Origin of the sequence: Sorangium sp. So ce204 (genome assembly GCF_051526795.1) — a bacterium.
Taxonomy (GTDB): domain Bacteria; phylum Myxococcota_A; class Polyangia; order Polyangiales; family Polyangiaceae; genus Sorangium; species Sorangium cellulosum_B.
Genome location: NZ_CP150317.1, coordinates 13,219,803 through 13,333,611, shown reverse-complemented (window position 1 = coordinate 13,333,611; position 113,809 = coordinate 13,219,803). Strand labels below are relative to the sequence as shown.

The following is a 113,809-nucleotide window of genomic DNA, read 5'->3' as shown; positions in this document are numbered from 1 at the left end:
AACTGCCATCGTTGTCGGTCTGAGCAACGGTCGGCTCGTGATCCAGGGCATCGCGAGACGCGTCGAGCATACGCACCTCCCTGCGGAAGGAGAAAAAGCATCCTTCGTACTGCGTTCGTGCAGACCGGGCCACGTGGCGCTATGGCATCATGGGGTAGAGCAGTTTCGATATGAGAGCGGCAGATCTGTCGACCTGTCCAGCAAACCCAGTCTATTCAAAATCCTGTCGGAGCAGGAGAGCATCATCGCGTCGGCGCTTCGACGCCTTTGTGCCGGCATCGTGAATGGGTCACCTCGTCCATATCTATTCCACCGAGAACACCAATACGCAATCGTCCATCGTGTCGTCGCCGGTCTCGTCGATAGAATGTCCGCAGGTAACCATGGCGGCCTGATCACCTTTCTCCCCGAATCCCCAGAGATGGATCGACAGGCAGCACTCGGGAAATATCGGCTACCACCGGCGCATCGTCGGGCGCTGGCCGCAAAGACCACAGAGCTCGCGCTGCGCCGTGCGCACCTCCAGGACCTCTGCGGGCGGCTTGACGGGGCCACAGCTCCGATAACGGACGACGATCGATTCGAGCGCATGGTCGCAGAGGATGACGAGCGGAGAACCGAGGACGCTCTCGACGCGCTCATCGACAACATCGGCCAGCTATCTACCGTTGACAACGCTCTCCTCCTAGGCCCGGATCTCGAGATCCTCTGCGCCGGGTATCCGATCAAGGTGAGTAAAGCGGCCCCCGCCGTTTACGAAGCAGTGACGCTAGAAGGTAAACGAGGCAGACGCTTCCCGCTGCCAAGACAAGGTTCACGACACCGTGCCGCGGCCACCTTCGCCAAGCTCTTTCCTGGCGGGATAGCCTTCCTTTGTTCCCAGGATGGCGATCTGCGATGCCTGCATCGTCCCCCAGGCGAGGAACACGTACTCCTATGGAATCTATCGCCGTCCGAATGGTAGCTGACATGTCCATATGAAAGCTCACCCTCGCCCCTCTGATGGAGAGCAAAACAGCACGAGTCTTCGAGAGATCGCCGACATCACTCCACGAGCTCGGGCTGCTCGCTCCAGCGGAGGAGTCGTGCGCGCCGCCCCTACGCCGCCCGCACCCAGCCCCGCGCCGTCTCCTCGAAATGCTCCGCCCTCGCGATCTCGAAGACGCTGCTGTCCGGCAGCCAGAGGTTCCGCTCGATATCGATCCTCCGCCCATCGACGCGGATCACGTTGAACGCGTTCCGCTCCCCGCGCCCCCGCGTCGAGGTGGCCGTGCCGGCCTGGATGATGAGCGAGGAGTGGCCGCCGACCTCGAAGCGCTCCGCGGAGTGCCCCGTGTGGCTCATGTGCAGGTGCCCCGACAGGATGACGTCGACGCCGCAGCCCGCGATCGCCGCCATCGCCTGCCTCGCGCGCCCGACGATCGCATGCGGCGAGTTCTCCGGCAGATCGAACGGGTGGTGCGTCACCACGATCTTCGTGATCTCGGGCCCTAGATCGCACATCCTCGCCTTGATCCCCTCGACCTGCCGCGCGTTGATGCGCCCGTCCTTGATGGTCAGCGAGCGCGCTGTGTTGATGCCCAGGACGGCGATCTCCGCGTCGAGGTGGAACGGCGAGAGGTCGTCCGTGATGTGGCTCCGGTACCTGTCGAGCGGGCGGAAGAACCGGTCGAACAGGTTGTAGAGCGGGACATCGTGGTTGCCAGGCACCACGATCCGCGGCGAGGGCAGCGCGTCGAGGAAGGCGCGCGCCTCGGCGAACTCGGCGTCGCGCGCCCGCTGGGTCAGATCGCCGGAGATCACGACCACGTGCGGCTCGAGCCCCCCTATCCTGTCGATCAGCGGGCGGAGGATGGCCCTGTCGACGCGGCCGAAGTGCAGATCCGACAGGTGCACGAGCGTGCGCACGGCGCCTCATCCCTCCAGCGCGGCGACGCGGCCCGATCGATCCTCCTGCGGTCGCGAGCCCGCGCGGAGCTCGGGCGACAGCGGCACGATGACGCGCAGCGCTGCAGGCCGCACGCGATAGCAGAGCGGCGGCGCCATCCTGAGGACCTCGCCGTCCGCGGCCACATGGAGGCGGCGGTGGGGCGCCTCCACCCGGAGCTCCGTCGTTCGCAGGATACTGAAATCGTTCGATTGATGAATGCGCCCGACGACGGCGCTGGCGATGAGCTTGAGCGTGGAGAGGCGGCTCTCCGCGTGCGCCACGCAGACGCCGAGCTCACCCGAGCACGGCGGGCGCTGGCGGCCGATGTCCACGTCGCCAAGCTTGAAATCGTTGTTCGCGACGAACACGAACGGCGTCTCCAGCTCGACCTCCTGCCCATCCAGGACGAGCCGGAGACGGACGCGCTCGTGCCGCCGGATCCCGGAGACGGTCGACAGCGCCAGGGCCATCCACTTGTTGAGCCCACGCCGCTTCCGGAGCGCCTCCCGGGCGCGCACGATGCCCGGATAGATCCCTAACGTCGAGTTGTTCACGAAGACCCGGCCGTTGACCTCGCCGACATCGACCCGGACGCGCCGCCCCTCGACGAGCGTGCGCACGGCGCCCTCGAGGGACAGCGGAACCCCGAGGTGCTTGGCGAAATGGTTCACCGTGCCGAGCGGAAGAACACCCATCGTCTTGTCCGTGCCGGCGATCGCGGCAGCGACGGTGTTCACCGTCCCGTCGCCGCCGCCGGCCACGACGAGCTCGCAAGGCCCCCGCGCCACACGGCGGGCGAGCTCCCCCAGCTGCTGCCCCTTCTCGGCGCACAGCACCTCCGCGGCGAGGCCGCTCTCTTTCAGGAGCTCCCCGAGCCGCGCGCGCTGCGCCGCGGCGCGGTTCGACCGGGAGGAGCCGTTCAGGAGGACCGCCATGGATCGATGCTTCACCGTCGCGCTCCCGGCATGGGGCAAGGGCCCATGCCCACCCGACAGCGAGAAAGCAGATCGCGCGCCACCGCCCCGCGGCGAGCGGCCGCGGCGCTCCGGCTCCGTAAGGCGGCGCGGAGCGTGGCGGATTGCCACGCTCGCCCCGCGCCGCGCGCCCATGCCAGAGCCCGCGCTCCTCAGCGCATGCCGAGCCCGCCGTCGGTCTCCATCCGAGGCCAGGTGAAGAAGAACGTGGCGCCGGCGCCCTGCTCGGACTCGACCCACACACGCCCCCCCTTGCTGAGCACGATCTTCTGGACGATCGCGAGCCCGATGCCCGTCCCCTCGATGTTGTCGCGCGCGTTCAGGGTCTGGAAGATCTCCCATACCTTCCCGTGGTATCGCGGATCGATCCCGGGTCCGTTGTCCTTCACCGAGAACTCCCAGAGATCGCCCAGCGCCCGCCCCCGCACATCGACGCGCGCGTCGGGGCGCTCGGCATACTTCAGCGCATTGCCGATCAGGTTCAGGAACACCTGCTCCAGCGGGATCCGCTCGGCGAGGAGCGTCGGCATGCCCATCGCGACCTCGATCGACGCGCCCGCATGGACCGTGAGCTGGGCGACGACGTCCTCGAGGAGCTTCTGGACGTCCACGATCTCGGGCTTGTCGCGGAGGCGTCCGGCGCGCGAGTAGCGCAGGATCCCGTCGATGAGCGCCTCCAGCCGGACCACGCGCGAGCGGAGGAGCTCCATGTACCGGCGCGTCTCCGGCGTCGCCTTGTCCACGAGATCGTCCTCGATCCACTGCGAGAGGTTCGCGATGGCGCGGAGCGGCGCCTTCAGGTCGTGGCTCGCCACGTAGGCGAAGCGGTCGAGCTCGTTGTTGCTCCGCTCGAGCGCCTGGATGAGCTGCTGCGCCTTCCGGAACAGGTGCGCGTTATCCATGGCAATGGCGGCCTGAGCCGCGAGGCCGACCACCAGCTTCTCCGCCCGCTCGGTGAAGACACCCCGCTCGGAGTGCCCGAAGAACAGCCCGCCGATGACATGCCCCGAACGGGAGACCACCGGCACGGCAAGGTAGCTGACGACAGGCAAGTGGCCCTTCGGCATCCCGTGGTAAGAAGCGTTGTTCCCGTAGCGCGGGTCCATCGTGACATCATCGAGCCGCACCACGCCCTCTCCGTTGAAGGTCGGCGCGAACACGTCCGTGTTGCGCGGCATCGCGAACCCGGAGAAGCGTTCTCGGGGCACGCCAGAGATGGTGTAGAGCATGTAGCTCTTCCCCTCGGCGTTCGTGACATTGTAGAAGAACGCGCCGAACTGGGCCCCGCTCAGGCGGGTGGCCGCGTCGGTCACCGCCTGCACGAGCTTCTCCAGATCCAGCTCGGCGGCGAGCTGCTTGCCGGCGCGGTTGAGCAGCTCGAGCGTCTCCCCTTCTTCCTGGAGCCTGTCCTCCGTCTGCTTGCGCTCGGTGATGTCGAGGACGATCGTCCCCACACCCATGACGGGCCCGCCGTTCGCCCGTACAGGCGCGTAACTGACCAGCCAGGAGCGCGGTCGCTCCGACGCCCGCGTCGTCCCCGTCACCTCGGCGGTGAACGCCTCGCCCGTCTCCAGGACGCGCCGGAGATTGGCGACGATCGCGTCGCTCATCTCCGGGAGAAGCTCGTGGATCGTCCTGCCGAGGTGCGCCTCGAGGGGGATCCCGTTGATGTCCGCCAGCGCCTGGTTGAGCCGCACCACGCGGAGATCGCGGTCGATCACCGCCAGCCCCGCGGTCGTGGCCTGAAAGAAGGCGTCGACCAGCGCGCGGTCCGCGGGGGACTCGTGCGGCGCAAGGCGCTCCTGCTCGAGCCGCGCAGCCCCCGCATCGCCACGCTGCAGGGGCGCCGCAGCGGGCTCTGCCGCCGCAGGCGAGGCCGCTTCGGAGAGCTCCGCAGTTTCTTGACGCGAATCCGTGTTCTCCATGGACCTCGTGGACACAGGCTGTCCCACGACCTTAGCGCTCGAGCGCAAACACGACATCCGCCGGCTGTCGCCATCGGTCGCCGTCGGTCACCGTCTGTCACCGTCTGTCACCGTCTGTCACCGTCTGATACCAGGCCGTTCCCCGGCGCCAGCGCTGCGATGCGGGCTCAGCAGCCAAACACGGCCGGTCGCCGCGCACGACCGCATCCCCCTGCGCGCCGGCGACCGCCGGCTACCCGCCAGCGACGACTGGCCGGGCGAGACGGAAGCCCACGGCGCTGAAGCGATCCTCCGGGCGCGCGGCAAAGCGACCTGCCGCGCGGCACACCGCGGGGGGCCCGGAGCTCCACGCACCCCCGCGGATCGAGCGGAGCCCCGGAGCCGCCGCGTCCGCTGGCTTGAGGCGCGCGATGCGGTCGACCACCGTGGGGCCGTCGGGCATCCACAGCTCGGCGCACCAGTCGCGGATGTTGCCCGCGAGGCCCCGGGCGCCGTGGGGGCCCTCGTCCGTCGGATGGTCGTCCACCGGCGCCGGGCTCGCGGGGCCGGGGCGGCCGCCCACCATGCAAGCCCACGTCGGCTCGGGCTCGTCTCCCCAGGGGAAGAAGCGCCCGTCGACGCCGCGCGCGGCCTTCTCGCGCTCGAGCTCGCCGACGAGGCGCCACGGCGCGCCGGTGCGCGCCTCCAGCCAGGACGCGTAGGCGACGGCGCTGCGCCAGTCCACCGAGGCGACCGGGTGCCGCGCCTGCTCCGCGCGCGCCTGCGGGCCGAGCGCGAAGCGCCCGTCCCCGTCGCGCGCGAACAGCGGGATGTCCACGTTGCCGGCGATCGCGCGGGCCGCGCGCGGGCACGCCGCCGCGGCCTCCGCCTCGCGCCCGCGCGCGAGCAGGTCGTTCAGGAAGGCGAGGTACTCGGCCTGCGTCACCGGGTGCCGCCGCACAACGAAGCCGTCGACCCAGATCCGGCACGCCGGCAAGCCGTCGCCGGCCTGCGGGTCTCCGCCGGCCGAGAAGAAGCCCGCCGGCACGTAGACGTCGTCTTCGCCGAGCGCCTCCGAGGGCAGGAGGGGCACGACGAACGGCTCCGCGCCGCCCGGACGCACGCCGTCCCAGTGCTCGCCGCGGCCGATCTTCACGGGGTACAACGCCTCGCGGTACCCGGGCGCGCGGATCGAGAGCAGGTAGCTGCCGCGCGCGAGCGGGACCTCGCAGAGCGGCGTGTGACCGAGGAGGCCCTGGGGCTCGGCGCGAAGCCGGCGCCCCTGCTCGACGTAGCGGAGCAGCCAGACCTGCGCCCCCTCCGGGTCGGTCCGCAGCGAGAGGGCCCCGGTGCCGCGGAGCAAGACCGCGTGCCGCTCGCGCGCGTGCGCCCTGAGGAACGCCTCGGCGCGCGCCGCGGCCTCGGCGTCGCGGGCCTCCTCGGCGGCCCGCAGATCGGCCAGGTGGGCGTCGGCGAGCGCCGCGTGCGCTTCGTCGAAGTCCGGGGCCTCGTTGAGCGCGGCGCGGAGCTTCTGGTGCCAGGTCGCCTCGTCCAGGGCCGCGGCGCGGTCGAGCGCGCGCGCCTCGTCCTGGAGCGCCCAGCCCTGCGCCTTCTCGGCGGCGGGCGCGAACGAGTCGAGGCGCCCGAGCACCGCCTTCGCCTCGGCCCGGAGGGCCCGGGCGCGCGCGCGCAGGCCCTCGATCTGCGGCGCCAGCGCGCGCGACTCCTCGACGAGAGCGCGCGCCCGCTCGCGGCGGCGGGCGCCGTCGAGGAAGCCGCGGATCTCCGCGGCGAGCACCTCGGCGCTCGCGTAACGCGAAGACGGCTCGCGCGCCATCGCCCGCTCGCAGATCGCGATGAGATCCCGAGGGATCTGGTCGGGGCACCGGACGGCGAGCCGCTCGGGCGGCCGCTGGACCACCTGCGCCAGCACGGCCAGCGCCGTCCCCCGGAACGGGGGCTCGCCGCAGAGGAGCTCGTACAGGACGGCCCCGAGGGCGTACACGTCGCTGGGGGGCCCGAGCTGCTCGGCCTCGCCGCGCGCCTGCTCCGGGGGCATGTAGACCGGCGTCCCCAGGACCAGGCCCACGTGCGTGTGGTGGCCGCTGTCCGGCAGCGCGTCCGCAAGCGCGCCGCGCGCGGTCGCGCGGGCGATGCCCCAGTCCATCACGAGGACCTCGCCGAACTCGCCGATCATGACGTTGTCCGGCTTGAGATCGCGGTGGAGGACGCCCTGGCCGTGCGCGTACGCGACGGCCTCGCAGACGCGGACGAAGACGTCGAGCACGCGGCGCAGCGCCTCGGGCGAGGGGCCCGCCTCGCCCGAGGCATGGAGCGCGCGGATCAGCGCGCTCAGCGTGCGGCCGCGGACCTCCTTCATCGTGAACCAGAGCTGGCCGTTCGGGAGCATCCCGCAGTCGTGGACAGGGACGATCCCTGGGTGCTGAAGGCACGCCGTGAGGCGCGCCTCGTCGAGGAAGCGCGCCCGGCCGTCCGCGTCGTCCTGCCCCTCGACGCGCAGCAGCTTCATGGCGAGCACGCGGCCCATCACGCGATCGCGCACGCGCCGCACCTCGCCCATGCCCCCGCGGCCGATCAGCCCGAGATCGTCGTAACGGTCCCAGGGCCACGCCGCGACAGGCGCGTGGACGGCCGGAGGCGCGGCGCTCGGGCGGCGCTCGGCCGCCGCCGCTGCGTCCCCGGTCAGCCCGGGCGCGTCCCCGGCCGCCGCCGGCGCCGGCGCCTCCCCGCCGGGGCCCGGCGCGCCTCTCGGCGCCGCCGGCGCGTCCCGGACCACGGTCGCCGGCAGCTCTTCCGTGAGGCTGCGCGCGGCGTGCTCGGCGAGCGCCCGCTGGATCTCCGCGCATGCCGAGGGAGACAGGTGCAGCTCACCCGCCAGCTTCCTGAGGAGTGCCGCGGGATCGCTCATGGGGGGCTCGCCTTCGACGCCGTTGATGTGGTCGGCGGCAGCATCTTACGCTGCATCCATGGCGGTCTTGAAGCATGAAGCCCACGGCGTTCGCGTGACGCTCCCGGCGCGCGCGCGGGTCGGCCGGGCGCGCGACTGCGCCGTGCGCCTCCGGGACCGCTGCGCCTCCGGCGAGCACGCCGTCCTGTTCTGGGACGGGGCGCGCTGGTGGATCCGCGACCTCGGCAGCACGAACGGCACGCACGTCGGCGGCCGGCGGCTCACGTCCGCCGAGCGGGTCGCGCTCGACGCGGGGACGGAGCTCGTGTTCGGCGGCGACGCCGAGCGCTGGACCGTGGAGGAGGCCGGCGCGCCCGTCACGAGCGCGCGGGCCGAGCTCACCGGCGAGGTGCGCCCCGCGGAGGAGGGCCTGCTCGCGCTGCCGGACGCCGCCGACCCCCGGGTGACGCTCTTCGAGGATCAGCACGGCGTCTGGCAGATCGAGATCGACGGGAGCACGCGCCCGGCCGTGGATCAGGAGCGCATCGAGGCCGGCGGCGCCTGGGTCCTGCGCGTCCCGCCGCAGGCGCTCGACGCCGCCGTGCCGACGACCGCGTCGAGCGCGGCGAGCCCCAAGCTCCTCGGCCTCACCGTCCTGCGCTTCGAGGTGAGCCACGACGAGGAGCACATCGCCGTCGCCCTGGTGCAGGGGGAAAAGGTCATCCAGCTCGCCGCGCGCGCCCACCACGAGCTGCTCCTCATGCTGGCGCGCTCCCGGCTGCGCGACAGGGAGACCGGGCTGCCCCCGGCCGAGCGCGGGTGGCGCTACGTCGATGACCTGCTCGGCAAGCTGCGGCTCGACCTCCATCACCTCAACGTCAACGTCTTCCGCGCCCGCCAGCAGCTCGCCCGCGCGGGCGTGCTCGACGCCGGCTCGCTCGTCGAGCGCCGGACGACGTCGCGGCAGATCCGGCTCGGCACCGAGGCGGTCGAGGTGGTCCGGTACTGAACATCGGGCCGCGGACGGAGCGCGCCCGCCCTCGCGCGTGACCGCCTGTCATCGACGCCGCGGCCGGGAGGATCCAGGTTTCCTCTCGTCGACGCCGGGTGAGGCCGCGCGGGTCGCGCGTCGTGAACACACGCGCGACCGCGCCGCCGCCGGAGCGCGGGCTGGACAGGGCCTGCGCGCTGCGATCGACGCTGTCGTGATCGTCATCCCAGGAGAGAGCGCAACCATGAGCAACGATGCAGACTCAACGTTCGGTGCGCCCGCCGCCGGCGCTTCCATCTCGACGCGCAGCCCGGCGAAGGCCAAACCGAGCTCCGGTGTGACCGACCAGATCCCGCCGGACGTGAGGCTCAGGATCTTCTCGAACGCGGATCTCGTCCGGATCGTGACCCTCGGGGCCAACGGTGTTTCCAATGGCCAGCTCACCTTCCAGGCGCAGACGGAGTACTGGCGGTGGGCGAGCACGCTCACCTTCTCGAACACATTGACCTTCACGTCCGAGGTGATCCCGAGCTTCACGGCGCCGGCGCTCGACGCGTTCCTGGACGTCGTGAGCCCGAGCAACCAGTTCACGGCCCCCCGGAACACGACGCAGGGCAACTGGACGCAGGGGATGCGCACCGTCCCGGGGACCCGCACCGGGTACCTTTACCGGCTGCCGAGCCCCGACGACAGCCAGGTGAAGATGGGCGTCCTGTTCGAGCAGGACATCCAGACATCGGCCCTGATAGCGGCCGCCTGGTACGTGAAGACGCAGGCGCCGAGCAACGGCCTCGCGTTCAACAAGAAGATCTTCACGAGGACGCTGACCCGGGTGGCCGGGGCGAACCCGAACGCCATCGAGGTGGGCACCTGGTATTATCTCCTGATGGGCACGCCCTGACCTAGAGCGACAAACGGGTTGAAACCGCCAGAAGAGAGCAGAATTCGAACCGCCAAGGCGCCAACGACGCCAAGAGAATCACAATAATCTTGGCGTCTTATGGCGCCTTGGCGGTTCACTTCTCGCTCGATCAACGTGATCGGTCTTCTAGAGCGGCTTTCAGCCGAGTCTGCTACAGCCCGAGCTCGACCGCACCGGATCGTGGCACAGGACCTGCCCAAGGTCTGCCCCATGAGCCCGTACAGTCTCGATCTGCGCCGGCGAATCGTCGATGCCTACGTCAACGGCGAGGGGAGCATTCGGGAAATAGCGGAGCGTTTCTCGGTCGCGCCGAACACTGTGCAGAATTACCTCACCCAGGTGCGCGCGACAGGCAGCCTTGCGCCCTTGCCGCACGGTGGTGGAGTGGGGCCGAAGATCGACCGGGCGGGGCTGGATGAGGTGCGCAAGCTGGTCGAGGAAAAGAACGACCGGACGCTGGCCGAGTTGGCTGAGCAGTTCGAGCAGCGGCAGGAGGTGCGTGTCAGCATCCCGACGATGCATCGGGCGCTGCAGCGGCTGGGCATCACGAGAAAAAAAAACGCTTCGAGCGAGCGAGCAGTATCGGCCCGCCGTCCGCAAGCGCCGCGCTCAGTTCCGGCGGCGAGCACGAAGAGTAGGCGCACGCCACATCACCTTCTTCGACGAGTTCGGTCTGCATCGCGGGATGGCGCGGCGGTACGGTCGTGCGCGTCGCGGGCGTCGGGCGCACGGCAGGGTGCCGTGTAACACCGACCCGAAGATCACGCTCATCGTCGGGCTGAATCTCGGCGGCGCTGTAGAACCGATGGCCTTCGAGGGGTCCATGAACGGCGCCATCTTCGAGGCGTACATCCGCGACCGGATCGCTCCTCGAGTGCAGCCCGGCGATGTGATCGTTGTCGACGGGCTGGGTGCACACCGTGCTCCCGGTGCTCGCGCTGCCGTCGAGGAGCGCGGGGCAAAGTTCTGGATTTTGCCGCCTTATTCGCCTGACCTGTCGCCGGTGGAAGGCTGCGGCAGCAAAGTCAAGGAGCTCACCCGCGCCGCCGCCCCGCGCTCGGTTCCGCAGGTATACCGAGCCATGGGCCGAGCCATCGGTCTGGTAACTGATCGCGACGCCAAAGGTTGGTTTCAGCACGCCGGCTACATCCGTCCACCGCGTCGCCCACCTCCCTCGCGTGCCGGCGCAACCCGGAGGATGGCGCCGCCCGGCGAGCGCTCTCGCGCTCCGCCAGCGGGGATGCCCTGCAGCATAGGGAATCAGTGAGCCCGAGCAGCAGCTTTTGTACCAGACCCAGCTGAAAACCGCTCTAGGGGGCGAGAGCGGCGCGGCGGGGTCGCCTCCGGGCCCTCTCGAACGCGCGCGCCGCCTCAGAGGAGCGGGGCAGAGCGCCGCTCCGGCTCGCGAAGGGGGATATGCAGCTCGCGCTGGGGGATCGGGACGACGATCCCCTCCGCGTCGAGCCGCTCCTTGAAGTGACGCGTGAGCTCGAGCCGCGCCGGGAAGAAGTCGGCGGGGAGCGTCCAGGCGCGGACGAGCAGGTTGACCTTCCCGTCCGCGAGCTCGACGACATCGACCGACGGCGCCGGCTCCGGCAGCACGCGCGGCTCGCTCGAGAGGACGTCCCGCAGCGTGGCGAGGGCGTGAGCGATGTCGGCGGTGGCGCTGACGCCGATCGTGAGGTCCATGCGCCGGCGCTGCGCCCGGGTGAAGTTCTGGATCTTGGCGGACCGGACCTTGGAGTTCGGCAGCGTGATCGGGACGCCATCGAAGCTCGTCAGCTTGGTCTGGAACACGTCGATGGCGTCGACGACGCCGGAGGTCCCGTCGGCCTCGATCGCGTCGCCGACATCGAACGGACGGAGCACGAGCAAGACCAGCCCGGCGGCCACGTCCGACAGCGTGTCCTTGAGGGCGAGGCCGACGGTCAGACCCGCGGCGCCGAGCACGGCGAACAGGCTCTTCGTGTCCACGCCGAAGCGCTCGAGCACGGCCATGGCGGTGACCGTCAAGAGGGTGAGCCGACTTGCGCTGGCCAGCAGGGGGATGAGGGTCGCGTCGACCTGCGTCCATTTCTTGCCGAGCGACCGCACGCTCCGCGCGGCCCAGGCGGCGGCCATCCACCCGACGACCGCGATGAACAGCGCGCCCGAGACGCGGGGCCCGTGGCTCTCCAGGAGCTCGATCGGCGTGCCCCACGTCGGAATCCCCTGCTCCACCTGCGCATCCTCCTCGGCTTCGACGCAGCGCGCGACGCCGCGCGCGGCCCAGCGCCGGGGTGTCTCCGCGCGCGGCCGGCGGGAGTCAACCCGCGAACGTGACGAGGCGGCGGAGCCGCTGCGCCGCGAGCTCCACGCCGTTCACGAGGCCCCGGAGGAGGTGGGCGGTGAGGTCGTCCTTCGCCGCCCGCGTGGCGCGCATCGGGCGCGCCGCGAACCACGCGAGCTCGCCGGCGACCGCCTCGACCAGAGGCCTGCGCATCGACAGCCAGCGCGCGCACCACGCGGCGAGCGGCGTGTCGCCCTCCACGGTCGCGACGTACTGGAGCAGCTCGACGAGGTCGACGCCGTGCCGCAACCCGAGGAGCGTGCCGCGGTAGGACCTCTCGGTGCTGAGCAGGTGATCGGCGAGGTGATCGCGCAAGGCCGAGAAGGCCTCGCCCACCATGCTGCCGCCCGCGCTGATGGGCAGCCCGCGCTCGCGGAGGAGCGGGCGGACCTCCGACAGCGCGGCCTCCGCGTGGGTCGAGACCGCCCGCATGGCGCGCGCCGGCGGCACATCGCCGAGGCGCTCCGCCTCGATCCGCGGGTGGATCATCGCCGAGCGCTCCGTCTGAAACAGCTCCCGGACAAGGGTCGTGAGGAACGCGCGCCCCCTCCGGCTCTCTACCTGCGGCCCGGACTCGTCGCCCAGCAGGCCGTCCTCGCCATTCGTCGCTCCGTTGCTCCGAAGTTCGTGCATGGTCGCCCCCTCTCCTCTTCTCGCCGGGGCGTCAGGACCCGCTCGCGGCGCGCCGCGCTCCGGTCCTCGCCCCCGAGGTCGTCTTGCGCGAGGCCCCGCTCGCGGCGCGCCGCGCTCCGGTCCTCGCCCCCGAGGTCGTCTTGCGCGAGGCCCCCGCACCGCCGCGGCGGGCCGTGCCCTGCGCGGCGCGGGAGCGGCCGCTGGTCGACGTGGCCGAGGAGCTGCGCGAGCGAGCGCTGGACGCGGCGCTCTTCTTCGCCCTCGCCGGCGCCTTCTTCGCGGCCGTGGTCCGTCCGGCGCTCGCCGCGGCGTTCCGCTTGCGGGTCGCCGCCGCCTTCTTCGCCGCCGCGCTCCTCGCGGCGGCCGGCCGCGCCTTGGACGCGGCGCCTCCCTTGCGGCCCCCCTTTTTCGCCGGCTCCTTGTTCACTGGCTTGCCCACCCCCGATCCCGACTTCTTCCCCCCGCCGGTCATCTTGTTGACGGTCGCCCAGGCCCGCCGCTCGGCCTCTTCCTCGGGGACCCCGCGCTTCTCGTACCCCTCTTCGATGTGCTCGGCCTGCCGCTTCTGCTTGGTCGTGTAGCTGGATTTGTCGCCTCTAGGCATGGTGCCCTCCTTGCGCCTGCTCCACCTCGCGGGTCGGCAGCTTCGTCGAAGACGCCGGCTCGCCCCGTCGTGAGAGCGTGAGAATCGCGAGATCGTGCGAACGTGTGAACGTGCCGGAACGTGCGAAAACACGCGGAAACGTGCGGAAACGTGCGGGAAAGACAGACCGTGCGTGTGGCCCGGGTCCATCGCGCCGCGACGTCGGTTGCGTCGGTTGCGTCGGTTGCGTCGGTTGCGCCTGTCTCGATGGACGAGCAACGGCTGTGCCGCCGGAGAGCGCGGCGGCAGCCGCTGGCGGCGCTCCGGGCCGGGCGCCCCGTCACACGCGGTGTCTCCGCTCCGCTAGCTCTACTGCGGGAAGTTGCCCCGGATCAGCAGAAAAACCGCCAAGCCGCCAAGGACGCCAAGGGGAGAGGGGAAAGCTGGCCGTCCGGGCATTCCCCCCTGTTCCCCGGTTTTCTTGGCGTCTTATGGCGTCTTGGCGGTTCGCTTCCCCGGCCGACTTCCCGCAGTAGAGCTAGCTGCCGGGGGATGGGGGCTCGCAGCGTGGCAATCGGCCCCGGATGTCGAGGAACGCCTCGGTCGTACCGCGCGAGGAGCGCGGCGCGCCGGAGGCTCAGAGCGACTCGAGATAGGAGACCAGATCGTCCAGCTGCGCCGAGGTCAGGCCGGAGGTGTCGCCGTGACGGTCACCTCCGCACAGCGGATCGAAGCGATCGTGGAGCGTCGCCGCGCAGCCGTCGTGCATGAACGGGGCGCGCCCGGCGATGCCGAGGAGCGAGGGCACCTGCAGCCGCTCGCCCTTGCCCACCTCCTCGTTCCGGTTGTTGGTGAGCATCGGGCCACCGTGGCATTCCGCGCAGCCCACCTGCTTGTCATGGAAGAGCACCTCGCCCCGCGCCACGGCGGCGCCGTCCTCGGGCGCCGACGTCGGGAAGGCGGGCAGGCTGTCGATGTAACGGGCCATCAGGTCGAGACGCCGGGCGCCGGGCTGCTGGCCGCCCATGCGGGAGACGAACACCTCCCCCATCAGGCCCGCGAGATCCTGCAGATCGCCGCTCCAGTGGAGGGGCGCCGTCTTCAGGATGCCGCCGCCCAGCGCCTGCGTCCGCCGCAGGCCCACGGGATCGAAGTTCCACGTCCGCCCGTCCTCGTGCCCTTCGGGGTGGCACGACGCGCACGCCACGGCGCTCACGCCGTTCGGCGGGCGGTGGAACATGTCGTGGCCGGTGTCTTTCACGCTCGCGCCCGGAAGCGCGATGGTGCGCCGGCCGACCAGCTCCAGGGCTGCCGGCTCCCGCAGCTGCACGACGATCCCGCCCTGGCCGTCGAAGGCCACGGCGACAGGCTGCCCGCTCAGCGCGTTCGCGGTGACCTCCGGCCTGCAGCCGTTCATCTCGGCGTCGCGCTCCAGATCGTCGACGGTCGCGCTCACGACGGTGCGCCTGCCGGCCGCCACGATGGCCATCCGCGCGCCGTCGGGCGCGACAGCGATGTCGACAGGCAGCGAGACATTCGGGATCGCTGCCGCGGGCAGCGAGGGGAGCGATGTGTCAGGAACGTCCGCCGGGTCGATCCTGCTGACCGCGGCGTGCACGATGTTCCCGTCGCAGTCGGCAGACTGGTAATAGCCGCCCGGGCTGAGGGTGACCTTCGACGACATCGCGCGCTGGTGCACCATCAGCGCACCTCCGCCGGCGAGCGGCGCCATGCGCCAGGCCACGGACGGCGCATACTCCGAGTTGGCGAACCCGCTCGAGTAGAAGACGGGGAGCGTGCGGCGCGAGAGCACCGCGCCGTCGGGGCCCACGACCAGGGTCTCCGCGGACCTGAAGCGGCTGACGAGGAGCCGGTCGCCCTCGACCACGACGTCGCGCAGGTCGGGGGCGAGGCGGAGCTTCCGGACGGCGGGGCCGCCGGAGGCCGGGAGCGTCACGAGCTCGCCGCCGGCGCAGGCGACGTGGATGGCGTCGAGCGAGGCGTCGTAGGCGACCCCGCGCGGCGCGCGGCAGACCTCTCTGCGCGCGATGACCGACCGCGCCTCGACATCGAGGGTCACCACCGCCCCGGCGCGCCGGAGCGCCACGTGGACCCGGCCGCTCGCGTCCTCGACGAGGCGCCCGGGCTCGTCACCCCGCTCCAGCAGGACGGCCGCCGGCTCGCCGCCCTCCAGATCGACGATCCAGACGCGATCGCGGTCGGCGTCCGCCGCAACCGCCGTGCGACCGTCGCCGGCGACGATCAGCGTTCCGCCGCTGATGGCCGGCGGTGGCACCTCCGTCACCGTGATCTCCTGATCAGGGTCGCCTACAGGGGCCCCGGCCACCGGGGATGGATCCCCCGGGCCGCACGCCGTGAGAGCTGACGAGAAAACGCCCGTGGACAAGAGCCCTGCCACGACAAGAGAACGAGAAAGGCGCAGACGCATGGGTTCCTCCGTTCGCCGCGCGCGCGAGCTTAGCAAGGAGGATTCCAGGCAGATGTCGAGATTTGGACGGCGGCGATCGCAGGGCAGCTGCGCGCGCGGCGCGGCGCCGGCGGACGGCGCGAGAAGGGGTGTTCGCTGGCGAGGTGCGAAGGATGTCGCGCGGCGATGGTCCATCGAGGCGCCGGCGAGGGCGTGACGAAAGGAAGAGGGCCCAGGTTGCAGCCTGAGCCCTCGGTGGATGTTCGGTTCCGATCAGGGCGTTTCTGGCTCAGGCCGGCGCGTCGTCGCCTTCGAGCGGATCCTCCTCGTCCGGCGGCGCTCCGCCGGTGCTGCCATTTCCAGCGCTGCCGCTGCCAGCCGCGCCGCCTCCTCCGCCGGACGCCTCGGCCGCCTTCTTTCTGGTGCTCCGGCTGAAGAGCCGCCGCGTCGCGATGGGTACCAGTCGCGGGATGGTCGGATCCTGCTCGTTCGCGCGCTCGAACACCCGCACGATCTGCTCGAGGAGGATCAGGTTGATGCCGTCGGCCCGGTCGAGATCGCCGCTCGTGACCTTCTGGCCTGCGGGGCGCGCAGCCGCCGTCTTCGCCGCCTGGGTGAGCTCCTGGGCGGTCTCTTCGAGGCGCGCGACGTAGTCCTGGTCGAGCCGCATCAGCTTGGCGCGCACGGCGAGGGGGCCCTTCTTCTGGACGAGGTAGCGCTTGCCGAGCGCGGCGAGCTGGGTGAGCCCGCGCGCGAGCGCGCCTGGATCTTCCGCGGTGCCGACCGCCTGCGCGAGCTCTGCGCGCGCCTCCTTGCCCGAGCCGGCGACGCCGCGCAGGACCTCGTAGGCCTGGTCGCGCAGGAGCAGCGAGCGCGAGAGCCGCTCCCGCAGCGCCGCGTCCGTCGTGGCGCGCGCCGCGTCCTTCTTCTGCCCGGCGCTCTCGTGCGCCTCGAGCAGCCGCTCCAGCGCGAGCGCCTGATCGACCGCGAGCGCGAGCAGCTCCGGCGAGAAGCCGCGCAGCTTCTCCCGCTTGTCCTTCGACGCGCCCGACCAGCATGCGTGTGCCGTCGCGTAGAGGCGGCGCAGATCGGTCAAGACGCGCGAGGAGGCGATCTGCCGCCCTCGCTCGACGAGCTGGGATTCGGTCGTGCCGTCGAGCAATGCCTCGATGATGCCTGGCTCCGGCTTGCCGAGCCGCTCCGCCAGGGATTCGAGCGTGGGGTCGTTGTCGTCGGTCTCTTCGGGAGGAGAGATAGGTTTGGCCATCAGCGCAGGCTACGTGCACAGGGAACTGAATGTCGAGGGGATCGTCTCGGCCCATAACGCCTGCGAGCGCCGGACGAGGCGCGCCCATGAATGGCGACAGCGCGAGGCGGAAGGCGCGAGGGCGACGCGCAGGCGCGCGGCGCGGAACCGTCGGCATCGCGGCCGAGGGCGTCGTCATTCCGGGAGGGGGCCATCCTCATCTGAGGTGGAGGTCGTCGTCATCCACCCGGGATGCATCGGCATCCGACCGGGACACATCGGCATCGGGGATGGGGCCCGCCGGCATACGCCCGGAGCCCATCGGCATCCGGCCGCTGCCCTTCGGCATCGGGCGTCGAACCATCGTCATCCGGCCCGGGGACGTCGTCATCGAGGCTGGAGCCCATCGTCATCCAGCGGCGAGCTCGTCGTCATCCGAGGTGGAGCCTGTCGTCATCCGGCGGAGATCCGTCGGCATCCGCTCGCCCGCCGGCGTCGCGCTCGCCATGAGCCAGACTTGGCCTGCAGCGCCGGGACCCCGAAGCGCCTCGCCAGGCGCCGGAAGAGCTCGAAGCTGCTGGAGGTCCCCGCCGGGTTGCCCATGCCGGTAGCACGTCTGAGCGGCCCTCCCGGGGTCAGAAAAGTGAACGGCCCGGTCCATTTTGGTGGGATGATACGCCACCTGCCCACGCGCACAGCGCTCGGCGTCCAGGCGAGATGACAACATTGCTCGTTCACGCCCCAAATTCTCATGACAAACGCAACGGCACGGCGATTTCACCCGCCATTGACGCCGAGCAGTTCACGCAACTACCGTCGTGACATGCGTTGCGCTCCACAGTTCCTCTCGATTCTCCTTGCGGTCGGGGCATCGACATTCCTTACGAGCGCAGCGCGCGCCCAGGGTGGCTCATCGACGACGAGGTCGGGAGAGCACGCGACGGTGAACCGGGGAGCTCGGCCTCTGCGAGGTCGCGCTGGGCAAATACCGCGATTGAGGGGGAGGCGAGGTCATGCGTTCTAGATCGATGGGTGGCCGTCGAGAGGTCCTCCGTTCGCTGGCGTCTGTCGCGCTGGGTCTGGCAGGCGCGGCCGGGAACACCGGCTGCTACTCCGACAGCTGTGCGGACAGCTACTGGTGCGAGGTTCCGCCGGCGGGGCCGTCTCCTTGCAAGGGGGAAACAATTTCTACACGCAAAAACAATGCTGAGTGGTTTCGAACGGTTATGGCTAATCGATCCGCTGCGCGCAGCCGAGCTCAGCGAAGAGATTACAGAGGAGGTCGCAAGCGTCATCGACCCCAAGCTGCCGCCGGGGATCTTTTTCAAACAGTTTGCCGGCGCGGCGGACGCTGCGTTCAAGTTCAAGTATAAGGGGCTCGGTGCCTCGGTGACGAATCCATGAAGACGACTCGCTCCGAGCTGCTCGACATTATCTACCGATTCTACCCGCGGGGTGTGCAACAAATCATGCGCATCTATGTGCCTCCCAACGAGCCCGTCTACGAGGACACGGAGGAGCACCGCCGCCTGGTGGAAGCCGCAAACCGCGGGCGAGCGGAGTACCCAACGTGGAAAGCGATGATCCACCGCTTGGGGGATCGATACAGCCTTCAGAACGAGTCGCTCAGCCTGTTTGCGGGGGGGATCGAGCCGGCGTACTCGGGCCGCATCTGGCTCATCGACGAAACGGCGCTCAGCTTCCACGTGTCCCTGCTCGGCCCATACTACGGGATCCACCTCCCCGGCATCCCCGAGGAGGAGCCGGTGGCGCGCGAGGTCGCCCGGGAGATCGAGGCCACGTACCCCGGCTACCAGCCGATCCCGCCGGAGCTCGGGAACGAGGTGGTGCCGGATGTGGAGTTGGACGGCGTGATGATGGGCGAGGCGACAATCTACGTGTGCCTCTTCTCGATCGTGTGGACTTGGGTGGATCCGTAGCCCTTCCGTGCCGTCCGCCGTCCCGTGGCGGATTCGGCGCCACGGCTTGCGGAGCGCCTGCGCGCGTCGAGGTCGACGCCCGCGGGCGCGCGATGACGTTGGCGTCGCCCATGGCACCGGAGCAGATAGCGGGGCCGCGGCGTCAAGGAATATCGCGGCGTGGTCCGCACCTTCCGGCGGACCGGCGGCGGTGGTTGATGAAAAGGACGGGTGCATGATGAAAAGAGCGTGTTCTCCCGGGTGCGGCGTGGTGGCTGTCTCCTTCAGCTCGGATCCCCGGGATTGGGTGTGGGTCGCCGTGGCCCTGCTCGTGCTCGCCGGCATGGGCGCCGCGCTCGTCCTCGGCTTCAGGCGCCGTCGCTGACGCGGTAGGCCGCCCGCACCCCGGAGTGGGCCCGCTCCCTTGTCCTTACCGGTCGGCAGTGGCCGTCGCCGCAATCGGCTGGAGCGCGGCGATGGTTCCCGCGATCACGCCATGGCGGATCGCCCGTGGCGTATGCGCTTCACACCGTTTGCAGGGGTCGCCTGAAGTGTCGTGATCCTAGTCAGGGAAGCGCTGCGTCTCGACCTGGATGCCGTTCTCCCCGTGGATCTCTTCGCCGGACCAATCCCAGCTCACGCCGCCCTTGCCCGGCGGTCCGAGATCGTACGTGACTCGCTCGAGCGTGAGCTGGTCCTCGTCGAGGGTTGCAATGCCGATCGAGTCGCCGCCGCGTCCGGGGCCGCCGTAGCCGCCGTCGCCTCCTCGGCCTTCGTCGCCGCCGCCACACGACCAGGTGCCGTCCCCCACGGCTCCGCCTGGTGCGCCTCGGCCGCCGTCGCCGCCTCGCGCCGGCTCCCCGCCGTCCCCTCCCACCCCGGCCTCGAGCGTCTTGAGCAGGGGGTCGCACACCACAGCGACATGGACCGGTGGCCGACGCCGGCAGGTGGACGAGCACGCGATCCGCGCAGGCAGATGGGAGCGTTGCGCGGTCTGGATGGAGCGATCCGCGTCCATTGGGGTCCTCTCCTCCAGATTCCGTTTGACGCCGAACCCTGTCGGCGGAAGGGTGGCTCACCTCGTCATGCTGTCCGTCCGTCGCGGAGACAGGAGAAGGGGGACGATGGGCACACGAAGCCAGCGGACCCCATGGGTGGTCCTGGTCATCCCCGCGCTCGTCGTCATACCGGCGCAAGGAGAGGCCTCCGAGTTGAGCGCCGGTGTGAGCCTCGGGTGGCTCCAGGCCGGCACCGTTCCGCGCCTCGCGGTGGGGCCGCACGCGGGCATATCTTGGCCCATCCAGCGAGACATCCTGTTCACGGTGCACGATCTGTGCACGATCCTGCCCCCGATCCAGGCTGACGGGCTCGGGATCTACAACCAGACCTCGGTGGACATCGGGTACGCGTGGAAGGACGGCAACGTCAGCGCGGGGCCGTCTGTCGCGTTCTACCTCATGCCGGCGTGCGGCGTCACCTTGTGCGGCCGCGTCGGTGGCTTGGCCGTGGGCGGCCACGCGCAGTCCAACGCGTACGTCGCCGGACCGCTGGGGGTGTCGGTGAGCGTCAACGTGGATTGGGTCGGTCGAGGCAGCCTGGTGCTCCCGGGCTATGTGTCCGCCGTCATTGTTGCTGGTCCTGTGCTTCGATGGAGTCAGAAATGAACGCGAGAAAAGTTCTATTCTTGTTCTTGGCTGTCGCGGTTTGGGCGCTGGCGGCGTGCAACATGACGTTCGGCGACTGCTATCCTGTCGGGGAAGGAACTTCGGGTGCAGGGGCCGGTCCGGGCTCCGAGCCACGCCCCGTCTTCACCTCGTCCGCATCCGGTGACTTCGGGGCCGACCCCCAAGGCGGCGGCGAGGGCAAGATCGCGTGCAACGAGTGGGACCTTGAAGACGAAGAGGAGAGACCGAGCGACAGCTCAGAGACCCCAACGACATACCGCCCGGAGAGCCCGCGAGACCAGTGCCCCGGAGCCGGCGATGTGGCGGGAGCCGGAGCGACCTTCTTGAGCTGTAGCGGTGCGTGCAGCTCGAGGTGTCCGAAGCCTGGGATGGCCCACTTCGTCTGGGTAGATTTCGATTCGTCGCTCTTTACGTTTGTTACCATTGTCAAGGATGACGGCCGGGGGGATGCGGGCGGGTACCAACAGGCCAAGACAAACCTGCATTTCAAGCATGTAAGTTCAGCCGGCACCAGGGAGTGGTCCTGCGCTGTCACCATAAAAATGCCGATCCGGACTGAGAAGATGGGGCTAATCGATGCAGCCAGCCTCAGCGAAGAGATCACGGAGGAGGTCGCAAGCGTCATGGACCCCGAGCTGCCGCCGGGGATCTTTTGCAAACAGTTTGCCGGCGCGGCGGACGCTGCGTTCAAGTTCAAGTATATGGGGCTCGGCGCCTCGGTGACGAATCCATGAAGACAACTCGCTCCGAGCTGCTGGACATTATCTACCAATTCTACCCGCGGGGTGTGCAACAAATCCAGCGCAACTATGTGGCTCCGGGCGACCCCGTCTGGGAGGATACGGAGGAGCACGGCTGCCTGGTGGAAGCCGCAAACCGCGGGCGAGCGGCGTACCCGACGTGGGAAGCGATGATCCACCGTATGTACGAACGATACCGCCTTCAGAACGAGTCGCTCAACCTGTTTTCGGGAGGGATCGACCCGGCATACTCGGCCCGCATCTGGCTCACCGAAGAAACGGCGCTCAGCTTCCACGTGTCCCTGCTCGGCCCATACTACGGGATCCACCTCCCCGGCATCCCCGAGGAGGAGCCGGTAGCGCGCGAGGTCGCCCGGGAGATCGAGGCCACGTACCCCGGTTACCAGCCGATCCCGCCGGAGATCGGGAACGAGCTGGTGCCAGATGTCGACATGTATTGGTCATTGATGGGCAAGGCGACGATCTACGTGTGCCTCTTCTCAGGTGTCTGGACTTCGGTGAATCCGTAGCCATTCCGTGGCGTCCGCCGTCCCATGGCCGGATTCGGCGCCACGGTTTGCGGAGCGCCCGCGGGCGTGCGATGACGCCGGCGTCGCCCATGGCGCCGGAGCAGATAGCGGGGCCGCGGCGTCATGGAGTATCGCGGCGTGGTCCGCACCTTCCGGCGGACCGGCGGCGGTGGTTGATGAAAAGGACGGGTGCATGATGAAAAGAGCGTGTTCTCCCGGGTGCGGCGCGGGGGCTGTCTACTTCAGCGTGGAGCCCCGGGATTGGGTGTGGGTCGCCGTGGCCCTGCTCGTGCTCGCCGGCATGGGCGCGGCGCTCGTCCTCGGCTTCACGCGCCGTCGCTGAAGGGGTAGGCCGCCCGCACCCCGGAGGGGGCTCGCTCCCTTGTCCTTCCGGTCGGCAGTGGCCGTCGCCGCAATCGGCTGGAGCGCGGCGATGGTTCCCGCGATCACGCCATGGCGGATCGCCCGAGGCGTATGCGCTTCACACCGTTTGCAGGGGTCGCCTGAAGTGTCGTGATCCTATTCAGGGAAACGCAGCGTCTCGACCTGGATGCCGTCCTCCCCGTGGATCTCGTCGCCGGACCAATCCCAGCTCACGCCGCCCTTGCCCGGCGGTCCAAGCTCGTACGTCACGCCCTCCAGCGTGAGCTGGTCCTCGTCGAGGGTTGCGATGCCGATCGAGTCGCCGCCGCGGCCGGGGCCGCCGTAGCCGCCGTCGCCCCCTCGGCCGCCGTTGCCACCCTCACAGGACCATGTGCCGTCCCCCACCGCGCCGCCTAAAGCGCCTCGCCCCGCTTTGCCGCCGTCTTCGGGCTCCCCGCCGTCGCCGCCTGGGCCTGCGGCGATGGTGATGATAGCGCTATCGCGCAGCGTCAGCTTGGCGTGGAGCGCGACGATGCCGATGGTCGGGTGCCCGTTCTCGCCCCCGCGGCCGCCCCTGCCGCCACAGCCGCCGGCGCCTCCCGAGCCGCCGCCGGCGCCTCCCATGGTCGCCACGCCACACACAGCGAGTTCGCCTCGCCGGCCGCCCCCGCCTCCGCCGCCTTGACCCGGCATGCCCCTGCCACCGTCGCCTGCCCAGTCAGCCACCCAGCCTTTCTCGGTGATACGCCCAATGCCCTGACCCGCGGCGCCAACGGCGCCGTAGATGCCGGAGATCCCGTTGTTTCCACCGTTGCAATGGATGCCTGGCACGTCCCCGTCTCCTCCCCGGCCAGCGTGCGCGGCGTCTGGAGTTGGCGTCGGCTCCCCGTCGTCCCCGTCCTCCGCGCCGTCGGGGAGCCCGTCGCCTCCCTTGCCGCCAACGCTCGGGATTCCGCCGTCGCACGGATTCACCACCGCCGGACCGCCGGGGACGGTGTCCGCCGAGCACGCATCGCCGCCGTACAGACCATCCGGTCCGTCCGCTGCGCGATTGAGCCCGCCCCATTCCTCCCCATCGTGACCTGCCCAGCCGTACGACGTGCGAACCTCGCTCCGGATGACCTCCACGACCGTGCCGGATTGCACGAGCATTCCGATCGGGCCGCCCGACTGAAACCGCATGTCGATGATCGTCGATACTCCGTCCGCGGTTCCCGTGTCTCCCGCGCTCGCCGGTACGACGGTCAGAGCGATGTCGTCGGTAGTTCTAACCTGAAGGATCGAGGGCGCGAAGCGGGGCATCCGCTTCCAGTCGATGCAGCTGAAGCCGCCGATGAGATCCACGCCGGAAGGCAGCGCGAGGGGCCCGAAGAAGCCGTCGGCGCACGCGAACACGCGCCCTCGTGCGGCACGCGCGAGCTCGACGGCACGCTGCAAGGTGCGCACGGGCCGCTCCTTCGTACCCGGGTTCGTGTCGTCGCCGTCGCCCCAGACGCCGGCCACGAACACCCCGCAGCCATCCTCCCACACGTCCGCGGCGAGGCGCTCGAGACAGAACGACTCTGTCGGCGCGTCACCCTGACACGACGAGGTGCCGTCGCATCCCGTTCCGCCCGGCTCGTTGGGTCCCGGTGCGGTGCCGCAGCCGGCCGCGACGAGCAGCAGCGCGGGGGACAGATGGATCGCTCTTGTGGTTCGCATCGTTCTCCCTCGATGTCGCGTCGTGAAGGGGGACATTTACTGGGGCGGTGGGGGATCGGGGACTTCGAATTGACGGTAAGGCATGGATTCGCCTTGCAGGCCCTTACCGACGGGGTCATCAGGTGCTGCATTGCCGGCGAGACCACCAACCCCTCCTTTCCCGGAATTTGCGGGCGCGTCCGGGCCGAAGTTCACAGAGGCAGCGATAGACGCCACGCCGTACGAAGGGCCACCGAGGCCACCTCCGGCGTCGCCTCCGCGGCCGCCTTCGCCTCCACGGCCGCCACGACATGCGCCCCACATGATGCCGTCAGTAAAGCCCTTCCCCCCATCGCCACCCCATCGACCGTAGCCGCCCGGTTGACCCGTCCCGCCGACCCCACCGTTGCCGCCGTTGCCTGCAAATACCTCGGTCCGATCGAGCGTCAGCGCGCTCCCCTGCAACGCAATGATGCCGATGCTCGCCCCGCCATAGCCGCCGCCCTTGCCTCCCTGGCCGCCGCATCCCCCGCTGCCCCCCGAGCCGCCGGCTGCGCCGGCCTGAGGTCGGCCCGCCGGGCACGCCGTCATCTCACCTCGCGATTTGCTGCCGCCACCGCCGCCGCCCCCCTGGCCGACGCCGCCCTTCTTCCCGTCCTCACCCCGGACGCCGATCCAGCCATCGATGCTGAGCTGGCCTATGCCCACAGCGCCGGCCGCGCGACCGCCGTCAAGGCCGTCTATCCCGTTTTCGCCATCGCGGCAACCGACGCTCCCCGCGCCAGTGCCTCCAAGGCCCTTGCCTGCTGGATTCGCCGCGTGCACCGGCTGCCCCGAGGCGCCATCCCCCCCCGATTTGATGTCGCCGTAGCCCCCAGGTCCGCCCGTCGACTCGATGCCGTCGTCGCACACTGTCACGACGGGGAGAGCACCTTTGGCGAAGTCCGCGGTGCAAGCGTCCGCGCCGTCGTTCCCCTGCACGCCGCCGTTGGCGGGTTCGCTGCGGGCGTCCTCTCCGGGCTCCCCGTCCTTGCCGTTGCCCGCGATGATCTCGCTGTCCCGCACGATCGCCCGGGCCCCCCAGCTCAAGATCATCGCGATCGACGACTTTCCATCACTCGCCGAGGCGTCGGCCGCCACGGCGCGAACGCCGACGATCACCGACGTCGCGTCGTCCTCCGCGATGCCCGCATCGTCGCCCCCGAGGACCCGCACCGGGATCCGCGCAGGCGGCGCGATGACGGTCGACGCACTCGGCCCGATGCCCGACCATTCATACGACCAATCGCCGCCGTCATGACAGAGACGGCTGCCCCAGAGGTCGACCCCGGAAGGCAGCGAGATCTCCTCCTCGAACAAGCCGCCGCACGCAAGCACGCGCCGGGTCGGCGCCTCGCCGTGGCCTCGTCCGCTCGCGGCGAGCCCGATCGCATGCTGCAGGGACTTCACCGGCGCGCCCTTCGTGCCGGGGCTATTGTCGTCACCCGACGACGCGCTGACGAACACCCCGCATTCGTCGAGCGCCGGCGCCGTATTGGGGTTGCCGTCACAGAGAGACGTCGGCGGTGTGAGGCAGAGGCGTCGGTCGTAGCAGCTATCGTCGTAGGCGCACCCGGAGAGGCCGCCCGCGAAGGCCGTGGAGACGGCGCCTACAGCCAACAGCAGCCGCATTCGTCGCGGTTCGAGAAGAGACATATCCTGACCCCCTGATCACCACGCGCCGTACGCCACGAGGCCGGCCTGGGTCGGCGCGACCGCCGGCACCAGCGCGACCCGAGCTTTGGTCGGTTCCGCCTGCAGTAGCGTGAAGTCCGTGAAGAACGAAGCCAGAGTCGCAGCGCCCACCACACCGCTCGTCACCACCATCGCCGTGCCGAGCCCGGCGAAGAGATCCCGCTCTCGTTGGAGACTCGTCAGCTCGCCGCACGCGGAGGGTTTCGGCGTTCCCCGACATGCCCCTTGAGAGACGCCCACGGCGTCGAGCTTCGCGTTCCGCTCGTCCAGGTCTCCGTCGGCGGCCCTCGCACGAACCATGAAGACCGCACCGAGCGAGCCTGTCGCCAAGGTCAACCCGATACCGCTGATGCGCAGGGCGCCTGGCCAGGATGTCCAAGGGCTGGGCGGCCGGCCCCGCACGGCAGGCGACGAGCTCCTGGTCTTCGGCGTTTCCCTCGGTGAACCCGGCGCGCTCTCCGGAGCTTGGCTCACCGCCAGACGCGCCAGCGGCATTCTGACGTTGTACGCCGTTGCGGCCACAGCCCCGAACTCATGGAACCCATCCAGGCGGCCCGGGGCGCTGGCCCGCACGATGCGCTGGCCGGGCTCCAAGAACAGCTTGTACGTCCGCGCGACCCGGCCTACCCACTTGCCGTCGACGAGCACCTCGGCGTCCGGCGGATCGACCGAGAGCACGAGTGTCGCGACGTGCGATGTCGCCTCGCGTTCTCCTTTCTCGAATCGCAGCTGAAGCGCGAGCGGCAGCGCCGTGCGCTGCTCGAGGCTGAAGGCCAGGTGCTCGGCGGCATCGCGGTACTTGCGCAGCGCGAGCTCGCAGAGGCCAAGCTCGCCGGCGAGCTCCGCGCGCTCTCGCTCCGTGCTGGACGCCGGGTCAGCTGCCTCGAAGGCGGCCTTGTAGGAGGCGTATGCCTCGGTCCACTGCCCGGCGTTGCGCGCCCTGCGACCGCGGCGAACATGGTCCTTCACCGTTGCGCCGTCACGTGGTCCTGACTCCGGATAGGCGTCCTCCGCGCTGGCCGAGCTCGCAGCGCCGGTTGCGGCGAGGAGCGCAGAGAAGAGCAGAGCGCGAGCGGAACATCGCATGGTTGGACGGTACTCGCGCCAGCCGCGCGGCGTCAACGAGAGCGAATCGATGCAAAGTGACCCTGGCAGTGGCAAATTGCGTTCGGGTGCGGCAATGCGATCATCTCCTCGCGGCAGCGAGGGCTCGATCGCCTGAACGCATGGTTCGGTGCGACCTGGTGCTACCAAAGTGGCCGCTCCTTGCGCTTTCCTGCACCGTTTCGAGCGGCTCAGGGATGCTACCTACCGTGGGCAAGCCAGCGACCCATCTCCTCAGCTTCAACCGCTTCCGGCGCCTGGCCAGGCTCCACGGCGTGCCGGCGCGCGACGCCGAGGACGTCGCGCAGAACGCGCTGCTGCGGGGGTTGGAAGCGGCGAGGCGGGTCGAGCTGAGCGGCGATCCGGCGCGGTACTTCGTCACGATTGCCCTCAACGAGGCACGGAAGCACAGGCGGAACGAGCGCCGCCGCGGAGAGGTGCTGACGTCGTTCGAGGAGCGCGATCCCCGAGACGAACGCCCCACGCCGGAGGAACTGCTGCGCTTGCGACAGCAGGAAGAGCTGGCCCGGGACTTGCTCGACCGGGTCGGCCCCAAGGACCGGGATCTCCTGGTCAAGCACGAGCTGGAGGGGACACCGCTCTCCACGATCGCCGCCGAGCTGAACGTCCCGTTGGATACGGTGAGGGCGCAGCACCGCCGGGCTTGGGATCGACTCGTTGCGGCTTTCAAGCGGTGGACGGCCCAGCAACCCGCGCACGGTAGGGACGAGAGCGCCTGCGTCCCGCTGGTGCTCGGGCTGGACCGCCGTGCGTCGTGGACGGCCTGGCTGCGCCGTCTGGGCGTGAGGATCGTCGTGCAGGGTGCGTTCGTCGTGTTGAGCGGCGCGCTCCTCTCGGCGGTGCCGCCGCTTCCCAGCGCGGAATCGTGGCTGCACCCGGCGGCATTCCGCGCACCGGGGGGCGCGCCTGCGCCAGACGACGTCACGGCGCAAGGCTCACGTGACAGCGCGCGTTCCCCTGCCGCGCCCGCCGCGCACGAGAGCTCGTCGCCGACGGCGACAGGCAGCGTGCGCGCTGAGGCTGTGGCGAGCAGCACGCCCGGGCCCTCTGTGGCGACAGCACCTCGGATCTCGTCCCCGGGGCGCCCCGTGTGGCCAGCGGTCACCGCGCGCGAGATGCGCCTGATCAGCCAGGCCCGAAGGGCGATTGAGGACAACGACGGAGAGGGCGATCACGAGGCGCGCCTGCTGCTCGAAGCCCATGCGCGGGAGTTTCCGCGCGGTCGGCTCGCGGCGGAGCGCGAAGCGCTGTTCAGGCAAATTCGCTGAATCGTCGGCCGTCGATCGACGGCGAGCTGACGGTGACGCTGATGGTGTCTTCAGCCCAGACAGCACAGGGCCGAGATCTGTCTTGCGTAGGAATGCTTACGTCCAGGAGGAGAATTACCATGGAGGACATGCTGGGGGCGATGTGGCTCGTGTCGCCGCTCGGGCTCGCGATGATCGCGTGCGTCGCGATCGGCTTCGCGGTCACCGCGCGCGAAGCGCTGGGACGAGAGCGCGGGCTTCGCGAGGCGCGCGAGCACGCGCATGATGACGAGGAGGCAGCCCTCACCGATGCGAAGGAGCAGGCCGTGGGGGACCGGGATCGATACCGGCGCCTTCTGGACTGTCACGTCGACGCGGCGCTCGCGGAGCTGAGAGACCCCCGAGGGCGCCCCGTCCCCTGGCCGGGAAGGGTCCTCGAGTCGTTCTGCGCGACGACGCCTTCGTGGAGGAGAAAGCTGGCCGAGAGCACGGGGCTATCACCGAGGGAGGTGGAGCGGCTGCTGAGGAGCGACCTGCCCATGACGCCCGGCCTCGCGCAGCAGCTGGAGACCTTCACCGGCACGCCGGCGCGGTACTGGGAGCGCCTGTGGCAGCTGCACGACGACTACCGGACGGACGCAGAGGAGACCGTGGTGATCCAGGTCGGCGAGCCCGTCACCAAGCGCGAGAGCTCGGCGCGTCCCGCGTCGTCGCCGGCGCCGCCGAGTCCGCCGCCGATACCTCCCCGCGCGCTCGACGTTCCTCCGCCTGTGGTGCCGTCGCCCGAGCTTGCGGCCATGAGCCCGCGCGCGAAGCTCCCGCCGCCGCCGCAGCCGCGCCTTGGGTCGCCGCTCCCTGTCCGCGCCGGCACGGGGACTGAGCTCGCCCGGCGCGCTGCCACGCTGACGAATTTCCCGCTACAGCGTGACGAAGGCGGGCCGGCTTCCGCGAACGTTGCCGATTGGGAGGACGTAGAGCGCTCTCCGCTGAACACGACCCTTCCGGGAGTGGGGAGCCATGGGTGAGCGCAGCCGTGCCTCGCATTCATTTTAGGGTGCGATTTCGCAAGGGGGGGATTCATGGATTGTCCGAATGAAGGCAAGCGCGCTGCCGCGTACGCGCGCTTGTTTTGCCCGATGCTGGTTCGTGCCGTGTTGCTCTGGTTGGAGAGGATGGGGGTGCCTCAGTGCCATCGTGGCGACGTCGCGGGCCAGGTCTGGCTCAACGCCTGCGAGAGCTGGCCCAGGTTCGATCCGAAACGCGGCAGGCCGGAGCGCTGGTTGAACGCGATCACCGTACACGTTGCCTCCCACTACCACGAGCGTGCGCGAAAGCGCAGAGAGAATTGGTCAGTTCGATCGAGGTGCTTGATCCAGCGCCGGATGCTGCTGCTGCGATGGAGTCCGACAACGTCAGAGCCAGCACCATGGATGCAGTGAATGAGCTCGATCCGGTGCTGCGACTCGTTCTCGTGGCACACGATTTGGGCGGAGTTTCGATGGCCCAGATCGCCCAAGATGCAGGTCTGCCCCTCTCGACGCTTTACAGGCGACGCGCACGTGCCATCGGTGAGTTGCGTAATATCCTTATGCTTCGGAAAGCCGGTGAGATCTCTTCGCGGGGAGCGGGACTGCAATGAGCGTCAAGGGCCTGGTTGTTCACTTCCTGCGCGACCTGGATGACGACGAGGCGGAGCGAATGATCGACGCTATGATGATGCTGAAGGGCGTCGCCAAGGTGTCATCTGTCAAAGCCGGTTACGAAGACGAGCTGAACCGGCAGCGGGTCAAGCGAGAACTGCTAAGCAAGATTGATGGGCTTCTGAGAGATGACGAGGTACCCATCTAGCTGCCGACGAACCCGCGTCGTCGTGGTGTCGACGCAAAAGGCGCGCGGTGCCGCCATCGGGCCGCGCTCGCGGGCGACGCTGGCGCCCGGACGACGTCGTGCCGCTCCAGGCGTGCGCCTCTGATCACGATGCGGGAGCCGAGCGCGGCGAATCGGCACCGTGTGGGTTCGACACGCACGTGCCAGGGGTCGCGCTGGATTCCATTCCCACAAAAGATGGTGTTCACCGTGCGCAGTTGAAGCCGAGCGGGCGCGAGGGAGCTCGGCAAGCCTGCGACGTCGGCCGGCAGCCCCATGGTCTCGTACGCGTCAAACAGAATCCAGACGAGCACACTGTACGGACCGGCGGTCGTACCGTCCAGAGCGCACGCCAGCGCAGCTATCTGCGCGGCTCCAGCGCGTATCGACCAGCTGGCGCCAGTGGCCCGTCCGCGCTGCCATGAGAGCGCCCGGACGGCGGTGCGCTCAGGGAGGCACGACGTCGCCCGCGTGCCACGGCCACGGCCCACCGCGACAGCGTGGGCAGGCCGCCATCGCGGTTGACGGTGCGATGGGGGCCGCCGCGGCTCGAGTTCGGCGTCCATCGGTCAAGCCGAGCCCTTCCACTTGGTCTAGACTGAGTGGGCGAGGCGCGGTGGAGACGATCCTGCCGGACGGGCCGCGGCTCCTGGACCGTGCGAGGTTCGAGCGCGACGAGCGCGGCTCCGTCACGCGCTCGCGGAACGAGATCGCGATGAGCCGCCGTCCGCAGCAGGGCGCGGTCAGCGGTAGCCGCCGTATCCGAGCTCGTGCTCTATCTTGACCAGCTTGTTGTACAGGCCGATCACGAGCAGAGAGGGCGCCCACTGGCCGATGAAGTTCGCGATCTGCTTCTTGCCGGCCAGCATGCAGCCGGCCGAGACCACCATCGAGCCGATCGCCAGCCCGAGATAGGTGCCGGACGGAATCCTGCCGGTCCTCTCCTCGATCTTCGTCGTGATCTTGCCCTCTTCCTTCTGGACCATCTGCTTCTGCATCATTGGCTCGGTGGTGGTCATCGTGGCTCTCCTTCCGCAGCGCCTGGCCGGCGCTGCCCTGGCCAGCACTGCCCTGGCCGCCGCGAGCCGGTGCGACGACCGGGCCAGAAATGAGGGCGTCCGGACGAGAACAATCCGCGCAGCGAACGCTGCTGCCGCCGGCACCGCGGCGCGCTGTGCCTCTGGGCAATCGCCGTCCACGCAAGGCGCAGGGCGGACTCGACAGCGACGATGCCAGGGCTCGATCGCGCGCAATGCCACGTCGATGCACACGCCGGCTGGTCGACCGCTCGACCGCCGGCCTCCGGCGCCGGTCCTGCCCGGGCGCCCGCGCCGCTCAGATCCGCGCCGTCACCGCGCGCAGGATCTGCCGCTGGGCCGCCGCGAACACGAGGAGCACAGGCAGGCTCAGGATCACGTTGCCGGCCATCACGAGGTGCCAGCGGACCCCTGTCCCCTGCTCCCGGAGGAGGGCGATCGCGAGCGGCAGCGTGCGCACCTGGTCGTCGGTCGTCATGACGAGCGGCCAGAAGTAATCGTTGTAGTGAAAGACGAAGCTGAACAGGAACAGCGCCGAGAGCGTCGGCCGCAGCATCGGGCCGAGGATCAGGTAAACAATCCTGAGCTCGCCAGCCCCATCCATCCTCGCCGCCTCGATGATCTCGTCGGGGACCGAGAGCAGCGCCTGGCGCACGAGGAACGTGCCGAGCGCGCTCACCCCGAACGGCAGGATCAGCGCCCCGAACGTGTTCACGAGGCCGACCGAGCCGAGCATCGTGAAGACCGGCACGAACGTCACCTGCGCCGGGATGAGGAGGCAGGAGAGCACGATGACGAACGCGGCGCTCCGCCCCACGAACCTGAGCTTCGCGAGCGCATAACCGGCCGGGAGCGCGAGGGCGATCTGCAAGAGCGCGATGGCCGTCGCCATGAACACGGTGTTGGCGAAATACCGCATCACCGGCACCGCCTGGAGCACCTCGCTGTACGCGCCGAGCTGGAGGGCCTGCGGCAAGGGGTAGGCCGGAGCGCGGGTGATCTCGGGCAGCGTCTTCAGCGAGGTGATCGTCATCCACGCATACGGCCCGAGCCACACGATGGCCACCACGACGAGCACGGCGTCCGAGACAAGGCGGCGCGAGCGCGCGTACGAGCGCGCGTTGAAGCGCCCCGCGCCGGCGCCGCCGCTCTGCCCCGCCGTCACGACGGCCGCCTCCCCTCGCGCGGCGCGCCCGCGCGGAGCGCCCAGAGCTGCAGGACCGTCAACAGGAGCAAAAAGACGAAGAAGATCACGATCATGGCGCTGGCCCGGCCGACCCGCAGGTTCACGAAGACGTGCTCGTAGATCGCGTAGACGAAGAGGGTCGTCGATTTGACCGGCCCTCCCTGCGTCATCACGCGGATCACGTCGAACGCCTGAAAGGAGAGGATGAGGCTCGTCGTCGCCACGAAGGCGGCGCTCGGGCGGAGCAGCGGCCATGTCACGTGGCGGAACCGCCGCCACGGGCCGGCGCCGTCGAGCGCGGCCGCCTCGTGGAGCGCGCGGGGGATGTCCTGGAGGCCGGCCAGGAAGATGACCATGGCATAGCCGGTGATCTTCCAGACGCTCACCGCGGCCAGCGCGAGCAGCGCCGAGCGGGGATCGCCGAGCCAGCTCATCGTCGGCAGGCCGAGCCAGCGGAGCGCGACGGTGAAGAGCCCCTCGGCGTCGAGGATCCACATCCAGAGGAGCGCCACCGCGACCCACGACACGACATAGGCGCTGAACACAGCGCCCCGCACGAAGGCATAGACCGGCCCAGGGCGATCGAGCGCCACCGCCAGCGCGAGCCCCAGGGCGCCGGAGAGCGCCACCACGACGGCGCTGTAGCCGAGCGTGCGCAGCAGCGTGCCGGCGAGCTCGCCGCTCTCGACGAGGACCTCGTAGTTCCGGAGGCCGACGTACCGCGGGGGCGTGAGCAGGTCCCACGCAAAGAAGCTGTTCTTGGCCGCGAGCAGGAGCGGGATCAGGAAGAACACGGCCAGGAAGGCCGCTGTGGGCAGGAGGAGCAGGTAGGGCGAGAGGGGGTGTTTGGGCTTCATCGCTCGCGCGCCGCGCGGACGGCCTCGGAGAGGGTCTCGGCGGCGTCGCGCGGGGCGAGCACCGCCTCTTCGAGCCGGGGCTGCACCGCCTCGCGCTGGACGCGGAACAGGTCCGGAGACCAGGGCCAGGGCGCGGCGTGCGCGAGCTGGTCCACCGCGACGCGGTCGTTCGGGTGCGCGGCGTAGTAGCCGCCCTGCCGGAGCATCTCGAGGCCGCGGCGCGAGACGGGGATGTAGCCCGTCCGCGTCGCGAACGAGTTCGCCTGCTCCGGCTGCATCATCCAGCGCAGGAACGCGAACGCCGCCTCCTGCGCTCCCGGCGCGGCGCCCCGCGGCATCACGAACATCGTCCCGCCCGTGGGCACCGAGGCGCGCACGTCGCGCGGCAGCGGGGCGGCGCCGACCTCGAACTTCCCGGCGCCCGCCTGGCTCGCGTTGTCCTCCAGGTACCGGAGGAACGCTGTCGACGTCCAGATCATCGCGACCCGGCCTGCCAGGAAGTCGGTGTTCGTCACCTGCCACGCGTTGTAATCGCGCCCAGGCGGCGGCTTCATCGTGCGGTCCTCGTGCACGAGGGTCTGCCAGAACCGGAGGGCGCGCACGCCCGCCTCCCCGCCGAGCGTTGGCGTGCCGTCCGGGGCCACGACGTCGCCGCCCGCTTGCCCGACGAGCGCGGCCCAGAACCACCAGTCGACAGGGCACTCGAAGCCCCACCGCCGCGTGCTCTCGCCGTCGCGCACGACGAGCCGCGCGGCCGTCGCGCGGAGCTCCTCCCAGGTCGTCGGCGGCGACAGCCCGAGCTCGCGAAACACGTTCCGGTTGTAGTAGGCGATCGGCGTCGATCGGTTGAACGGCAGGCACACGAGCGGGCGCTCGCCGCCGCCCACGAACGTCCCCGACTGGCCGAGGGCCTCGACAACGTCGAGGTCGCCGCCCGGCGCGCCGGCGAGGAACCGATCGAGCGGCTCGAGCACGCCCGCCTCGGCCAGGTAGGGCACCACCTCGCCGACCACGTGCGTCAGGGCGGGCGCCGCGCCCGCCGCGAGCGCGGTCCGCAGCTTGGCGAGCGCCTCGAAGTAGTCGCCCTGGTACACGGCGTCGATGCGGTAGCGGCCCTGCTCGCGGTGGAACTGATCGACGAGCGACAGGAGCACCTCGCGGTTCTTGCCGCCGTAGGCGAACCACAGCGAGCCCTCGACGCGCCCGTCGGCGCCGCGCCCGCGCCGCGCGCAGCCGATCGATCCCGCCGCGGCCGCGGCGAGCGACGCGGCGAGCGCCCGGAGCGCGTCGCGCCGCGAGCGCACGGCGCGGCCTCCCCCGCTCATGACGCCGCCCGCGGCGCGGCGATCCGCGCGCCGGAGCCCGCGTCGAACCAGAGCACGTCGCGCGGATCGAGCCGCGCGCGCACCGCCTCGCCCGGCGCGGGCGTCGCGAAGCCGTGCGCCCGCGCGCGCAGCCGCGTCCCGCCCGCGTCGAGGTACAGGAACGTCTCGGCGCCGAGCGGCTCGGCCACGACGAGGCGCGCCTCGACCTCCACCTCGCCTTGCGCCCCCGCGCCGCCGGGCGATCCGCGCCCCGGCGCGACGCGCAGGTGCTCGGGCCGCACGCCGGCGATGGCCCGGTCGGGGAGCGCCACCCCCGGCGGGGCGGGCAGCGAGAGCGCCGCGCCCTCGTACCGCTCGCCGGAGCGCTCGAGCGGGAGGAGGTTGATCGCCGGCGTGCCCAGGAACCCGGCCACGAAGGTGTTCGCCGGCGCCTCGTAGATGGCGCGCGGCGGGCCGACCTGCTGGAGCTCTCCGGCGCGGAGCACGGCGATGCGGTCGCCCATGGTCATGGCCTCGACCTGGTCGTGGGTCACGTAGACCGACGTCGTGCCGAGGCGGCGCACGAGCGCCGCGAGCTCGACCCGGAGCTCGGCGCGCAGCGCGGCGTCGAGGTTCGAGAGCGGCTCGTCGAACAGGAACGCCGCGGGGGCGCGCACGATCGCGCGCCCCATGGCGACGCGCTGGCGCTCGCCTCCGGAGAGCTCGCCGGGGCGCCGGTCCAACAAGTGCCCGATGGCGAGCAGCGCCGCCGCCTCCTCGACGCGGCGCGCCCGCTCCTCCCGCGCGACCCCGCGCATCCTGAGCGGGAAGCCCATGATGTCGCGCGCGGTCATGTGCGGGTAGAGCGCGTAGCCCTGGAAGACCATGGCCACGTCGCGGTCCTCCGGCGCGACGCGGCTCACGTCGCGCCCGCCGATCGAGACCGTGCCGCCGTCGGGGCTGTCGAGCCCCGCGATCAGCCGGAGCGCCGTCGATTTGCCGCAGCCCGACGGGCCGACGAGGACGAGCAGCTCGCCGTCGTCGACGTCGAGATCCAGGCCGGCGAGCGCGGGGCGCTCGGCGCTCGGGAACCTTCGGGTCAGGCCTCGGAGCGAGAGGGTGGCCATGGCAAGAGCTCAGGTGGCGAGCAGGACGAGCCCGGGGATCGTCTCGGCGACCGCGAGCAGCTTGGGGCTCGGGGAGACCGCGACGGGCACCCGGGCGGTCCGGAGCAGGGCGGCGTCGTAGGCGCTGTCGCCGAAGGCCGCGAGCACCGCGAGCTCGGGGAAGATGCGCTCGAGGGCGCGGGTCTTCCCCTCGCCGTAGGTCGCGGGCGCGCCGAGCTCGGGGGCGAGCCGGCCCTCCCGGACGGCCGGGGTCATCGCGGCGATGCGCTCGGGCGCGACGCCGAGGCGCGCGACGGCGCGCTCGATCACGGCGCGCGGCGACGCCGAGACGACGAACACCGGGACGCCGCGCGTGCGCGCCCAGCCGAGGATCGGCAGCAGCGCGGGCCGGATCCGCCCGGCGTGGCCCTTCTCCTCGAGCACGCGGTCGACGAGCGCCGCGAGCTCGTCCTCGCGCCACCCCGCGAAGGCCCAGGCCATCATCGCGAAGGCCCTGTCCTCCGGGTAGCGCTCGGCGTTGAACGCCGCGTAGAGCGCGCTCGCGATCTCGTGCGCGCCGCCCTCCGCGGCGACGCCGAACGCCTCGGCCTCGCGGCGCAGGGCCGCCTCCGCCTCGGGCCGCGCGCAGCGCCCCGCGAGGAACGCCTCGAAGAGGTCGACGCCCACGTCCCCTTCCCAGAGGGTGCCGTCCGCGTCGAACGCGAGCGCGGGGCGCGTGGCGTAGGTGCCGTACGCGGCCTCGATCCGCCGCAGGATGTCCGTCGTGCTCTCGCGCGGGATCGTCGCGCCGCCGTCGAGGTGTGCCGCCGTCATGGTCTCCCCGGGGCCGGACGCCTGGTCCGACCGAGGCCTACGCCTACTGCGGCGCCCGCGTCGCGTCACGCCTGTCAACGTCGCGTCACCCGGCAGGAACGCCGATCACGTGGAGGATCCGGGAGAAAACGACAGGGAGACGGGGAGGCGAGGAGGAAGAGAAAGGAAATAAAAAATCTCCCCGTCTCCCCGTCTCCCTGTGAAATCTCTCCTGTTTCTCGAGGTTCAATCGGTTCGGCGCGCCACGAGGCGTCACCGCGCCTTCTCGAAGAGGGAGTGGTGCAGGACGCCGACCGCAGAGGCGACGTGCGCGTCCTCGATGACCATCGACAGGTTGACGCTGCCCGTGGCGTAGCTGAGCATCTCGACGTTGACGCCGGCCTGGGCCATCGCGTCGAGCACCTGCGCGGCGACGCCCTTCTGCCTGGGCATGCCCTGGCCGACGATCACCAGGGTCGTCCGGTTGGGCAGGATCTCGCAGGCGCCGAACTGCTCGAGCTCGGGCAGCGCGCGGCTGAGCTTCCCGAGGTCGTCGGTGGTCATCGAGACCGAGACCTCGGACGTCGTGATCACGTCGATCACGACCTCGTGCCGGGCCAGCGCCGCGAGCACCTGCGCGAGGAAGCCGACCTCGCCGAACATCCGGGTCGAGCTGATCTTGAGCACGACCTGCCGCTCGCGGTAGGCGATGCTCGTGACGGGCGGGGACGCGGCGTCGGTGTTGAAGTCGATGACCGTGCCCGGGTGATCCGGCCGGTTCGTGTTGAGCACCCGCACAGGGATGCCCTTCTCCATGGCGGGCAGGAGCGTGGAGGGGTGCAGGACGCGGGAGCCGAAGAACGCGAGCTCCGCGGCCTCTTCGAAGCGCATCGTGGGGATGTTCCGGGCCGTCTTCACGACGCTCGGGTCGGCGGTCATCACGCCGTCGGTGTCGCTCCAGATCTGCGCCTCCTCGGCGCCGAGCCCCGCCGCGACCAGCGTGGCCGTGAGGTCGCTCCCGTTGCGGCCGACGGTCGTGATCTCGCCGGCCTCGTTGCGGCCGACGAAGCCGGTGACGATCGGCACGATCTCCTCGGGGACGCGCTCGGCGAACATGGCCTTGATCCGGGCGTCGAAGCCGGGCAGCGGGCGCGCGCGGCCGAAGTTCGCGTCGGTGATGAAGCCGAGGTCCCAGACGTCGTAGGCGCGGGCCGGCACGCCGCTCCGCGCGAAGAAGTCCGCGATGCAGCGCACGGCCATCCGCTCTCCGAAGCTCGCGATGTAGTCGAGGCTCCTCGGGCTGAGCTCCTTGACGAGGCTGATGCCGCGCAGCAGATCGGCGATCTCCTCGTAGAAGGGCGCGAGGAGGTCGGGCGCGCAGCCGAGCGACTCCGCGACCGCGCGCTGCTTGTTCACCGGGAGGGAGGGATCGAACCGCCCCGTGGCGGCGGCCTTGGCGGCGTTGATCAGCGCGTCGGTCATGCCTTTGTGCGCGGAGCTCACCACGACGGGGCGGCGGGCCAGGCGAGCTCTGACGATGTGGAGAACCTTCTCGATCTGCGCGCGGCTCTCGACCGAGCTGCCGCCGAACTTCATGACGATCATGCGCGTGCCTCCATGGGCCAGCTGGGCCCGGTGGGCGCGAGAATAGTCGCGGCTGGCGGTGAAGCGAGCCCGGCCTGACGTTGACGCGAGGTGCTAAGAGCCTGCCTCGGTAGCCGACCCAACCAGGCGGGCGAGGGGCCTATGCCTCGGTGGCGAGGAGGGCCCGGAAGCTCTCGCGCTTCGTGAGCAGGAGCCAGCGCAGGTTCTTCATGAGCGTGCCTTGCTCCGAGAGGGCCGCGTGGCTCAGGAGGACGAGCTCGGCGACGCTGATCCCTTCCCGCACGTCCTCCGGGGAGACCTTGACCCTGCCGTCCGCCGCGGCGCGGCAGCGGGCGAAGCGGGAGATCACGACGGTGGCCAGCGAGAGGTCGAGCACGGCCGCCAGGAGGTGCCTCGGCGCCGAGAAGATGTGCCGGCGCTGGAGCACGAGGCGCAGGTAGTCCTTCACGGCGGCCCCCTCGTCGCCGGCGAGGAAGCGATCGACCGTCCTCACCCGCTGGAGCTTGAACGGCCTCGGGACGAACATCATATCGACGGTGCCTCTCCCGAGCATCCAGGCGGCCTTGTTCCCGAAGCTGCGCAGCGCCTGGAGCTCCGTCCACGAGGCCTTCTCGACCCGGTGGGGCTCGCGGACCCGCGACGGATAGCAGAGGTTGCCGAGGAGATAGGCGAACAGCACCCGCGCATGGAAAGAGGGCTTCTTGCGGGGCGCGAGCGGCTCGGGCTCGTCCTTGCCGGCCTGCCCGAGGGCGGCGTCGACCGAGGCGTCCGTCGCGCGCCCCTGGCCCTGGGGGAGAGCGCGCTCGAAGGCCGCCGTCCAGTCGTAGAGCCGCGCCAGCGTCGACGCCGGCGACGCGCCGGTCGCGAGCTGCTCTTCCCAGTGCCTCGCGGCGCGCAGATAAAGCGGCTGGGGGAGGATCACGCCGCTCAGCGTCGCCAGCGCCGTCGACATCCGCTCCGTGTCGCCTCGCTGCTGGAGCTTCGCCTTGAGCTGGCGGTCGACGGGCTTGCCGTAGTTGTCGCGGATCGACGGGCACAGCTGGGAGAGCTGCGCGACGACGACATCCTTCTCGTCGCGGACGAACCCGAACGGAAACGCCTGGCACGACTTCGGGATGTACTCGTGGCCGAACCGCTTCTGCATGCTGCAGAGCATGTCGTCGTCGAGGAAGACGCACTGGAGCTGGCGATCCCGCTCCCGCACGGGCAGCACGCCGCGCCCGATGACGAGGGCCCCCTCTTCCCCGACGCGCTCCCGCACCCAGGGCTCGGCGAGGTACCGCCTGGCTTCGTCGCCGCTGAAGCGGATGTTCCACGGCATCCGGCAGCACCGAGCTGGGCAGTCGCGGCACTCGAACTTCTGATTCGGGGGGTGACTCGAGGGAGCGATGAGCTTCGTCGCCATGGGGCGCGGGACCATACAACGCCACGGAGATCGGCGCTCGATCCGGCGCGCGATCCCCGCGTGCCGCGCGTCCATCGCGTCCATCGCGCCCGGCGTGGCGCAGCGAGCCAGTGGGCTCAGGCGTGGCGACGGCGATCGGCGGGACGGCGACCGACAAAAAGACAGCGCCGCCGGGGCCTCAGGGGGGCGAAGGCCACGCCGGCGGCGCTGCCTCCCATGAAGCACTGATCGTGCCATCCGGACGACCCCTAGGCAGCACCCCGAATTGCGGCGATGCGTCAGGGACATCCCCTACGGGTTTCGTTTTTGAAACGCCACGGTCTCAGCATTGAACGATTGTAAGGGTTCTTTTCTTACCACCACATTTCGTTACGGACGTAACAATTCCAGTCAATCCAGGCTCTTTTTGCTGTTGTCGCAAGTTTTGCTGCGTTCCGTGGTCGAGCGCTGTACCTCTCTTTGAGGAGAACAACATGCGACTTGCTCTTCCCCTGTCGGCGGTCACAGCGATGTCTCTCGCGCTCGCCGCCTGCGGCGACGACGACGAGATCTCACCGTTGGGAGCGGCGTCCAGCGCAGGCGGCCAGGGCGGCCAGGGCGGCCAGGGCGGTGACGACGGCGAGGGCATCGCGCCGGACGGGAAGGCGGACGGCGAGGCCTGCGCGGTCAACGAGGACTGCCTCGGCGGGCTCTGCTTGACCGAGGAGGAGTTCGGCTGGGCGGGCGGCTACTGCACGAGGCTCTGCGACACGTCGCTCTTGCCCTGCGGTGAGGGCTCCGAGTGCCTGCCGCAGGGCAGCTTCTCGCTCTGTCTCAAGTCCTGTGAAGAGACGTCCGACTGCGGGAGGGCGGGGCATACGTGCGTCGACGTGACCGACGACGGGTGGACGATGTGCTTTGGCGGCTGCGACGACGACGCGCAGTGCGAGGGCGCCTGCGACGAGGACTCCGCGTTCTGCGTCTCGTCGGGTGAGATCTGCGACAGCGCCGAGGACGAGGACAAGGACGGCCTGCAGGACTGCGAGGAGCGCGACTGCTCGACGAAGGCAGCGTGCGTCGAGAGCGTCGCCGCGGCGTGCGCGGAGGCCACCGACGTCTCGGCGGGCGGGAGGTTCACCGGCACGACGGAGGCCGGCACCAACCTGTTCGCGGCGCTCTGCCCTGGTATCCCCACGGCCGTCACGGGCACGGGCATGCGAGAGCGGGTGTTCGGGTTCGTCGCGCCGGCGAAGGGCGCGGTCCATATCGCCGCGACGGCGACGGCGCCCGAGGCCGACTTCGACTGGTACATCCGGGAGAGCTGCGACGACGAGGCGACGCTGCTCGGCTGCGTCCCTGCGTTCGGACCGGAAGAGGCCCCGCTGGAGCTGCTCACCGAGCCCGGTCAGACCTATTTCATCTTCATCGAGGGCAAGAACGGGATGGACGCGTCGTACACGCTCGACGTGTCCTTCGCGGAGGAGATCTGCGGGGACGGAGCGCGCGTCGGCGCGGAGGAGTGCGACGACGGAGACGCCGTGGATGGCAACGTGTGCAGCGGCGCGTGCAAGGTGAACCTGGAGCCCCTGTGCGCGGCCGCGGCGACGCTCACGGAGGCAACGGCGGTGGGCGACACCTCCGAGGGCACGCAGGGCGTCACGGGGTGGTGCGGCGGCGAAGGCGGGGAGCTCGTGTACCGGTATACCCCGGAGGAGAGCGGCGACCTGACGATCACCGCGACGCCGGAGGGCCACGCCGATGTCGTCCTCTACGCGCGCAGCGACTGCGCGGACCAGAGCAGCGAGATCGCCTGCGTGGATGATCCCTTCGACTCCGGGTTGCCCGAGTCGATCACGGTGACGGCGACGGCGGGCCAGCCGATCGACATCTTCGTCGACAGCTACAACGCCGCCTCCTCGGGGCCGTTCACGCTGACCATCGCCCCGGCGGAGTGACCTGAAAACGCGGACCGGCCGTCCAGGAGGCTCCGCCTCCGGACAGCCGGGCGATCGCGCTTTCGCGGAGCTCGCTACCGCAGCGGGAGCGCGGCCTCCTTGCCCTTCATGCTGGGCAGGTCGATCACCTGGAGATCCGCCGTCGCGACCTCGCCCGCCTTCACCTGCACGCCCGTCCCGATGCTCGTCGACTCGACGTTGACGATGTAGCCGCCGGCCGGGAGCCCGGACACGCGGAACGAGCCGTCCTCCACGGTGACGGGGTAGAACATGCCGATCGCGCCGTCGTCCCCGATCTGGGTGGCCACCATGAGGCGAGCCCCCGGGAGCGGCTTGCCGGCCACGGTGACGCGGCCGCGGATCTCCGCGGTGCCCCGGGGCGCAAAGGCGATGTCGTGCTGCGTGTTCTTCCCCTCCTCGATGCCGACCGCCGCGAGCATCACCTCCTCGCCTCGCCGCATCATGACGCGGAGCTCGCCGGGCGGGACCTGGTCGAAATTGAAGCTGCCGTCCTCGTCGCTCACCGTGTTCACGAAGCCGATCGGGCGGTGCATGAGCGTGAGCCGGGCGCCGGCGACGGGCTTGCCCTCGGCGTCTCGCGCCACGCCGGAGAGGCTGCCGCCGGGCGACATCACGAGCTTCACCGGCTTCAGGCCGTCGCAGCCCGCGACCTCGATCTCGGTCGAGCTCACGGCGTTGCTGCCGTCATAGCCGCGGACGACGATCGTGCCCTTCGGCACGTGCGGCAGGCTGAAGGAGCCGTCGTCCTCGGTCTGCGCCTGCGCGGCGGCCTCCATGGACAGGCTGCTCAGCTCGCCGACGGCGAAGAGCGACTCGGCGTCCACGTACACCCCGGGCAGCCCAGCGCCGGACGAGTCCACCGCTTGCCCGATCAAGGTACATCCCTTCGAGAGGGTCAGATCCATCTTCTCGACGTCTCCGGCGCGCACGTTGACGTTCGTGGAGAACGCGGGCGCGAACTCCGCCGCCGTCGCCCTGACGACGACATCCCACGAGGGCAGCTGATCGACGCGGAACGAGCCGTCCGGGCTCTCGAACGTGCGAGAGAACAGGGGCGGCGTCGCCGGCGTCTCCGCCGTCACGGCCGAGAGGATGTCGATCGAGAAGCGGCGCACGGGCTCGCCCCGCTCGTCCAGCACGCGCCCCTCGATGACGCCGCTCTTCGGCAGCACGAGGCTCAACGCCTCGCCGGGGCGCGCCGTGGTCGACGTGGTCCCGTATCCATCGACGCTCGCGCTCAGCTGATAGGTGCCGTCCGGGAGCGTCAGCTCGAACCGCCCTCCATCGTCGCTCTTCACGGAGCCCGCGGTCGAGAGCACGTTGCCGGCGACCTCGAAGGTCATGGCGACGACGGTCGCTCCGGCGAGGGTGTTCCCGTCCGTGCCATAGACGACGCCGCTGATCGTGGGCTTCGCCTCCTCCTTCGCCGCCGGCGCCGGGCCGCGCACGAGCGCCCTGTTGCGGTAGCGGACGTGCTTCTCGGCCCCGGCGGCCGGGCCGCTCGCCCCGGCGGTCTGCTCGTCCCCGGAGCGGAAGGCGAGGAAGAGGGCGACGCCGGCGAGGGCGGCCAGGAGCAATCCGGCGGCGATCCACGAGGGCCGGCGCGAGGGGTTCCGTTGCGACGAACTCGGTTGCATCATTGTTCCTCCAGACAAGTTGACCTGGCTAGAGCCCTGCGGTCCGGAGCTCGGCGGAGGCGGAGAAGAGAAAGGGGCCGCCGGCGTTCCGCCGGCGCCCCCTCCTCAATCCGCACGACACGATCGACGAGCGCCTCCCCGACCTGCCCGGGGCCGTTACTATGGGCTTTCTGCAGGGAGGCTCTCGCCGATCGGTCGGACGCCGGGCGCCGTCTCAGAGCCCGGTGAAGACCGGTCTCAAAGGCACGCCGTCAGTAGCAGTGCGGGGTGTACGTGACCGGCACGGGCATCGACAGCGCGGAGTAGAACTGAATCGTGGCCTTGATCGTGCCGGTGAAGTCGTCCTCCATCCCCACGAAGTTGCAGATGGGCGCCTTCTGGAGCCGTGAGGTGATGCCGGAGCTGGGCGGGAACGCCACCGTGCTGGGCGGGATCGGCACAGAGGGCAGGAGCGAGATGCTCCCGTCCGTGAAATAGAAGGAGTTCCAGTCGCAGTCGTTGCTCCCGATCGTCGTCGCCTGGCGAAGGAACATGTTGGCGGCGACGGCGGCGCCCGGGGCCGCCACGACTCCCCACTTGCACACGTAGCCGCACTCATCGTTGAACGGGGTGCCCGCCTGCTCGGCCAGCTGGCAGACGGTCGTACCGACGGGCACCTTCCTCAGCCCGGTCTTCATCGACACGTTGTAGATACAGTCGTTCCGGATGGCCAAGGCGCTGCCCGAGATCGACGTGACGGTTGCGAAAGCGAGCACCCAACGAGCGAAATTCTTCATGAGAAATACCTCCGAGGAATCGAATCTGTGGTGAAGTTTGATGCAGATACCTATCCAGATCGTCACCCAAGGGATGCAATCCCCCGGGGCCTGCGCCAGGAGAGCGGTGCCCCGACGGGCGCGACGCACGTCGTCGTCGTCCCGTCACGGTCACGCTCCCGGAGGAACCCGCCCCGAGGTCATGACGCGAACAACAGGAGACTATTCTCCCCGCGGTCTCACGCAAGTACTTTTGACTGGCATCTTTCCGGTCAAAAACAGGACGGAGTTAGAACCATGGAGAATACCGGCACTCCTCGATTATGAACTCGTGCCCTCTGCCGTGAACGCACCCCGCGGGCGCCTACATCCGGCCGAAGTATCGGGCACCCGCGCCGAGAGGCGGTGTGCGGCGGCGCCGCGAGGCGCGGCCGAGGGCGGGAATCGCCGGGGAACGCCAGGGCGGGCGCGCGGCGGCGGACGCGCGCGCGAGGCACAAGGCAGCTCCGTGCCGCCCCCGGCGCTCGATCTACCCACCTACCTACCTACCTACCGAAGACGCCCCGCGAAGGCGCTTGTGGGTATGGCCCCCCCATGCGGCGCCGATGGGCACCGCGGAGCCACACCGCGCGGCGGCGCGACGGAGCGCGGCAGTCTCGCGATGATGGGATATCGAGACATCGAATCAAATCATCGCGCGGCGGCGGGTGCGTCCCGGTCCTCTGACAACGCGCGACGCGCGGCGCGCGGCGGCGGACGCGCGCCGTCCCGGCCGGATGGGGCCAAGGGTGATCCCGGACGTCCGGCGGCGTCCGCGCTCGTCAGCGGAGCGTGACGGCCAGCCGGTACGCGAAGAGGGCCGCGGTGCCCGAGGCGCCGGACGCGGCGCGGACGCGGAGGAAGTACCGCCCCGCCGGTAGCGCGTGAGCCCCGGGGTGCCGCGGGGCGTCCCCGGTGCCGTCGAGGATCGAGCAGTTGCCCCGGCCGCCGTCGTCATCGTCCGCGATGAGCGCGCCCGCGGCGTCGAGCAGCGACAGCCGGCTGTCGATCTCGAGCGACTCGCACGCTTTCTCGCCGCCCTCGATGATCTCCGCGCGGATCGACCGGCCCTCCGGGACATCCACTGCGTAGAAGTCGAAATCGTCGGTCGCCCGCGCGCCGGCGATGAACCCGTCGGATCCGACGGATTGGCTCGCGGTGGCGATGCTGCCATTCGGCTCCTCCTCGGCGCCCGCGGGCGCGAGGATCTTGGCCTGGAGGAGGTAGAGCGGAAATTCCGCGCCGCCCTCGCGCGCCGCGACCTCGACGTGGTGGTCGCCGGAAGGCAACGCCACGACGAGCGCCGAGCATCCGCCGATGCCCCCCGCGTACGCGGCGTCGGAGAGCCCCTCGTCCGTCGCGACCGTCCCGCCCGCCGCGTCGAGCACGCGGAGCGTCGTGACGAGGCCTCCCTCGCAGCCCGCCGCGGTGCCGTCGAAGACCTCGAGGCGTACGACCGAGGTGACAGGCAAGCTCAGGCGGAACACGTCCCTGTCGCCGCCCGCGGAGAGGCTCGCCGCGAGGAGCGCGTCGCCCGAGATCACGAGATCGCTCGCCCCGGCCTGCGCGGGGGTGTCGTTCGGCTCGATCTCGGCCGTCACCGCCTCGAGCTGGCAGGCGGCGCTGCACCCGTCGCCGCCCGCGGCATTGCCGTCGTCGCACCCCTCCGGCGCGTCGAGCAGGCCGTCGCCGCAGACAGGGAGCCTCTCGCAGCGGGCGCTGCACCCCGCGCCGCCGTCGCACTCCTCCGCGCCCTCCCTCACGCCGTCGCCGCACGAGGCGTCGAGCGAGACCCGCAGCGTGTAGCGGGCCCCCGGCTGCTCCGGGAAGCCGCTGACCCGGACATGGTATGTCCCGGGTTCCAGGCGGCGCGCCGCGGCCCCGCCGGGGCTCCTCGAGTCGATGAGCGAGCAGGCGCCGATCCCGCCGTCGTCGTCGGACGCGAGCACGGTCGCCCCGTCCGGCGAGAGGAGGGAGAGGACCGTATCGACGCCCTCGGCGCACCGCGCGGGGCCGCTCGAGTCGAAGGTCTCGAGCCGGAGATCGGAGACGGTCGTGACCTGCAGGGCGAACAGGTCGACATCGCTGTCCGGCTCGATCGCGCCGGACACCAGCGCTCCCGGCGCGACAGCGCCGTTCGCCTCGGCCTCGGCAGGGGTCGAGTTGGGCTCGACCTCGGCGATCGCGCCCTCGATCCGACATGCGGCGTCGCAGCCATCCCCGGCTCCTGTGTTGCCGTCATCGCAGACCTCGGGCTCGTCGATGAAGCCGTCTCCGCACACAGGGACGCGCTGGCACGTCGCCCCGCACGCGGCGCCGCCGTCGCACTCCTCCAGGCCCTCGACAACGCCGTCGCCGCAGACGGCCGTCGTCCGCGCGCGCACGGTGTATTGAGCGATGGAGTCTCCCCCATAGTCCTGGACGCGCACGTAATAGCGGACGTGATCGACGCCCGGCGCGGTGACCGCGGCGCGGATCCGGGAGCACCTGCCTTCGCCGCCGTCGTTGTCCTCGGCGATCACGGCGCCGTCGGGCCCGAGGAGCTGCACCACGGTATCGACGCCGCGGCACGAGGTCGGGCCGGTCGCGTCGAAGGTCTCCACCTCCAGCTCGGCCAGGCCGGGGACGTCGATGGCGAAGAAGTCGGCCTCTCCCGGCGGAGAGATCGACGCCGTGAACAGCGCCCCCGCCGCGGTCGCCCGACCCGCGGTGGCCTGGCCTCGCGCGTCGTTCGGCTCGATCTCCGGGAGGGTCCCCTCGAGCTGGCACGCGGCGCTGCAGCCGTCTCCGCCCTCGGTCCCGCCGTCGTCGCACGCCTCGCCGCCGTCGATGGCTCCGTCGCCGCACACCGCGATCCGCGCGCACTCCGGGGAACAACGCTCCCCGCCGTCGCACGCCTCGCCCTCCTCGATCACCCCGTTGCCGCAGAGCGAGGTGAAGGCGATGAGGAGGTCGTACCCCGGGATGACGGCGTCGTTGTTGAACTCCTCGACGGTCACATAATACGTGCCCGGCTGGAGCCGTGTCGCCCTGTCGTCGACGCTCGAGTCGATGAGCGAGCACGCCTCGAGGCCGCTGTCGTCGTCGCTCGCCAGCACCGTCGCGCCGTCCACGTCGAGCAGCTGGAGGAAGGTGTCGACGCCCTCGGCGCACTCGTCCAGCCGCCCGGGGCTGAACGTCGCGAGCTGGACGTCCGCGAGGCTCGGCACCTCGAAGGCGAAGACGTCGAGCTCGCCGAGCGGCTCGATCGCCGCCGAGACGAGCACGTTCGGCCGGAGCGCGGCGCGCCCCTCCGCCTCCGCCGCGGTGCCGTTCGGCTCGACCTCGGGGGAGCGGAGTTCCAGCTCGCACGCGGCGCTGCAACCGTCACCGCCGGTCGTGTCGCCGTCGTCGCAGAGCTCCGGATCCTCCAGCACGCCGTCGCCGCACACCGAGGTATCCAGCGTGAGGGAGAGCGTGTAGTCGAACGTCGCGGGCTCCGCTTCAGGGGAGATCTGCACGCGGACGAAATACTCGCCAGGGCTCAGCTTGCGCAGCGCCAGGTAAGAGCAGAAATCGTCGTTGGCGACATCGTCGTTGTCCTCGATGCTCGCCAGGCTCGCGTCGAAGATCGTCACATGGGTATCGACGCCGAGCGAGCTGCACGTCGTGCCCAGCGGGCCATCGAGCGTCTCTGCCTTGATGCGCCCTATCGACCCCTCGGGGACGGTCACCGAGAACACGTCCACGTCGGATCCGGGGTCGATGAACGCGCGGATAAGGCCGCCGGGCGCGATGGCGAAGGCGTCGTTGGCGGAGGCGAATCCGTCGTTCGGCTCGACCTCGCAGCCGGACTCGACCCGGCACGCGCGCGAGCAGCAATCGCCGTCCTTGTCGCCGCCATCGTCGCAGGTCTCCGCGCCGCCCAGCGCGCCGTCGCCGCACCCGCTCGTACAAACGCTCGGCGCCCCGGCGCACGCGAACCCAGGCTCGATCGCGCATCCCGGATCGCACCCGTCGCCGGCCGTCCGATTCCCATCGTCGCACATCTCGGCAGGAGCGCTGACCGCCCCATCGCCGCACACAGCGCCGGCCGCGCCGCCCTGCCCACCGCCGCCGCCTTCTCCGCCGTTGCCGCTCTCTACACTGCTGCCGCCTTCTCCGTCGCTGCCGCCTTCTCCACTGCTACCGCCCTCTCCGCCCTTGCCTCCGACCGCGGGTGCATCGATCTTGCTGCGGTCCGCCGAGGCGAGCAGCTCACATCCGCTCAGGGCAATCAGCGCCAGACCGAGGAACCATGGGAGAGCGGTCCTGGGGGAGAAAATCATGATTTTTGAGGCCTCTGCTCGGCAGCGTCGCGAGGATCACGGCGATCGCGGCATTCGTGGCGATCACCGCAGGCGCGCCGCAGGCTGGCCACGACGGCGGGGGCGGCAGAAGACCGATGCTCCGCGGCTGCGTCAAGAGATGACGACCGCGCCGCGCCCTCAGTACGTCACGACGATCGCCTTGTGGAGGTACTCTTCGCTCTCCAGCTGGGAGAGCATGAAATACGCCAGATCCTCGCGCGAGATCGTGGGGCCGCCAAAGAGGTAGCCCTCCGGCGGAGAGGGGTCGACTTCGGCGCGGCACTCCCTGGTGAGCCGCCCATCGGTGAGCTTGGGGACGCGCACGACGGTCCAGGCCACATCGCTCTGGCGGAGGGCCTCTTCCATCCGCAGCATGTCGGAATACCGGTTGCGGAGCATCGGCTTGACGAGGAGCCGGAACCAGAGCGCAGGCTGCTGCTCCTCGCCGATGCCCGCGGCGGTGACGGCGATCAGGCGGCGGACGCCGTGCTCCTTCATCGCGCGCAGGACGTGGACGATGCCGTCGGAGTAGACGCGCGTCGGGCCCAGGCCGCGCGACCCCAGGGCCGAGAGGACGGCGTCGTGGCCGGACACGGCGCGCGAGACCTGCTCGGCATCCATGATGTCGCCGCGGAGCGCGCGCAGCCGCTCATGGTGGGGGACAGGCAGGGTGGCGGGCGTGCGCGCGAAGGCCGAGACCTCGTGTCCAGCCTCCAGCGCCTGACGGATCAACGCGGCGCCCGTGCCCCCGGTCGCCCCCAAGATCAGCAGCCTGCTCATGTGCCGAAAGCCTACCCGGTCCGCCGCAGCGGGTACAATTTGCACGCGAACGCCGCATCCATCGAGATCTGCTGGAGATCCGGGCGAGCGGGGCCCCGCCCTTCAGGCGCCGAGCCGCAGCCACGCGGCCACGCCGTGGTGATCCGAGCCGGAGAAAGGCGCCCGCTCGCAGCGCGTGACCGCCCACCCCTCGCCCGGTTGAACGAAGACATAATCGATGCGTCGCAGCGGCAGGCCCGCGGGCCAGGTGCCGCCCGCCTTGCCGGGGTGCGCCTGCGTCCAGGCGTCGAGCCAGGAGCCATTTCCGGCGCTCGCCTGGAGATAACAGACCGCCTCCTCGCTGGGGAGCGCGTTGAAGTCGCCCATCAGCACGGCGCCGTGGCTCCCCGACTTCTGGCGCTCGCGCGCGGCGAAGCTCACGAGCTCGCGCACGGTGCGCGCCCGCGCGCGCTTCGACAGCGAGAGGTGGGTGACGAGCACGTCGACCACCGCGCCGGCGTGCCGGATCGCGGCGCGCAGGACGACGCGCTGGCTGTCGCGCTCGAACGGGTCGTCGCGATCGAGCGTGAGCGCCTCCACGGAGTGGTCGAGCACCTCGATGTCCTCCCGGCAGAGCAGCGCGACCCCCTCGCACTCGCCGCTCGCGGCGACCCTGCCCGGCGCGAACCAGGCCCGGTATCCGCCAGCGAGCCGCGAGAGCTCCCCGGCCTGGCCGAGGTCGCCGCTCGCCGCCGGCGCGTGCACCTCCTGGAGCCCGAGGAGGCATGGGCGCAGATCGCCGATGAGCCTGGCAAGCATCGCCCGGCGCCGCTCCCAGAGGGCGACTCCCCCCCAGATGTTCTGCGTCAGGACGACGAGATCGCGATCGTGGCTCAAATGCCTCCTCCTCGGGCGTCAGGCCGGGGATGTCTCTTAGCCAGCTTGTCGAGGAGGCTCAAGGTCCCGCGAGCGAGCCAGTCGGCGGCTTGCCGGGGAGCGGGGAGAGGGATCCGGTCGTGTCGGCGCCGCGCGCGGTGGCGCCTCTGGGCGTGCCGGCGCCGCGCGCGGCGGCGCCTTCGGGCGGGAAGCGCTCAGTTGAGCGAGAGCGGGCCCTCGCCGGGCTGGGCGCCGCCCTTCATCTCGTGCGAGTTGGGATCGTACTTCGAGGTGCACTTGGCCATCACGAGGCTCGCCTCGAAGTCGCCGCCCTGCGAGAGCGTGCCCTCGACGGTCACCTGGACGCCGCCGCTCGGGACGTCGCGGAAGGTGTCGGGGATGACGCACTGGGCGTAGCGCACGGGCAGCGGCGCCTGCGTGCCGTGGATCTGGAAGCGGTACTCGCAGGGCGAATCGCGCTTGACCAGCGTGCCGGGCACGAGCTCGCCCTCGACCCGGACCTTGCGGCCGGTGAGCTTGTCCTTCGACGCGAGCAGCTGGTCGACCGGCGTCGCGTAGACGGCCGCTTCCTTGAAGCCGACGAGGAACAGGGCGACGAGCGCGCCCACCATCACGAGCAGCGTCGCCAGCAGGCCGAGGCTGCGCGACGGGCGCGCCTTCGGGGCCGGGCTCGCCGCTGCCGGCTTCACCACCGCGGGCGTATCCTGCTGCTCTGCGAGAGACAGCGCCTGGGCCAACTCGTCGTCCAGCTTCTTGCTCATCGTGGATAGGTACAGGCTAGCCCGCGCCCCGCGGACGGTCGAGCACCACCTGCACGGCCTCGGGTCCGGCCGGCGGCGTCCTCCCGTTTGGGCGCTGCGGCGGACAGCCGTACCGGAGTTCTCCCTCGCGAGCGGACCCGACGACCCCGCGCGCCCGCTCGCGGAGGGTCGGAGCTCACCGGCCCCTCTCGGCTGCTCAGCGGCGCGATCTCCACGCGCCGACGAGGCTGACCAGCGCACCGACGCCCCCGAGCGGGAGCGCGAGGAGCCCCGCCGCCCCGCAGTTCATCAACCGTGACACGGTTTCCGCCAGGAGCCGGGCCTTGGTCGCAGGATCCACGCTGCTCGACGCGATGCCCGACGCGACCACGAAGGGCAACACGCCGCACCCGATTCCTCCCGCTACGGCGATGAGGCAGAGCGTCCTGCCACGACCCCACCGGCGCTGCAGCAGGGCACGAAGGCCAAGCAGGGCCACGCCGAGGGTGGACAGCCCGAGAAGGAGCATCAGCACGTCCAGCGCCTGCATCATGGCATCGTCCTACGGCGCTGGATGACGCTCATTGCGGTGTCAGAGCTCCTCCTGGCGCTGGCGCGGCACCCTGCCTGGGCCCCTCATGGGCTCTGCTTATAGCCGCCTCGATGGCGGGGAGAAACAGCGTGTGAGGGAACGCCGCGCGGAACCGCTCGGCGCGCGCGCGGGCGTCGGCGCGCCGCCCGGCCTGGACGAGGGCCGGAATGGCCAGCGCCTCGCGAAGCTGGACTCTCGGGCTGCGCGGGTAATTCCGCTCGTGCAAAGCCAGCACGTCGAGCGCCTCTGTCGCCTTCCCTTCGCTGAGCGCACGGCCGGCGCTGCTGAGCAACGTGCTCTCGTCGGTCGCGTCGTGCTCGCTGAGCGGAGCCGCCTTGCGGGAGGGGGGCGTGACGGCGCCGCGGCCGCGATCTCGACAGCCGCCGGGGATCCAGCGCTCCCGACGGTCGCGGCCACGGCGCGCCCGTCCGCGGCGGCCCCGCTGTGCCCGGCCACGGCGCGCTCGGCGCGCTCGGGCGCGGCGCGCTCGGACGCGGCGCCAGACGCCGAGGAGCACCGTCTGGAGGGGATCCTCCAAGTCGCGAACGGGAACGTGGAGGGCGCGGAGCAGGAGGGCGACGAACGGCCGCTCGGCATAGCTGGTACTATTACAAAAACGGAGACATCTGTGTGTTCATCGCCGGAGTTCCCGTTAAGTGCGGCTACGAGGGTGGAACTCCTGATTGAGAGCGCGCGCGTGGAACGCGGCTTCCCGCGACACGCGCTTCCAGTCCGGTCCGAACAGAGATTCCATGCACCGAAGAGCGAGCGGGTAGAGCTCGGGCGATCGCTCACCGCTCGAGAGCGCAGCGGAGCCTAGTCCGCGGAGTCGCCGCATCCGCTCGACGTCTTCCACGGTGATGGTTGTAGGCCCGTGCAGGCGACCGCGGACGTGCTCCAACATCGCCCCCTCGGCGGCGATCAGGGTGTTTTCCCACGCCGAGGGATCCACCTGGAGATCGGCGTCGCCGCGCTCGAACGCGTCGGCGAGGATGCGGATGTAGCCGACGGCGTAGAGCGTGGCCCAGGACGCCCAGTCGAGCAGATCCTCGTCCTCTTCGCTGAGCAGGTCATCGTCCTCGTCGTCGTTGGTGAGGGGCTGATCCGGGTCAGGCATGCCCGGAGTCTAGTTCAGTCTCACGATGCGGAGAGGCGCTGCGGCGTCGCCTCGTCCGAGGACGGTCTGGCGTGCGATAAGAGAAGGTTACCGAGCACCAGACTGCGCCTGGCTCCCCTCGTCTGCTGGCGGGGGCGCACGGCCAGGCGGACTCCTGCCGCCGTAGCTCGCTCGGTCCGCTCGACCCTCGTGCGGGGCAGGCGGGGCAAACCTGAGAGAAATGTCACCTGGAATTGGGCGTGAAGCGGCGTTGCGAGGTAACCGGCGAACGGCGCCGTCCTCGCGCAATGGGTGGGATGGCCGGTCGCCTGCGGGCGGGCACGCGAGGAGCAGCGCTATCCGATCGGGTCGGGCTCGACGTCGGCCTTCTTCCTGGCGCTGGCGGCGCGAGCCCGCTGGTCGGCGCGCCGCTCTTCCTCCGCCGCGTCCTCGTACGGCGAGAGCAGCCGGTCGCGCAGGAGCGCGTGTGTCTCGTCCTTGTCGTCGTCGTACTCGGCATGGGCCTGGACCAGGAGCGTGCCATAGGCCTCGTGCCACGCCTCGACCGCCTTGACGGCCGGATCCGCGGCCTTCGCTTCCGTGACGCCGAGCTTCTTGCCGTACAGCTCCGTCCAGCGCTGGAGGCGGCCTACCTCGGCCGAGAGGCCGAGACGCTCGACAGCCGCCTTCACGTCCTTGCCCTCGAGCGCCTTGATCATCGCGCTCATGCGCACCCACTGCTGGGAGTAGACGAGGCGGATGAAGTCGGTGCCCGACGACAGCACCTCCGAGCGCACCAGCAGCGCATCGCGGCGGCGCGCCGCCTCGTCATCCGTCAGCGGCAGGATGTCGTCGTGATCGAACGCGCGCTCGATGCTGGCGAGCTGGCCGCTGAACGCTCCGATGCACCGGTCGGTGCCGCGATCGATCTCCACCATCGTGGCGTCGATGCTCCCGAGCGCCTCGAGGGCCTCAGTGGACGCGATGACGGACTGGACCGCTGCGTCGACCTTGGCAGCGAGCTTGATCTTCTTCGATTTCAGGGCCTCCCGGTGAGCGGCGAGCTTCGTACCTGCAACAATGCACCCGCTCGGCGTGAGCCGGCGGGCGAGAAATGCGGCTTTTCCCATCAGACCTGGCTATCGGGCCGGCGATGGCCAGGCAAGGCGACAGCATGGTATCGACGCGCCGCAGCATGCCGGCCGGCGTCCCCCCCACGCCCCGCAGCATGCCGGCCGGCGTCCCCCCCACGCCCCGCAGCATGCCGGCCGGCGTCCCCCTACGCCCCGGCGCACGACGGCCGGCGTCCCTCCACGCCCCACAGCACGACGGCTGGCGTCCCCTCACGCCCCGCGATCCGGTCGTCGCTCGAGGTCCGCCCCGCTGGCGTTACGGCCTCTCCTGCGCGGCGTGAGCCAACGTCCTGTGGACGCACACGGCGCGCGCGGCACGCGACGCGCGCCGTGATTCCCATCAAAAGCGATAGACGCCCTCGACGGCTATGCTGATGGAGATCCCGGACCAGGCGATGCCTGGGATATACGCCGTATGTACGGTGCCTCTGCCGCCAAGCCGGCTTTCCGGTGCCGGCAACAGCATCGCGCCCAGATGCACGGCCGGCGCCAGGCCGTGCTCACGCTGGCACCACGTGTCGGCGCAGAGCGGCACGGCGAACACGTCGAGGCTCGGACCGAGCTCCAGCGTGAGCTCGCGGTGGTGGATCCCGACCACGGCGGCGTTCACGTCGATGACGCCGATCCAGCGCAAATCCTTCAAATTGAAGAAGGAGATCGCATTGCGGTAACGAAGGCTGCCCCATTCGGCGAACCGCCAGCCCAGCGCGATGCTGGGCTGCAGGGTCATCCCTCCCGTGGCGCGACGCTCGCCCAGCGACGTGATGCCCACGCCGAGGCCCGCCTCCAGATCGAGCTCGCCCGCGCGGGCGATTCCGGGGAGCAAGGTGACGGCGACGGCGGCAACGACCCGGCACAGTGAGAGGCCGTCGCTCAGAAGTCGCCTCCGCCCGGCGGTGGGAGCAGCGGAGGGAGGTCGCTCGCCATCGGAGGAGCGTCGTCGCAACCATCGATGTCGTTCGGACAGCTGCGCACCGGCGTCGGTGGCGGCGACCTGAGCGGGGTGCCGTTGCAGCGGACGTCGTCGACATGGAAGCTCATCTTGAAGAGCATGCGGTCCGCCGTCGACATCTTGTCGCTCAATTTGTCGAGAAGCCATCTGGGAAAGTAATATTCGCTGTTGCTAATGCAACGCGCCACGACTTCGGCCCAATCGACGCCATCTATTTTGAAAGCTCCCAGTACTTCCCGAGCAGTCCACCGATCAACACGCTCGTACTCCGTCCACGTTCCGCTCCCAGGGGGCTCTTCGAGGTTTCCGGTGCACCGAACCTCGACCACATCAGCGTCCGGATCGAGGGACTCAAGCCACGCCCGGACCCGACCAGATGCATCATCATCGGGGACAGAGCAGCCCAACAGAGCCAACAGAATCAACAACATGCATCGTCGCATCACGCACCTCCGATACCGCATGCGAGCCTTGCCTGCGGATTCGCCGCCAGACTGGATGGGTTCACTTTACGTGAATGAGCCGATCGAGACCGAGCGTTCGGGCGCGTTCGCGAGGGAGGGCTCATGAGTAGTCTTCGGTCGGGACGGGGGGTAAGCCGAGCTCTACCCTGATCGCGTCCCTGGCGTCACGAAGCTCGCGGGTGATCTCATTCTCCGGCTCCGCATCCCTCAACCTCTCCAACGTCGCCTCCAACTCGTCTGGAAATTTCTCGTCCTCGAACGTCTTTCCGCCTTCTGTCATCCGCAGAATCGTTTCCCACTTGGCCTGACGCCACCGCTCCTGGGCCATCGACAAGTCGTAGACAGTCCTCGCGCGCTCGTAACGCAAAATCACCTGCTCGCTCACGCCAAACTCCTCAGCGAGAGCGCGCCGCTCCTCCGCCGACAAGCCACCAGAGTGCGTCTTGCGGGCTATGCGCCAGATGAGAAGGATGTCTTTCGTCCATTCAACGCTCATACCCATCACCCAGCCCACGCCGTGCGGCCAGCGAGAGAACGCCGGTCACCTCCGAGCAGCGTCGTCGCAGTCCTCAGCTCCGTCCAAGCAGCGGCCCGCCGGCGCAGGTGGCGGCGACGTGAACCGTTTGTTGTCGCAGCGCACTCCCTCGACCCAGACCCTCATCTTGAAGGCCAGGACCTTCACCCCCCTGATCTGCTCGCTGATGGCGCTGGATAGCCGTCCGGGGAGGTCGTTTCGGGCTGCTTCGCGGCGTGCGGCGCGGCGACGCGCCGCGATCTCCTCGTGGTCGATGACCTCGCCGTTGATGACGACCACCGATTCACGAGCGAACCATCGATCGAGTTGCTCGTCCTCCTCCTGTGTCGCACTCTCGGGACCCCCCTCGATCTCCCCTGCGTACGGTGCCTCGATCACCTCGATCACCCCAGCGCCAGGGCCGATCGACCCGATGCGCGCTTGCCCTCGAACGGACGCACCGTCCTCGGGCAGGACGCACGCCAGCAGGGCGAGCAGGAACAACGAGCCGTATCGTCGCATCACGCACCTCCGGCGCCGGAGACGCGCCAGGTCGTCCACTGCGCTGTCAACCCCGCTGAAGCCAGCCGGCGCAACCACACACGCGCCCCTCCGGAGGCCGAGCAATCCGGCAGCCTCGGCGCCCCCAGGATCCGTCCTTGTGGCATCCGCGGAATCGGACGCGCCGGGCTCTTGGCCGGCCTGCATGTCGGTACCCCGGTGAGCGTCGCACGCGCTGCGCTCGTGACCAGGCAGGTCGCTGACCTCCGCGCCATCGCGCCGGCCGGGCGCAGGAGGGCTACCCGCCGCCTTGACTGCGCCGACAGCGAAAGGCGTGGAGTCAGGCATCCGGCGCACCCATAACAATGGCGCCCCCACAGCACGCGACGACGGTACCCGCAGCGATCGCTCGGCGTCAACCTGCGCCGGGCACGGACTGGTGGCGTGGGGAACGGTTCAGACCGGGAGCCTGGGTTGCACCCGGACGGAACGGGAGCTTAGGTTGCATCTGTCATGGAGGACCAACGACGGAGGAGCGCTGCACGCAATCTTATGAATCGTGCAAGCTTCGGTCCGTCGAGAGGCTCATGTTCAGAAATCAGGGAGGTAGCGCGTCATAAGCGACGCGAACTCGGCTCCCTTTCCTTTTAATGGTCCACCATGCCGCCATTGTGAGCCACATGCAGCACGCGCGCCGGACCCATGGTGCCTCGATCGGATTGTTGACCGCCCCCCTGAGGGTGGAACCAGGTCTCGGCCACTCGGACGACGGGGCTCTCACCTGCGATGAGCTCTGTGACGACGACATTCCCTGTCGCATCGGCGCGCTCTAGATAGACCTTTTTTGTACTCGACTCCATCTCCCCTGGACCTCGCGCCCCTTGGCGCCTCTCTGCCATTTCCGAACCAACCGCGAGCGTGCGGACGGCGCCCGCGCTAGGCTCGGCCGCCCCGGGCAGCCACGCGGGCAAGGAGACCCGAGCGCGAGCGAAGGATGCGTCGTCCCCGATCCCCCCTCTCCCCCCGATCTGTGCTCCCTGCCCTGCTCGTACCGCTCGCCTGCGGCGCGGGCGCCTGCTCCGGCGGCTCCCTGCGGGACGCGCCCGCACAGACCGGCACCGCGGCGCACGCGCCCGGCACAAGCCCGGCCCCGGCCCCCGCCCCGGAGAGCGCGCCCTCGATCGGCGCCGCCGTGGCCCCCCTGGCGAGCGTGGCTCCCCCCGGCCGCACGCCGCTCGGCACCGCGACGGTGCAGCCGCTCCCGTTCACGATCGAGCCGTCGCTCGACCGCCGCTCGGTGCTGCTCCTCTCCAAGCTGTCGTCGGATCGCGCCGGCTGGGTCAGGCGGCTCGACGCTGCCACCGGCGAGCTCGGACCGCCGCACCTGCTCCTCGACGAGGACCTCGCCGGCGCCCTCTCCTCCCCGGACGGGACCACCACGCTGCTCACCTCGCAAGGCGGCGAGCTCTGCGTGACGGCCATCCTCCCCGGCGAGGCCTCGGCCGCGCCGCGCACGTGCGCCCCGATCCGAGCGCACGCGATGGCCGCCGTGGGCGAGCGCGTCGCGCTGCTCGAGCTCGCCGAGGCCGCGCCGCGCGGCAGCGCCACGACGCCGGCCAAGCGCGCCGCGCGCGAGCGCTCCGCCGCGGCGAAGCCCGCGCGCAAGGCCCCCGGCCGCAAGGCGACGGTGGCGAAGCCGAAGCAGCCGGCAAAGACCTCCGGCGCGAGCGGCAAGGCCACGCGGAAGAAGCGCGGCGAGCACCGCGGGCGCGACGGTCGGCCCACGAAGACCACGCGCCCCGCGCACCGGCCGAAGCGGCCGGACCCGCCGCCCGAGGTCGAGGTGCGGCTCCGCTGGGTCTCGCCGTCCGAAGGGATCGCGGCCACGTCGTCCCCCACCGGGCTGCGCTTCCGGCCGCCGCTCGACGGCATGGGGCTGATCGACGCAGGCGGGCGGCCAGGCGCGATCGACCTCTTATTTTACGCGGTGAGCTCGAAGAAGACGAGCACGTCGTGGCTCGGGAGCGCGCAGATCGCCTTCGCCTCGCTCGGCGAGGACGGCAAGCTCGATCCGGGCCGGCGCGCCGTCGTTGTCGAGGGCGACCTCGAGTACGGCGCGCTGCGCGGCCACCAGGATCCGCGCCTCGTGACGGCGAGCGCAGGCGCCGTGGTCGTCGACGTCACCGGCCGCAACGGGGCCTGCCAGGCGACGCGCGTCGCGCCCTCGCTCCAGCGGCTGGCCGCCGGCGCCGCGCCCAGGGCGGTCTGCGCCGTGGATCCGGCGCGCCTCGCGGACGCGACCCCGGTCACGCCGGCCGAGATCGGCGCCCTCGAGCGCATCGCCGCGAGCGGCGCCCGGCGCGCCGCGGGGCAGCCGGGGTACGATCCGGGGCTCGCCGCGTGGGCGGGAGATCGCGCGTACTTCCAGACGATCTCCGGCGGGCTCTTCTCGGCCTCGCGCGCCGACGGGCAGCCGCGCCGCGAGCCGGACCCGTTCCCGGCGCGGCGCGCGCGCATCGCGTGGGGCGCGCTCGCGACGGACGGCGAGGGGCTCGCCTTCGCCGCGGGGCAGCTCCACCGGCTCGACGCGCGCGCCCTGGTCACCGCGGCGGCGGCGCCGGAGAGCGGCGGCGCAGCGCCGGCAGGCGCCGCCGGCGGCGCGCCGGCCACGCCGATCGGCGAGCCGGAGCGCCCCACCGACAGGCGGCGCGCCGCGCGCATCGGGTCGTCCTGGTGGCTCGCGAGGACCGACGTGGGGCGGCTCCTGCCCGAGCCGCTCGTGGTGCCCGCGCTGCGGGGGCGCGCGCACGAGGACAGCACGGCGCTCGTCGGGGGCCGCGAGCGCGGGCTCTTCCTCGAGGTGCTCGGCGACAGGCTCCAGATCACCGGGATCGACGCCTCGGGCGCGCTCACCGGGCTCGGCGCTCAGGGCGGGCTCGCGCCCGTCGCGCCCGTCGCGCCCGATCCCCACGGCGCAGGCCGCGCGCCGCCCGCCCTCACCATCGCGTCGCCGGTGCGCGCGGGGTTCGACGCATGCGAGCGCCGCGGCGGCGGGGCCATCGTCGCCGGCGTGAGCGCCGCGGATCCGCGCAGGGTCGTGGCGCTCTCGATCGACGCGCTCGGCCGGCCCGGCGCGGCGCGCGCGACCTCGCTGCCGATCGGCGAGGGCGACCTCGCGGTGCGGCTCGTCGCCCTGCCCGAGGGGGGCGCGCTGCTCAGCGACGCGGCCCGGCGCCACGTTGTGTGGCTGGACGACGAAGGCGCCGAGCTCGCGTCGCAGCCCTGGCCGGCCGACGACACGGGCGCGCTCTGCGTCGACGGGCAGCCCGCGCGGCGCGCGGTCCCGGCCCCGGCGCCCGGCGCCTTCGTGACCGTCCCGGAGCTCGCGGCGCCCGGCGCGTGCGTGGTGGGTGATGCGGTCTGGGCCTCCGACGGCAGCCTGCGGTGGTTCGGGAGCGCCGTGAGCGGCCTCGACGCGCAGGCCGAAGCCGGCGTCGCGCGCCCCGCGCTGCCCGCGAGCGCGGGCGCGGCGCGCCCGGCCGCAGGAGAGCCCGCGGAGGCGCCCGCCGCCGCGCTGCCGGGCGCGCCCGCGTGTCCGGCCGACATGGTGGCCATCGACGGCGGCCGCTTCTGCGTCGATCGCTTCGAGGCGATGCTCGTCGACGGCGCCACCGGACAGGCGCTCTCGCCCGACTACCCGTCGACCCCGAACCTGCTCGAGCTCACCCTCGCCGACTGGTCGACCGGCCTGCGGCGGATCGGCGACGTCCACGCGCGCGCCTTCCCCCTGCCGCTGCTCGCCCCCTGGCAGCGCGGCCGGGCGATCGCCGCCCTCGCCCGCTCGCGGTCCGGGGTGCGGCCGAGCGGCTACGTGACCGGCCTCGTGGCCGAGAGCGCCTGCGCCGCGGCCGGCAAGCGGCTCTGCTCGGTCGAGGAGTTCGTCACGGCGTGCCGCGGCGAGGACGACACGCTCTACCCGTACGGCGACACGTTCGAGGAGGGCGCGTGCAATGTCTACCGGCCGGCGCACCCCGCCGCGCTGCTCCACGGCAATGCGTCGGTTGGCCACCTGGATCCCCGGCTGAACCGCGTGCGCAGCGCCCGCGAGCCGCTGCTCCGGGAGACGGGCGGGAGCCCGCGGTGCAGGAGCCGCTGGGGCAGCGACGCGGTCTACGATCTCGTGGGCAACCTCGATGAGTGGGTGAACGAGCCGGGCGGAGCGTTCGCCGGCGGCTTCTACGCGCGCTCGACCCGCGCAGGCTGCGAGGCGCTGATCACGGCCCACCCGAGGAGCTACCTCGATTACTCGACCGGCGTCCGGTGCTGCCAGGACGGGCCCTCGCCGCCAGCGACAGCGACGGACGCGCCGCCGGGCGCCGCGGCCGCTCCCGCCGGCTCAGAGCCGCGGCCGCCCGGGCATCTTCCGTAGCATCCCGGTCACGGCGAAGGCGGCGGCGATCACGAGGAGCGCGGGGGTCCACGGGTGCACGGCCAGCACACCGACCATGGCGAGCAGCCAGGTCAGCAGCGAGACCAGCACCACGCTCCAGAGCACCACATCGGTCCAGCTTCTCATTCGTGCCCCCTTCGATGACGGTCCGTCCAGGGACGAGGCGAACAGCGTGCCACCCCATCGCTGATGCGCGGCCGCGCGTGCTACGTTGGGCCGCGATGAGCGCGTCATCCTCCGCAATGGCAAGCGATCTGGAAAACCCGACGGAAGAGCACCGGATGCTGCGGCAGATGGTGCGGGATTTCGCCCGTGAGGTCGTCGAGCCGCAGGCCGACGAGCACGACCGGAGCGCCACCCTGAACGTTCCCCTGATGCGGCGGCTCGGCGAGCTCGGCCTGCTCGGCGTGACCGTGCCCTCGGAGCACGGGGGCGCGGGCATGGACGCGGTCGCCGCGGTGATCGTCCACCACGAGCTCGCGAAGAGCGATCCCGGGTTCACGCTCGCGTACCTCGCCCACGCGATGTTGTTCGTGAACAACTTCTTCCACGCCGGCAATGACGAGCAGCGCGCGCGGTACCTGCCGAAGGTGCTCTCCGGCGAGTGGATCGGCGCGATGGGCATGACCGAGCCGACGAGCGGGACAGACGTCCTCGGCATGAAGACGTTCGCCCGGCGCGACGGGGATCGGTACATCCTGAAGGGGCGCAAAGCGCTCATCACGAACGCCCCGGAGGCCCAGATCTTCCTTGTCTATGCGACCATCGAGGGCCGGGTCACGACCTTCGTTGTGGAGCGGGGGTTCCCCGGGTTCTCGACCGACGAGAAGACCCCGAAGATGGGAATGCGGGGGAGCACGATGAGCGAGCTCCTCTTCGACGACTGCGTCGTTCCTGCCTGGAACGTCCTCGGCCAGGAGGGGGGCGGCATCCGCAACATGATGAGGAACCTGGAGCTGGAGCGCCTCACGCTCGCGGCCATGAGCCTGGGTATCGCGGACCGCTGTCTGGAGATCATGATCCAGTACGCCGGAGAGCGGAGGAGCTTTGGCAAGCCCATCGCCGAGCACGGGCAGATCCAGCGCTACATCGCGGAGAGCTACGCCAAGACCGAGGCGGCGCGCGCCCTCATCTACGCGGTGGCGCGCAACGTCAGCCCCGAGCGGAGAAATCGGCTCGGGACCGACGCGGCGAAGCTCTTCGCCGCGCCGGTGGGCAAGGAGGTGGCCGACAACGCCATGCAGGTGCTCGGCGGCTGGGGCTACTGCACCGAGTACAAGGTGGAGCGGTTCTTCCGCGACGCCAAGCTGCTCGAGATCGGCGGCGGCACGCTCGAGTCGCACCAGAAGAACATCACGCGCGAGCTCATCGGCCGCATCAGCTGACGCTGCCCGGCCGCGCCGATGGGCTCGCGTTACCTCGGCGCGGGTGTGTCGGCGACGGATCTCACGTAACACCTCGAGTTCGTGCCGGCCATCGCGGTGTGTCGTGGCGATGAGGGGCTGTCACACCTCGGTCGCGAAAAGTCAGCGCTGGGTTTGCGGTCCGGCCATCGAGACGCCACGCGGTTCGATCAGCATGGCCATCCATGGATTGGGGAGATCTGGCGACGGTCGCGCCGACGGCGCTGTCATCCATCATCTACACGACGATCCAAACCTCCTTCCTCTGGAGGATCGCGCGGCACCGGCTCGTGGCGCCGGTCGACGCGTGGCGACCATCCGGGGCGACCCCGTTCGTCAGCATCCTCAAGCCCGTCGCGGGCGTCGACGACGGGCTCGTCGACAACCTCGAATCCTTCGCCCGGCTCGATTACCCCTGTTACGAGATCGTCTTCGGCGTGGCCTCGCGAGAAGACCGGGCGGTGCCGGTGATCCAGGCCTTCATCGCGGCGCACCCCGAGCTGAAGGCGCGGCTCTGCCTGACGGATCCGAGCGAGGCGTTGAACCCGAAGGTGGCGCAGCTCCTCGAGCTCGAGCGCAGAGCCGAGGGCAGCGTCCTCGTCATCTCGGACGCGAACGTGTGTGTCCGCCCAGACTACCTCCGCTCGCTGCTGTCGATCTTGATGCGACCGGGCGTGGGGCTCGTCTCGAGCGTCGTCGTGGGCACGGGGGAGCGGACGCTCGGCGCGGTGGTCGAGAACGCGCAGCTCGGGGCGTTCATCGCGCCCGGGGTCGTCGCCGCCGCCGAGCTCGCGGGGCGGTCGATCAGCGTGGGCAAATCGATGGCGATGCGGCGGGTCGATCTCGCGCGGGTGGGAGGGTTCGAGAGCGTGGCCAACGTGCTGGCGGAGGACGACATGCTCGGACAGCGCTTCAGCGCGTGCGGGTTCGTCGTCGATCTCTGCCTGGATCCGATCGAGAACCGCAACACGAGCTGCTCTCTCACGCGCATGCTGGATCGACACACCCGCTGGGCGAAGATGCGGCGCACGCTCGTTCCGCGCTGCTTCGCCGCGGAGCCGCTCAACTCGCCGCTGCTCATCGCGTGGCTCACGTTGCTGCTCAACCCGACGGGCCTCGCGCTGGAGATGTGGCTGTTCGCCTGGACGCTCCAGAGCCTGGGGGCCTTCCTGGCCCTGAGGATGCTGCGCCCGGCGCGCTCCAACCTGGCGCTGGTGGCGGTGGAGCCGCTCCGGACGCTGTGCTGGTTCTTCTGCTGGCTGAACGCCTATTCGAACCGGCGGGTCTCCTGGCGAGGCAACGCGTTCCACATCGGGCCCGGGACGGCGCTGGTGGCCGCGGACGAGCCGTCTTCCCTGCGATCGCCCGCCAGGTAGCGGGGACGAGGGATCCCGGGCTGCTCCCCGGGCGCGGGCACGGCGAGAGGGGGCCGGAGCAGCGAGGAGCGCCGGCTCAGACGTGAACCGACGCGACGCCGATGACGGCGCCGGCCAGGATGAGCCAGAGCGAGCTCACGCGGTACCGGATGAGCAGGAGCGCTGCCGCGATGGCCAGGGCGCCCGTGAGCCAATCGACCACCGCCGCGCGGGCGAGGCGGAACGACACGACCGCCATCAGGGCGAGCGACGCCGCGTTCACGCCGTCCAGGAAGGCCGAGGCCACGGCCGAACGGCGGACGCGGGGGATCAGGGGTCCGCTCAGCGCGACGAAGAGGAACGCAGGAAGGAAGATGCCCGCCGTGGCGACCAGCGCGCCCGGGACGCGGCCGAGGAGATAACCGATGAACGTGGCCGTCGTGAAGACGGGTCCGGGCGTCACCTGGCCGACCGCCACCGCGTCGAGCAGCTGCGCCTCCGTCATCCACCGGTATCGCTCGACGAGATCCGCGCGGAGGAACGCGAGGAGCACATAACCACTCCCGAAGAGGACCGAGCCCACCTTGACGAAGAACAGGAACAGCGGCAGGAGCCCGAACGGCACGCCCGCCGCCGCGGCCGTCGCGGCGGCGCCGCCGGCGAGCGGGACGGCGAGCGGGACGGCGGCCGCCGCGCCGGGAGGCGGGCCCGCGGGGCGCCCGGCCGCGAGCCGGTGCGACACGGCGAGCGCGCCCGCGCCGGCCAGGACCGCGAGCTCGTGGATCCCGAAGAGGCTCGCGCCCGCGCAGAGCGCCGCGAGGCCGAGCGAGCGCCCCGAGCGCAGCCCGGCGCGGCCGAGACCCCAGAGCGCCTGGGCCACGACCGCGATGATCACCGGCTTCACCCCGTAGAGGAGCGCCGACATCTCCGGCACCGCGCCGAACCGGACATAGCCCCACGCAAACCCGAGCGTGATGAGCGCCGCCGGAACGATGAAGCACCCTCCGGCCACGAGCAGGCCCGCCCAGCCGGCCCGTCGATGCCCGATGTGGATCGCGAGCTCGGTCGAGCTGGGTCCCGGGATGAGGTTCGTGGCACCATAGAGATCGAGGAAGTCTTCGCGCGTCATCCAGCCGCGCCGGCGGACCACCTCGTCCTCCATCATCGCGACATGGGCCGCGGGGCCGCCGAAGGCCGTGGCGCCCAGCCGGAAGAAGAGCCGCGCGAGCTCCCAGAGCGCCGCGCCGCGGGCCTCCCCGGACGTCGGCGCCCCCTCGATGCCAGAGTCTTTGCTCATGATACGTGCCGCGTGAAGCAGCGCTCGCGGGGCCTCCAGTGGGCCGCGAGCGCTGGAGGCTCATCAGTCGATGGGGGGCACCGGGATCTCCGGCGGGACGAGGAAGAAGACCTTGCGGGTGCTGAGCGTGGCCACGCTGTCGCCGGTGACGACGATGTTCGCCGTGAACACCTGCGGCTCCGTCGTCGGAGGCACGGAGACGTTGACCTTCGGAATCACGTCGAAGCAGACCGTGGGCCCCGGGAGCACGTTGGTATACGTGTCCTCGACGCCGTCGAGGTTCCTGTCGATGACCTTGAGCCCGGCGGTGCAGGGCTCAGAGGCGCTGTTGTTCGCGATGATCCTGTCGACGAACGCGCTCACGGCGTCGATCGTTTCGTTCTCGTCGACCTCCGGCGTCGCCGAGATATCGAGCGTGACATAGTTCGTGAGCACCTTGATCGCCTGCACGACGGACAGGTTCAGGCCTGCGCCGGTGTTGGAGACCTCGAACACGAGCGGGCACTTGCCGTTCTCCACCGTCACGCCGCTCCCGTTCTCGCCGGTGCAGCACTGCCCGACCGCGCAATTCGGCGGGCGCGTGCCCTCAGGCCCCCACGCCGCCGGCGGAACCACCGATCCGGTCGCCAGCGCGCCGGCCGTGAGGTCCGCCTGCGCCTCGGCCGATTCGGGGGTCGGCGTCACGATGGACATGCCGATGAGGCGGCCTCCCAGGCCGGTCACCGCGCGCAGCGCCTCCGCGTGGCTCGGCGACTCCAGCCCGGAGTAGTCGTACCGCGGGATCGTCCCGTTGTGGTTCGGCATGTCGGTGATCATCACCACGATGGGCAGCGAGCCGGCGCGGAAGCCCACGCCGCCGCGGGTCCCGACCGCCTCGCCGGGCGGGATCGTGCCCGGCGGCGCGCTCGACGGGTTGAACATGGGAACGTTGGCGTGGCCCTCGCGCGTGCCCTCCCCGGTGGCGATCTGATAGAGAGCCTCCCAGCCGCTCTCCGGTTCATCGAGCCCCCCCTTGGCCGAGAGGCGATTCACCGCCTTCTGCACGGAGGTGCGCCCTCCCGGCGTGTGGACGCTCATCACCCGGTGCTCCAGGTAGAATGGCTGATCCTTGTAGACCGGCTCGGTCGCCCCGTACGGGTCGATCGGGAAGTCCCTGTAATGCGTCACCCCGATGCCGATGCTCGGGATCTCTTCGGCGAGCTGAGCGATCATCTCCTGGAGCGCTTCCTGCATTGTCCTGATCGCGCGGGTCATGGATGAGGTGGTATCCATCGCGAACACCACGTCGGCCTGCGAGATGTTGGTCGAGAAATTTAGCGTGTCCTGCGCGGGATCCGGGCGGCCCTGATAAGGCATGATGAACACGAAATCCCCGCTGGCCCGCGGGTTGTCCAGATCGTCGTTCGGGTCCGTGCCGGCGGCCTGCTCGATGAGATCGTTCACGCCGTCCTCGTCCGTGTCCTCGCGCGCGGTGCTGGACTCGCCCGGGTCGAGCACGCCGTCGCAATTGAGGTCCTCGAGCTCGTCGAGCAGGCTGTCGTTGTCGCTGTCCAGGTCGAGGAAATCGGCCCCGCCGTCCCTGTCGCTGTCGACGGGCGGCTGCTCGGGATCGCCGTCGCCGCGCTCGATCGAATCGGGCCGGCAGTCGCCGTCCGAGTCGAGATCTCGAAACGCCGGGATCCCGTCGCCGTCGGCGTCGAACGCTCTCTCGAACCGATCCAGGATATCGTCGTCGTCGGAGTCCCTGTCACGGAAATCAGGCCAGCTGTCGCCGTCGGTGTTCACCGGATCGAGCGGGCTTGGCCCGAGCTCGACCACATCCAGGAGGCCGTCGCCGTCATCGTCGGGATCCACGTAATCGGCGCTTCCATCGCGGTCGCGGTCACCGTCGCCGTCGTCCTCGTCGGGTAGCCCGTTGTTGTCGGAGTCCTCGTCGCGGTAATCCGGCACCCCGTCGCCGTCGCTGTCACGCGGCTTTGCTTCCCCTGGGAAGGGAGCGCCCTCGAGCTTGTCGGACAGCCCGTCGCCGTCGGAGTCGGTGTCCTCGAAATCCGGCTGACCGTCGCGATCCGTGTCGACCGCCACGTCGCGCCCTTCAACCGCATCGCTGATCCCATCGCCATCCGTGTCCACGCTCGGCAGCTCCGCCGACGTATCGTGGGACGGCGGCCTGTTCGCCGACGTGGCGTCGCAGCCGACGGGCACGGAGAGCAAGAGGCAGCAGAGCAGAGGGTGAAGACTGCGACGCATAGGAGCTCCCGCGCGGATGTAGGCGCGAAATCCTAGACGCTCCACGCAATCCGGATCAACCGACATTCCATGATGCGCCGGGGCTCTCCGGGTCAGGGGAGCTTCAGCCGAGGCAGCGCGACGGGGATCGACTCTGCCGGCGCCCTCTCCCGGTAAGGGCAGTGGCGGCACTTGGAGTTACAGCAGTATCCCCGCTTCAGGTGATACGCCTCTGTAAAAACCACCCGGCCTCCCTCGAGGTAATAGTCTTCGCCTTCGACGGCCCTGGGAGGCTTCGGCCCGCTCATCTACCCTCGATCAAGCTACTCCGAAAGGCGCACCGGCGCCATCCGGCGCGCGGGCGGCTGGATGGCGCGCCGGCTCCACGACGCCCGCCCGCCGCCCGTGCTACGCCTGCGCCGCCCGCCGCACACCGGTGCGCCGCCGGGTCCGCCCGCGATGCCCGATCGATCCTGCTCGAAGCTCCTCCGCGCCCTGCTCCCGCTCCTCGCCGCCGCCGGCTGCGATGGCTGCCCGAGCTCCAGGCCCTACACGCCCTACACGCTCGGCTCGGCGGAGCCCTCCGGCTCCCCGCCCCCGCTGAGCGGCGTCGGCCCTGGCGCGGCGACCGCCGGCCCCGAGGCCGACGCCGGCGCTCCGGACGCCGCCGCGCCTCGGTTCGCGGTCGTGCCGAGCGTCCCGGCGCCAGAGGGCGGCAAGCAGTGGCCCCTCGAGGGCGGCGCCGTGGCCGCGGCGCCGACCGGGCGCACGTTCGAGACCGGGCTCCTCCTCGACGTCGACGGGGACGGCGCGCGCGATCTCGTCGCCTGGGCGCGGTCGCCCGACGGCCTGCGCGGCGAGCTCCTGCTCGCGCCCGCCGCGCGGCCGCAGGCGCTGCGCACGCTCGCCGCGCTCCCCGGCGATCTCGACGCGCAGGGGTGCACTCCGCGCGTCGGCCTCAGCCAGATCGGCCCCTCCGCGCTCGCCTTCGATTTCGCCCCGCAGTGCGGCGGCGCTCACCGCGGCGCCGCGGGTACGGGCCCGACGCGCTGGCTCGCCGTGATCCGCCTGCCCGAGCCCGCCGCGGGCGCGGGCGCGCCGCCGGAGCTCGCCCTGGAGCTCCGCCTCCGCGCGCCGCCTGCGGAGGAAGCGCTCTCCGCCTCCCTCGAGGTCGCGGACCGCGACGCGGACGGCCGCGACGACCTCATCGTCTCGGTCGGCCTCTCGGGCGCCCTGCGCCCGTTCCCTGCCCCGGCGGGCGCCGCGTCCGAGATCCGCGCCCCGCTCGTCTTCCTGGATCGCCCCGCCGGCCTCTCGCGCGACGCGGCCCAGCCCGGCGAGGCGCTGCGCGCCCTCGCCGCCTCCCTGCTCCGGGACGCGCGCGGCAAGTCGACAGCGCCGGCCGTGGCCGCCTCCGCCCAGCGGCTGCGCCGGCTCCACGCGGCCCTCTGCGCCGACGCCGAGAGCGGCGCCGGAGCGACAACAGGCCGCGACGCCGCGCGCGCCGGCGAGGCCCTCGTCTGGACGGGCCCTGGCCCGGTGCGCTGCGGCGAGCCGGGGCTCGCGGCCGCCATCGGCCACGCGGAGGCGGTCGCGGCGTCCACGCGGGGCGCGCCGATCGCGGCCATCGCGGCGCTCGACCGGGGCGGCGCCGACGCGCGCACCAAGGAGGACGGCAAGCTCCTCGCGAAGCTCGCGCCGCCGGCGACCGCCGCCGCCGTGTACCGCACCGCCGCCGCCCCGCAGCCGACGAGGACCGGCGCCTTCGGCCCGCTCGCGTTCGAGGCGAGCGGCGCCCTGCTCGTCAGGACCGCGCAGGGCGTCGTCCGCGTCGACCCGGCCACGTCCACCGAGTCCGCGACGGACATCCCTCCCTGGCCCGCCGCCGTCCATGCCGGGCCCGCTGAGCTCGTCGCCGTCGAGCGGCGCTGCGACGCGCCCACCTTGCTCGCGCTCTTCCGCAGCTCGCCCGATGCCGTCGGCGAGATGGAGGTCCCGCTCCCGCTGCTCCGCGGCCAGGGGCCTCGCGCCCGGCCCGGCGCGGCCGCGCCCGAGCGCTGCGCCGGGACGGAGCGCCTGCCGTTCGTTCCGCTCGCCGCGTCCGAGCGCGGCTTCGACATCGCCCTCGGCGCCGCGCTGATCTCGATCGACCTGCGGGCGGCCGCGCCGGCCTCGTCCGCGCTGTCGTTCCCGCTCACGACGCCCGCGCCTCAGGGCGCGGCGCGGTCGCCGGACGGCGCCACGCTGGCGATCCCCGCCGCCGGCGGGCTCCTCGTGGCGACCGCGGGCGGCGCCGCGCGCCTCTGGACGGGCGGCGACCTCGCGCAGGCGACGGCGTGCGCGCCGGCCAACGGAGGCGCCCGCGTCGCGTGCGTCGCCGGCGCGGCCGCCGTGATCTTCGAGGCGAAGTGACCTCCGTCGGCGCTCGGACCCCGGAGGTCAGCCGGGGCTCAGCCCTTGTTGACGCGCTCCAGGTACTTGCCGTCGGTCGTGTCGATCTTGATCCACTCGCCCTCCTTCACGAAGAGCGGGACGTTGACGGTCGCGCCGGTCGACACCGTGGCGGGCTTGGTGGCGCCGCTCGCCGTGTCGCCCTTGACGCCCGGCTCGCTGCTCACGATCTGGAGCACCACGTGCGGGGGCATGCTGACGCCGATCGGCAACCCGTTGAACAGGGTCACGTCGATCGACATCCCGTCGCTCAGCCACTTCGAGTCATCGCCGATCTTGTCGCCGGGGACCGTGAGCTGCTCGCCGGTCGCCGCGTCCATGAACACGAAGTCGGTGCCCTCCGGATAGATGTACTGGAGGCTGCGCTCCTCCACGTCCGCCGGCTCCAGCTTCTCGCCCGATTTGTACGTGCGCTCGAGCACCGCGCCCGTCGCCATGTTCCGGATCTTGACGCGGGTGAACGCCTGCCCCTTTCCCGGCTTGACGAACTGGAAGTCGATGACCGAGTAGGGCTGGCCGTCGACCATAAACTTGAGGCCTTTTCGGATGTCGCTTGTGTCCATGGGGAGAGCTTCCTGGTAGCGTAAGGGCGGCCTGTCGGCGAGGCCGGGGATCCGCGTCCGCGGCACCCTGGCGCGGCGCGGGGGTCCGCGTTCGCGGCCCCTTCCACGGGTCGGGGGTCCGCGTTCGCGGCCTCCGTCTACAGGTCGGGGGTCCGCGTTCGCGGCCCCCTTAGCACGAGCACAGCCTCCTGCACAGGGCACGGTTTCAGGACCTGAAAATGCACGACTTCGACGACGAGCTCAGGGAGATCAAGCGTGAGATCGTGGAATCCCGTGGGCTCATCATCAAGACGAACAACCTCACGAACGCCCTCGCCGCGGATCTGAAGAGCATCTCCAAGCGCCAGATGGCGTACGAGCGGCGCGCCTTCTGGAACAGCGCGAGCGCGAACCTGCTCTTCGTGATCGTGGTGATCGGCGTGGTCAAGCTCGCCTGGGACGCACGCGTGGACGCCGTCCAGGCCGAGACCAAGGGCGCGCGCGACCGCATCGCGAAGCACGAGGCCGATCTCAAGGAGATGCAGCAGCGGAGCGACGCGCGCGCCAAGGCCGAGAGCGACGCCGCGGCGTTCTACGAGCTCATCCGTGCCGAGCGGCGACAGGAGGTGATCGAGGGCTTCGAGGCGCTGCGCAAGGCGCCGCTCACCCGGGCCGAGCTCGCGTTCTTCTCGGACTCGGTCGACAAGTCGCGCTCGGAGCTCTCGATCAAATCGTACCAGACGGGCCTCGATCACATGCGGACGGGCCGCTGGCACGAGGCCGCTGTCGCCTTCGAGGACGCGATCCGGCAGAAGGAGACGGCGTCGCACACCCCGTCGGCCCGCCTCAACCTGGCGCGCGCCTACCGCAGGCTGAACCGGCAGCGCGACGCGATCCCGCTGCTCATGACGCTCTCCGAGGCGTCGCCCGATCGGGAGGTCATGGATGACGCGACCTTCCTCCTCGCCGAGTGCCTCCTCGACATCCAGGCCTGGAACGACGCGAAGACGACGCTGCGGTCGTTCATCCGCCGCTTCCCGGACAGCGCGTACGTCAACGACGCGCGCCTCGCGCTGGCCAACGTCTCGCTCCGGCACTGACGCGCGCCGCCACGGCCGGCGCCCCCGCACGCGGCGCCGCGGCGGCGGGACGACGTCAGGACCCGCGCCGCACGTCGATCCGGCGCGGCTCGTCCTTCTTCTTGAACCAGCTGGATCGGAGCTGCCGGCGGAAGCCCGACGCGAACAGGCAGTCGCGGAACGCGTTCTGCTCGAACGTCACCGCGCTGTGCGCGAGCGGGACCTGGATGAAGATGGCGCGGCCGTCCAGGAGCTGCTTGCGCGTGAGCTCGCCCGGGCGCCGCTCGTGCAGGCAGGCGACGCCCTGCGCCTCGAGCGCGCGCTCGAGCTCGAGGTTGAGCCGCCGCACGTCGCCCGCGACGAAGTGGCTGATGAGCTTGTGCCTGTCCCGCCCCGTCCGGCTCTTCCGCTCGAGCACCCAGTCGCGGAACGCGTCGACCTCGCCGTACAGCGCGTCGAACAGGTACACCTCGTTCACCTCGCAGCCGCCGTGGCGCAGGCACGCGGCCGCGACGCGGTATCCGCCCGAGTGCGCCGACAGGCAGAGCCTCCCGAGCCTCGCCTTCCGCGGGATGGCGCGATCGCCGAGCGCCCGCCGCGCCGAGGGGCTCGCGAGCACCGACCCGAGCTCGCCGCAGAGCCGCCGGAGGCCGCCCTTCTGCCCCAGCTTGCCCGGGGGCGACTCCGCCGCGTTCACCGCGCACTGCGGCACCACGAGCACCGCGTTCTGCTTGCTCTCGTGGAGCTGCTCGCGGAGCTTGTGCGCCGCGATGGCCCGCTCCGCGGTCGTGACGTGGCCGTGGAAGTGGATCACGAGGTCGAGCTCATCGCTCTCCGGCGCGCGGTAATGGGCCGGCACGAAGACCATCGCCGTGGCGTCCTGGTAGGGAGCCCCGTCGCAGGGAAACGGCGCGTTCGACAGCTCGATCTTGAGCGTCACGCCGATGTCCGACGCCTCGACGGTCCTCACCCTGGAGGCCGCCCTGGCGAGCGCCGGCGCCGGCGCCCAGAGCCCCGGCGCGGCCAGGGCGCCGCCCGCCGCGCCGAGCGCACGAAGAAAGGCCCGGCGGCCGAGCGCCGGTGTTGCGATTCGGGACATCCTGCCGACCTCGTCCCGCGCCTATCACCGACGCTCGACCCCGGCCAAGAAACCGCGGCTCGTCAGGGTTGACCGACGGCGGCGGAGCTGACCTGCGCGAGCAGGTCCTGGATGCGCCGGACGAGCTTCGCCGGCTCCTGGACCACGCCCTCGACGAGGAGGGCCTGGTCCAGGAGGAGCTCGGACCACTGCTTCACCCGCTCCGAGCCGGGCTCACGCCCCGCCAGGATGTCGAGGTTCTTCACCACCGGGTGGCCCGGGTTGAGCTCCAGGATCCGCTTGGATTCCCCGGTATTCTGGTCGATGAGCTTCATGATCCGCTCGAAGTTCGCCCCTGGGTCCCCCTCGGCGGCGACGAGGCAGCTCGCGCTGTCGGTCAGGCGCCGCGAGACGCGCACGTCCTTCACCCGGTCGCCGAGCGCCGCCTTGACCGCCGCCACGGCCGCGTCCACCGACGCCTCCGGCTCGTCCTTCTTCTCCGGTTCGGCGCCGAGGTCGACGTCGCCGTGCATCACGCTCTTGAGGCGGCGCTTGTCGAACTCGTTCAGCGACTGCACGAACCACTCGTCGACCGGATCCACGAGGAACAGCACGTCGTAGCCGCGCTTCCGGAACGCCTCGAGGTGCGGGCTCTGCTCGACCGCGTGGCGGCCGAGCCCCGTCACGTAATAGATCTCCTTCTGCGCCTCCGGCATCTTCGCCACGTAGTCGCGGAGCGAGATGGCCTTGCCGGCCTCCGTGTTCATCGACTCGAACCGGCAGAGCTCGGCGATCGCGTCCTTGTTCTTCCAGTCGTTGGTGACCCCCTCCTTGATGACCCGGCCGAACTCCTTCCAGAAGGCCGCGTAGCGCTCGGGCTCCGACTCGGAGAGGTCCTTGAGCGATTTGAGCACCTGCTTGACGATCTGCTGCTCGATCTGGGAGAGCGTGCGGTTCTCCTGGAGCATCTCGCGCGAGACGTTCAGCGAGAGGTCCTCGGAGTCGACGACGCCGCGCAGGAAGCGCAGGTACATCGGCGTCAGCTTGTCGCAGTCCTCGACGATGAGGACCCGCTTCGCGTAGAGGCGCACGCCCCTGCGGTCCTTGTGGAACATGTCCGCCGGCGCCTTCTCGGGCACGTAGAGCAGGGCGTGGAACTGCACGGGCGCGTCGATCGACAGGTGCACGGTGAGCAGCGGCTTCTCCCCCTCGTAGCCGCCGGTCACGTGCCGGAAGAACTCCGCGTGCTGCTCCTCGGTGATCTGCGACTTGGGCAGCGTCCAGAGCGCGGCCGAACGGTTTGCGACCTCGTCGTTCACCTTGATGGGGAAATGAACGAAATCCGAGTACTTGCGGATGATCTCCTTGATCCGCCACACCTTCGTGTACTCGCGCGCGTCGTCCTTGAGGTGGAGGACGATCTTCGTGCCCGGGTGCTCGCGATCGCCGGGGGCCACGGTGAAGGAGCCCGCGCCGGACGAGCGCCACAGGACGGGCTCCGCGCCCGGCAGCATCGAGCGGGTCTGCACGTCGACGCGCGAGGCGACCATGAACGCGGCGTAGAAGCCGACGCCGAACTGGCCGATGAGCTGGAGCTTGCCGCCGTCCTTCTTCTGCTTGGCGGCCTCGGCGTTGGCCTTCAGGAACTCCAGCGACCCCGAGCGGGCGATGGTGCCGAGGTTCTGCACCACCTCGTCCCGGGTCATCCCGATGCCGTTGTCCTCGATCGTGAGGGTGTGGGCGGCGTCGTCGAGCGTGATGAGGATCGCGGGCTCGCCGGCTTGTTCAGCGACGCCCTCGCGCGTGAGGGCCAGGAAGCGGGCCTTGTCGAGCGCGTCCGACGCGTTCGAGATGAGCTCGCGGAGGAAGACCTCCTGGTTTGCGTAGAGCGAGTTGATGACCAGCGCGAGGACCTGCTGCACCTCGGCCTGGAAGGGGAGCTCGACCGCGCCGGCGGCCTTGGCCTCCTCGGACGGGGTCGACGCGGGCGTCTCCGGGCCCGGGGCCGCACCCGAAGGCTCGGCAGAGGGCGTGGAACCGCTGGTTTCGGGGTTCGGGCTTTCCGTGTTCATGTCGGCGACCAAATGGATCCGATTTTCGAAAGGGCAATCCCCCGGCGCGCGCGGAGCGCCACGGAGCGTCCCCGAGACGCGCCGCGGTGTGTCGCCTCGCTCCGGGCGCGCTCCGCGGCCAGCGCGCGGCCCCGCCGCGGCGCCCCCCTGCCGAGGTGAGGGGCTCACCAGGCCGCGGGCCGACGCCTGCGTCGAGGTCGGGATCTGCGCGCCGGGTCGTCACGTTCAGGTCGCTGTGCGCGATCCCCGCCTCCTTGCCCGGCTTTTCCGGTGGGTAAGGGTTTCTTCATCAGGTCGCCGGAGCTAGATTCACCGGCGTTGCACCCTCGCCGTCGTGGAGATCTGTTGTGGTAGCACTTCTCCGTGCAGTCCTCCGTGTTCTCCCGGCAATCGGCGTGCTGGCCGGGGTGCTGGCGCTCGCGGGGTGCGGCGATCGGGGCAAGACGGCCGAGCAGGACGTGAAGCGTCCGCCCGCCGTGCTCCAGTTCGACGGCTATGTCTACGTCCCGACCGGGACGAGCGATTTCAAGATCCTCGAGCGCGTGCGGAAGCAGACGCGATCGGTGTTCACGGGGCTGCGGAAGTCCCGGGTGATGGTGAGCCGGCGCGAGGTCCAGGGCGCGACGACGGACAGCTTCGCCAAGGAGGCCGTGACCGTCGTCGACGCCGCGGGGCACCGCACCCTCGCGCTCCGCGTGCGGTACCGCTTCGTGGCCCGGCCGGAGGTCGCGAACGGCATCGACGATCGCAAGGAGCTCCCGCTCGCGCTCCTGCACCGGGAGGACGACGACGTCGCGGAGCGCATCCACGAGGAGTGCACGCCGCCCCGGGAGCGGAGGAGGGGGGGCGCCAGCGCCGTGGGCCTCGACTTCGATCCGTCCCTTCCGAGCTGCAAGGCCGCGATGGCCGCGGAGCAGGCGGCGATCGACGCGGCGCGCGCGAAGGTGCCCGAGCTCGCGGGCGGGCCGCCGGCCTCCGCCAGGGACACCGTGGTCCCGCTCGAGGAGGTGCGGCGCCTGTACATCCCGACCCAGGTGACCGTCGAGCTCCGCGATCGTAAGCCCGGCGAGGTCGCGCCGCGCTTCGTCCCGGTGGATCGACCGGAGGAAGAGGACGCGCGGATCGCGACAGCGGAGCCGGGCGGCGCCGAGCACCCCGAGGGGCTCGAGCCGGCGGTGGTGCTCATCGACCCGGATCTCAGGACGGAGCGGACGCCCGAGGAGAAGGCGATCGCCGAGGGGACCCTGCTGCCGAAGATGCCCGCGGCCGGCGGCACGGGCGCCGTGAGCGGCGGGAGGCGCGTCGAGGTCGTGAGCCCCGCGGTGGCGCAGGCGCAGCAGCGCAAGGTGGAGGCCGCGACAGCGAACGAGCGCTTCGAGATCCCGTTCGAGACGCTGACCGACCCGAAGTTCCTGGTGGTCTGGCTGAGCCTGCTGATGGCGTATCCCATCCTCCGGGGTGATCCGCGGAAGAAGCGCTGACGCGCCGCGAGCGCTGGCGCGCGCCGCGGCGCACCTCGCCGAGAGGGGCGGCGGCGCGGCGCTCGGACCGGCGCGGGCACAGGCCGCCGCGATCGCGGGAGGCGTCCGCTACGATGCCCGCCATGATGCTTCGCCTGATGAAGAGGTTCGGCCTCGCGTTCGTGGAGACCACGAACGAACGTGCCCGCCGGGGGCCCGCGCGCCCGAGCTGGGGCTTCGGCTTCGAGTGGGTGGTCCGCTTTCTCCGCCGCGATTTCATCCAGCTGCTCGACCGGCCCTACCCGGAGGTCAGGGCCGAGCTCGACGCGCGCCCGTACTCCCAGAAGGCCGTCCGGCGCGTGAAGCGCACGGTCGACACGTTGAAGGGCGTCCCCGCGGTCTGGTTCGAGCCCCCGGGCGCGGCGTCGCGCGGCGTCGTCCTCTACCTCCACGGCGGCTCGTACCTGTACGGCTCGACGAAGACGCACGCGGACCTCATGGCGCGGCTCGCGCTGGCGAGCGGCGCCCGCGTCGTGGGCATCGACTACCGGCTCGCGCCGGAGCACCGCTACCCCGCGCAGCTCGAGGACGCGCTCGCCGCCTTTGACGCGCTGGTCGAGCGCGGCCATGCGCCGGGGGAGATCGCGCTCGCCGGCGACTCCGCGGGCGGCAACCTCGCGCTCGTCACGCAGCTCGCGCTGCGCGACCGCGGCGCGCAGGCGCGCTGCGCCGCGCTCATCTCCCCCTGGCTCGACCTCACCTCGAGCAGCGCCTCGGCGCGCGCGAACGACGCGACCGATTACGGTACCCGGGAGGGTCTCCTGCGCCAGGCGCGCGATTTCGCGGGCGCGACCCCGCTGGACGATCCCCGGCTCTCACCGCTCCACGCGCGCCTCGCCGGGCTGGCCTCGCTGTTCATCCAGGTCGGCGGCGCCGAGCGCCTCCACGACGAGGGCCAGGAGCTCGCGCGGCGCGCCCGCGAGGCGGGCGTCGACGTCACGCTCGACGTGCTGCGGGACATGCCCCACAACGGGCCGGTGCTGGCCGACTTCCACCCGGAGGGCGCGCGGGGCACGGACACGCTGGGCGCGTACCTCCGAGCGAGCCTGTCGCCGGGCGCCCGCGTGGGCGACGCGGCCTGACGCGGAGCTCGCTCCGGGCGCCGCGAGGCGAGGTGGTTGCCGTGAGCGGGCGGCGCGCGTAGGGGATCGCGCGGTGAGGCTCGCCTCGAGGGCCCACGGAGGAGACGATGACCCCTTCCCAGGACCTGGTCGAGCTGGCAGAGCGGCTCGCGGACGCCAGCGGCGCCGTGATCCGGCGCTATTTTCGCAAGGGCATCGAGGCCGACGACAAGGCGGACGCGAGCCCTGTCACGGTCGCCGACCGTGAGGCCGAGGCGGCGATACGCGAGCTCCTTGCCGCGCGCGTTCCGGGCCACGGGATCGTGGGAGAGGAGTTCGGCCGCCAGAACGAGGGGGCGGAGCTCGTGTGGGTGCTCGATCCCATCGACGGGACGAAGGCGTTCCTCACGGGCAAGCCGCTCTTCGGCACGCTCATCGCGCTGCTGCACCGGGGCCGGCCGGTGCTCGGCGTCATCGATCAGCCCGTCCTCGGGGATCGCTGGCTCGGCGTCCTGGGCCGCCCGACGCTCTGGAACGGCGCGCCGGCGCGCGTCCGCGCGTGCGCGGGGCTGCCGCTCGCGCGCCTCTCCACCACGGGCCCGCAGTACTTCCCGCCGGCGAAGGCCAGCGCCTTCGGGGAGGTCGCGTCCCGGGCCAAGCTCGTGAGCTACGGCGGCGATTGTTACCAGTATGGCCTCGTGGCGAGCGGCAGCATCGACGTGGTCGTCGAGTACGGCCTCAAGCTCCACGATTTCGCGGCGCTCGTCCCGGTGATCACCGGCGCCGGAGGGGTCATGACGGACTGGGAAGGGCGCCCGCTCGACGCCACGAGCGCCGGTGACGTGGTGGCCGCCGGCGACCCGCGCACCCACGCCGAGGTGCTCGCCGCGCTCCGCGCCGGCGATCCCCGGCAAGTCATGCGCTGACGCGCGCTGACGCGCGCCGACGCCGGCGCGCCGGTGATCTCCGGCAGAGCGCGCGCCGACGCCGGCGCGCCGGCTGCGCCTCACGCCCGGAGCCCTCGGAACTGGAGGGTGAGGGAGCTCTTCAGCACGGGATCGAGCGCCGCGCCGAGCGTCACGAAGCCGCTGAGCCAGGACAGGAGCGCCGCGAAGTAGAGGGCGAAGATGTTGTGCGCCGCGGCGAGCGGGTCGATGTCGCCCGCGACCTCGCCGCGCGCCTGCGCGTCGCGCACGAGGCCCGCGATGCGGTGGAGGAACGCGAACGTGAGCGCGTTCAGCCGCTCTCCGTTCGGACCCGACGCACCGGGAAACGCCTTCACGAACGCCTGCGACACGAGCGGCTGCTCGCCGTACATCGCGAACAGCCGCTGGAACACGTGGAGCAGCTGAGCGAGCAGGGGCTCTTTGCGCGGCAGCGCCTCGAACGCCGCGTCGACAGCGGCCGCGAGCCGGTCGTGCATCACCATCATGAGCAGGTCGGGCTTGTCGCGCGCGTGCACGAACACTGTCCCCGTCGCGACCTCCGCGCGCTCCGCCACCGCCTTGGTCGTCGTGTCGTCGTACCCGAGCTCCGTGAAGAGCGCCCACGCGGCGTCCCGGATCCGCCGGCGGGTGTCGAGCTTCTGCTGGGCGCGCCCGCCGCGCTCGGGCGCCGGCGCGATCGGCGCCGACGCGGCCGGCGCCGGCGCAGCCGGAGCTCGCGGCGCCGCGGCTCGCTTCCGGCGTTTCGTCGCGCCTAGAATGACCTTGCTCATCGACCGGGCACTCTGTTGCCGCGGATGGCTCCCCGTCAAGCGCCGTCAAACGGCGATCTCCTTGACAGAACGAGCGCGAAGAATGACCATGGTCAGTGACTGAAGTCATCGAACGAGGGTGGTGCCATGGCTCTGGTGCATTACGACGAAGGCCTCACGATGCGGGAGGCGCGGGCGCGCTACTTCGAGGTGAACCGCTTCGGCGCGGACGGCGGGTACGGCGACGCGTGGGTCGACTTCAAGCTCGGTCCGCTCCCCGTCCCTTTCCCGAACACCCGGGCGCGCGTTCGCGCCGTGCGTTACCACGACCTGCACCACGTGCTGACGGGCTACGACACGAACGCGATCGGCGAGTTCGAGATCGCCGCGTGGGAGCTCGGCGCCGGCTGCAAAAGCTTCGTGGCGGCCTGGCAGCTCAACCTGGGCGGCCTCTTCGCGGGGCTGCTCTCGGCCCCGCGCCGGACGGTCCGCGCGTTCTTCCACGGCCGCCGCAGCGAGAGCCTGTATGGCCGGCCGTTCGAGGCGCTGCTCGATCGCGAGGTCGGCGAGCTGCGCAGGGAGATGCGCGTCGATGAGCGCTCTTCGTCCGGCTTTAGCCCGGCGGCGCTCGACGTGCTCTGGCTCGCGCTCGCGAGCCTCGCGGGGATGGTGGTCGGCGTCCTCGGGTTCGCGATCGTGCTCTTCGTGGCGCCGATCGGGATCGTGAACCTGGCGCTGCGCCGGCATCGCGCGCGCAGCGCCGTCGAGGCTGGAGCCTGAGCTCGAGCTGCGCGATAACACAGCCCTCCCGGCGCCTCGTCAAGGTCGTGGCGGCGCCGCTCCAGCGGCGGCGTGCTGTGCTTCCTGTTTCCGGATGGCGCGTGCGATCAGCGGAGCCCACCGGTCAAGCAGCTCCAGTGTCCGCGGGTCTCCAGGGCGGTATTGCTGGTAGAACTGCCGTCGATAGCGGATGACCTGGGGTCCTTTGCGGAGATGGAGGCGATCGAGCATGAACTCCGCGCGCTCCCGCAAGGGTTCCGGACAGCGATCGGTCACCCCCAGCTCCAGGCTGGGAAGGATGATCTCGAACCAGTCGTCCCCGATCTCTAGCGGAGCAAGGATCCGGGACGAACGGATCCCTTGCTTGCTGCTGTTGAGCCCACCGGAACAATAGCGGAAGTTGTCCCACTCATAGGCCCTGCCGCGATCCTCATCGATTGACACGAAGTGATCGACCTGCCCGGGGGAGGATAGCCACATCGCGGTGTACGCGCAGCGCTCGTGAAACGCGTCCGCCAGTGCTTCACTGATCTCCCGCCAGTAATCGGGCGGCCGCTCCGGCTTCCGCGGAGCTTCTGGGGTGCTCGCCCGAGGCGCCGGATGTGCATCAAGCCACGCCAGGCCAGGTCCAAGCACCTTCACCTCGTACCTGTGCCGCGCCTCAGGAGAGAGCGGCTTACGGTCTACGCGGATCACTGCTTCAGCCCCTGGCGCGCAAACAACCACTGCGGCCAGAAGGGGTCCTGATCGGCCAGCACGCGCTGGAGCTCGGCATGAATGGCAGCGCCCGTGTTCAGCTGCTCCGGCAGGCGTTCATGGCGGCCCGCCATGAAGTCGTAGGCTGCGGCGATGGCTCGCTCTGCCTCGGGTGAACGGGCTTCAGGGAGATCGAACACCTCCGAGGTCAACCACCCGACCGCGTCGCCGTACTTGGTCCACGGTCGCTCCTCGAGCTCGACGTTGCGGCCTTCCTTCAGATCGAAGGTGAACAGCTTGTCCCGCGTGCCATCGAAGTGCGGCTCCAGCGAGGCGAGCACCAGGGGTGCGTGGGTCGTGAGCAGCACCTGGGGCCGCATCGCCGGCGCCTGTTCCAGCTGGCCGGCTTGTGTCTGCTCGGCGACGGGCTTGAGCCCGGACAACACCTGCAGGAGCGCGGGGACGATGTGCCGCTGCCACTTCGGATGCAGGTGCACTTCGGGTTCCTCGACCAGGATCACCATGCGGTCTGCCGGTGGCCAGCCAATGATCCGCGAGGCTCGAACGTGCTCGGTCCAGGCCCACACGATCAGATACGACAGGCTAAGGATCTGCCGCATCCCGGCGGATGCGTGCACGACGGGCACACCGGCCGCGTAAGGCAGGTCGATGGTAGGAATCCGGCGGACGTCGTCGAGATAGAGCCGCACGGGCTTGCCGGGAATCATGGGCTCGTCAGGGTGCGAGAGGAGCTGCAGCACGAGGCGGAGCAGGTCGAAGGGCTGCTCCGCCTCGTGGCCAGCCTCCGCCTCGAGCTGCCAGGTCACCCAGTCGTGGACGAGCCCGTTGCAAAGCGTCTTCCCCTCGCGTTCCAGTCCATTCCAGAGTTCCTGTTGGCTGAAGTGATAGGCCTGCGCCGAAGCGATGCGCCGACCGTGAGTCTCTTCGCGAGGCTGGCCGCGTGCGGGATCCCAGAGCGAGAGCGCTCCGTTGACGCCCACGTAGAGAACCGGGACGGCCAGCTCCAGCTTGGCTGCCACATCGAGGCCCCGGTGCGCAGAGACCCAGCCGTTCACCGGAAGACTCCGCCTCGACGGCTCGAGATCCCACCCCTGCGCAATCCGGTTGAAGCTCGCCTCGAAAGTGTACTCGTCCTCGCGCGGCGCGTGCTCGCCACGATCCCACTTGAGTTTGTAGCGGAGCTCGCCGGCAATGGCCGCGCTCTCCTCTCGCCCACGCTGCGGCAGCACCGGCCGGTCGAGCCAGGTCCCGGTAAGCGCCCACCAGGCCACCTCCAGCACGAAGCTCTTCCCGAGCCCGTTATCGCCGGTGAGCACATTGAGGCGCTCGCCCAGCTCCAGGTCGAAGCGGGCCGCCGGCCCCACGTCCTTGATGTGAAGCGCTCGCAGCATCGTCTCTTCCCTTACCCTATCCACCTGGCGTACACGCCTGTCCAGCGCCCGCCGTCGTTGACCGCGCAGTTCACCCGCCGGCGGCGTCCACCGCCCCCGCCCCAGCTTGACCTGGCCCCCGCGACGCACGAGGATCCGCCTCGTGCCCCAGCGAAAGCGCTACCTCTTCGTCTGCGTCAACCGCCGCCCCGACGGTGTTCCCAAGGGCTCCTGCGCTCAGCGCGGCGCCGACGGCATCCACGTGCAGCTCAAGGCCGCGCTCGCCGAGCGGGGCCTCGCGAAGGTCGAGGCGCGCGCCTGCTCCGCGAGCTGCCTCGACGTCTGCTGGGCGGGCCCCGTCATCGCCGTCGAGCCGGACGGCTACTTCTACGGCCGCGTGACCCCCGCCGACGTCCCGGAGATCGTCGACGCCCTCGCGTCCGGCCGCCGCGTCGAGCGGCTCGTGCTCCCGCCCGAGGACTTCACGGAGGCGACGGCCGCCCCGCCGCTGCCGGCGCCGCCCCGCGGCGCGCCCCCGCAGGCGTGAGGGGCGGAGGCGTGATGCGCGGCTTCGAGTTCTGCGAGACCATGGCCGGGAGCTTCCACCTGGTCGACTCGCCCTCCGACGAGCGGCCCATGTCGTTCACGATCCGGGCGCGCTCGCGCGGCCTCCTCGACTTCCTGCGCAAGCCCGAGGTCGAGATCGAGGGCGAGATCGACGCCGAGGGCTTCGCCGACCACCGCTACCTCTCCGGGCGGCTCGGCCTCGACGTCGTGCGCACCGGCACCCTGCCCTACTCCTTCGAGTTCACCGCCAACGACGGCCGCCGCTGCGCGTTCGCCGGCCGGAAGACCGTGCGCCCCGGCGATCTCATGACGTCGATGACCGTCCTGCCCGGCGTCCTCGTCGGAGACGGCGGCGCCCTGATCGGCGAGGCGCTCCTCCGCTTCGACCTGCGGAGCGACCTGCTCCGGTTCCTGAGGAGCTTCCGCGCCACGAGGTAGCCACCATGCAAAGGATCGAGCCCGCAGACAGCGCGGTCATCGTCATCGACGTGCAAGAAAAGCTCGCCGCCGCGATGCCGGCGCCCCAGATGGACGCGCTGACCCGCGCGGCCACGGTGCTGATCGAGGCGGCGCGGCGCCTCGGCGCGGCGGTCGTCGCCACCGAGCAGTACCCCGCGGGCCTCGGCCCGACCGTCGCGCCCATCGCCGAGCGGCTCGCCCAGGCAGGCGCGCCCGTCCTCCCCAAGATGGAGTTCTCCGCCTGCGGCTCCCCCGAGTTCGAGCGCGCCTTGCGCACGCCGACCGGGCGCGCGCCCCGCGCCGCCATCGTCGTCGGCATGGAGGCGCACGTCTGCGTCTTCCAGACCGTGCGCGACCTGGCCGCGCGCGGCCTCCTCGTCCAGGTGCCGCTCGACGGCGTCGCCTCCCGCCGCGACGACCACCGGCTCGCCGGCCTCGATCTCTGCCGCGCCGCAGGCGCCACCATCACCACCGCGGAGACCGTCGTCTTCGACTGGCTCAGGATCGCCGGGACGGACGACTTCAAGCAGCTGTCGAAGCTCATCCGCTGACCGATCCCGCGATCTTCGCGATCTTCGCGGGGAGCGCGCGGGGACCAGGCCGGCGTGTCAGTTTGTCATGCGCCGGCTCGGACTTTGTCAGACCCGTGCTCTCCTGGACATGCCGCTGACGTCTGTGACACAGTGGCGCATGGCTGACGATCTGGCACAAGTCCCCTCGAGCGCGCCGCCTGCTGGCCCCGCCGCGCCGCCGCCCGGCGCGCCGACGGTCCTCGTGGTCGACGACGAGCCGTCGAACGTCGCCTCCATCGAGAAGATCTTCCAGCGCGACGGCATGCGCGTCATCACGGCGGACAGCGCGAAGGCGGCCCTGGAGATCGTGCGCAGCCGCCGCGTCGAGGTCGTCCTGACCGACCTGATGATGCCGGGCGTCAGCGGGCTCGAGCTGCTCCGCGCGCTGAAGCAGCTCGCGCCCGACACCGAGGTCGTGATGATGACCGCCTACGGGACCGTCGAGACAGCGGTCCAGGCCATGCGCGAGGGCGCCTACGACTTCGTGGAGAAGCCGCTCAAGCGGATGACGATCATCAAGAGCGTGCGCAAGGCGGCCGAGCGCCAGTCTCTCGTCGCCGAGAACCGCTCGCTCCGGCAGGAGATCAAGCTGCTCACGAAGCGCGAGATCGTCGGATCGAGCCCGACGCTCCGCCGCGTGCTCGACATCGCGACCCAGGCGGCGCCCTCGAGCGCCACGGTGCTCGTGCTCGGCGAGAGCGGCACCGGCAAGGAGCTGCTCGCGCGCTTCATCCACGAGCGCAGCGCGCGATCGCGCGGGCCGTTCGTCGCGGTCAACTGCGCGGCCATCCCGGAGACCATCCTCGAGGCCGAGCTCTTCGGCCACGAGCGCGGCGCGTTCACCGGCGCCCTCGCGAAGCGCGACGGCCGCTTCGCCAAGGCGGCCGGCGGCACGCTGTTCCTCGACGAGATCGGCGAGCTCTCGCCCGCCGTGCAGGTGAAGCTCCTCCGCGTGCTGCAGGAGGGCGAGTACGAGCCCGTCGGCGGCGACACGGTGCGCGCCGACGTGCGCCTGGTCGCGGCCACCAACAAGGACCTCCGCGCCGAGGTCGCCGCGGGCCGCTTCCGCGAGGACCTGTTCTACCGGCTCAACGTGATCGCGATCACGGCGCCCCCGCTCCGGACCCGCCGCGAGGACATCCCGCTCCTCGTCGACCACTTCCTCGGCGTCTACTGCACGAAGAACAACCGCCCCCGCCTGGAGGCGCCGCGCGACGTGCTCGCGCGCCTGACCGACTACACGTGGCCGGGCAACGTCCGCGAGCTCGAGAACGTGATCGAGCGCGCCGTGGTCCTCTGCCGCGGCGATCAGCTCTCCGTCGACGACCTGCCCGACTTCATCCGCGAGGCCGCCCCCGCCGAGCCGAGCTCGCTCACCTTCTCGGTCGGCACGCCCCTCGACGAGGTCGAGCGCAGGCTCATCCGCGAGACGCTCCGCCACGCCCGCGGGGACAAATCCGTGGCCGCGCAGTTGCTCGGCATCTCCACGCGCACCATCTACCGAAAGCTCGGCGAGCTGGAGTGACGCCGCGCGCGCCGTCCCGCGGACACGGCGCGCTCCCGTGCGCCGGCCCCCCGCGAAAATCCATTTGTCACTTTGGCAACGAAGGCCGCCCGGCGCGGCTGGGGTGCGTCACCTTGGCGGGACAGCTTCCGAAATTTCGTGAAGACGCGGGAAACCACCGGCGATTGACCGCTGGCATGAAACTCGCCTAGAGGAGGGTGGGCGCATGGGCATCGACGCGATCCTGAAGCGGTATTTTCCCTGGGTGCTGGGCGCGCTGATCGCGCTCGCCGCCTACTTCCAGGCGTCGGGCATGGGCCAGCTCGTGGCCTCGAGCGTCGCGATCGACGCCCCGCCGGCGCCGCCGAGCCCTCCGACGCGCCCGGCGTCGTTCGGGTCGACCGCGAGCAGCACGGACCACGCGACGAGCGCCGCGGCGATCCTCTCGCGCAACCCGTTCGACTCGGTGACAGGGCCGCTCGACGGCAAGCCGGTCGAGATCCCGAGCGCCCCGCACGAGCTGCCCAACAAGGACCCGTACGCGGACCCCTCCTGCGACGGCGCCCGCGTCCTGCTCATCACGCAGGCCGACGATCCCGCGTGGTCGTTCGCGGCCATGGCCGGCTCGGACGGCAAGGCGATCTTGCGCCGGCAAGGGGATGAGATCAGCGGGCAGACCGTTTACTACGTGGGGTGGGATCGGGTCTGGCTGACGTCCGGCAGCTCGCGGTGCCAGGCCGTCGTGGGCAGCAACCATGTCGTCGCCCGCGCCGCGCCGGCGCCGGCGCCCGCGACGACGTCGACGAGCGCGGCGGCGAAGCCCGCCGCCCGCGGCGGCAAGAAGATCCCGCCGGAGCTCGCCTCGAAGATCCAGCGCGTGAGCGAGAACGAGTTCAACGTGGAGCGCAGCGCCGTCGACCACATCCTGGAGAACCAGGGCGAGCTGATGCGCTCCGCGCGTATCGTCCCCGAGAAGGAGGGAGACAAGGTGGTGGGCATCCGTCTCTTCGGGATTCGCCCGGACTCTCTGCTGGGGACGCTCGGGCTGGAGAACGGAGATCGGCTGTCCAGCATCAACGGGTTTGAGATGAGCGATCCGCAAAAGGCCCTCGAGGCCTACGCGCGGCTCCGGACGGCGGACCGGCTCACGGTGAGCATCAACCGCAAGGGCAAGCCGATGAACATCGACTTCAACATCAAGTGAGCGCTCCGGACTGAATCCAGGGACGAAAGCAGGGTAGCGGCATGGCGCGATGGATAGGGACGCTGAACGAGGGGAGCCTGCTCCGGCGGACGCTGATGGTGATCGGCACGTTCGTCCTCGGCTCGCTCACGTTCGTCGGGGTCATGAGCCTCATCCTCGTGTCGGTCGCCAAGGCCGTCCTGCCGCCCCACGACAAAGAGTCCGCGACGGACGCGACGGAGGAGGCCGACAGCGAGGCCTCCGCCAGCGCGAGCAAGACCGCCCTGGGCAAGACCTCCCGCTCGAAGCGGCCGCGGCCCCCCTCGCCGCCCGCGCGCGAAAGCGCGCCGAGCGCGCCGAACGCGCCGAACGCTGACTGAGCGGCGCCGCCTCCCCTACCAACCAACGCAGAGAATATCGAGTCGACTGATGGTGATGACGACCCTCGAGCGATCCTGCTGCCTCCGGAGGAGGCTCCTCGCCGCGCCGGTGGCGGCGCTCGTGCTCGCCGCCGCGGCGCCGCCCGCCGCAGCGCAGCCCGCGAACCGCGGCGCCCCCGTGCTGCGGACCCCCGGCCAGGTCCCGCCGCCGCCCGCCCGCCCCGCGCCGGGCGCGCCGGCCGCAGGCGCTCCGCCAGCTGCCGCGCCGGGTGCGCCTGGCGCTCCGGGCGACGCCGGGGACGACCCGCTCGCCGCGGTCAAGCAGGGGGTCCAGGAGATCGAGTTCAAGCCGAAGCCCGGCGGCTACAAGGTCAGCTTCAACCTCGACGAGGCCGACCTCCCCGAGCTCGTGAAGGCCATCAGCAACATCACCGGGCGCCGCTTCATCTACGGCGGCAAGCTCCGGCAGATCAAGGCCACGGTGTACGCGCCGGAGAAGGTGACCGTCGCCGAGGCGTACAGCGCGTTCCTGTCGATCCTCGCCTCGAACGATCTCACCGTCATCCCCCACGGCCGCTTCCTCAAGATCGTGGAGACGCCGGGCGCCGTGTCCGAGACGACCCCCGTGTTCGGGACCGCCGCGCCCGTGCCCGCGGAGGACCGGTTCGTCACCCGCATGTACCGGCTGTCCCATATCGACGCCAACGAGGCGGGCGGCGTCCTGAGCAAGTTCAAATCGAAGGACGGCGACGTCACCGTCTACCCGCCCGGCAACCTGCTCATCATCACGGACACCGGGACGAACATCCAGCGCATGCTCCGGATCGTCGAGGAGATCGACGTCGGCGGCGCCGGCGATCAGCTCTGGGTGCAGCCCGTTCATTACGGCTCCGCGGCGGAGGTCGCGACCAAGCTGAACGAGATCGTCGACCCGAGCCGGGGCGCGGCGGGCGGCGGCAGGCCCGGCAGGGGCGGCGCCGGCGGCACCGGCGCCCGCATCATCGCGGACGACAGGACCAACTCCCTCATCATCACCGCCACCGAGCCGGACTACCTGCGCGTCCTCGGCATCCTGAAGCGCCTCGACGTGGCGCAGACGGGCGAGGGGCAGGTCCACGTGCTCTCGCTCCAGCACGCCGGCTGCAAGGAGCTGTCGGCGACGCTGAACCAGGTCCTCACCGGAGGGAGCGGCGGCGGCGCGCCCGTGGGCGGCAGGCCGGGCGCGCGCGCCGCCCCCGCGGTGCCCGGCTCGACCGACGACATCTTCGAGGGGCAGGTCAAGGTCACCTGCGACGAGGCGAGCAACAAGCTCCTCATCACGTCGTCGCCCCACGATTACGCCCAGCTGCGCACCGTGATCGACGAGCTCGACGAGCCGCGGCGGCAGGTGTTCATCGAGGCCGTGATCATGGACGTGAACGTCAGCCGCTCGCTCGATTTCGGCATCGGCTACCACGCCGGCGCGCCGTTCGACGGCCTCAACGCGGACGACAGCGTCGTCTACGGCGGCAACAACATCCGCCAGTCCGTCATCGGCCTGCCGGCGCAGCTCGGCGCGCTCGCGCTGGGCATCAAGGGCCCCGCGATCACGGGCTCGAACAACATCCTCGGGACGGGCATCTCGATCCCCGCGTTCGGCGTCGTCCTGCACGCGCTGGCCCAGGACGGCGACTCCAACGTCCTCGCGACGCCGCACATCCTCGCGACCGACAACGTGCCGGCCGAGATCTCGATCGGCCAGAACATCCCGCTCCAGACCAACGTGGGCGGCGGCGGGCTCAACCAGCTCGCGAGCCTGGCGGGCGGCGCGGGCGCCGCGGCGGGCGGGCTCGCCGGCCTCGGCGGCCTGCTCGGCGGCCTCGGCGGCATCGGCGGCACCGCCGCGCGCCAGGACGTCGGCACGAAGATCAAGGTCGTCCCCCACGTCAACGACTCGGACCAGGTGCGGCTGGAGCTCTCCGAGGAGATCTCCGACGCCGGCGCCCCCCTCGAGGGCGCGCTCGGCGCGATCCCCATCAACAAGCGCACCGCGAGCACCACGCTCGTCGTCCGGGACCAGCAGACGGTCGTGATCGGCGGCCTCATGCGCGACGGCATGACCACCTCGGAGACGAAGATCCCCGTGCTGGGCGACATCCCGGTGCTCGGGTTCCTCTTCCGGCAGCGGGTCAAGACGAAGACGAAGACGAACCTCCTCCTCGTGCTGACGCCCTACGTGATCCGCGACCAGGACGACCTCCGGACCATCTTCGAGCGCAAGATGCAGGAGCGGCAGGAGTTCATCGACCGCTACTTCGTCTTCAGCGAGAGCGCCGCGTGGGAGCCGCCGCGCGACTTCGGCCGCGCGAACGGGCTCCTCGAGGACATCCGCCAGTCGATGCTGGCCGAGGAGGAGCGGGCGCGCCTCGAGGAGGAGGCGCGCCCGAAGGGGCCGCGCGAGCACGTGCCGGTGGATCCGGTCGGCCTGCCGACGTTCGGCGGCAAGGCCACCGGCGCCGCGCACATGCAGCCCGGCGCGGCCGACATGGAGGGCGAGCCGGCCCAGCTGCCGCCGCCGCCGAACGGCGCCCCGCCGCCGCGGCCCACGCGGCGGCCGCCGGGTGGACGGCAGATGGAGCGCGTGGAATGAGCCTGCAGCAGCAGCAGTACCTCGGCGAGATCCTGGTCCGGCGGGGCGTCGTCCCCGCGGAGCGGCTCGCGCCGCTCTACGACACCGTCCGCGAGCGCGGTCAGGCGCTCGCGGACCTCATCGTCTCGTCCAACATCGCCGACGAGGCGAGCATCGCCAAGGCGCTCGCGGAGGAGTGCGAGGTCGGCCTCCTCCCGCGCATCGACATCGACGCGGTGCCGCTCGAGCTCGCGAGCCGGGTGCCGATCACCTACGCCAAGCAGCACAAGATCCTGCCGCTCGCCGAGCACGACGGGGTCGTCTACTGCGCCGTCGCCGACCCCCTCGACACGACGGCGATCGACGACGTGCGGGCGCTGTTCGGCAAGCCCGTCGAGATCGCGGTCGCCACGAGCGACGCGGTGCTGAACGCGATCAACCGCATCTGGGAGCGCAAGGAGGACGGCGGCGCGAAGCTCGAGGGCGACACGGCGCTCGAGGAGGACAACCTCGTCGACATCATCGACTCGGACGACGACGCCCCGATCATCGCCTGGGTCAACGGCCTCTTCGCGCAGGCGGTCCGCGAGCGGGCGAGCGACATCCACATCGAGCCCGAGGAGCGCGACGTCGTCGTCCGCTACCGGATCGACGGCGAGCTCTACGTCGCGAAGCGCGCCTCGAAGCAGTTCATGGCGCCGATCATCGCCCGCGTGAAGATCATGGCGGCGCTCAACATCGCCGAGAAGCGGCTCCCGCAGGACGGCCGCATCACGCTGAAGATCGCGGGCAAGAGCGTCGACATCCGCGTCTCGACCGTGCCGACGAGCCGCGGCTTCGAGCGGATCGTGATGCGCATCCTGCACAAGGCGTCGGTCCTGCTCGGGCTCGACGACCTCGGCTTCGCGCCGCGCGAGTACGCCATCATGGACGCGCTCATCCAGCGGCCGGACGGCATCATCCTCGTCACCGGCCCGACCGGCAGCGGCAAGACGACGACGCTCTACGCCTGCCTCAACCGGATCAACGAGCCCAGCCGGAACATCCTCACGGCCGAGGACCCGGTCGAGTACGAGATCGGCGGCATCCACCAGATCCACGTCCACCCCGGGATCGGGCTCACCTTCGCCTCGGCGCTCCGCGCGTTCCTCCGCCAGGATCCGGACGTGATCATGGTCGGCGAGATCCGCGACAAGGAGACCGCCGAGATCGCCATCCACGCGTCGCTGACCGGCCACCTGGTGCTCTCGACCCTCCACACGAACGACGCGGCCGCCGCCGTGACCCGCCTCGTCGAGATGGAGATCGAGCCGTTCCTCGTGCGGAGCAGCGTGATCGGCATCCTCGCCCAGCGCCTCGTGCGCCTTTTGTGCCCGGCGTGCAAGGTCCCCTACCGGCCCTCCGATTACGAGCTGCAGCAGCTCGGCCTCGACGAGGACCGGCTCGCCTGGAAGGCGCGGCGAAAGGTCTCGACCCGCTACAGCGTGCACGGACAGAAATACGACTACATCGGTCAGGACATCGACCGGGCCGTGTTCTACAAGCCCGGGGGCTGCGACGCCTGCAACCAGAAGGGCTTCATCGGCCGGCGGGGCATCTACGAGCTGATGGTCGTCGACGACGCCGTGGGCCCGCACATCCTGAAGAGCGCGGACGCGCAGACCATCAAGCGGGTCGCCATCTCCCAGGGGATGGATACGCTCCGGGATGACGGGGCGCGCAAGGTGCTCAAGGGCATCACCACCGTCGAGGAGGTCCTCGCGGCGACGCAGGAAGACGTCATCGTCGACGAGTAGGGAAGGCCGTGGCGGTATTCGAATACAAAGGCATCCTCGTCGGCACCGGCAAGCCGGTCAAAGGGGTCCGCGACGCGGAGAACGCGAAGGCCCTCCGGGCCGCCCTGCGCAAGGACGGCGTCATGCTCACCGGCGCGACCGAGGAGCAGGCCGCGAAGGCGAAGGCGAAGCGCGATCTCAAGATCTTCGCCTTCGCGGGCCGCCCCTCGACGTCGGACGTCGCCCTGATGACCCGCCAGCTCGCGACGCTCATCGGCGCCGGCATCCCGCTCTTCGAGTCGCTCAACGCGCTCATCGAGCAGGTCGAGAAGGAGTCGCTGAAGAAGGTGCTCACGCAGGTGCGCGAGCAGGTGCGCGAAGGCACGAGCTTCGCCAAGGCCCTCGAGGCGCACCCCTCGGTCTTCCCGCCGCTCTACGTGAGCATGGTGCGCGCCGGCGAGGCGTCCGGCACGCTCGAGGGCGTGCTGACGCGCCTGACCGTCTTCATGGAGAACCAGGCGAAGCTCGTGGGCAAGGTGACCGCCGCCCTCGCCTACCCCGCGCTGATGGCGCTCATCGGCATCGGGCTCATCTCGGTCCTCATGATCGCGGTCGTGCCGAACGTGACAGGCATCTTCGCGTCCATGGACCAGGCGCTGCCCTGGTACACGGCGGCGCTCATCGGCACGTCGGCGTTCGCCTCGAGCTACTGGTGGCTCGTCCTCCTCGCGCTCGTGGGCGCGGTGTACGGGTTCCGCCGCTGGGTGCGGACGCCGAAGGGCCGCCTCGCGTGGGACACGTTCGTGCTGCGGGCGCCCATCTTCGGCAAGCTCATCCAGATGCTGTCCATCGCGCGCTTCTCGCGGACCCTCGCGACCCTGCTGTCGTCGGGCGTCGCGCTCCTCAGCGCGATGGATATCGTGCGGAGCGTGCTCGGCAACGCGGCCCTGGAGAAGGTCATCGTCGACGCCATCGCGTCGATCCGCGAGGGCCAGAGCATCGCCGAGCCGCTGAAGCGGAGCGGCCGGTTCCCGCCGATCGTCACCCACATGATCGCCATCGGCGAGAAGAGCGGGCAGCTGGAGGCGATGCTGGAGAACGTCGCCAACGCCTACGACTCCGCCGTGGAGACCCGGGTCCAGGTGCTCACGAGCCTGCTCGAGCCGCTGATGATCGTCATCATGGGCGGCGCGGTCGCGTTCATCGCGATATCCATCCTCATGCCGCTCATCCAGATGTCGAGCTTCGTCGGGTAGGTGGCTATGGGGCGGCGCAGGCAGCGAGAGAGCACGATCTTCTTCCCCTGGGAGCGCGGCGGCGGGCTCTTCCGGCGGACCGGCATGGCGCGGGTGCGGCCCTTCGCCGCGGGCCTCGCGATGGCGGTCCTCCTGCTGCTCCTCGGCGCGCGCGAGCGGCGGCTCGTGGGAATTCGATCGACCCGCGCCACGTTGTCCGTCGTCCACGGGGCGATCACCCTGTACCGCGCCGATCACGAGCGGCGGTGCCCGGGCTCCCTGGAAGAGCTGAAGCGCGAGGGATACCTCGCGATCGACCCGGTCGACGCGTGGGGCAGGCCGCTCCGGCTCACCTGCCCCGGAAGAAAGGATCCGGACGGATACGATCTCATGAGCGACGGACCGGACGGCGAAATAGGCGGCCTTGACAGGGTGGAGTGAGAGATGGAGACGAACAGAGCAAGCAGCGCAAGAAGGATTCGACGGCTGAGCCGGAAGCTCTCGCGGGGCGTGACCCTTGTCGAGGTGCTCATCGTCGTGACGATCATGGCGATCATCGCCGGCGGCGCCACGCTCGTTGTGTGGCCGAAGCTCAAGCAGTCGCGCGTCAAGAGCGCCTATACCGGGGCGACGATCATCAAGAGCGCCGCCGAGCAGTACCAGCAGCTCGGGGCGGGCGCCGATGGGTGCCCGACGATCCAGGCGCTGGTCAGCGCGAAGCAGATCGACGGCAACAAGACGGACGATCCCTGGGGCCAGCCCTACAAGATCAAGTGTGACGAGAACAACGACGTCCATGTCGTCTCGTCCGGCGACGACAGGAAAGAGAACACCCCGGACGACATCCGGGATGACATGAAGCAGTCGGATCTCAACAAGATCGCGGAGATGTAGCGCCGCGCGGGAGCAGGAGCGCCCATGGCACGCCGTCGCACGAGGGGACTCACGCTGGTCGAGGTGCTGATCACCGTCACGGTGATCGCGCTCATCAGCGGCTCGGTCATGCTCGGCATGGGCGCTGTCACGAGCGCGCGGCTGAAGCGCAGCGCGGCGCTGCTCGCGGGCGCCGTCCGGGTCGCCTACGCCCACGCGAACGCGAAGTCGAAGCCGGTGCGGCTGGTCTTCGATTTCGAGGAGCGGATGATCGTGCTCGAGGAATCCGCGGGTGAGCTGCTCGTCGAGCGGAACGATCGGGCCGGCGGCGCCGCCGCGGCGACGGAGGCCGAGAAGGCCGCCACGGCGGAGGCCGAGGCGATCCTGAAGGGGCCGCGCGCGCCGCGGCCCTCGTTCGAGCCGGCGAAGGCGTACGGCTTCAACCCCGAGAAAGACAGGCCCGGCAAGGAGCTGTCGAGCGGCGTGCGCTTCCTCCAGGTGGAGACCGGACACCAGGACGAGCCCGTGACGGAGGGGCGGGCCTATCTCTACTTCTGGCCCGGAGGCCAGACCGAGCACGCCGCGATCCAGCTCAGCCTGGGCGGCGGGGAGACCGACGACGCGGTGATGACGGTGCTCGTCTCGCCGCTGACCGGCAAGACGGAGCTCAGGAAGGGCAAGGCGAGCATGCCCAGGCCGCGCGACGACGCCGAGGCGTCGGAGCGCGAGGACACGGGGCTCTGATGCGCGCCCGCGGCTTCACCCTGCTCGAGGTGATGGTGGCGGTCGCCATCCTCGGCCTCGGGCTGACGGCGATCCTCTCCGCGCAGGCCGGCGCCTTCTCGGCCGCGGCGCACGCGCGGAACCTCAGCCTCGCGAACGGGCTCGCGCGCTGCAAGATGACCGAGCTCGAGGAGCGGCTCGCCAAGGACGGCCTGCCGGCGCTCGACGAGGCCGACAGCGGGCCGTGCTGCGAGGGCGACGAGTCGCCGAACATCAAGTGCAGCTGGCGCATCGAGAAGCCCGAGATGCCCGAGCCCAAGTACGGCGATCTGGACCTCGACACCAACCTCGAGGGGCTCGGGGCGCTCGGCAAGCCGGGCGAGTCGAGCGGCACCGCGGCCCCGAGCGGCGACATCAACGATCTCGCGCAGTCGCTGGTCGGCGGCGGCGCGGGGGGCGGCGAGTCGGGCGGCGGGATCTCGGGGCTCCTGCAGCCGTTCGTCGACATGCTCGCGCCGACGCTCCAGCCCATCTTCGAGGCGAGCGCGCGGCGGGTGACGGTCAAGCTGACCTGGCAGCAAGGGTCTCGAGAGCACGCGTTCGAGCTCGTGCAGTGGGTGACGATCCCCCAGATGGGCCAGCCCGAGGAGGGCGCGGGCGGTCAGGGAGGAGGAGGTTGACCATGGCGGCGCGAAGGGCGAGATCTCTCCGCAGGCGCCGCGGCCGCGCGCGCGCGGTGACCCTCCTCGAGGTCCTCGTCTCGGTCGGCATCCTGGCGCTCATCGGGACGCTCATCTACGGCGCGTTCGACGGCATGAGCCGCGCGCGCTCGGGCATCTCCCGGATGGGCGACCGCTACCACCAGGGCCGCGCGGCGATCGCCCGCATCTCGCGCGAGCTCCAGACGGCCTTCCTGTCCAGGCACCAGCCGGCCGACAAGAACATCGTCGTGCGGCTCACCGCCTTCGCGGGGGACGACTCGTCGCCCGCCGACCGCGTCGATTTCACCGCGTTCGCGCACCGGAGGCTCCTCCGGAACGCGCACGAGTCCGATCAGTGCGAGATCGGCTATTTCGGCGCGCGCGACCCGGAGCGCGACAGGCTCGATCTCGTGCGGCGAGAGGCGAGGACCATCGATACCGAGCCGACGAGGGGCGGGGTCGTCAACGTGCTCGCCGAGGACATCGAGAGCTTCAATCTGCAGTACCTCGACCCGATCACCGGGGAGTGGGTCGACTCGTGGGACTCGACGCAGCCGGCGGCGCAGCTCGACCGGCTCCCCTCGCAGGTGTGGGTGACGCTGGTCCTGAACGGCGGGCCGGGCGGCGAGCCGATCAAGTTCGAGTCGAAGGTGCCACTCCCGATGCAGGTCCCCATCGCCTTCGGGGCCAACTGAGCCATGAGCCGCCCGAGGAGCCCCCACGCCGAGGACCGCGCCGCAGAGAGGCCGACTTCCGGACCCGCGCGCCGCCGCCTCCGGAGGCGGCGCGATCGGCGCGGCGTGGCGCTGGTCATGGTGCTCGGCGCGATCACGGTGCTCACCGTGTTCCTGACCGAGCTCCAGGAGGAGACCTCCACCGAGCTCTCCGCGGCGCTCGCCGATCGCGACGCGCTGCGGGCCGAGTACTACGCGAAGAGCGCCGTGAACCTGTCGCGGATGCTCATCGCCTCCGAGCCGAGCGTGAGCACGGCGATCGGGCCGATGCTCGCGATCGTCGGGATCAAGGGGAAGTTCCAGGTGCCGGTCTGGAAGTTCACCGACATGTTCCTCGGCCCCTTCAACGCGCAGCTCGCCGCGGGCGAGGGCAGCGCGGCGCCCCCCGAGGCCGCGGGCGAGGGCAGCGCGGCGGGCAAGAACCTGGGGCTCACCGGCGGCGGCCGCTTCGAGCTCAAGATCGTCGACGAGGACTCGAAGATCAACGTCAACCGCGCCGCCGACGACGTGGGCGGCATCTCCGATCAGATCGCCGTGGGGAACCAGCTGCTCAGCCTGATGAGCGACGCGCAGTACAACATGCTCTTCGAGGAGCGCGACGGCGACGGCCAGTTCTCGGACCGCGCGACCATCTGCAGCGCGCTCATCGACTGGGCCGACCCCGGCGACCAGACGTTCGCCTGCGACGCGACGCCGAACGCCCCGAGCTCCACCGGCGCCGAGGACAGCTTCTACCAGACGGTCGGCCTCTCCTATCAGCGCAAGAACGCCCCGTTCGACTCGGTCGACGAGCTGCGGCTGGTCCGGGGCATGAACGACGACTTCTGGGCGACGTTCGTCGACCCGGATCCGAGCAACCCGGACAAGCGGGTCCTGACCGTCTGGGGCAGCCGGAAGCAGAAGGTGAACGTCTCGTCGGCGAACGCGCTGACGCTGCTCAGGCTCACGTGCACCGCCGATTTCGTGGATATCGCGACGACGCCGCTCTGCAGCGACGTGAACCAGCAGACGGCGTTCCTCACCGTGGCGTCGCTCGTGCAGAGCATGACCGGGGGGCTGCTCTTCCCCACCCCGAAAGATTATGTCGACGCGATGACCCAGAAGGCGGGCAGCTCGCTCGGGGGGATGCTCGGGCAGCAGTTCAAGGCCATGGGCGTGGAAGCTGTGAAGTTCAAGCCGAACGTCACGAAGTCCCTCGGCAACAAGACCAGCTTCCTGAGCATCTACGCCGATGGCATCGTCCCGGGGAACAAGCGCGAGACGCGCGTGCGCGTCCATGCGGTGGTCGATCTCACGGGGGCGACGAAGCTCCCCGATCCGGCCAATGATCCCAAGGATCCCGCTCAGCCCAGCACCCCTCCGACGCCAGAAACGTACGAACAACAGGTGCGATCGAACCCTGCCGGGACGATCATCTACTATCGCATCGACTAGGACACCCCTCCGGGAAGAAGCGCGCAAATGCACAGGCTGCTCGGGATAGATGCTGGAAAATCCGTGGTGCGGGCGGCGCTCATCCGCACCACGTACAGGAGGGTCTTCGTCGAGGCCCTCGGCGAGGCGGCCGTCACGGACGCCGTCTCCGAGGCCGAGGCCATCCGCGCGGCCGTGGGGCTCCACCGCCCCGACGCCGCGGCGATCGCGCTCTCCGGGGAGAAATCGTTCTACCGCCGCCTCGACCTGCCGGCGGCCGCGCAGAAGGAGGTCGAGAACATCCTCGGCTTCGAGCTCGAGGCCACGGTGCCGTTCGAGATGGAAGACGCGGTCTTCGACCACCGCCTGCTGAAGCGGCCGCCCGGCGTGGAGACGCTGCCGGTCTTCGCCGCCGTCGCGCGCGCGGACGACGTGCGCGAGCGCATCGCCGTCGTGAAGGAGGCGCTCGGCTTCGAGCCGGAGCGGGTCGCGCTGGGCGCGGTGGCGCTCGCCAACCTCGAGGCGGTGATGCCGGAGCTCGCCGCGCCGTCGCCCGCCAGCGCGCCGATCGCCCTGCTCGACCTCGACTACCTCACGTCCGAGATCGTGATCGTCTCCGGCGGCGAGCCGGTCTTCGCCCGGACGCTGTCGCGCGGGACGGCCGGCCTCCCCGGCACCGCGCCGGCGCTCGCGCGCGAGCTCCGCCAGACGCTCGCGGCGTGGCGCAACCTCGGCGGCGAGCCGCTCGCGGGGCTCTACCTGGTCGGCGGCGGCGCCGCCGCGCAGGGCGCGGAGATGTTCCTGTCGACGCAGCTCGGCCTCACGATCCTGCCGCTGCCGGCCCCTCGCATCGAGGGGCTCACGCCCGAGCAGGCCGCGGCGCTGCCCCGCTTCGCCAAGGCGCTCGGGCTCGCGCTCGGGCTGACGCCGAAGACCAAGGGGTTCAACCTCCGGAAGGGCGCGCTCGAGGCCGAGCGCAGCTACCCGTTCCTGCGCGAGAAGATCCCGATCCTCGCCGGCCTCGGCACCGTCATCGCGCTGAGCTTCGGGTTCTCCATCGTCGCGGAGCTGCGCACCCTCGACGCGGAGCGGGAGCTGCTCGCCGCCTCGCTCGCGACCGCGTCCCACGACGTGCTCGGCGAGGAGACGAGCGACCCGCAGAAGGCCCGCGAGCTGCTCGAGCAGGGCCCCGGCGCGGCCGACGAGGACCCGATGCCCCGCGTCGACGCCTTCGACGTCATGGTGCAGCTCTCGAAGGCCGTGCCGAAGGAGATCACGCACGACGTGCTCGAGCTCGACGTGAACCGCGGCCACGTGACCCTCCAGGGCGTCGTCCCGTCGGTGTCGGACGCGCAGATCATCGCGGATCACATGAAGGAGCACCGCTGCTTCCGCGACGTGAAGGTCGGCCGGACGAGCCAGTTCACGGAGGGCAGGCACAAGTACGTCCTCGAGCTGGATCTCAAGTGCGAGGACAAGACGAAGAAGAAGAAGACCGGCGCCGCCGACGCGGCGGAGAGCGCCTCGGCCGGCGCGCCGGAGAAGCCGGAGGGATCGCGATGACGCTCCGCGAGCGACTCGACAAGCTGGAGCCGCGCGAGCGCAGGCTCCTCACCATCCTCCTCGGATTCCTGGCGGTGATCGTCCTCTTGCTCGTGCCGATCGGGCTCGCGAGCGTCGCGTCCAGCAAGCGCGCCGAGAACCAGGAGATCCGCGATCTGCTCCAGTCGATCTACGAGGCCTCGGGGAAGGTCAGCGAGCGCAAGGCGCAGAAGGACGCGCTGCTCGCGCGCTACGCGCGGCCGGCGCCCGCGCTCGCGGGCTTCATCGAGGACGCGGCGAAGCAGCAGCAGCTCACCGCCGCCGAGTCGCAGGATCGCCCCGACGTCCCGCACGGCAAGAAGTACACCGAGCGGATCACGGTGGTGAAGATGCACAGGATCGGGATGCTCGGGCTCGCCAAGATGCTCGAGCACATCGAGAGCTCGGGCCACCCGGTCGCGGTGACGAAGCTGAACCTCAAGCCGCGCGCCGGGGAGCCGGACTCCTACGAGGTCGAGCTCGGCATCTCCGCGTTCGACCGGAAGGGCGAGCCCCAGCCGGCGACCCCCGCGCCGTCCGCGCCCCCCGCCGCGGACGAGGAGCAGGAGCCATGAAGGCGCGGCTCGTCAAGATCGCGAAATGGGCGGTCTACCCGCTCTTTTACCTCTTCTGTCTCGGGCTCTTCGGCTACCTCACGTTCCCCTACGACCGGCTCAAGGACCGGCTGATCGCCGAGTTCGACCGCACGCAGCAGAAGCGGGGCCCGAGCCAGGCGCAGCGCCTCGAGATCGACGAGCTCGACTCGTACTGGTTCACGGGGGTCGAGATGAAGGGCGTGCGGCTCATCCTGCCGCCGGGCGAGCTCGGCGCGAGCAGCAGGCCGAGCGGCGCCGCGGCCTTCGCCTCGGGCGACGCCGCCAAGGACAGCGCGCCGAAGCCGAGCGTCATCGAGATCGACGAGGCGCACGCGCGGGTGAAGATCCTGCCCCTCCTGATCGGGCGGACGCGGATCTCGTTCTGGGCCAGCGTGTTCGGCGGCGAGATCGAGGGCGTGGTCCCGTGGGGCCGATCGAGCGGCGACGTCCACGTCGAGGTCTCGGACGTGGAGCTCGCCAAGGTGGGTCCGCTCGGGGACATCCTTGGCCTGCCCATCGCCGGCACGCTGAGCGCGAACCTCGATCTCAGCGCGCCCGACGGCAAGTTCAACAAGGCGAACGGCGCGCTCGAGGTCTCGGCCAAGGAGGTCTCGGTCGGCGACGGCAAGACGAAGATCCAGGGGCTCATCGCGCTCCCGGAGGCGAAGCTGGGGGAGCTGCTCCTGTCGGCGGAGGCGAAGGACGGGGTCCTCAAGGTCACGAAGATGTCCGCCAACGGCCAGGATCTCGAGCTGGACGGCGACGGCAAGGTCACCATGCGCGAGCCGTGGAACAACTCGACGGCGGATCTCTACGTGCGCTTCAAGTTCACCGACGCGTACCGATCGAAGAGCGATCTCACGAAATCGCTGCTCGGCGCGCCGGGGTCGAGCATGCCCGGGCTGATCGAGATGCAGCAGCCCAAGATGAAGCGGTCGAAGCGAGCGGACGGCTTCTACGGCTGGCACGTCCACGGCCCGCTGAAGAAGCCCCGGTTCGACCCGCACGCGGCCGAGTCGCCCGCCGCGCGGGGCCGCGGCACGCCGGGCGCGAGCCCGGCGACGACCACGAGGAAGCCCGGCGGCGTGAACCTGCCCCTCGGCGCCTCCGAGGCCGCCCCGAGGGAAGGTGGTGAGGATCACGAGCCCCCTGCGATGCCCCCGCCTCCGCCCCCGCCCTCCACCGAGGACGAGTCCCCCACACGGCCGCCGTCGCCTCCGCCCGTAGACGGCGAGGGCACGCCTCCCGTTGAATAGAGCGGGGCGCAGCTTCGTGCGACGAGGACGCGCCCCGCTCTAGGACCCGGACCCACGCTCCAAGGACTCGGTGATGGGGGATCCCAGCTGGCAGCAGAACCGGCGCGTTTTACTGATCGACGACGACGAGGCCATCCACGAGGATTTCCGCAGGACCCTCCGATCCGAGGTGGAGGGCTCGACCTTCGCGAGCCCCCAGCCGACGCTGTTCCGCGAGCCGCCCGCCCGGCGGCCGGTGAGGTTCGAGCTCACGTCCGCGACCCGCGGGGAGGAGGGCCTGGCGAAGGTCCGCGAGGCGCTGCACGGCGGCGCGCCGTACGCGCTCGTGTTCGTGGACGCGCGCATGCCGGGGTGGGACGGCGTCGAGACGCTCTCGCGCATCTGGAAGGAGGACGGCGCCATCCAGGCGGTCCTCTGCGCGGCGGACGCGGATGACTCGTGGGAGGAGATCGCCGCCCGGTTCGGGCAGACCGACAACCTCCTCATCCTCGCCAAGCCGTTCGACCCGAGCGAGGTCCGCCAGATGGCCTTCGCGCTCACCGAGAAGTGGAACCAGCGCCGCGCCCTCGCGGCGGCCAATTACAAGGTGTCGACGCAGTACACCGTGACCAGGATCCTGGTCGAGTCGACGACGCTCTCCGAGGGCGTCCCGGCGCTCCTCGGCGCGCTCGGGGAGACGCTCGGCTTCCGGTTCGCCGCCCTGTGGCTCGGCGACGACGAGAGCGACGGGCTGCGCTGCGAGCACACCTGGAGCGCCGCGCCCGACGACGCGATCGCGCTCGAGGCGGCGACCCGGGGCGCGCGGTTCGCCCGCGACGCCGGGCTGCCCGGCCGCGCGCTCGCCCAGGGGGAGCCGACCTGGTTCAGCGACCTGGACGCCGAGGCGGACGACCCGCGCGCGCAGGCGGCGCGCGGCGCCGGCCTCCGCTTCGCGGTCGAGCTCCCCATCGCGGTCCGCGCCGACGCGCAGGTCGCGGCCGTGCTGGAGCTCATGGACGCCGAGCCGCGCGCGCCCGATCCGGGGCTGCTCGACGTCCTGCTCGCCGTCGCCGCCAAGGCCGGCCACTTCATCGGCAGCAAGCGCGTGGAGGCGGCCCTGCGCCGGAGCGAGGCGAACAACCGCGCGCTGCTCTACGCCATCCCCGACACGATCCTCCGGATCAGCGGCGACGGCATCTGCCTTGATTTCAAGGCCTCCCGGGATCCGAGGCCGTCGCTCCGCGCCGAGGATCTCCTGCACAGGCACGTCGCCAACGTGTTCCCCGCCCACGTCGCCGAGCAGATCACCGGCCTCGTGGCGCGAGCGCTCGCGGACGAGGCGACGCACGTCTTCGAGTACCAGGAGCAGTCGGCGGGCGGCGCGCGCGACTACGAGGTCCGGATCGCCGGCAGCGACAGGGCGGAGGCGGTCGTCATCGTGCGGGACATCACGGAGCGGAAGCGCGCCGAGGCGGAGACCGAGGCGCGGCGCGCCCGGGAGGAGGCCCTCCGGGCGCAGAACGAGATCCTCGCGGCGCTGTCGACCCCGCTCATCCCGATCAGCGACGACATCGTCGTGATGCCGCTCGTCGGCGCCCTCGACAGCCAGCGGACGCGCCGCGTGCAGGAGACGCTGGTCCGGGGCGTCGCCTCCCGCCGCGCGCACGTCGCGATCCTCGACATCACCGGGGTGCCGCGGATCGACGGCCCGTGCGCCGACGCGCTCCTCGGCGCCGCGACGGCGGTGCGCCTGCTCGGCTCGGAGGTGATCATCACGGGCCTGAGCCCCGACGTGGCCAGGACGCTCATCGAGATCGGCGTCGACATGAGCGGCATCGTCACGCACAACACCCTGCAGAACGGCATCGCCTCCGCGATGATCTCCGCGAACGCGCGCGGACGGCGCCGGCGGCGCCGCGCGAGGTCGCGCGGGTAGCGGCCGGCGGCCCGATCTCGCCGGCGCGTCAGCGCTTGCCGGTCTGCGCGGCGTGCCTGTCGAGGGCGGCGAGGACGCGGTCGTAGTCGGGCGGCAGCGCGACCGGCGGGTTGGCGAGCCGGCTCGTCACGTCCGCGAGCGCGCGCTCGTGGTATTTCACCTTGAACTCCGTGAACTTGAGGCCGTTCGCGGTCGAGACCACGACGACCCGCTGGCGCTTCTCGACGAGGCCCTTCTTCACGAGCTTCTCCAGCGCGGCGAGGGCGACCGCCGTGTGCGGGCAGGTGTACATGCCGGTGCGATCGGCGCGGGCCGCCGCGTCGCAGAGCTCGTCCTCGGTGACCTCCTCCGCGACGCCGTCCATCGCCTTGAGGGCCAGCATCGCCCTCGGCGCGCTCACCGGGTTGCCGATCTGGATCGCGCTCGCCAGGGTCTCCCCCGCCTTCATCGGCACGACCTCGCTCCGCCCCTCGGACCACGCCTTGAAGAGCGGGTTGGCCCGCGCCGCCTGCGCCACGCAGAGGCGCGGGAACCGCGTCGTCAGGCCGAGGTCCTTCAGCATCTTGAAGCCCGCGTAGAGGGCGTAGGCGTTGCCGAGGTTGCCGCTCGGGAGGATGACCCAGTCGGGCAGCGTCCAGTCGAACTGCTGCACGATCTCGATGGCCACGGTCTTCTGGCCCTCGAGCCGCAGGGCGTTCATCGAGTTCGCAAGGTAGACGACGCCGTCGGCCGAGAGGCGCTGCACGATGGCCATGCAGCCGTCGAAGTCGGTGTCCAGCGAGAGGACCAGCGCCCCCGACGCGATCGGCTGGACGAGCTGCGCCGTCGACACCTTGCCCCGCGGCAGCAGCACGACGACGGGCAAGCCGGCCGCCGCCCCGTACGCCGCGAGCGACGCCGAGGTGTCCCCCGTCGACGCGCACGCGATCGCGCGCACCTCGAGGCCCTCGCGGATCGCCTTGTTCACCACCGAGACGAGCACCGTCATGCCGAGGTCCTTGAACGACCCCGTGTGGCTGTTGCCGCAGAGCTTCACCCAGACGTCATCGAGCCCGAGCGTCTTGCCGTAGCGGTCCGCCCAGAACAGGTTCGAGCCGCCCTCGTCCATCGACACGATGGCCTCGTCCGGGACCTCGGGCGCGACCCACTCCCGCTTGCCCCAGACCCCGGAGCCGTAGGGCCACACCGTGCGCTTGTAGCGCTCGTCGAAGAGCTTCATCCACGTCGCGGGGCTCCGGTCACGGAGCGCGTCGATGTCGTGGGCGACGTCGAGCAGGCCGCCGCAGGTGGGGCAACGGTAGAGGGGCTGCGTCAGCGGGTAGCTGCCGGCACAACCGGTCAGGCATCGGAATGCAGCAGAGTAGGCCATGGCAATCGGATCTCCTGGGTGGCGGGAAGCGCCCGCGGGAGGTGGTGTCGGTTCAGTCGAAGCGTGGGGCTTCCATGCCGAGCCGCCTATAGAAGTAGATCGCCGCGTTCCTGGCAAACGATCCCTGCGGGAGGTAGACGTCGCTGGGCTCGCGCAGCGGCTCGCCGGCCGAGAGCGGCCCGTCCCGGTCGCCGGCCAGCCGCTCGAGATCCTCGAGGAACGCTTCCATGGAGGGATAGCGGTTGTTCGGGCTCTTGCGGATCGCCTTCAGGATCACGGACTCGAGCAGCGGATCGAGGCTCCGGCGCTTCTCCGAGGGGCGGGGCGGCGGGGTCACGAGCTGCCTGGCGAGGAGCTCCGACTGCTCCGAGCGCGGGAACGGCAGCTCCCCGGTGAAGGCCCGGAACATGACGACGCCGAGCCCGTAGACGTCGGTGCGGGCGTCGGGCAGGTCGCTCACGACCTGCTCGGGCGCCATGTACTCGAGGGTGCCCACGGCGGTGCCGGTCGCCGTGATCAGGTCGGCGGCCTGGATCTTCGCCAGGCCGAAATCGAGCACCTTGACCGCGTACGGGTCGCCCTGCGGGCCCACGAGGTAGATGTTGTCCGGCTTCACGTCGCGGTGGATGATCCCGGCCCGGTGCGCGGCGGCGAGCCCGGACGCGGCCTGGGAGAGCACCGGGATGGCGAGGTCCGCGTCCATGCGGCGCTCGCGCCGGAGCCAGTCGCCGAGCGACTCGCCGAAGAGGTACTCCATCACGAGGTAGGGCGCGCCGTCTTCCGAGCGCGTGCCGGCGTCGAGCACCCGGACGATGTTCGGGTGCCCGATCGTCGCGGCGCTCTGCGCCTCGCGCACGAACCGCTCGCGTGTCCGCTCCGCCCGGGCGGCGAACTCCTCGAGGACCTTGATGGCGACCGGCTGGCCCGTCGCGATCTCGACCGCGAGGTAGACGCGCGCCATCGCCCCTTTGCCGAGGTAGCCGCGCACCTCGTAGCGCTCGCCAAGGACGGTCCCGCGCAGCCGGGTCGGCTTGTACCGGAACAGGTCGACGCGCCGGCCCTCGGTGAGCTCCGCGCCGTCGTAGGGGCAGAACCGATGGCCCGCGTCGTACTCCCGGTGGCAGCGCGCGCAGAACATGGCCCCGCATCGAATAGCGCCCCGCGCTCCGGCCACGCAAGCCCGCTCGGGAGAGGCCGCTCGGCCGAGGGGATTCTCCTTGCGGGCAGGTGTTGCCTCCGGCAATTTGCGAGGGTGGCGCCATCGTGTGCCGGGGGACGACATGCCGCTGCCGCCGACCTCACAACGCCTGCTCGATCCCGACGCCGTGCCGTATTTCCTGTGGGATCTGGGCATCACCGTCGCGGAGGCGCGTCGGATCCTCGCGCGTGAGGCTTCCCCGACCCGGGATGACCTGATCGCCCGCATCCTCCGTGAGGCCAACAGCCGCGACGTATGGACGCTGCTCGATTGGCCCGCCATCGAGGAGGCCTGGCCTCGGGTCGTGCACCGCCTGGGGCGCGCCCGTGGCGTCTGGACGATGATGCTCGAGCGTCGCCGGGAGCATGTCCGGACTACCGCGGCTGCCTGAGCTGGCCGAGCGCTTGGTCCTCGCGGCCCAGGACGCATCGCCCGCGGTGCGGCTGGTCGGAGGCTCAGGGCTCGCGTTGCTGCTCGATCACCGGCGCTCCGACGATCTGGACCTCTTCTGCGGGTTGCGCGAGGACGTAGAGCCGATTGTCCGCGCGCTGGAGGCTGCGGCGGCCGCCTCGACCGTCGGCGTCATGCGCGTGAGGTCTGCACCTGGCTTTGTGCGGCTCGAGGTTGCCTCTGGACCAGAGGTCCTCCGCGTCGATGTCGCGTCGGATGCATCGCCGAGGCTGGTCGAGGCGGACACGTACGTCGGTCGTATCCGGGTCGAGGCGCTCCGCGATCAGCGTGCGAACAAGATCGTGGCGCTCCTCGGGCGGTCGGAGCTGCGCGATCTCGTCGACCTGTTCTTCATCGACCGCGCCGGCTTCCCGATCCTCCTGGGCTTCGAGGATGCCCTGAAGAAAGATAGCGGAATGGATCCGGCGTGGTTCGCCTGGGCGGTGTCCCAGATCGAGCTGAAGCCGCTGCGCGGCATGGTCGTGCCGCTCCCAGAGCAGGAGTTGGAGGCGTTCAAGGAGTCGCTGCGCCGAGGAGCGCTGGACCGCGCCGGCGCAGGCGAGAGCGTCTGACGGAGCAAGCTCTGAGAGGTGACGGCGATGCGTTCGCGCGCGAGTTCCCGGCGCGCGCAGGAGCTGCCTCGCGCCGCGCTCACGCCGCCTTGCGCGGCGAGCGCCCCGTCAGCTTGGTGTACGCGTGATAGCCGAGCCAGCGGAGCGGCTCGGGCGGGACGCCCCGGAGGGGGGCCATGTAGAACGGCAGATCCCGCCACCGCGCGTCGTCGCCCGCGTAGATGTCGCAGAGCACGCGGCCCGCGAGGTTGGCGAGCGTCACGCCGTGGCCGCTGTAGCCAAGGGCGTAGTACACGTTCCGGTGCTCGCCGCGCACCCCCATGCTGCAGAGCCGGCTCATCGTGATGCCGAGGGTGCCCGTCCAGCGGTGCGCGATCCGCAGCCGCTCGGCCGCAGGGAAATAGCCGGTGAGCCGGCGCCGGATGGCCTCGAACGCCGGCCCCGCCGACTCGGGTGTGCCCGGGTAGGAGGTCTTGTTCCCGTAGAGGTAGGCGTACGCTGCGTTGCAGCCCCCGCCGAACACGAGCTCACCGGCGGGCGTCATGCTGGCGTACGCGATCCGGTCGCGGTCGTCGCTGAAGCCGGCGACCTGCCCCCAGCCGAGCGCGGCGCGCGCCTCGGCGTCGAGCGGCTCGGTCGCGATGACGTGCGAGTGCAGCGGAAAGATGCCGGTCTTGAAGTAGCCGAGGCGCGGCGTGTAGCCGTTGGTGGCGAGCACGAGAGCCGCGGCCCGGACGACGCCGCCCGGCGTTGTCAGCTCGATCGTGCGCCCCTCCCGGATCCCGAGCACCGGCGTGTCCTCGTGGACGGCGACCCCCCACGCGAGCAGCAGCGGGCGCAGGCAGCGCAGCAGGTCCACCCCGTTCAGCTGCCCCTCGGTCGCGTCCAGCACGGCCCCGGCCGCGCCCTGGATCCCGAGCCGCTTCGAGAGCGCCGCGCTGTCCAGGTACTGTAGCGAAATGCCCCAGCTGGCCAGCTGCTCCACCCGCGCGTGCGCCGCCTCGGCCCGGCGCGCGTCGGTGAGCACCTCCATGCATCCGTCGCGGCGGTGGCGCACAGGGAGGTCGTGCTCCTGGATCATCCCGACGATGCCGTCGATCCCCGCGCGCGTCGTCTCGTACACGCGGCGCGTGAGCTCCGGATCGCGAGAGCCCACCCCGTTGATCCAGTTCAGCATCATCCCCCCGTTGCGCCCGCTCGCGCCGTTCGCGAGATGACGCGCCTCGAGGATCATGATGCGGAGGCTCGGAAATCGGCGGATCAGATGGTATGCGGTGGAGATCCCGGTGAACCCTCCTCCGATGATGGCCACGTCGGCCGCCGCGTCCGCGCGCAGCGGAGGGGCGGGCTCATAGACCGGGCCCGCCTCGCTCCACACGGAGCGCGCGGAATCGATGTGCGTGTGCATGGGCGTGTGCGTGCCGACGAGCGCTGCGCGAGCCACGATGATCACCTATCAGAGGGATGCGCCTCTGGCACCATGAACCCCGGGAGCCCTGCTTGAAGCGACGTGTCCGGCTCTGCATGAAGGATCTCTTCCACCAGGACGTGGTGGAGATGATCGAGCGCGAAACCCGCAAATACCAGATCTGGTCCATCGAGGATCCTTCCGACCCGGACTTCGACGCGGCGTATCAGATCCTCTGGGACTGCTTCGGTCCTCATGGGGAGATGGAGCGCAAGGAGGCGATCGAGGCGTTCCTCCGCGACGACCCGTTCACGCCCGAGCCGTCGGGCACGTACATGCGCTACTTCCTGCTCGTGGCGCGAGACGCGGACGGAAAGGTGCGCGGCGTCCGCGACGGCACCGTGCTCATCAATCCGGCGTACGCCCCGGACCTCTGCGTCATCTACCTCGCTCATATCTTCATGATCCCCGAGGCGCGCGGGACGGTGCTGTCGTACTGGCTGCGCATCTCGCCGGTCGAGCTCGCCATGCAGTACCTCACCGACCTGCACGCGATGGGGAAGATCACGCTCCCCGCGCCGTCGGCCCCGGGCAAGTACTTCGGGATGAACGTCGATCTCGCGGCCGAGGTCGAGTACTTCACGCCGGAAGAGCGCCTGTCGTGGCAGCGCATCCTGTTCTACGGCCGAGGCGGGTTCGACGCCATCAACCCGCGCCACTTCCCCTACCGCCAGCCCGACTTCCGCGATCCCGAGGTGATCCGCGCGACCGGCAACCAGCCGTCTCCCTTCATGGTCCTCGTGCGGCGCATGGGCCGCGAGCGGCAGGCGCAGCTGCCGATCGACGAGGCGAGGGCGCTCATGCGGCTCCTGTACGACGACTTCGCGGATCACTGCGCGCCGCACCTGCTCGAGAACAGCCTCCAGCTCGTCCTCGACCGGCTGGAGGAGCGGGCGAAGCGGAAGAGCTTCGTCGAGCTCTTGCCGCTCCCGACCGGGCCCAGGGATCTGCACCGGCTGAAGCCGCTCTTCCGGTACAACGTGTTCACGAGGTACTATCCGGACAGCCCCGACATCCGCGGTTACCTGAAGAACAGCGGTATCCGCGAGAGGCTGCTCGCGAACCCGCGCCACCTCGACGAGGAGCTCGCCCGCATCGCCCGGGAGCTGGAGACCCGTCCTCCGTTCGTCTACGGGAGCCGGGACAAGACCGCGACCTGGGAGGGCACGCCGCTCGCGCCGGGCTCGGAGCCGCTCGCTGACGGGCCCGACGCGGGCGAGATCACCCGCGAGGTGCCGGCGCCGCCGTCGACCCTGCCGCCACGGTGATCCCCCAGGACGGCGCCGCGCTGATCACGCCGCCCCGGGCGGAGCGGCGCCACCGCGCCCGGGGCCGGCCGTCGCGGCCCGCGCGCGCAGGGCGCCCGCGCGGAGCCTTTGCACCGCGGCGGAGGCGGCCTCGTGGGCGTCGAGCGCGCCGCGCAGCACGAGCGCCCGCCCCTTGGCCGCGGCGGCCTCTCCCAGCGTCCCATCGAGCACGCCCTCGGCGAGCCGTACGAGCGGGCCGATCTCGGCGAGGTTCCGCGCGAGCGCCCGGGCCTCCGTCGCGAGCCCGGACGCCGCCTCGCAGGGCGAGGCGCTCGCGATGGCCGCGGCCTCCTCGCAGAGCCCTTCCGCGACGGGGCCCATGTCGCGCCAGCACGACACGGCCGCGCGCAGGCTGGCCGGCGTGACGTGCGTCGTGCGCGACGCGTGCGAGGCGTGCGAGGCGTGCGACACGTCGTTCGCGCGCGCCGCGTCGACCCGCGGCCCCGCCGTCGCCGCCTGCGCCGCGGCGATGACGGGCGAGAGGGCGAGGAGCGCGCGCTCCAGGGCGCGGGTGGCCTGCTCGACGCGGACGAGGCGCTCCTGCACGTCGGCGCTGGCCAGCGGGGCGTCGCTCAGCGTGAGCGCCGAGAGCCGGCCGGAGACGTCGATGGCGAGCTGCTCGAGGGCGCCGACGATGCGCTGGTCGAAGCGGCGCGGGACGACGTCGAGCACGCAGAGCGCTCCGAGCACGTGCCCGTGCGCGCGCACCGGCACGCCCGCGTACGCGCGGATGCCGTAGCTCTCGACGAGCTCCTTCGGGACGCGCTCGTCGCGCAGCGCGTCGTCGACGATGAGCGGCACCTCGTCGAGCACGACGAGCTGGCAGAAGGAGTTGCTCCTCGACGTCGCGCAGCTCACGGCGAGCTCGAGGGGGAGCCCGTGCTGCGCGCGCAGGAGCTGGACGTGGCGCACGAGCAGGCTGACCACGGCGATGGGCGACCGGGCCAGCTTGGCGGCCCGCACCACGCAGGCGTCGAGGATGGCGTCCGCGTCGGCGCGCAGCACGGCGCCGCGCAGCTCGGCCAGGCGGACGGGGTCGTTCAGGTCGGCCATCGCGCGATGCTATCTCGCCTGGCGGGGCGCGGGTCGGCCGAGGTCACCGGTCACCCCGCGCGCGCCGCCGCTTCCCTCGCCCGCACCGCCGCGATGAAGGTGCGGAGGTGCACCTCGACCACCCGGCTCACGTCGGGCGTGTACCCACCCGCGAGCACCCACGCGATCGGGACGCCCCGCTCGAGCGCGGTCCGGAACACGATCTGGTCGCGCGCGTGGAGATCGTCGTGCGTCAGGTCGAGCGGCGAGTACGGGTCCTCGCGGTACGGATCCGCGCCGGCCTGGTAGAGGATCAGGTCGGGCGCGGCGCGGTCGATCGCCGGGCCGAGGTGCCGCTCCAGGATCTCGAGGTAAGCGGCGCCGCCGCTCCCGTTCGGGACCGGAACGGACCAGCAGTTCTCGGTGTCCGGGGCGCGCTCGCCCTCGACGTCCCGGTGCGCTTTGTTCTGCTTGTACCAGCTGCCATAGATGGAGAGCTGGGACGCCCAGGGGCGCGACGCGAGCAGCGAGGCGGTGCCGTTGCCGTAGTGGAGGTCCATGTCGACCACCAGGCCGCGGCGGATGCGCCCCTCGGCGCGCGCGCGCTCCAGCGCGACGACGAGGCCGTTGAAGGTGCAGAAGCCCTCGCCGTGGCCCTCGTGCGCGTGGTGGAAGCCGCTCGCGAGGTTGCCCGCGACGCCGTCCTCGAGGGCCGCGGCGGCGGCGGCGACGCAGCCGCCGTTCGTGAAGCGCACCGCCCCGGCGAGCGCCGGCGACCACGGGAGCTTCTGCGACTCGGCCAGCGCCCGGGGCTCGCCGGTCGCGATCGCCTGGACGTACCCGGGCGCGTGGACGCGCAGGAGGTCCTCGTCGCCGATCGCCTCGGGCGCCTCGATGCGCGCGGGCAGGCCGCTCCGCTCGATCGCCTCGCGCACGAGCGCGAACTTGCGCATCGGCATGACGTGCTCGCCGATGTCCGCGAAATAGCGCGGCGTGTGGAACACCCGGATCGGCGGCGAGGCGGCGGCGCCGGAGGTCACTTGCAGACCGACTCGAGGTGATCGAGCGCCTCTCCGACGTGGCGCGGGGCGAAGATCAGCGCCGGCCGGAAGCGGAGCGTGCGCTCGCCCGAGCCGCCCACCTCGAGGCCGCGGTTGCGGAGCGCGGTGAGCGCCGCGTCGCGCCGGGCGGCGTGGGGGAAGTCGACAGCGGCGAAGGTGCCGCTGCCGCGGGCGCCGGAGAGCACCGCGGGGTAGCGCCGGCAGAGGTCCTCGAGGCCGGCGACCAGGCGCTCGCCGGTCGACCGCGTGTTCTCGAGGAGCCGGTCGCGCTCGATGACCTCGAGGATCACCTCGAGCTGCGCGCCGCGGAGCGGGTCGCCGAGCCAGGTGTTGAAGACGCGCAGCGGCTCGATCGGCGCGAGCTCCTCGCGGCAATAGAAGCCGCCGAGCTGCATCTTCTTGGAGAACGTGACCATGTCCGGCGGCTCGGGCAGGTCCCACGCCTCGTGCGCCCAGAGCGCGCCGGTCCCGCCGCCGCAGGTCTGCACCTCGTCGAGGATGAGCGCGACGCCGCGCTCCGCGGTGAGGCGGCGGAGCGCCTGGAAGAAGGCCGGGCTCGCGTGGCGGTCCCCGCCCTCGCCCTGGATGGGCTCGACGATGACCGCGGCGACCTCGTCCGGGTGGGCGTCGAGCGCCGCCTCGACCGCCTCGAGCGAGCGCGCCTCGGCGGCGCGGTTCTGCTCGACGTGCGCCGCGAGGGGGAAATGGCTCGCGGGGAACGGCGCGACGGGCCAGTCGAACGCGGGGATGTCGAGCTTGTGGATCGGCTTGCTCCGCGTCGCCGAGAGGGCGCCCATGCTGCGGCCGTGGAAGCCGCCGTCGAAGGAGAGCACCTTGAAGGCGTTCACGCCGGGCTGCCGGTTGAGCATGACGGCGGCGAGGTCGCCGTCGCTCGGCTGCGCGCCGCCGCGCCGGCGCCGGGCGAGCCGGATGAACGCGGCCTTGAGCGCGTTCTCGACCGCCTCCGCGCCGGTCGTGAACGTGAAGACGCGCGTGTGCCCCTTCGGCGCGACGCGCATCAGCGTCTTCTCGACGAGGTCGACCCACTCGGGCGCGGGCGCGACGCCGAGCGCGGAGCGGTAGCCGGCGCACCAGTCGAAGCGGCCGCTGCGCCACGCGGCGAGCAGGTCCGGGTGGTTGTAGCCGATGGGCACGGCGGCGATGTGCCCGTACACGTCGAGCAGCACGTTGCCGTCCACGTCGACCATGTAGTTGCCCAGGCTCTTGCGCGCGTCCTGATAGAAGTGGATCGGTCGCGCGTCCTGGTGGCGATGGTGGCGGGCGCGGAGCGCCTCGGACGCAGGCCCCGGGATGGCGGTGCGCATCGAGGCGCGCTCGGGCTCGCCGGGGATGGGCGGGGGGATGTCGGTCGGGGCGTTCATGGTCGGACTCCAATGCAACGGGGGCGGCGGAGCGTCACGCGGATCCGTCGGTCGCGACCGCCGCCCGGACGCGCACGACGATCGATTTCGACGCGGGCGTGTGGCTCTTCTCGGCGATGCTGCCGAGCGGCACGAGCACGTTCGCCTCGGGGAAGTAGGCCGCGACGTTGCCGCGGGGGATCGTGTACAGCACGACGCGGAACGCGCGCGCGGCGCGCTCCCCGTCGGAGAAGCGGCTCGTGACGTCGACGAGGTCCCCCTGGGCGAGCCCGCGCTCGGCCGCGTCCTCGGCGTTCATGAACACGACGCGGCGCCCGCCCCGGACGCCGCGGTAGCGGTCGTCGAGCCCGTAGATGGTCGTGTTGTACTGGTCGTGGCTGCGGATCGTCATCATCAGGAGCTCGCCCGGCTCGAGATCGTGCCGCGGGAGCGGGTGGATCACGAAGTTCGCCTTGCCCGTCGCCGTGCGGAACTCGCGCCGCGCCGCCGCGTTCGGCAGGGCGAAGCCGCGCGGGTCCCGGACGCGCGCGTTGAAGTCGTCGAAGCCGTCGATCGTGCGCTCGATGAGATCGCGGATCCTGTCGTAGTCGGCGGTGAGCTCCTCCCACGGCACGCGCGAGCGCGCGCCCAGCGCCGCGCGGGCGAGGCCCGCGACGATGGCCACCTCGCTGCGCAGCAGCTCCGAGGCCGGCGGGAGGCTGCCGCGCGAGCTCGAGACGACGCCCATCGAGTTCTCGACGGTCACGAACTGCGGCCCGCCCGCCTGCATGTCGCGCTCGGTGCGGCCGAGGCAAGGCAGGATGAGCGCGCGCCTTCCCGTCACGAGGTGCGCCCGGTTCAGCTTGGTCGAGACGTGCGCGGTGAGGTCGCACCGGGCGAGGGCGCGGGCGGTCAGCGCCGTGTCCGGCGTGGCCGAGAGGAAGTTGCCGCCCAGCGCGAAGAAGACGCGGGCGCGCCCCTCGGCCATCGCCGCGATCGCGGCGACTGTGTCGAGCCCGTGGCGGCGCGGCGGGGAGAAGCCGAAGTTCTGCTCGATCCGATCGAGGAGCTCCGCGGGCGGGCGCTCCCAGATGCCCATCGTCCGGTCGCCCTGCACGTTGCTGTGCCCGCGCACCGGGCACGCGCCCGCGCCGGGCCGCCCGATGTTGCCGCGGAGGAGCAGGAAGCTCATCACCTGCTGCACGTTGGCCACGCCGTTCTGGTGCTGCGTGAGGCCCATGGCCCAGCACGCGATCGTGCGCTCGGAGCGCATCGCGATCTCGGCCGCCGCCCGGATCTGATCGCGCGGGACCCCGCTCTGCGCGACGATGTCGTCCCAGGGCGCGCCGCGCACGGCGCCGGCGAACGCCTCGAAGCCGTGGGTGTGGCTCTCGATGAACGCGCGATCGAGCACGGCGCCCGGCCTCCGCTCCTCTTCTTCGAGCATCTCCTTGATGATCCCGGTGAAGAGCGCGACGTCGCCGTTGATGCGCACCTGGAGGAAGAGCGTCGAGAGCGGCACGCCCGAGCCGACGAGATCGAGCGGGTGCTGCGGGTGCTGGAAGCGCTCGTTGCCGGCCTCGGGGAGCGGGTTCACCGTCACGATCTCGCACCCGCGCAGCCGCGCCTCGCGCAGCGCCGAGAGCATGCGCGGGTGGTTCGTCCCCGGGTTCTGCCCGACGACGAAGATCGCGTCGGCCAGCTCGAAATCGTGGAGGGAGACCGTCCCTTTGCCCACGCCGATGGCCTCGCGCAGGCCGACGCCGCTCGACTCGTGGCACATGTTCGAGCAGTCGGGCAGGTTGTTCGTCCCGAGCTCACGCACGAAGAGCTGGTAGAGGAACGCCGCCTCGTTGCTCGTGCGGCCCGACGTGTAGAAGACGGCCTCGTCCGGCGAGCCGAGCGCGCGCAGCGACGAGGCGACGACGTCGAGCGCCTCGTCCCACGACACAGGCCGGTAGTGCGACGCGCCCTCGTCGAGCAGCATCGGATGGGTGAGCCGCCCCTGCTTGCCGAGCCAGTGGTCGGACTGCCGCGAGAGCGCCTCGACGCTGTGCTCCCGGAAGAACTCGGGCGTGACGCGGCGGAGCGTCGCCTCCTCGGCGACTGCCTTGGCGCCGTTCTCGCAGAACTCCGCGACCGAGCGCTTCTCCTCGGGCTCGGGCCACGCGCAGCCGGGGCAGTCGAAGCCCTCGCCCTGGTTCACGCGGAGGAGCGTGCGCACGGCGCGCGCGACCCCCATCTCGCCGACCGCGTGCCGGAGCGTCGCGCCGACCGCCGGGAGCCCGCCGGCCGCCGCGCTGCGCTCGCCGATCCGGGGCGCCTCGGGCTCGAGCGGCGGCTCGGCCAGCACGTCGCGCGGCACGTCGCGGGCCGTCACGACGCGGCCTCCGCCGGGACCGCGACGGGGACCTCGACGCGCTCCCGGCCCGCGTACACGTTGAACCGCCCGTCGCGGGCGAAGCCGACGAGCGTCATCCCGTGCGCCGCCGCGAGCTCGGCGGCCAGGCTCGAGGGCGCGCCGACGGCGACCATCACCGGGATCGAGGCCCGGAGCGCCTTCTGCACGAGCTCGAACCCGGCGCGCCCGCTGACCATGAGCACCGCGCCCGGGTCGGGCAGCCGCCCCGCGAGCAGCGCGGCGCCGATCAGCTTGTCGACGGCGTTGTGGCGCCCGACGTCCTCGCGAAGATCGGCGAGCGCGCCTCCCGCGTCGAAGAGGGCCGCCGCGTGCAGCCCCCCGGTCCGCCCGAACACCGCCTGCGCGCCGCGGAGCCGCGCGGCTAGGCCATGCACGACGCCCGGCGCGAGCCGGGGGACGCCCCGCGCGAGCGGCACAGGCGGCGCGAGCGCCGCGACGTCGATCGACGCCTTGCCGCAGACGCCGCAGCTCGCGCTAGCGACAGCGAGGGCGCGCTCGGTGCGCCCGAGATCGACGGCAACGTCATCACCGAGCGTCACGCGCACGAGGTCGCCCGAGGGGCCGACGGCCTGCTCGACGGCGACCACGTCGGCCGCGCGGACGATGACGCCCTCGGCGAACAGGAGGCCGACCGCGAGCTCGCGGTCGTTGCCGGGCGTGCGCATCGTGATGCCGAGGCGGCGCGGGGCGCGGCGCTCGTCCCCGGGGGCGCGCCCGACGACGACGATCTCGAGCGGCTCTTCGACGGCCAGCAGGTCCTCGGTGTCCGAGGCGCTCTCGTCCGTGATCCTGCGGATCGAAACGGGGGTGGTGCTTGACGGCATGACGGGCTCGTTCCCTGCTCCATCCTACCGCGCCAGCGGCGCGGCGCCCGATCGAGCAGACCCCTGCGCAGCTGCGCTCGATCGGCGCAGACGCCTCGGGCGGCGCCCCGGTTGGAAGGCGACCGGTGGCCACTCCCTCGGATTCTGACGGATACGTA

Annotated in this window: 100 protein-coding genes and 1 pseudogene (1 of these 101 running past the window's edge); 49 read left to right on the top strand and 52 right to left on the bottom strand. The window is 71.1% G+C overall.

Annotation, left to right across the window (positions count from 1 at the left end):
* Positions 1-964: the 3' portion of a hypothetical protein gene (locus WMF22_RS50590; protein ID WP_438034407.1), read on the top strand. 101 nt of this gene lie to the left of the window's left edge; only the last 964 of its 1,065 coding nucleotides appear in the window; its start codon lies beyond the left edge, outside the window; its stop codon occupies positions 962-964.
* Positions 965-1,098: 134 nt separating this feature from the next.
* Here WMF22_RS50590 and WMF22_RS50585 read toward each other — a convergent pair whose 3' ends face one another.
* The 4 genes from WMF22_RS50585 to WMF22_RS50570 form a co-directional block, all read right to left on the bottom strand.
* Entirely contained in the window at positions 1,099-1,908 is an 810-nt protein-coding gene (locus WMF22_RS50585) for a metallophosphoesterase family protein (protein ID WP_438034406.1), read from the bottom strand.
* A gap of 6 nt (positions 1,909-1,914) precedes the next feature.
* Entirely contained in the window at positions 1,915-2,865 is a 951-nt protein-coding gene (locus WMF22_RS50580) for a diacylglycerol/lipid kinase family protein (protein WP_438034405.1), read from the bottom strand.
* A 191-nt stretch (positions 2,866-3,056) separates the two neighbouring features.
* A complete protein-coding gene (locus WMF22_RS50575) occupies positions 3,057-4,829 on the bottom strand; it encodes an ATP-binding protein (protein WP_438034404.1) in 1,773 nt (590 codons plus the stop codon).
* A gap of 232 nt (positions 4,830-5,061) precedes the next feature.
* Positions 5,062-7,737 (bottom strand): protein kinase domain-containing protein, encoded by a 2,676-nt coding sequence (locus WMF22_RS50570; protein WP_438034403.1) that lies wholly within the window; start codon positions 7,735-7,737, stop codon positions 5,062-5,064.
* 58 nt (positions 7,738-7,795) lie between these two features.
* Here WMF22_RS50570 and WMF22_RS50565 point away from each other — a divergent pair, with 58 nt between their 5' ends.
* From WMF22_RS50565 to WMF22_RS50550, 4 genes are all read left to right on the top strand, one after another.
* A complete protein-coding gene (locus tag WMF22_RS50565) occupies positions 7,796-8,725 on the top strand; it encodes an FHA domain-containing protein (RefSeq protein ID WP_438034402.1) in 930 nt (309 codons plus the stop codon).
* 226 nt (positions 8,726-8,951) lie between these two features.
* Positions 8,952-9,608, top strand: a complete 657-nt coding sequence (locus WMF22_RS50560) for a hypothetical protein (protein ID WP_438034401.1) — start codon at positions 8,952-8,954, stop codon at positions 9,606-9,608.
* 231 nt (positions 9,609-9,839) lie between these two features.
* Complete coding sequence (locus tag WMF22_RS50555) at positions 9,840-10,376, top strand: IS630 transposase-related protein (RefSeq protein ID WP_437294639.1); 537 nt, start codon at positions 9,840-9,842, stop codon at positions 10,374-10,376.
* Positions 10,315-10,896: a transposase gene (locus WMF22_RS50550; protein ID WP_437294640.1), complete on the top strand. Its 582-nt coding sequence runs from the start codon at positions 10,315-10,317 to the stop codon at positions 10,894-10,896. The genes WMF22_RS50555 and WMF22_RS50550 overlap by 62 nt, the downstream gene beginning before the upstream one ends.
* A 104-nt stretch (positions 10,897-11,000) precedes the next feature.
* On the opposite strand, the gene WMF22_RS50545 is transcribed toward WMF22_RS50550, so the two are convergent.
* From WMF22_RS50545 to WMF22_RS50525, 5 genes and pseudogenes are all read right to left on the bottom strand, one after another.
* Entirely contained in the window at positions 11,001-11,849 is an 849-nt protein-coding gene (locus WMF22_RS50545; RefSeq protein WP_438034400.1) for a mechanosensitive ion channel family protein, read from the bottom strand.
* 85 nt (positions 11,850-11,934) lie between these two features.
* Complete coding sequence (locus WMF22_RS50540) at positions 11,935-12,591, bottom strand: hypothetical protein (protein ID WP_438034399.1); 657 nt, start codon at positions 12,589-12,591, stop codon at positions 11,935-11,937.
* 301 nt (positions 12,592-12,892) lie between these two features.
* Positions 12,893-13,195 (bottom strand): annotated as a pseudogene (locus tag WMF22_RS50535) (hypothetical protein); the annotation flags it as partial.
* Between the two features lie 616 nt (positions 13,196-13,811).
* Positions 13,812-15,479: a cytochrome-c peroxidase gene (locus WMF22_RS50530; protein ID WP_438034398.1), complete on the bottom strand. Its 1,668-nt coding sequence runs from the start codon at positions 15,477-15,479 to the stop codon at positions 13,812-13,814.
* Between the two features lie 412 nt (positions 15,480-15,891).
* Complete coding sequence (locus tag WMF22_RS50525) at positions 15,892-16,869, bottom strand: hypothetical protein (RefSeq protein WP_438034397.1); 978 nt, start codon at positions 16,867-16,869, stop codon at positions 15,892-15,894.
* 1,182 nt (positions 16,870-18,051) lie between these two features.
* On the opposite strand from WMF22_RS50525, the gene WMF22_RS50520 reads away from it, so the two are divergent.
* The 3 genes from WMF22_RS50520 (at position 18,052) to WMF22_RS50510 (ending at position 19,152) form a co-directional block, all read left to right on the top strand.
* A complete protein-coding gene (locus tag WMF22_RS50520; RefSeq protein ID WP_438034396.1) occupies positions 18,052-18,252 on the top strand; it encodes a hypothetical protein in 201 nt (66 codons plus the stop codon).
* Positions 18,249-18,788: a hypothetical protein gene (locus tag WMF22_RS50515; protein WP_438034395.1), complete on the top strand. Its 540-nt coding sequence runs from the start codon at positions 18,249-18,251 to the stop codon at positions 18,786-18,788. Before WMF22_RS50520 ends, WMF22_RS50515 begins: the two co-directional genes overlap by 4 nt.
* Before the next feature lie 214 nt (positions 18,789-19,002).
* A complete protein-coding gene (locus WMF22_RS50510; RefSeq protein ID WP_437297002.1) occupies positions 19,003-19,152 on the top strand; it encodes a hypothetical protein in 150 nt (49 codons plus the stop codon).
* A gap of 177 nt (positions 19,153-19,329) precedes the next feature.
* Here the strand turns inward: WMF22_RS50510 and WMF22_RS50505 are convergent, their stop codons facing one another.
* Positions 19,330-19,683 (bottom strand): hypothetical protein, encoded by a 354-nt coding sequence (locus tag WMF22_RS50505; protein ID WP_438034394.1) that lies wholly within the window; start codon positions 19,681-19,683, stop codon positions 19,330-19,332.
* Between the two features lie 208 nt (positions 19,684-19,891).
* Here WMF22_RS50505 and WMF22_RS50500 point away from each other — a divergent pair, with 208 nt between their 5' ends.
* The 4 genes from WMF22_RS50500 to WMF22_RS50485 all read left to right on the top strand — a co-directional run bounded on the left by WMF22_RS50500 (position 19,892) and on the right by WMF22_RS50485 (position 22,065).
* Positions 19,892-20,431, top strand: coding sequence for a hypothetical protein (locus WMF22_RS50500; protein WP_438034393.1), 540 nt, complete (start codon positions 19,892-19,894; stop codon positions 20,429-20,431).
* A complete protein-coding gene (locus WMF22_RS50495) occupies positions 20,428-21,186 on the top strand; it encodes a hypothetical protein (protein WP_438034392.1) in 759 nt (252 codons plus the stop codon). Before WMF22_RS50500 ends, WMF22_RS50495 begins: the two co-directional genes overlap by 4 nt.
* Entirely contained in the window at positions 21,183-21,722 is a 540-nt protein-coding gene (locus WMF22_RS50490) for a hypothetical protein (RefSeq protein ID WP_438034391.1), read from the top strand. The genes WMF22_RS50495 and WMF22_RS50490 overlap by 4 nt, the downstream gene beginning before the upstream one ends.
* A 193-nt stretch (positions 21,723-21,915) precedes the next feature.
* A complete protein-coding gene (locus tag WMF22_RS50485) occupies positions 21,916-22,065 on the top strand; it encodes a hypothetical protein (protein ID WP_438034390.1) in 150 nt (49 codons plus the stop codon).
* Between the two features lie 176 nt (positions 22,066-22,241).
* Here WMF22_RS50485 and WMF22_RS50480 read toward each other — a convergent pair whose 3' ends face one another.
* From WMF22_RS50480 to WMF22_RS50470, 3 genes are read right to left on the bottom strand one after another with little or no spacing between them, the layout of a single operon-like run.
* Positions 22,242-23,786: a hypothetical protein gene (locus WMF22_RS50480; RefSeq protein ID WP_438034389.1), complete on the bottom strand. Its 1,545-nt coding sequence runs from the start codon at positions 23,784-23,786 to the stop codon at positions 22,242-22,244.
* 36 nt (positions 23,787-23,822) lie between these two features.
* A complete protein-coding gene (locus WMF22_RS50475) occupies positions 23,823-25,424 on the bottom strand; it encodes a hypothetical protein (RefSeq protein ID WP_438034388.1) in 1,602 nt (533 codons plus the stop codon).
* Between the two features lie 51 nt (positions 25,425-25,475).
* Positions 25,476-26,468, bottom strand: coding sequence for a PEGA domain-containing protein (locus WMF22_RS50470; protein ID WP_438034387.1), 993 nt, complete (start codon positions 26,466-26,468; stop codon positions 25,476-25,478).
* A 344-nt stretch (positions 26,469-26,812) separates the two neighbouring features.
* On the opposite strand from WMF22_RS50470, the gene WMF22_RS50465 reads away from it, so the two are divergent.
* The 5 genes from WMF22_RS50465 (at position 26,813) to WMF22_RS50445 (ending at position 29,719) form a co-directional block, all read left to right on the top strand.
* Complete coding sequence (locus WMF22_RS50465; protein ID WP_437301697.1) at positions 26,813-27,892, top strand: RNA polymerase sigma factor; 1,080 nt, start codon at positions 26,813-26,815, stop codon at positions 27,890-27,892.
* A 119-nt stretch (positions 27,893-28,011) separates the two neighbouring features.
* Complete coding sequence (locus WMF22_RS50460; protein ID WP_438034386.1) at positions 28,012-28,896, top strand: helix-turn-helix transcriptional regulator; 885 nt, start codon at positions 28,012-28,014, stop codon at positions 28,894-28,896.
* 54 nt (positions 28,897-28,950) lie between these two features.
* The gene (locus tag WMF22_RS50455; RefSeq protein WP_438034385.1) at positions 28,951-29,310 is read left to right on the top strand and encodes a sigma factor; all 360 of its coding nucleotides are present in this window, start codon (positions 28,951-28,953) and stop codon (positions 29,308-29,310) included.
* Complete coding sequence (locus tag WMF22_RS50450) at positions 29,217-29,510, top strand: RNA polymerase sigma factor (protein ID WP_438034384.1); 294 nt, start codon at positions 29,217-29,219, stop codon at positions 29,508-29,510. Before WMF22_RS50455 ends, WMF22_RS50450 begins: the two co-directional genes overlap by 94 nt.
* The gene (locus tag WMF22_RS50445; RefSeq protein WP_438034383.1) at positions 29,507-29,719 is read left to right on the top strand and encodes a hypothetical protein; all 213 of its coding nucleotides are present in this window, start codon (positions 29,507-29,509) and stop codon (positions 29,717-29,719) included. Before WMF22_RS50450 ends, WMF22_RS50445 begins: the two co-directional genes overlap by 4 nt.
* Positions 29,720-30,480: 761 nt before the next feature.
* On the opposite strand, the gene WMF22_RS50440 is transcribed toward WMF22_RS50445, so the two are convergent.
* The 8 genes from WMF22_RS50440 to WMF22_RS50405 all read right to left on the bottom strand — a co-directional run bounded on the left by WMF22_RS50440 (position 30,481) and on the right by WMF22_RS50405 (position 38,966).
* A complete protein-coding gene (locus tag WMF22_RS50440) occupies positions 30,481-30,756 on the bottom strand; it encodes a hypothetical protein (RefSeq protein ID WP_438034382.1) in 276 nt (91 codons plus the stop codon).
* A gap of 316 nt (positions 30,757-31,072) precedes the next feature.
* On the bottom strand, positions 31,073-31,939 hold the full coding sequence (locus WMF22_RS50435; RefSeq protein ID WP_438034381.1) for a carbohydrate ABC transporter permease: 867 nt from the start codon (positions 31,937-31,939) through the stop codon (positions 31,073-31,075).
* A complete protein-coding gene (locus WMF22_RS50430; RefSeq protein ID WP_437296994.1) occupies positions 31,936-32,817 on the bottom strand; it encodes a carbohydrate ABC transporter permease in 882 nt (293 codons plus the stop codon). Before WMF22_RS50430 ends, WMF22_RS50435 begins: the two co-directional genes overlap by 4 nt.
* A complete protein-coding gene (locus tag WMF22_RS50425; RefSeq protein ID WP_438034380.1) occupies positions 32,814-34,121 on the bottom strand; it encodes an ABC transporter substrate-binding protein in 1,308 nt (435 codons plus the stop codon). The genes WMF22_RS50430 and WMF22_RS50425 overlap by 4 nt, the downstream gene beginning before the upstream one ends.
* 17 nt (positions 34,122-34,138) lie before the next feature.
* Positions 34,139-35,248, bottom strand: a complete 1,110-nt coding sequence (locus WMF22_RS50420; protein ID WP_438034379.1) for an ABC transporter ATP-binding protein — start codon at positions 35,246-35,248, stop codon at positions 34,139-34,141.
* A 9-nt stretch (positions 35,249-35,257) separates the two neighbouring features.
* Positions 35,258-36,061 (bottom strand): HAD family hydrolase, encoded by an 804-nt coding sequence (locus WMF22_RS50415; protein ID WP_438034378.1) that lies wholly within the window; start codon positions 36,059-36,061, stop codon positions 35,258-35,260.
* Between the two features lie 252 nt (positions 36,062-36,313).
* On the bottom strand, positions 36,314-37,645 hold the full coding sequence (locus WMF22_RS50410; protein ID WP_438034377.1) for an aspartate kinase: 1,332 nt from the start codon (positions 37,643-37,645) through the stop codon (positions 36,314-36,316).
* Between the two features lie 139 nt (positions 37,646-37,784).
* A complete protein-coding gene (locus WMF22_RS50405; RefSeq protein ID WP_438034376.1) occupies positions 37,785-38,966 on the bottom strand; it encodes a YkgJ family cysteine cluster protein in 1,182 nt (393 codons plus the stop codon).
* A 557-nt stretch (positions 38,967-39,523) separates the two neighbouring features.
* Between WMF22_RS50405 and WMF22_RS50400 the strand changes: the two genes are divergently transcribed.
* A complete protein-coding gene (locus WMF22_RS50400; protein WP_438034375.1) occupies positions 39,524-40,984 on the top strand; it encodes a hypothetical protein in 1,461 nt (486 codons plus the stop codon).
* Between the two features lie 74 nt (positions 40,985-41,058).
* On the opposite strand, the gene WMF22_RS50395 is transcribed toward WMF22_RS50400, so the two are convergent.
* The 13 genes from WMF22_RS50395 to WMF22_RS50335 form a co-directional block, all read right to left on the bottom strand.
* Entirely contained in the window at positions 41,059-42,645 is a 1,587-nt protein-coding gene (locus WMF22_RS50395; RefSeq protein WP_437296987.1) for an MSCRAMM family protein, read from the bottom strand.
* Positions 42,646-42,893: 248 nt separating this feature from the next.
* Positions 42,894-43,397 (bottom strand): hypothetical protein, encoded by a 504-nt coding sequence (locus WMF22_RS50390; RefSeq protein ID WP_437296986.1) that lies wholly within the window; start codon positions 43,395-43,397, stop codon positions 42,894-42,896.
* An 821-nt stretch (positions 43,398-44,218) separates the two neighbouring features.
* Positions 44,219-47,743, bottom strand: coding sequence for a DVUA0089 family protein (locus WMF22_RS50385; protein WP_438034374.1), 3,525 nt, complete (start codon positions 47,741-47,743; stop codon positions 44,219-44,221).
* Positions 47,744-47,902: 159 nt separating this feature from the next.
* On the bottom strand, positions 47,903-48,544 hold the full coding sequence (locus tag WMF22_RS50380; protein ID WP_437296984.1) for an NAD(P)-dependent oxidoreductase: 642 nt from the start codon (positions 48,542-48,544) through the stop codon (positions 47,903-47,905).
* A 102-nt stretch (positions 48,545-48,646) separates the two neighbouring features.
* The gene (locus WMF22_RS50375) at positions 48,647-49,420 is read right to left on the bottom strand and encodes an endonuclease/exonuclease/phosphatase family protein (protein ID WP_438034373.1); all 774 of its coding nucleotides are present in this window, start codon (positions 49,418-49,420) and stop codon (positions 48,647-48,649) included.
* Between the two features lie 194 nt (positions 49,421-49,614).
* Entirely contained in the window at positions 49,615-50,181 is a 567-nt protein-coding gene (locus WMF22_RS50370; protein ID WP_437296982.1) for a cytochrome c maturation protein CcmE, read from the bottom strand.
* 196 nt (positions 50,182-50,377) lie between these two features.
* Positions 50,378-50,713: a hypothetical protein gene (locus WMF22_RS50365; RefSeq protein ID WP_437296981.1), complete on the bottom strand. Its 336-nt coding sequence runs from the start codon at positions 50,711-50,713 to the stop codon at positions 50,378-50,380.
* A 691-nt stretch (positions 50,714-51,404) separates the two neighbouring features.
* Positions 51,405-51,869: a hypothetical protein gene (locus WMF22_RS50360; RefSeq protein WP_438034372.1), complete on the bottom strand. Its 465-nt coding sequence runs from the start codon at positions 51,867-51,869 to the stop codon at positions 51,405-51,407.
* Positions 51,870-52,204: 335 nt separating this feature from the next.
* Positions 52,205-52,978 (bottom strand): phosphoenolpyruvate--protein phosphotransferase, encoded by a 774-nt coding sequence (locus tag WMF22_RS50355; RefSeq protein ID WP_437296978.1) that lies wholly within the window; start codon positions 52,976-52,978, stop codon positions 52,205-52,207.
* Between the two features lie 343 nt (positions 52,979-53,321).
* Complete coding sequence (locus WMF22_RS50350) at positions 53,322-53,807, bottom strand: hypothetical protein (protein ID WP_438034371.1); 486 nt, start codon at positions 53,805-53,807, stop codon at positions 53,322-53,324.
* 47 nt (positions 53,808-53,854) lie between these two features.
* The gene (locus tag WMF22_RS50345; RefSeq protein WP_438034370.1) at positions 53,855-54,052 is read right to left on the bottom strand and encodes a hypothetical protein; all 198 of its coding nucleotides are present in this window, start codon (positions 54,050-54,052) and stop codon (positions 53,855-53,857) included.
* A gap of 445 nt (positions 54,053-54,497) precedes the next feature.
* Entirely contained in the window at positions 54,498-54,893 is a 396-nt protein-coding gene (locus WMF22_RS50340; RefSeq protein ID WP_438034369.1) for a hypothetical protein, read from the bottom strand.
* Between the two features lie 45 nt (positions 54,894-54,938).
* Positions 54,939-55,319, bottom strand: coding sequence for a hypothetical protein (locus WMF22_RS50335; protein ID WP_438034368.1), 381 nt, complete (start codon positions 55,317-55,319; stop codon positions 54,939-54,941).
* 1,123 nt (positions 55,320-56,442) lie between these two features.
* Between WMF22_RS50335 and WMF22_RS50330 the strand changes: the two genes are divergently transcribed.
* Complete coding sequence (locus WMF22_RS50330) at positions 56,443-59,841, top strand: hypothetical protein (RefSeq protein WP_438034367.1); 3,399 nt, start codon at positions 56,443-56,445, stop codon at positions 59,839-59,841.
* On the opposite strand, the gene WMF22_RS50325 is transcribed toward WMF22_RS50330, so the two are convergent.
* Complete coding sequence (locus tag WMF22_RS50325; RefSeq protein ID WP_437296969.1) at positions 59,809-59,988, bottom strand: hypothetical protein; 180 nt, start codon at positions 59,986-59,988, stop codon at positions 59,809-59,811. The two genes, WMF22_RS50330 and WMF22_RS50325, sit on opposite strands and share 33 nt — an antisense overlap.
* A 116-nt stretch (positions 59,989-60,104) precedes the next feature.
* On the opposite strand from WMF22_RS50325, the gene WMF22_RS50320 reads away from it, so the two are divergent.
* Together WMF22_RS50320 and WMF22_RS50315 are read left to right on the top strand one after the other, a co-directional pair.
* Positions 60,105-61,247 (top strand): acyl-CoA dehydrogenase family protein, encoded by a 1,143-nt coding sequence (locus WMF22_RS50320; RefSeq protein WP_437296968.1) that lies wholly within the window; start codon positions 60,105-60,107, stop codon positions 61,245-61,247.
* A 203-nt stretch (positions 61,248-61,450) separates the two neighbouring features.
* Entirely contained in the window at positions 61,451-62,641 is a 1,191-nt protein-coding gene (locus WMF22_RS50315) for a glycosyltransferase (protein WP_437296967.1), read from the top strand.
* A 76-nt stretch (positions 62,642-62,717) separates the two neighbouring features.
* On the opposite strand, the gene chrA is transcribed toward WMF22_RS50315, so the two are convergent.
* The 3 genes from chrA to WMF22_RS50300 form a co-directional block, all read right to left on the bottom strand.
* Positions 62,718-63,917 carry a chromate efflux transporter gene (gene chrA / locus WMF22_RS50310; RefSeq protein WP_438034366.1) on the bottom strand — a complete coding sequence of 400 codons (1,200 nt, stop codon included), beginning with the start codon at positions 63,915-63,917 and terminating at the stop codon, positions 62,718-62,720.
* Positions 63,918-63,980: 63 nt separating this feature from the next.
* Entirely contained in the window at positions 63,981-66,167 is a 2,187-nt protein-coding gene (locus WMF22_RS50305; RefSeq protein WP_438034365.1) for a VWA domain-containing protein, read from the bottom strand.
* 92 nt (positions 66,168-66,259) lie between these two features.
* A complete protein-coding gene (locus WMF22_RS50300; protein WP_080599224.1) occupies positions 66,260-66,454 on the bottom strand; it encodes a DUF5522 domain-containing protein in 195 nt (64 codons plus the stop codon).
* Between the two features lie 151 nt (positions 66,455-66,605).
* Between WMF22_RS50300 and WMF22_RS50295 the strand changes: the two genes are divergently transcribed.
* On the top strand, positions 66,606-68,558 hold the full coding sequence (locus WMF22_RS50295) for a hypothetical protein (RefSeq protein ID WP_438034364.1): 1,953 nt from the start codon (positions 66,606-66,608) through the stop codon (positions 68,556-68,558).
* A gap of 38 nt (positions 68,559-68,596) precedes the next feature.
* On the opposite strand, the gene efp is transcribed toward WMF22_RS50295, so the two are convergent.
* The gene (efp, locus tag WMF22_RS50290) at positions 68,597-69,160 is read right to left on the bottom strand and encodes an elongation factor P (protein WP_437296963.1); all 564 of its coding nucleotides are present in this window, start codon (positions 69,158-69,160) and stop codon (positions 68,597-68,599) included.
* Positions 69,161-69,378: 218 nt separating this feature from the next.
* On the opposite strand from efp, the gene WMF22_RS50285 reads away from it, so the two are divergent.
* Positions 69,379-70,239, top strand: coding sequence for a tetratricopeptide repeat protein (locus WMF22_RS50285; RefSeq protein WP_437296962.1), 861 nt, complete (start codon positions 69,379-69,381; stop codon positions 70,237-70,239).
* Between the two features lie 55 nt (positions 70,240-70,294).
* Here the strand turns inward: WMF22_RS50285 and WMF22_RS50280 are convergent, their stop codons facing one another.
* Together WMF22_RS50280 and htpG are read right to left on the bottom strand one after the other, a co-directional pair.
* Complete coding sequence (locus tag WMF22_RS50280; protein WP_438034363.1) at positions 70,295-71,317, bottom strand: hypothetical protein; 1,023 nt, start codon at positions 71,315-71,317, stop codon at positions 70,295-70,297.
* Positions 71,318-71,379: 62 nt separating this feature from the next.
* Positions 71,380-73,368: a molecular chaperone HtpG gene (gene htpG, locus WMF22_RS50275; RefSeq protein ID WP_438034362.1), complete on the bottom strand. Its 1,989-nt coding sequence runs from the start codon at positions 73,366-73,368 to the stop codon at positions 71,380-71,382.
* A 347-nt stretch (positions 73,369-73,715) separates the two neighbouring features.
* Between htpG and WMF22_RS50270 the strand changes: the two genes are divergently transcribed.
* From WMF22_RS50270 to hisN, 3 genes are all read left to right on the top strand, one after another.
* The gene (locus WMF22_RS50270; RefSeq protein ID WP_438034361.1) at positions 73,716-74,849 is read left to right on the top strand and encodes a hypothetical protein; all 1,134 of its coding nucleotides are present in this window, start codon (positions 73,716-73,718) and stop codon (positions 74,847-74,849) included.
* Between the two features lie 122 nt (positions 74,850-74,971).
* On the top strand, positions 74,972-75,970 hold the full coding sequence (locus WMF22_RS50265) for an alpha/beta hydrolase (protein WP_438034360.1): 999 nt from the start codon (positions 74,972-74,974) through the stop codon (positions 75,968-75,970).
* A gap of 107 nt (positions 75,971-76,077) precedes the next feature.
* On the top strand, positions 76,078-76,875 hold the full coding sequence (hisN, locus tag WMF22_RS50260; RefSeq protein WP_438034359.1) for a histidinol-phosphatase: 798 nt from the start codon (positions 76,078-76,080) through the stop codon (positions 76,873-76,875).
* A gap of 80 nt (positions 76,876-76,955) precedes the next feature.
* Here the strand turns inward: hisN and WMF22_RS50255 are convergent, their stop codons facing one another.
* Positions 76,956-77,666 (bottom strand): TetR/AcrR family transcriptional regulator, encoded by a 711-nt coding sequence (locus WMF22_RS50255; RefSeq protein ID WP_438034358.1) that lies wholly within the window; start codon positions 77,664-77,666, stop codon positions 76,956-76,958.
* Between the two features lie 126 nt (positions 77,667-77,792).
* On the opposite strand from WMF22_RS50255, the gene WMF22_RS50250 reads away from it, so the two are divergent.
* The gene (locus WMF22_RS50250; protein ID WP_438034357.1) at positions 77,793-78,425 is read left to right on the top strand and encodes a hypothetical protein; all 633 of its coding nucleotides are present in this window, start codon (positions 77,793-77,795) and stop codon (positions 78,423-78,425) included.
* A 39-nt stretch (positions 78,426-78,464) separates the two neighbouring features.
* On the opposite strand, the gene WMF22_RS50245 is transcribed toward WMF22_RS50250, so the two are convergent.
* Entirely contained in the window at positions 78,465-78,869 is a 405-nt protein-coding gene (locus WMF22_RS50245; protein WP_438034356.1) for a hypothetical protein, read from the bottom strand.
* A 248-nt stretch (positions 78,870-79,117) separates the two neighbouring features.
* Positions 79,118-80,533 (bottom strand): AAA family ATPase, encoded by a 1,416-nt coding sequence (locus WMF22_RS50240; RefSeq protein WP_438034355.1) that lies wholly within the window; start codon positions 80,531-80,533, stop codon positions 79,118-79,120.
* Between the two features lie 142 nt (positions 80,534-80,675).
* Between WMF22_RS50240 and WMF22_RS50235 the strand changes: the two genes are divergently transcribed.
* The 19 genes from WMF22_RS50235 (at position 80,676) to WMF22_RS50145 (ending at position 100,587) form a co-directional block, all read left to right on the top strand.
* Positions 80,676-81,059 (top strand): (2Fe-2S) ferredoxin domain-containing protein, encoded by a 384-nt coding sequence (locus tag WMF22_RS50235; protein WP_437296936.1) that lies wholly within the window; start codon positions 80,676-80,678, stop codon positions 81,057-81,059.
* Positions 81,060-81,073: 14 nt separating this feature from the next.
* Complete coding sequence (locus WMF22_RS50230) at positions 81,074-81,517, top strand: hypothetical protein (protein WP_012241832.1); 444 nt, start codon at positions 81,074-81,076, stop codon at positions 81,515-81,517.
* A 5-nt stretch (positions 81,518-81,522) separates the two neighbouring features.
* Positions 81,523-82,089 carry an isochorismatase family protein gene (locus tag WMF22_RS50225; RefSeq protein ID WP_438034354.1) on the top strand — a complete coding sequence of 189 codons (567 nt, stop codon included), beginning with the start codon at positions 81,523-81,525 and terminating at the stop codon, positions 82,087-82,089.
* A gap of 139 nt (positions 82,090-82,228) precedes the next feature.
* The gene (locus WMF22_RS50220) at positions 82,229-83,635 is read left to right on the top strand and encodes a sigma-54-dependent transcriptional regulator (protein ID WP_437548210.1); all 1,407 of its coding nucleotides are present in this window, start codon (positions 82,229-82,231) and stop codon (positions 83,633-83,635) included.
* Between the two features lie 205 nt (positions 83,636-83,840).
* Entirely contained in the window at positions 83,841-84,818 is a 978-nt protein-coding gene (gene gspC, locus WMF22_RS50215; RefSeq protein WP_437296934.1) for a type II secretion system protein GspC, read from the top strand.
* A gap of 41 nt (positions 84,819-84,859) precedes the next feature.
* Entirely contained in the window at positions 84,860-85,177 is a 318-nt protein-coding gene (locus tag WMF22_RS50210; RefSeq protein ID WP_437296933.1) for a hypothetical protein, read from the top strand.
* Between the two features lie 49 nt (positions 85,178-85,226).
* Positions 85,227-87,806: a type II secretion system secretin GspD gene (gspD, locus tag WMF22_RS50205; protein ID WP_438034353.1), complete on the top strand. Its 2,580-nt coding sequence runs from the start codon at positions 85,227-85,229 to the stop codon at positions 87,804-87,806.
* Positions 87,803-89,581, top strand: coding sequence for a type II secretion system ATPase GspE (gene gspE, locus WMF22_RS50200; protein ID WP_437296931.1), 1,779 nt, complete (start codon positions 87,803-87,805; stop codon positions 89,579-89,581). Before gspD ends, gspE begins: the two co-directional genes overlap by 4 nt.
* A gap of 8 nt (positions 89,582-89,589) precedes the next feature.
* Positions 89,590-90,816, top strand: a complete 1,227-nt coding sequence (gene gspF, locus WMF22_RS50195; RefSeq protein ID WP_437296930.1) for a type II secretion system inner membrane protein GspF — start codon at positions 89,590-89,592, stop codon at positions 90,814-90,816.
* 6 nt (positions 90,817-90,822) lie between these two features.
* Positions 90,823-91,236: a type II secretion system protein GspG gene (locus tag WMF22_RS50190; protein ID WP_437296929.1), complete on the top strand. Its 414-nt coding sequence runs from the start codon at positions 90,823-90,825 to the stop codon at positions 91,234-91,236.
* Between the two features lie 3 nt (positions 91,237-91,239).
* On the top strand, positions 91,240-91,689 hold the full coding sequence (locus tag WMF22_RS50185) for a type II secretion system protein (RefSeq protein WP_438034352.1): 450 nt from the start codon (positions 91,240-91,242) through the stop codon (positions 91,687-91,689).
* Between the two features lie 24 nt (positions 91,690-91,713).
* Positions 91,714-92,412, top strand: coding sequence for a pilus assembly FimT family protein (locus WMF22_RS50180; RefSeq protein WP_437296927.1), 699 nt, complete (start codon positions 91,714-91,716; stop codon positions 92,410-92,412).
* Positions 92,412-93,071 carry a type IV pilus modification PilV family protein gene (locus tag WMF22_RS50175; RefSeq protein ID WP_438034351.1) on the top strand — a complete coding sequence of 220 codons (660 nt, stop codon included), beginning with the start codon at positions 92,412-92,414 and terminating at the stop codon, positions 93,069-93,071. The genes WMF22_RS50180 and WMF22_RS50175 overlap by 1 nt, the downstream gene beginning before the upstream one ends.
* 2 nt (positions 93,072-93,073) lie before the next feature.
* The gene (locus WMF22_RS50170) at positions 93,074-93,787 is read left to right on the top strand and encodes a type II secretion system protein GspJ (protein ID WP_437296925.1); all 714 of its coding nucleotides are present in this window, start codon (positions 93,074-93,076) and stop codon (positions 93,785-93,787) included.
* A 105-nt stretch (positions 93,788-93,892) separates the two neighbouring features.
* Positions 93,893-95,260, top strand: a complete 1,368-nt coding sequence (locus WMF22_RS50165; RefSeq protein WP_438034350.1) for a general secretion pathway protein GspK — start codon at positions 93,893-93,895, stop codon at positions 95,258-95,260.
* A gap of 27 nt (positions 95,261-95,287) precedes the next feature.
* A complete protein-coding gene (gene pilM / locus WMF22_RS50160; RefSeq protein WP_437296923.1) occupies positions 95,288-96,802 on the top strand; it encodes a type IV pilus biogenesis protein PilM in 1,515 nt (504 codons plus the stop codon).
* Positions 96,799-97,395, top strand: a complete 597-nt coding sequence (locus WMF22_RS50155) for a hypothetical protein (RefSeq protein WP_437296922.1) — start codon at positions 96,799-96,801, stop codon at positions 97,393-97,395. Before pilM ends, WMF22_RS50155 begins: the two co-directional genes overlap by 4 nt.
* Positions 97,392-98,672: a type II secretion system protein GspN gene (gspN, locus tag WMF22_RS50150; protein WP_438034349.1), complete on the top strand. Its 1,281-nt coding sequence runs from the start codon at positions 97,392-97,394 to the stop codon at positions 98,670-98,672. The genes WMF22_RS50155 and gspN overlap by 4 nt, the downstream gene beginning before the upstream one ends.
* A 73-nt stretch (positions 98,673-98,745) precedes the next feature.
* Positions 98,746-100,587, top strand: coding sequence for an STAS domain-containing protein (locus tag WMF22_RS50145; protein WP_438034348.1), 1,842 nt, complete (start codon positions 98,746-98,748; stop codon positions 100,585-100,587).
* Positions 100,588-100,615: 28 nt separating this feature from the next.
* Here WMF22_RS50145 and thrC read toward each other — a convergent pair whose 3' ends face one another.
* Together thrC and WMF22_RS50135 are read right to left on the bottom strand one after the other, a co-directional pair.
* A complete protein-coding gene (gene thrC, locus WMF22_RS50140; RefSeq protein WP_438034347.1) occupies positions 100,616-101,956 on the bottom strand; it encodes a threonine synthase in 1,341 nt (446 codons plus the stop codon).
* 52 nt (positions 101,957-102,008) lie between these two features.
* Positions 102,009-103,094: a serine/threonine-protein kinase gene (locus WMF22_RS50135; RefSeq protein WP_437296918.1), complete on the bottom strand. Its 1,086-nt coding sequence runs from the start codon at positions 103,092-103,094 to the stop codon at positions 102,009-102,011.
* A gap of 127 nt (positions 103,095-103,221) precedes the next feature.
* Between WMF22_RS50135 and WMF22_RS50130 the strand changes: the two genes are divergently transcribed.
* Positions 103,222-103,545 (top strand): hypothetical protein, encoded by a 324-nt coding sequence (locus WMF22_RS50130; RefSeq protein WP_438034346.1) that lies wholly within the window; start codon positions 103,222-103,224, stop codon positions 103,543-103,545.
* Complete coding sequence (locus tag WMF22_RS50125; protein ID WP_437296916.1) at positions 103,520-104,176, top strand: nucleotidyl transferase AbiEii/AbiGii toxin family protein; 657 nt, start codon at positions 103,520-103,522, stop codon at positions 104,174-104,176. Before WMF22_RS50130 ends, WMF22_RS50125 begins: the two co-directional genes overlap by 26 nt.
* A 79-nt stretch (positions 104,177-104,255) precedes the next feature.
* On the opposite strand, the gene WMF22_RS50120 is transcribed toward WMF22_RS50125, so the two are convergent.
* Positions 104,256-105,620: an NAD(P)/FAD-dependent oxidoreductase gene (locus WMF22_RS50120; RefSeq protein ID WP_438034345.1), complete on the bottom strand. Its 1,365-nt coding sequence runs from the start codon at positions 105,618-105,620 to the stop codon at positions 104,256-104,258.
* 56 nt (positions 105,621-105,676) lie between these two features.
* Here WMF22_RS50120 and WMF22_RS50115 point away from each other — a divergent pair, with 56 nt between their 5' ends.
* On the top strand, positions 105,677-106,912 hold the full coding sequence (locus tag WMF22_RS50115) for a hypothetical protein (RefSeq protein WP_437296914.1): 1,236 nt from the start codon (positions 105,677-105,679) through the stop codon (positions 106,910-106,912).
* 24 nt (positions 106,913-106,936) lie between these two features.
* Here WMF22_RS50115 and WMF22_RS50110 read toward each other — a convergent pair whose 3' ends face one another.
* The 5 genes from WMF22_RS50110 to WMF22_RS50090 are packed head-to-tail and all read right to left on the bottom strand — an operon-like array spanning position 106,937 to position 113,651.
* On the bottom strand, positions 106,937-108,004 hold the full coding sequence (locus WMF22_RS50110) for a GAF domain-containing protein (RefSeq protein ID WP_438034344.1): 1,068 nt from the start codon (positions 108,002-108,004) through the stop codon (positions 106,937-106,939).
* 50 nt (positions 108,005-108,054) lie between these two features.
* Complete coding sequence (locus tag WMF22_RS50105; RefSeq protein ID WP_438034343.1) at positions 108,055-109,023, bottom strand: histone deacetylase family protein; 969 nt, start codon at positions 109,021-109,023, stop codon at positions 108,055-108,057.
* Positions 109,020-110,426, bottom strand: coding sequence for an aminotransferase class III-fold pyridoxal phosphate-dependent enzyme (locus WMF22_RS50100; protein WP_438034342.1), 1,407 nt, complete (start codon positions 110,424-110,426; stop codon positions 109,020-109,022). Before WMF22_RS50100 ends, WMF22_RS50105 begins: the two co-directional genes overlap by 4 nt.
* A 34-nt stretch (positions 110,427-110,460) precedes the next feature.
* A complete protein-coding gene (locus tag WMF22_RS50095) occupies positions 110,461-112,785 on the bottom strand; it encodes an FdhF/YdeP family oxidoreductase (RefSeq protein WP_438034341.1) in 2,325 nt (774 codons plus the stop codon).
* Positions 112,782-113,651 (bottom strand): formate dehydrogenase accessory sulfurtransferase FdhD, encoded by an 870-nt coding sequence (locus tag WMF22_RS50090; protein WP_438034340.1) that lies wholly within the window; start codon positions 113,649-113,651, stop codon positions 112,782-112,784. The genes WMF22_RS50095 and WMF22_RS50090 overlap by 4 nt, the downstream gene beginning before the upstream one ends.
* Between the last annotated feature and the right edge of the window lie 158 nt (positions 113,652-113,809).

What these genes read in the sequence shown, in the direction of transcription:
- WMF22_RS50340 (WP_438034369.1), bottom strand. Translation starts at nt 54,893, where the DNA reads ATGAGCGTTGAATGGACGAAAGACATCCTTCTCATCTGGCGCATAGCC.
- WMF22_RS50250 (WP_438034357.1), top strand. Translation starts at nt 77,793, where the DNA reads ATGGCTCTGGTGCATTACGACGAAGGCCTCACGATGCGGGAGGCGCGG.
- WMF22_RS50455 (WP_438034385.1), top strand. Translation starts at nt 28,951, where the DNA reads ATGGATTGTCCGAATGAAGGCAAGCGCGCTGCCGCGTACGCGCGCTTG.
- WMF22_RS50135 (WP_437296918.1), bottom strand. Translation starts at nt 103,094, where the DNA reads ATGTTCTGCGCGCGCTGCCACCGGGAGTACGACGCGGGCCATCGGTTC.
- WMF22_RS50370 (WP_437296982.1), bottom strand. Translation starts at nt 50,181, where the DNA reads ATGAGCAAGAAGCTGGACGACGAGTTGGCCCAGGCGCTGTCTCTCGCA.
- WMF22_RS50100 (WP_438034342.1), bottom strand. Translation starts at nt 110,426, where the DNA reads ATGAACGCCCCGACCGACATCCCCCCGCCCATCCCCGGCGAGCCCGAG.
- WMF22_RS50265 (WP_438034360.1), top strand. Translation starts at nt 74,972, where the DNA reads ATGATGCTTCGCCTGATGAAGAGGTTCGGCCTCGCGTTCGTGGAGACC.
- WMF22_RS50420 (WP_438034379.1), bottom strand. Translation starts at nt 35,248, where the DNA reads ATGGCCACCCTCTCGCTCCGAGGCCTGACCCGAAGGTTCCCGAGCGCC.
- WMF22_RS50580 (WP_438034405.1), bottom strand. Translation starts at nt 2,865, where the DNA reads ATGGCGGTCCTCCTGAACGGCTCCTCCCGGTCGAACCGCGCCGCGGCG.
- WMF22_RS50400 (WP_438034375.1), top strand. Translation starts at nt 39,524, where the DNA reads ATGCGACTTGCTCTTCCCCTGTCGGCGGTCACAGCGATGTCTCTCGCG.
- WMF22_RS50280 (WP_438034363.1), bottom strand. Translation starts at nt 71,317, where the DNA reads ATGTCCCGAATCGCAACACCGGCGCTCGGCCGCCGGGCCTTTCTTCGT.
- WMF22_RS50345 (WP_438034370.1), bottom strand. Translation starts at nt 54,052, where the DNA reads ATGTCGACGGCGGACCGCATGCTCTTCAAGATGAGCTTCCATGTCGAC.
- chrA (WP_438034366.1), bottom strand. Translation starts at nt 63,917, where the DNA reads ATGAGCAAAGACTCTGGCATCGAGGGGGCGCCGACGTCCGGGGAGGCC.
- WMF22_RS50385 (WP_438034374.1), bottom strand. Translation starts at nt 47,743, where the DNA reads ATGATTTTCTCCCCCAGGACCGCTCTCCCATGGTTCCTCGGTCTGGCG.
- WMF22_RS50225 (WP_438034354.1), top strand. Translation starts at nt 81,523, where the DNA reads ATGCAAAGGATCGAGCCCGCAGACAGCGCGGTCATCGTCATCGACGTG.
- WMF22_RS50300 (WP_080599224.1), bottom strand. Translation starts at nt 66,454, where the DNA reads ATGAGCGGGCCGAAGCCTCCCAGGGCCGTCGAAGGCGAAGACTATTAC.
- WMF22_RS50295 (WP_438034364.1), top strand. Translation starts at nt 66,606, where the DNA reads ATGCCCGATCGATCCTGCTCGAAGCTCCTCCGCGCCCTGCTCCCGCTC.
- gspN (WP_438034349.1), top strand. Translation starts at nt 97,392, where the DNA reads ATGAAGGCGCGGCTCGTCAAGATCGCGAAATGGGCGGTCTACCCGCTC.
- WMF22_RS50210 (WP_437296933.1), top strand. Translation starts at nt 84,860, where the DNA reads ATGGCGCGATGGATAGGGACGCTGAACGAGGGGAGCCTGCTCCGGCGG.
- WMF22_RS50430 (WP_437296994.1), bottom strand. Translation starts at nt 32,817, where the DNA reads ATGAAGCCCAAACACCCCCTCTCGCCCTACCTGCTCCTCCTGCCCACA.
- hisN (WP_438034359.1), top strand. Translation starts at nt 76,078, where the DNA reads ATGACCCCTTCCCAGGACCTGGTCGAGCTGGCAGAGCGGCTCGCGGAC.
- WMF22_RS50240 (WP_438034355.1), bottom strand. Translation starts at nt 80,533, where the DNA reads ATGCTGCGAGCGCTTCACATCAAGGACGTGGGGCCGGCGGCCCGCTTC.
- WMF22_RS50480 (WP_438034389.1), bottom strand. Translation starts at nt 23,786, where the DNA reads ATGCGAACCACAAGAGCGATCCATCTGTCCCCCGCGCTGCTGCTCGTC.
- WMF22_RS50180 (WP_437296927.1), top strand. Translation starts at nt 91,714, where the DNA reads ATGGCACGCCGTCGCACGAGGGGACTCACGCTGGTCGAGGTGCTGATC.
- WMF22_RS50540 (WP_438034399.1), bottom strand. Translation starts at nt 12,591, where the DNA reads ATGCACGAACTTCGGAGCAACGGAGCGACGAATGGCGAGGACGGCCTG.
- WMF22_RS50555 (WP_437294639.1), top strand. Translation starts at nt 9,840, where the DNA reads ATGAGCCCGTACAGTCTCGATCTGCGCCGGCGAATCGTCGATGCCTAC.
- WMF22_RS50550 (WP_437294640.1), top strand. Translation starts at nt 10,315, where the DNA reads ATGGCGCGGCGGTACGGTCGTGCGCGTCGCGGGCGTCGGGCGCACGGC.
- WMF22_RS50185 (WP_438034352.1), top strand. Translation starts at nt 91,240, where the DNA reads ATGGAGACGAACAGAGCAAGCAGCGCAAGAAGGATTCGACGGCTGAGC.
- WMF22_RS50440 (WP_438034382.1), bottom strand. Translation starts at nt 30,756, where the DNA reads ATGACCACCACCGAGCCAATGATGCAGAAGCAGATGGTCCAGAAGGAA.
- htpG (WP_438034362.1), bottom strand. Translation starts at nt 73,368, where the DNA reads ATGAACACGGAAAGCCCGAACCCCGAAACCAGCGGTTCCACGCCCTCT.
- WMF22_RS50510 (WP_437297002.1), top strand. Translation starts at nt 19,003, where the DNA reads ATGATGAAAAGAGCGTGTTCTCCCGGGTGCGGCGTGGTGGCTGTCTCC.
- WMF22_RS50570 (WP_438034403.1), bottom strand. Translation starts at nt 7,737, where the DNA reads ATGAGCGATCCCGCGGCACTCCTCAGGAAGCTGGCGGGTGAGCTGCAC.
- thrC (WP_438034347.1), bottom strand. Translation starts at nt 101,956, where the DNA reads ATGGCCTACTCTGCTGCATTCCGATGCCTGACCGGTTGTGCCGGCAGC.
- WMF22_RS50500 (WP_438034393.1), top strand. Translation starts at nt 19,892, where the DNA reads ATGGGCACACGAAGCCAGCGGACCCCATGGGTGGTCCTGGTCATCCCC.
- WMF22_RS50170 (WP_437296925.1), top strand. Translation starts at nt 93,074, where the DNA reads ATGGCGGCGCGAAGGGCGAGATCTCTCCGCAGGCGCCGCGGCCGCGCG.
- pilM (WP_437296923.1), top strand. Translation starts at nt 95,288, where the DNA reads ATGCACAGGCTGCTCGGGATAGATGCTGGAAAATCCGTGGTGCGGGCG.
- gspD (WP_438034353.1), top strand. Translation starts at nt 85,227, where the DNA reads ATGGTGATGACGACCCTCGAGCGATCCTGCTGCCTCCGGAGGAGGCTC.
- WMF22_RS50360 (WP_438034372.1), bottom strand. Translation starts at nt 51,869, where the DNA reads ATGCCTGACCCGGATCAGCCCCTCACCAACGACGACGAGGACGATGAC.
- WMF22_RS50305 (WP_438034365.1), bottom strand. Translation starts at nt 66,167, where the DNA reads ATGCGTCGCAGTCTTCACCCTCTGCTCTGCTGCCTCTTGCTCTCCGTG.
- WMF22_RS50175 (WP_438034351.1), top strand. Translation starts at nt 92,412, where the DNA reads ATGCGCGCCCGCGGCTTCACCCTGCTCGAGGTGATGGTGGCGGTCGCC.
- WMF22_RS50415 (WP_438034378.1), bottom strand. Translation starts at nt 36,061, where the DNA reads ATGACGGCGGCACACCTCGACGGCGGCGCGACGATCCCGCGCGAGAGC.
- WMF22_RS50490 (WP_438034391.1), top strand. Translation starts at nt 21,183, where the DNA reads ATGAAGACAACTCGCTCCGAGCTGCTGGACATTATCTACCAATTCTAC.
- WMF22_RS50575 (WP_438034404.1), bottom strand. Translation starts at nt 4,829, where the DNA reads ATGGAGAACACGGATTCGCGTCAAGAAACTGCGGAGCTCTCCGAAGCG.
- WMF22_RS50525 (WP_438034397.1), bottom strand. Translation starts at nt 16,869, where the DNA reads ATGGCCAAACCTATCTCTCCTCCCGAAGAGACCGACGACAACGACCCC.
- WMF22_RS50485 (WP_438034390.1), top strand. Translation starts at nt 21,916, where the DNA reads ATGATGAAAAGAGCGTGTTCTCCCGGGTGCGGCGCGGGGGCTGTCTAC.
- WMF22_RS50355 (WP_437296978.1), bottom strand. Translation starts at nt 52,978, where the DNA reads ATGGGAAAAGCCGCATTTCTCGCCCGCCGGCTCACGCCGAGCGGGTGC.
- WMF22_RS50445 (WP_438034383.1), top strand. Translation starts at nt 29,507, where the DNA reads ATGAGCGTCAAGGGCCTGGTTGTTCACTTCCTGCGCGACCTGGATGAC.
- efp (WP_437296963.1), bottom strand. Translation starts at nt 69,160, where the DNA reads ATGGACACAAGCGACATCCGAAAAGGCCTCAAGTTTATGGTCGACGGC.
- WMF22_RS50515 (WP_438034395.1), top strand. Translation starts at nt 18,249, where the DNA reads ATGAAGACGACTCGCTCCGAGCTGCTCGACATTATCTACCGATTCTAC.
- WMF22_RS50145 (WP_438034348.1), top strand. Translation starts at nt 98,746, where the DNA reads ATGGGGGATCCCAGCTGGCAGCAGAACCGGCGCGTTTTACTGATCGAC.
- gspC (WP_437296934.1), top strand. Translation starts at nt 83,841, where the DNA reads ATGGGCATCGACGCGATCCTGAAGCGGTATTTTCCCTGGGTGCTGGGC.
- WMF22_RS50495 (WP_438034392.1), top strand. Translation starts at nt 20,428, where the DNA reads ATGAACGCGAGAAAAGTTCTATTCTTGTTCTTGGCTGTCGCGGTTTGG.
- WMF22_RS50125 (WP_437296916.1), top strand. Translation starts at nt 103,520, where the DNA reads ATGTCCGGACTACCGCGGCTGCCTGAGCTGGCCGAGCGCTTGGTCCTC.
- WMF22_RS50365 (WP_437296981.1), bottom strand. Translation starts at nt 50,713, where the DNA reads ATGATGCAGGCGCTGGACGTGCTGATGCTCCTTCTCGGGCTGTCCACC.
- WMF22_RS50565 (WP_438034402.1), top strand. Translation starts at nt 7,796, where the DNA reads ATGGCGGTCTTGAAGCATGAAGCCCACGGCGTTCGCGTGACGCTCCCG.
- WMF22_RS50190 (WP_437296929.1), top strand. Translation starts at nt 90,823, where the DNA reads ATGGGGCGGCGCAGGCAGCGAGAGAGCACGATCTTCTTCCCCTGGGAG.
- WMF22_RS50520 (WP_438034396.1), top strand. Translation starts at nt 18,052, where the DNA reads ATGCTGAGTGGTTTCGAACGGTTATGGCTAATCGATCCGCTGCGCGCA.
- WMF22_RS50090 (WP_438034340.1), bottom strand. Translation starts at nt 113,651, where the DNA reads ATGCCGTCAAGCACCACCCCCGTTTCGATCCGCAGGATCACGGACGAG.
- WMF22_RS50255 (WP_438034358.1), bottom strand. Translation starts at nt 77,666, where the DNA reads ATGAGCAAGGTCATTCTAGGCGCGACGAAACGCCGGAAGCGAGCCGCG.
- WMF22_RS50285 (WP_437296962.1), top strand. Translation starts at nt 69,379, where the DNA reads ATGCACGACTTCGACGACGAGCTCAGGGAGATCAAGCGTGAGATCGTG.
- gspE (WP_437296931.1), top strand. Translation starts at nt 87,803, where the DNA reads ATGAGCCTGCAGCAGCAGCAGTACCTCGGCGAGATCCTGGTCCGGCGG.
- WMF22_RS50325 (WP_437296969.1), bottom strand. Translation starts at nt 59,988, where the DNA reads ATGAGAAGCTGGACCGATGTGGTGCTCTGGAGCGTGGTGCTGGTCTCG.
- WMF22_RS50380 (WP_437296984.1), bottom strand. Translation starts at nt 48,544, where the DNA reads ATGAGCAGGCTGCTGATCTTGGGGGCGACCGGGGGCACGGGCGCCGCG.
- WMF22_RS50410 (WP_438034377.1), bottom strand. Translation starts at nt 37,645, where the DNA reads ATGATCGTCATGAAGTTCGGCGGCAGCTCGGTCGAGAGCCGCGCGCAG.
- WMF22_RS50155 (WP_437296922.1), top strand. Translation starts at nt 96,799, where the DNA reads ATGACGCTCCGCGAGCGACTCGACAAGCTGGAGCCGCGCGAGCGCAGG.
- WMF22_RS50460 (WP_438034386.1), top strand. Translation starts at nt 28,012, where the DNA reads ATGGAGGACATGCTGGGGGCGATGTGGCTCGTGTCGCCGCTCGGGCTC.
- WMF22_RS50560 (WP_438034401.1), top strand. Translation starts at nt 8,952, where the DNA reads ATGAGCAACGATGCAGACTCAACGTTCGGTGCGCCCGCCGCCGGCGCT.
- WMF22_RS50110 (WP_438034344.1), bottom strand. Translation starts at nt 108,004, where the DNA reads ATGGCCGACCTGAACGACCCCGTCCGCCTGGCCGAGCTGCGCGGCGCC.
- WMF22_RS50220 (WP_437548210.1), top strand. Translation starts at nt 82,229, where the DNA reads ATGGCTGACGATCTGGCACAAGTCCCCTCGAGCGCGCCGCCTGCTGGC.
- WMF22_RS50230 (WP_012241832.1), top strand. Translation starts at nt 81,074, where the DNA reads ATGCGCGGCTTCGAGTTCTGCGAGACCATGGCCGGGAGCTTCCACCTG.
- WMF22_RS50405 (WP_438034376.1), bottom strand. Translation starts at nt 38,966, where the DNA reads ATGCCGTGGAACATCCGCTTCAGCGGCGACGAAGCCAGGCGGTACCTC.
- WMF22_RS50320 (WP_437296968.1), top strand. Translation starts at nt 60,105, where the DNA reads ATGGCAAGCGATCTGGAAAACCCGACGGAAGAGCACCGGATGCTGCGG.
- WMF22_RS50395 (WP_437296987.1), bottom strand. Translation starts at nt 42,645, where the DNA reads ATGATGCAACCGAGTTCGTCGCAACGGAACCCCTCGCGCCGGCCCTCG.
- WMF22_RS50315 (WP_437296967.1), top strand. Translation starts at nt 61,451, where the DNA reads ATGGATTGGGGAGATCTGGCGACGGTCGCGCCGACGGCGCTGTCATCC.